Genomic DNA, 115,343 nt, shown 5'->3' with positions numbered 1-115,343 from the left:
ACGATAATAATTGGAATTACTGTCCATGTAATTTCAAGCAGATGACTTCCTTCTTCATGAGGAGGCTCATAATCTGCAGCTGCTTTTGATGCACGATATTTTGTAAGCATAAAGGCTAAAAGCACATACACGACTAGCAATATAAAGGCCATTGTAATAATGGATAAGATAATTGTGTTTGATAATGTTTCAGCATTAGGTCCTTTTGGATTGAACACTGTTAATGGTTCACATCCAGCAAGAAGAGCAATCGCACTCAATGCTACTAACATTAAACTTAATTTTTTCTTCATGTTTGACTCCTTTCTATAGAACGGCTATTCATAAAATTCATGTGTTTTTTGTCAGTGTCACATTTACAAATAGTTGATACTGAGGTCACCTCTTTTATCTTGGCGTATCAATCAACAACATAAGAAATTACAATGGCATGGTTCAATATGAAACATAAAATCTAGTGTTGATTGATCTGATGCAAGCGTTAGCAAAATCAATGATTTGCGCAATCGTTTAAATACATACTTGGTTAACTACGATTGTCACAATCTCTCGTTGTTTGCACATTGGATTATACGCCCTGTTTTTAAGAAAAAACATAATTTTGTTATGAAAATGATAGTATAGCGGTATTGAATTTGAACATTTTTTGAACAAAAATCGTTATTTTAGTATTGGTATTTATAGGTTTTATTTATTAAACACTGTGGAAACGTTGAAAATACTGCATTCCTGATGTTTACCTAAGTAAATAATTTAAAATGTGAAAAATGGTATTTCACATTTTAGACGCTGTTTTGTAATAAAATCATTGTCATACCAGACCTATTGGGATTTTTTATTTGCCTTTTATCCAAAAAAGGAGTAGATGCAATGACGTTTTATGGAAACAATAGGTTGAATTTTCAATGAAAGGAATGAGCGAGGAGGGAATAAATGGAGTGAAATATTAATTATGTTAATATAATAACAGGTTTTCTTTAATATCCATATTTTTACTTCATTTGTTTTATTTGAAAAGTAAAAAGCAAACTAAGCCAGTTCTTAGTTTGCTAGTATTTTAGAAAAAATTTATGTTATCAAGAATTAAGCGGTGTAATTCAGCATTTTTAAAATTACCTGTCAATCACCAAGCTTCAGCCATTTGGCTACTTGTCCATAAATCGTATTTTGAAGCTGTGGAGCTTTATTATTCATTTTCAAAGAAAAATACAGTGTTTTCATAAAGTTTAAGGTACAAGTTCTTCCACTAAAGAAGAGCTCATTATAACCTTGTGTCATTAAATGCATTTCAAATTTATCAAAAGCCTGCTCAACAAATTCGATCAGTGCTTCCTCTGAGTAATTTTGAAGCAATAATGCATCCACTATATTAATTAAACGTTCCTCTTCATCGTTAACAAAGACTGTTTCTTTCCAAGTGACAAGTTTTAATGCATGTAAAATGGATGGTGCATACTGTAAATCGAATTTTGGATGTTTTATTGTTGTTGTAGCTAAATCTGCACCATGTGCAATACTGTGTGCCCATCCTTTTCCCTGAACATATCCTCTCATATCCTGTTCTAATAACAAATAACGGCCAATTTTTTTAAAGAACACTTGTAGGTCTTCATCTCTTAAAACAAGTAATTCAGCGTCCTTTGCAAGAAGACCTGCAACTAGTAAAGCAGAAAAAGAACGAGTAAAGACACTATCCTCTGTTTTATCTCCGATATGTAAATATAAAAAATCCTCACCTGTAACTGTATCAAACAAATATTGAAGTTGTTGAGAACTCAATAAATTATCACTTAGTAAATCAACAAAGGTGCGATAAATGAGCTGGTCTCGTAATTCGGCATCAACTGAGCCAATATGGGCTAACATCTCCTGTAATAGCCAATCACTATGTTGGAACATAAATGTCTGACGCTCAGACAGTGTCATTGTAGAAAAAGACTGTAATGTTTCTTTAATATCCATGTAAAAAAGCCCCCAACTTATTTTTGTATTTTATATTATAGCGCCATTTCATTTCGAAGGGATAAATTTGAAACCTTCATTTTAATCAAGCACAGTTAGAATGTCTTCTTTAAAACATAATTTTTACAATATTATTTCCAGAAACTATAGAAAGTTGTTATGATAGAAACGCAATAAAATGGTAAAACTAAAATGTGAACAATAAAAAAGACATACCTATTTAAGTATGTCTTTGTCTAGCTAAATAATGACTGCTGATTTAATGCCAATTGGCCATTCAGTGAGCGTGTGTTGATTTGTCTTTAACTCGACAAGAATATTGGCATTTTTGATTGCATCAATGAGCCATTCACTATAGTGACGATTTGGTTCAGGATGTTGTAAAATCTGCTGCATATCTTTTTTATCAACATGTAGCAGCTTGTAGTTACATTCAATGTTTACTTTTTGAGGAATAATGGAAAGAGACTCGTTTTGATGACCAAGTGCAATAGATCCAGGAATACACCCTTGAATTTTTAAAATATAGGTGCTGGCTTCTTGTGTGTAGACATCTATTTTGGTGCGTGTTAAAAGTTCAAATTCTATCGGCTTATCTTGAAAAGGGCCGTCCGTTGTAGAAATTGAAATGACTTTAATCGATAATGCCTCGAATGCAGATGAGATACAATGATCAAATTCTGTAATTGTATCAAGTAATTGCATGGATTCCACTCCTTGTTAAGAACTTGATTTTCTTGATGCAGACAACAAAGGGGAAGCGTCTGCGAATTGTGATAAATTTTAGACTATTCTAATTATAATACAATTTATTACAAAATATGAATGCAAAAGCAATAATTTTTTGTTAAAAACAAGAAACTTGGATTTTTTTAGTAAATAGCAGAAATGAAAAATTAGAATAATGAGGTGAGAAAAATGACAAAAAGAAAGCGTCATGTCATTAAACATGACAATGTTGTTGTTTTTCCGGGCGCTGTCCAAACATTAATACGTGAAGGACATATGTTTGCTGAAAATTTTCAGTATGAAAAAGCGGTGGCAAGCTTTGAAAAGGCATTTGTGTACGAAGCTGGGGATGAATTTGCTCTTAGTGCTTATGCTTTCGCTTTGTATGAATTAAAGGACTATAGCAAGACAAAGGATGTTTGTGAGCAATTATTTTCAATGGGTACGTCATTTTATGTAGAAATCATGGAATTGTACATTACCGTATGCATGCAGTTAAAAGAATACCATCAAGTAGAGTCATTAATTTCAACGCTACTTGAAGAAAATGTTTTGCCTCAGGATCAAATTGAAAAATTTGAACGCTTAAAAAATTTGAATAGTGAAGTGTCTAAGAATCTAGAAAAAAAAGAAAATGCACAACGTTTAATAGAAGAACAAGAATATGACCTTGAGAAATTTAGGGCACTTAGTCCAAATGAGCAATCCATTCGCTTACATCGACTTATGGATACAAATGTAAGACAATTAAAAGAGCCGTTGAAAGAGATTATTGAATGTTCCACGATCCATCCGTTTGTCCAGAGTCTAGCACTTATATTATTAGTAGAACAAGAAGTAGCTATCAATGTTACAGTAGCCAAATTTAATCAAACCAAAGTTGTTAATCCTACTGAATTAGTATTGCCTAACCAGCTACCGCAGTATGGAGAAATAAAAAATATACTAGAAGTGAAGCTAGAACAAGACCCATCGACTTTGGAAATGGTACAATATTTAATGGCAAAGCATGCCATTGTAACGTATCCATTTGAATGGCACCCGTTCGAAGCAGATGATGTTGCCTATAGTTATATTGATTTTGTCTTAGCGATGCTTGGAAATGTACAAGAAATGGACTATGAAATCATTGGCTTTTTACAAATGTTAGAAAAGCTAACAGAACTACATTAGGTATGAAATAAGTTGAAACTATACACATCTATGTTATACTAAAATGGTTGTCAAAATCGTAGTTACGAATGAATTGTCTAACATCTTAAACTTGATTATTTATTTGGAGGTATTTATACATGTCAGCAAAATGGGAAAAACAAGAAGGTAATATCGGTACTCTTACAATCGAAGTACCTGCTGCAGAAATCGACGCAGCAATGGACCAAGCGTTCAAAAAAGTTGTAAAACAAATTAACGTACCAGGTTTCCGTAAAGGTAAAATGCCTCGTAAAATGTTTGAACAACGTTTTGGTATCGAATCTCTATACCAAGATGCATTAGAAATCATCGTTCCTGAATCTTATGCAAAAGCAATTGATGAAGCTGGAATTATGCCAGTTGATTACCCAGAAATCGCTGGTACAGAAAACTTTGTACACGGTCAAGATTTCACATTCACTGCACAAGTAACAGTGAAACCAGAACCAAAGCTAGGAGACTATAAAGGTCTAGAAGTATCTAAACTTCCAGTAGAAGTAACGGATGAAGAAGTAGATGCACAAATTCAAGATCAATTAGCTCGTAAAGCAGAGCTTGAAATCAAAGAAGACGAAGCAATCGTAGAAGGTGATACAGCTGTGATCGACTTCGAAGGTTTCGTTGGCGAAGAAGCTTTTGAAGGTGGTAAAGGTGAAGACTATCCACTAGAAATCGGTTCAGGTTCATTCATTCCAGGTTTTGAAGAGCAATTAGTTGGTGTTAAAGCTGGCGAATCTAAAGATGTTGTTGTTACATTCCCAGAAGAATATCATGCAGCTGAATTAGCTGGTAAAGAAGCTACTTTCAAAGTAACTGTGAAAGAAGTTAAAACAAAAGTTCTTCCTGAGTTAAATGATGAATTTGCAAAAGAATTAGATCCAGAAGTTGAAGGCGTTGAAGCTTTACGCGCTAAAATTAAAGAACAAACTGCAGCTCAAAAAGAAACAGAATCAGATGCAGCTCTTCGTGATGAGCTTGTAGAAAAAGCAGCTGAAAATGCGGACTTTGAAGTACCAGCAGGTATGATCAACTCTGAAACTGATCGTATGTTACAAGAATTTGGTCAACGTTTACAAATGCAAGGTATGAATCTAGACCTTTACTACCAATTCTCTGGTCAATCAGAAGAAGACTTACGTGGCCAAATGAAAGAAGAAGCTGAAAGCCGTGTGCGTGTATCATTAACACTTGAAGCAATTGCTGAAGCTGAAAAAATTGAAGCATCTGAAGCTGATATTGAAGCAGAATTAGAAAAAATGGCTGCTCAATTTAACATGACAAAAGATCAAATCACAAGTGCTTTAGGTGGAACAGCAGTACTTGAAAATGACATCAAAATCCAAAAAACAGTTGAATTTTTAGTAGAAAACGCTAAAATTACTGAATAAGATTTTGTGTAATTAGATAGCCCAAAAAAAACAAGGTACGGCATTCATCCGTGCCTTGTTTTATCACATAAACTCTTAGCAATCAGTCCCCTTAACATTTAATTCACTTTATACTTCACTTATACATAGTATTGTTTTAGTTTTTATCTTCATTCAGCAGATGTTTTTGTATCCAAAGTATTATGTCAGGTACAAAAAACTCCCATCTCACATAGATGGCGAGCTGTAAGCCTTTTAACCTTTTTAGTGTGTGTTTAAACCACGACTGAATGAAGATAGTGCCTGCTGGCAGGCGGCAAGGATTTAGATGAAGTCCTGGCGCTATTAGAGTCAAGGCGAAATTGATACGATGCTAAACTTAACTTCATTCAGAAAGGTTCTAACTAAATAAAATTTATTTTTTGAGTGATATACCCTTGGTTGATGAATGTAGTAGATTTATAAATAGAGATCAGTAGTTTGTAGTGTGTCGGAAGTGAATAAATGTAACTTTATAGCAGTATAAGGTGGCGAAGTAAGCAGGTTCCTATAGCATGCTTCGAAAGACAAATGAAGTAAAGTACATGACGATGCGTTATAATCTACACATGCATAATTACTGAGGCGTAAATGATGCAGACAATTTATTTGATAAAGGTTCAATAATCTTGTAAGATTGTTGCTTGAATAGGGGTGAAACATATTGTTCAAATTTAATGATGAAAAAGGCAATTTAAAATGCTCATTTTGTGGAAAACCACAAGAACAAGTGCGTAAATTAGTTGCAGGTCCAGGTGTTTATATTTGTGATGAATGTATCGAGCTTTGTTCAGAGATCGTTGTAGAGGAACTAGGTGTAGAAGAGGAAATCGAATTCCAAGATATTCCAAAACCAAAAGAAATCTTAACGATTTTAGATGAGTATGTAATTGGACAAGAGCGTGCTAAAAAAGCATTGGCAGTCGCAGTTTACAATCACTATAAACGTATCAATACGAATAGTAAAATTGATGATATTGAATTAGCAAAATCGAACATTGTGTTAATCGGCCCAACTGGTAGCGGTAAAACTTTATTAGCTCAAACGTTAGCACGTATTTTAAATGTTCCATTCGCTATTGCGGATGCTACCTCCTTAACTGAAGCAGGTTATGTTGGTGAGGACGTTGAAAATATTTTATTAAAGTTAATCCAATCAGCTGATTATGATATCGAACGCGCTGAAAAAGGGATTATCTATATTGATGAAATTGACAAGGTTGCACGTAAGTCGGAAAATCCATCTATTACACGAGATGTTTCCGGCGAAGGTGTTCAGCAGGCACTCCTAAAAATTCTTGAAGGAACAGTTGCAAGTGTTCCACCACAAGGAGGACGAAAACATCCTCATCAAGAATTCTTACAGATCGATACAACCAATATTCTTTTCATTGTTGGCGGTGCATTTGATGGTATTGAAACCATCATTAAACGACGTCAGGGTGAAAAAGTAATAGGATTCGGTTCAGATCCGAATAAAGTAGATGTAGATGAAGGTTCTATCATGTCCAAGCTGATTCCTGAGGATTTATTGAAATTTGGTTTAATACCAGAGTTCATTGGTCGATTACCTGTACTTGCGAGTCTGGAGCAATTAAACGAAACAGCACTAGTACAAATTTTAACAGAGCCGAAAAATGCACTAGCCAAGCAATATCAAAAAATGCTTGAATTAGATGGCGTTGAGCTTGAATTTGATGAAGATGCTCTTGTGGCAATTGCTAAGGAAGCAATTGAACGTAAAACAGGTGCGCGTGGTCTTCGTTCAATTATTGAGTCAACAATGCTTGATGTAATGTACGAATTACCTTCACGTGAAGACGTAAAAAAATGTATCATTACAGCAAAAACAATTACGGATAAAGAAAAACCGAAATTGCTTCTTGAAGATGGCACTGAACTCGATGAAGGTAGCGACACTAAAACTTCAGCATAATGAATAGACGTGGCTGTCTACCGTTGTGAGATAGAGAGTAATTAGCTGACTTCGATTGTGCAATATTCGCACATATCGACAGTCAGCTTTTTATTCATTCCTACATAAAGCCAGCTGTAACTTGAAGAAATTTTTGGCTCGCTTCAATATCTAGTGTGAATCAACTTTTTAAACACATACTAGTAGCGCGGGATGTTAACATGAAAATTTTGACGGAGGTGAATGCCCGCATGGTGACAATACAAAAAACAACAAATGTACCATTATTGCCTTTGCGTGGACTTTTAGTATTCCCATCGATGGTGTTACATATTGATGTGGGTAGAAATCGTTCTGTAGCGGCGCTTGAGCAGGCAATGTTAGAGGACCAGATGATTTTATTGGTAACACAAAAAGAAATGCACGATGAACAACCTGAAGAGCAAGATTTGTATTCAGTTGGTACAATTGCTTATGTCAAACAAATGCTTAAATTACCAAATGGCACGTTACGTATCCTTGTAGAAGGAGTTGCTCGTGCAACGTGGAAAAACTATCGTGCGTTAGAGAAGTATACGGTTGTCGATATTGAGATTAAAGAGGAGTCAACAGAAAAAGATGTAGAAACACAAGCATTGATGCGGACATTGTTGACGTATTTTGAAAAATATGCAAAATCCTCCAATAAAATTACAACTGAGACGATCAATACTGTAACGGATATTGAAGAGCCTGGCCGTTTAGCTGATATTATTGCTTCTCATTTGCCGTTTAAAATTGCCGACAAGCAAGAAGTATTGGAAATGCTAAGCGTTAAAAAACGACTAGATCATTTAATTATTCGCTTGCATGATGAACAGGAAGTATTGGATCTAGAAAAGAAGATTAATTCCAAAGTAAAGCAGTCAATGGAGCGTACGCAAAAGGAATATTATTTACGTGAGCAAATGAAAGCTATCCAAACGGAGCTGGGAGATCGCGAAGGGAAAACTGGAGAAGTTGCGGAATTACGGAAGCGTATCGACGAAGCTGGTATGCCAGAAACAACAAAGGAAGCAGCACTGAAAGAATTAGATCGCTATGAAAAAATACCTGGAGCTAGTGCAGAGAGCGGTGTTATTCGCAATTATATTGATTGGCTTATTTCATTACCGTGGACAAATGCTACAGAGGATCGCATGAATATTGCCCATGCTGAAAATATTTTAAACCGAGATCATGATGGATTAGAAAAAGTCAAAGAACGTGTTCTAGAATATTTAGCAGTACGTCAGCTAAAAAATTCACTGCGAGGACCTATTTTATGCTTAGCAGGGCCTCCAGGTGTTGGTAAAACATCATTAGCTCGCTCCATTGCCGAAAGTTTAGATCGTAAGTTTATTCGTATTTCTTTAGGTGGTGTTCGAGATGAATCGGAAATTCGCGGACATCGACGTACGTATGTTGGTGCAATGCCAGGACGTATTATTCAAGGAATGAAAAAAGCAGGTACCATTAATCCAGTATTTTTATTAGATGAAATCGATAAAATGTCGAATGATTTTAGAGGTGACCCTGCAGCAGCCATGCTTGAAGTTTTAGACCCTGCACAAAATAATACATTTAGTGATCATTATATTGAGGAACCATATGATCTATCTAATGTGTTATTTATTGCAACTGCCAATGATTTAAGTAGCATCCCAGGACCATTATTAGATCGTATGGAAGTAATTTCTATTGCAGGCTATACTGAAATCGAAAAAGCTCAAATTACAAAAAATCATCTCATACCAAAGCAGCTTAAAGAACATGGTTTGAAAAAAACACAAGTGGTAATCAAAGATGAAGCAGTGACTGATATTATACGTTATTATACTCGGGAAGCAGGAGTGCGCGGTTTAGAACGACAAATCGCTACGCTTTGCCGTAAAATTGCCAAAGTAATTGTATCTGGTGAGAAAAAACGCGTAACGGTTAGCTCAAAATCATTACAAGATTTACTCGGTAAACATCGTTTCCGCTATGGACAGGCTGAAAAGGAAAATCAAGTGGGTGTCGCAACTGGACTTGCTTATACAACAGTTGGTGGAGATACATTACAAATTGAAGTTTCTTTAACACCAGGTAAAGGGAAGTTACAACTAACTGGTAAGCTTGGTGAAGTAATGAAGGAATCGGCTCAAACAGCCTTATCCTATGTTCGTACGAAGATGGAACACCTTAATGTGGATGCAGAATTTTTTGATACTCATGATATTCATATCCATGTACCAGAGGGCGCTGTACCTAAAGATGGACCATCAGCTGGTATTACAATGGCAACAGCTATCGTTTCGGCTATTCTACATCGCCCGATTCGCCGCGAGGTAGGTATGACAGGTGAGATTACCTTGCGTGGCCGTGTATTGCCAATCGGCGGCTTAAAAGAAAAAACATTAAGCGCTCACCGTGCAGGATTAACGACAATCATTTGTCCAAAGGATAATGAACGTGATATAGAGGATATTCCTGATAGTGTACGTGAGCAACTAACATTTAAACTAGTGACATCGGCTGATGAAGTTTTAGCCTATGCGCTGGACGGAGGTTTTTAAAAAAATGAAAGTCCATAATGTCGAAATGGTCATTAGTGCGGTACGACCAGACCAATATCCAGAAGATGGACTGCCAGAATTTGCATTAGCAGGTCGTTCGAATGTAGGAAAGTCTTCCTTCATAAATCGAATGATCGGACGTAAAGCTTTAGCACGTATTTCATCAAAGCCTGGTAAAACACAAACCCTTAACTTTTATAAGATTGAAGAACAGCTATTTTTTGTAGATGTTCCAGGGTATGGTTATGCAAAGGTTTCTAAAACAGAGCGTGAGGCATGGGGAAAAATGATCGAGCGCTATTTTACAGGACGCCAGGAGTTAAAAGCAGTCGTACAAATTATAGATTTGCGACATCCTCCGACAGCTGATGATCGTATGATGTATGATTTTTTAAAGCATTACAATATTCCTTGCATTGTCATTGCAACGAAGGCAGATAAAATTCCAAAAGGTAAATGGGATAAACATAAGAAAATTGTCAAAGAGACACTGGAGATGGAAAAAAGTGATCCACTTATTGTCTTCTCATCAGAAACGGGTCTTGGCTTTGAGGAAGCTTGGAAAACAATCGAAAATAAAATGTAATAAAAAACATCTATTGTATCTAAACCGTTAGGACAATAGATGTTTTTGTATTTTCAATCGAGTGGTGTAGAAAATTAGGGAAAATACTTGATGATGAAACTATTTGTCCGATAAATTAGATAGGAGGTGGACTAGATGGATATCGCAGCTTTATCGATGGCAATGAACCAAGCAACACTTATGCAAAATGTATCTTTAGCTGTTACGAAACAGGCAATGGAAATGCAACAGCAAAATACAGAACAGTTAGTTGAAATGTTAGATGCTCCACATCCAACAGCCGGACATACAATTGATATTCAAGTATGAAGTAGGCAAGGTAGCTTGAAGTTAAAAGCTACCTCAACTTTTGTTTTTAGAAATAAATTCAAGAAGGCCTAAAATGTAACTTTTCGAATAAGAAAAACTACCAATAATACGATATACTAATAATTAGTAAGGAGGCAGGTTTTTTGAAAAAATATTTATACATACTGATGATTACGTTACTGATGATAGTTGGTTTTTCCTTTAATCAATCTGCTAAAGCAGCCCAACTAGTGACAGGGACATTTGTTGATGTAACGTTTTCAGAATATACGAAGCCTGATGGTACGATAGAAAAGCAACTTAGTAAAATTACATTGGAAAATGATCGTGGACGAACAGTAACGTTTAATATTAATAAAAATACTAGATTATATATTAATAATACGTCTACAACGATTGAGGGTTTTAAGATGGGGATGGAAGTCGAGGCTGAAATTTCTCTCAGAAGTGTTGTTGAACTTCGCGGTACCTCTCATACACCAACAGAAACAAATGTACCATCAACAGAAAGCAGTAACGGTAAAACAACTGCTGGTGTCGTAACGAGTATTGATCCAAATGGTTTATTTATCATGGTAAAACCAGATGTTGGCGCAGAAACGACATACTATTTAAACAAAGAAACCAATTATCAAAAAGGTTCTTCTGCGACAGATATTAGTGCTTTATACGTTGGGGATCGAGTTAAATTAAGTTTCAAAAATAAAACTTCCTCAGTCATATCAAAGGTAGCTATCAGTGAAACAGGTACGCTCGTTGAAAACTTATATAAAGGCGAGATACAAGCGGTCAATCCTAATGCCAACAAGCTTACCGTGAAAAATCAACATGCCTTTGTTAACTGGCAATTTGGCTCTCAAACAACAAATGATCTTTCAACTATGCCTTTTACATCCAAAGTACCAATCTATGTTGGGAATACGAAAGTCGAGAAAGGTCAGCTGAAAAATTATATAGGTAGCGAAGCATACTATGCGACCGTTAAACAATTTGGTAAGGAAGTAATCGAGAAAATTGTCGTATTGAAAAATAATGAAAGAACATATTACGAACCTATGCTGTCTGTTGATACAGATTACCAACTACTGAAACTGAAAACAGCAGGAACAATGTATTTCCATAATGGAACAATTTTAATTCGAAATGGACGATTAATTGAACCTACTGGTCTTATGGCATATGGTACTGCTTTTGTCGTGGCTGATGGTGCTACTCGTGATCACTATGCCCAAGTAATACAAGTTACAAGTGATAGCTTCATGTCACCTAATCTTGCAGGTCATGAATTATATTATGGACGCTTATCTCAAGCAGATGGATATGTAATTGAAATTGACGATGCGATGAAGATTGAATCAAATGTTTTCAAGAAAGCAGATCGTACTGTACTGTCAGTTAGTAATTCAACGAAAGCTATGGTAGATGACGGCAATAAAACATATAGTGTCATGCCAGATATTGAACTTTACTTATCTGAGGGAGATTATGGTTATTTCTATGTGAAGGAAGGCCATGTACAAGCTCTTCATATTTTAGACAAGGCTAAACCTGTTGCCCCTCTAATGCTTGCAGGGAAACTAGAGTCTGTGAAATCTACGTATCCTGCAGTCATTAATGTCAAGAGTGTTAGTCAATGGCAAAATGGTCGTTGGTATGAAGCGGGTGAAATGGTTAATATGAATATTGACCAAGCGACACTGATTAAAGCAGGTAAGGTGATTCAAGCTTCTGACTTACAGCCATCTGATCGTTTAGTTGTATTATCAGATCGATTTGTTAAAGCTCATTTTATTTTGGTAGATTAGCATGAATATTAAACTAAAAAATCTGCGAGTCTTATGCGAATATGTTTCATAATCTAAAGATGAGGAAGTTACTTCGAATAGGCTAAATTGTGTATACATTCGCAAGACAAGCAGATTTTTTTAGTGGTATTAGAAACAAGCTTCATTATGCACGCAAATGCACAGTGAAAGAGAGGAAAAGCGAATGCAAAAAAAATTATCTAAAATAATGTTTCTAGTCCTTGCTGTTTTTTTGATTGGAACAACTATTCCATTCAATGCATCAGCCGCTTCATTAGAAACAACAGGTGCTGTAAAAAACGAATATACATATGAAGAAGCTGTGTTCCTTTCAGGGACACCTGTTATTTTTAAAGGGACAAGTAAAGATATTAAAATTGCTCAAAAAGAATCAAAAGGTAAATTAACTGAAACGTATAGCATGAAATTAACAGCAAGCAATGGCGCAACATTGACAAGAAATATTGCCTATGAATCAGATGTAGTGGATTATGCAGTTCTTGGTCAAAAAACATCCAACGGTGAAGTGAAGAAATACACTGAAAAAATCACAATTGGCGCCATTACTTATTCCTTAGTCGATTATCAATTTTCACAAGGAACAGTTACTGATAATCGTGCAGCCTCTGATTATTACTCAGGAAATATTATTTCTAGAAAAACCTATGCTTTTGAAACAGGAAAAGGAAAAAATGCTGTTCAAAACACAGTAACAATTGAAACAGATAGTCGCCATGCAGGCTATGAGAACTTCTGGGGTGCGACAGAAACTCAAATCACGGAATCTGTTTATTCTTATAGTGATGGTAAAACAAGTCATGTGAAAAATCGTTTATCTACAAGTAAATCACGTGTTTTAAATTATGAGGAAAATCTCGGTAGCTTAGGGAGTTTTGAAGGTGGATATGCAGTCGTAAGTGAAAAGGATGTTATTTCTGAATATACATACGACCTATCTTCAGGACAAAAAGGTACACTTGATTTAGATACAGAGTACATGCCGACAATTGAACGTCTTATCATTCCTAAATTCAGAGATTTAACAACCCATTATGCGAAAGAAGCAATTGAAAAACTTTATTCTCTAGGTATTTACTCAGATTCAAGTAACTTCTTTTCTCCTAATACACCAATGAAACGTATTGATTTTACGACGGCTATTGGTAAAGCGGTTGATTTACGTGTGTTTGAAGAAAAGAAATCAAAAAAGACACCTACTACAAGTGTTTTTAAAGACTTGAAGCGTTCTATCAAAGATTACGGTTATATTGAATCAGCGTTAAATAAAGGGATAATCAAAGGTGTATCAGCTGACTACTTTAAGCCAGATAATGCTATTAATCGCGCACAGGCTGCAACTATCTTTGTCCGTGCCTTAGGACTTGAAAATAGAGCACCTGATCCTGGTTACTTAACTAAATTTACAGATGACAAACAGATTCCAAATTATGCGAGAGATGGCATCTATATAGCGAATGAACTTGGCTTAATGATTGGTGATGCTGCTGGTCGTTTTAATCCAAATAAACCGCTAACGCGTGCAGAGGCGTCAGTTGTTTTAGAACGATTCTTGAAATATTTAGAGGATGACTTAAAACAAAACTATCGTGATGACATATTGTTCTTTAACTAAAGAAAGGATGGAACAAAAATGACATATGTAAAAAAAGCATTGCTTGCTATGCTTTGCTTCATGCTTCTACTGATGACAACTACGCCTACTGTTACGCAAGCAGCTACAACAATTAGAGATGTTCCAACAAATAGCAATAATTATAAAGCTATTTCATGGGCGGTCGATAATGACCTGATGTCCTTAAATAGTGCAAGTAACTTTTTACCAAATGATCAAGTGACAGATCGCGATCTTGTTCTGATGTTTGCCAAACTAGATCGTAACTATGCTTTATCTTATATTGATAGTGTTGCTTATAATTTCTACAGTGATTTTTATTTACCATTTAATGGTACACATGTAAATACGAATCGAACAAAAGCTGTAACACGTGGCCAATTTGCCCAAATTTACGCGGCTTTTAAAGGCTTAGATTTAGATGAGCCACAGGCAGTTCAATATTTATATTCAAATGATTTATCTACAAGCTCTACAGGCAAAAACACATTCGCTAGCTTTAATCCATCCACAAAACTAACACGGGGTGATGTTGCTGTATTTTTCTATCGTGCTGTTCAAAATAGCACTTTCGCAGTACAAGGATTAAAACGTAGTCCAGCTGGTCGTGATAATGATAGCATTACGTTACCACCTGGTTTTATGGGATCTAGTAGTGCTGATTTTGAAGAGCCAAAGGATAATTCAAATGATTTTACTGGACCAAATAATGTTAATAATGCATTGCAGAGTATCTTGGTGGAAAAGCCTGATTTAATTGCAAATAATGTGGATACAACACTAGTTACAGTTTCTTTAAAGGCTTGTAATGGTGATCCTATCGCTGATGATAAATCTTATTCATTCCGCGTGAAGGCATCCTACGGAAATATTGTTGATACTTCAGGTGAAGCAGTTGACATTGTCCAATCGGATGGTTCAACGGTATCTGCTATAGTGGTAGCACCAAAATTAACTAAATCAGTACGTGATACAATAACTTTTGAGCTGATTAATAATACGGACCCAGCAATGAAGTGTCTAGTTGGAGAGAAACTAAACGCAGAAGTGCGTTATGCACCCCAGCCTGAATTGCGTATTGATTACCAAGTATACGACCCAGCAAATACAGATGATAATGGGAGCGTGATTCCTGAATTTCCAAAAAGTGAAGATATTCCAGAGTTCTTTACGCAAAATTTAATTGATGTTTATAGCCCAGTTCCTCTAGATTCTAATTCAGATAAAAAATTATTTAGTATTGGGCAGCAAACAAATGTGAAGGACGTTTTAGGAAATGTGCAAAACATCTATTTGCGTTACGGTGGATCTGATCCTAAATATCCGGCATTAGGTTATGAAAATGCTATTCTTCAATTTGAAAACTATGATATTTCTGTTCACTTATTTGAGGAACTTTTAAAGACACGTTTTGAGAACTCTGTTACAACGCCAGCTAAAACGGAAATAATGTATTTAATTGCTGACGATGGTCGTCCTATTTATCGCGTTCAGGGCATTGATGATGATATTGCCTCACAGGTAGAGAACATTAATCCAGTCGGCGCCATTATTCAGCTTATGAAAGAAATGCCAGACGAAAAAGATTTAACATTAGAACATTATGACAGTGTTATGAAGATTTATTCGATCTTCACAAACTTAAGTAACTATGACCGCACGGTTTTATTAAAATACCAAGGCGGTAAATTACTTGGACAAGTAGAGGCGTTTAAAAAACGAGTAGAGGCCCTAAAGGAAAGTGCGGATGCTGCATCAAGACCATCAGGAAAAGATCGTTATACAAAAGTAATGGTGACTTTAGTGCGTCCTGGTGGAGAGCCTATTACAGATTATCAAGGAACAGTCAAAATTAAGTATGACGGAGTAGAAAAAACAGCTTCATTCATTACGAACACTTCTGATCCATTAAATAATACAGGGAATCCAGGTACTGCTGTAGCCTACTTTGATTCAGTTATATATGGCAAATCTAAAGTGGAAGCAAGACTTGTCAATCCAATAGACCCTCGCTATGCAACGTCCTTGAAGGGTTTAAAAGATAAAACAGTGACGAAAGATATTTTTACGAATCCATACTTCAGTAAAAACTCTTGTTCTTTAGCAACAGAAATTGCCTATGTAGTGGATTATTCTTCTTCCATGAAGGCTGTTGATCCAACAAATTATCGTGGGAAGAAAATGATTGAACTAATCAATCAATTAAAGGCTAAAAATAACATAGTCATTGAAACCAATACAAAAGCGACTGTACTTGGAGAAGGTACAACAGAAAATGTGTTGAAAAAAGATCTTTATAAAGCATCGAAAGATAAGGGTGCAACCGATATTTTTGCAGGCATCGATATTGCTTTAACAAAATTCTCGAACGATTCGAAAACATCCAAAGCGATTGTCGTTGTATCTGATGGTAAAACGAGTAAATCAAAAATGACAAAAGTTATAAATGAAGCGAAAAAGCAAGGTGTCAAAGTATACACAGTAAGTATGGGCAAAAAATCACAAGTAAATGACGCCACTTTAATGCAATTATCTTCAGAAACGGGCGGAACGTACTTCCATGCAATTGATAATTTGCAATTGCATCAAGTCTTCCAGAAGTTAATTGATACAATTTTATGTAAAACGCAAGCTTCAAGCTGTATCAATCCAGAAGATTTATTTGAAGAGACAAGTGTTTCGCTACGAAAAGGTTATATTACAATGAGTGCTCGAGTTGATGGTAACTGTCAAAACGTTGCGAAGATGAATGTACGTTTTAATTCAATCAGTGGAGATGTCCAGTTTGATTTGCAAAAGCGTAGTGATCAAGTGTATATGTTAACAAAAACTGTTCAAACTATGCAGGACTTTAAAGTCAATGATGAGATTGAGTTTATAGCATACGATAAAGATGGAAATATGATTGCAATAAAGACTGTTACAATAACAAATTAATGAGAAAACTGCCTCCGATAATGGGGGCAGTTTTTTAATTTGAAACAACACGTATAATTTGTTACACTTAGTTTATAATAATTCTAATGTAGATGACGAATTGCAGTTCTTCATGACATGTTCACAAATTATTGATGAACTCTTGTCGAACTGTGCTATAATGAGATTTGTGAATTAGAACGTGTGAGGTGTTATTCATGCATACCATCGTAGTAGGCTTGAATTATAAAACAGCGCCTGTTGAAATACGTGAGAAGTTATCATTCATTGAGAGTGAACTGCCACAAGCAATGGAAGCGCTGCAAAAGCAAAAAAGTATATTAGAGAACGTAATTGTTTCGACATGTAATCGTACAGAAATATATGCTGTTGTGGATCAATTGCATACTGGACGTCATTTTGTGAAACAATTTTTAGCCAACTGGTTTGATTTGCCTGTGGAGACATTTTCTTCGTATTTAACGATTCGTGAAGAAGATGAGGCAGTCGAACATTTATTTAAAGTGACAGCTGGAATCGATTCAATGGTTCTAGGTGAAACACAAATTTTAGGGCAAGTAAAAAAAAGCTTTTTAAGTGGACAAGAGATTGGCACAACAGGAACGGTATACAATCAGCTATTTAAACAAGCAGTAACATTTGCAAAGCGTGCTCATAATGAAACAGCGATTGGTGAGAATGCGGTATCCGTTTCCTATGCGGCCGTAGAATTAGCAAAGAAAATTTTTGGCTCATTACAACGCAAGCATGTAGCTATTTTAGGTGCAGGAAAAATGGGGGAACTTGCAATTGAGAACCTTTACGGTAGTGGTGTAGGGAAAGTTACTGTCATTAACCGTACATTTGAAAAAGCAGAAAGCTTAGCAGCTAAATTCCATGGTGAAGCTAAATCAATGAAGGAATTACAATGTTCTTTGTTAGAAGCGGATATTTTAATTACTTCAACAGGTGCTACTGATTATGTTATTGATTACGAGCTAATGCAATTTGTGGAACGTTTACGTAAAGGAAAACCATTATTCATGGTAGATATAGCGGTTCCTCGTGATATTGACCCACGAGTTGGCGACCTACCAAATGTATTCCTATATGATATTGATGATTTACAAGGTATTGTCGAAGCGAACTTAGCAGAGCGTGAACGTGCTGCTGCTGATATTACTAATATGATTGGCGAAGAAGTTGTGCAATTTAAAGACTGGGTAGCTACTCTTGGGGTAGTGCCAGTCATCTCAGCATTACGTAAAAAAGCAAATCGTATTCAACAAGAGACTATGACAAGTATCGAAAATAAAATGCCAGATTTAACGGAACGTGAACGTAAAATTTTAAGCAAACATACAAAATCTATTATCAATCAATTGTTAAAAGAGCCAATCTTGCAAGCTAAAGAAATGGCTAATTCTCCAAAAGCAAATGAACAGTTACGTTTATTCCAACAAATTTTTGGTATAGAGGATGCTGTGGAAGCTGAAGTTCATGAGATGACAAAGCAAGAGCTTGAGCGCAAAGAACGCGCACAGGTATCTCAGACTTCTACTGAACCAAAGTACTCTTTCTAAATTATCTATTGCGCTCACGTAGAAAGCTGTGATTGTACATGGGTGTTACGCGCAATTGGATTTTCTACTGATATTACATGAGGCGTTTTCGTATCTGTATGGTAAACTAAGGATACGAAAACGTTTTTTTGTTTTCTATGCTAAAATAGTTTATTAATTTCACGACAAAGAAGGGATGTCTATTGACTGATTTGACCATGACGAGGCTCTATGAAGTGATGATCGTCTTGTATGCGATCAGTCTAGTTTTTTACTTTACTGATTATTTTTATAAGCAAGTACGTGCAAGACGCATTGCTTTTTGGCTTGTTTCATTTGTATGGATGATTCAAAGTGCCATTATCATTTTAACGTTTGTGGAAACGAAGCGTTTTCCGATTTTATCCTTGTCTGAGGGAATACTTTTTTATTCCTGGTTACTCGTGACGTTATCCATTATCCTTCATTGCATAGCAAGGGTGGATTTACCTGTGTTTATTATTAATATACTAGGGTTTTTATTCGCTAGTATATTTACTTTTATGCCGAAACGTCCTACAGGAGCTGTCGGGGATACTTTAATTTCAGAGATGCTTTTTATTCATATATCATTTGCAATATTGTCTTATGCAGCGTTTACATTAACATTTGTGTTTGCCATTTTGTATCTCGTTCTATATCGATTGCTGAAAAAGAAAAAGTGGTCGCATTTATGGACTAGATTGCCTTCCTTGCAGCAGACAAGCAGCTGGATGAATATTTCATTTTTCATTGGAATTCCGATGTTATTTATAAGTTTAATATTAGGGTTTGAATGGGCACTATTAACATTAGAGAGTCTTTCGATTTTCGATGCGAAAATCATAGGGTCCTTCATTATTTTAATTTTGTATTGTTTTATCCTATATGTGAATCGCAAAAGCAAGCTGACAGGTACAACTTATGCATGGGTACATATTTATGCCTATCTATTAGTTGTTGTAAACTTCTTCTTAGGTAGTAGTTTATCGCGATTCCATTTATGGTATTAGAAGAAAGGTTGGAGACTGTTGAGAAAAATTATTGTAGGTTCTAGGAGAAGTAAATTAGCGCTAACGCAAACAAATTGGTTCATTAATGAATTAAAAGCGGCTGGTGTACCATTCGAATTTGAAGTAAAAGAGATTGTAACAAAAGGTGACCAAATTTTAGATGTACAGCTTTCAAAAGTAGGTGGGAAAGGGTTGTTTGTAAAAGAAATTGAACAAGCCCTTTACGATAAAGAAATTGACTTTGCTGTTCATTCTATGAAAGATATGCCTGCTGTATTGCCAGATGGGCTAGTGATTGGTTGTATTCCACCACGTGAAGATGCTCGTGATGCATTTATTTCGAAAGGGCATGTTAAATTTGCTGACCTTCCTGCGGGAGCAGTCGTTGGGACAAGTTCTTTACGTCGTAGTGCTCAGCTTTTAACAGTACGTCCTGATATCGAAATTAAATGGATTCGTGGAAATGTTGATACACGCTTAGCTAAGCTTGAAACAGAAGAATATGATGCCATTATTTTAGCAGCGGCTGGTTTGAAACGCCTTGGGTGGAGTGATGATGTAGTCACTGAGTTTTTACCTGTCGAACAATGTTTACCAGCTGTAGCGCAAGGCTCTCTTGGCATTGAATGTCGTGCCGATGATGCGGAGCTTTTAGCCGAATTAGGTAAGTTGACTGATTCATTCACTTGGCAAGAAGCACATGCAGAACGTGCATTTTTAGCTGCAATGGATGGTGGTTGTCAAGTTCCGATTGCTGGTTATGCCACTTCAAATGGGGAAGAAATTACATTAACAGGCCTTGTTGCTGCTCCAGATGCATCTGTTGTATATAAGGAAACAGTAGTTGGCACAGATGCACAAAAAATTGGAGAAGAGCTAGCTGCTAGTTTAACAAAACAGGGAGCTTTCGATTTAATTCAGCGTGTAAAGGCAGAGCAAGATGCCCAGTAATTTACCTCTAAAGGGTAAAACCATACTTTTAACAGGCACATCTAAGACAACAACCATTGTCGAAAATATAACAGCTTTAGGTGGACATGCCATCGTAGCCCCATTAATTGAAACTTGTGAACGATTAGATAGCAAGGATCCTGAACTATTGAACCGTGCTAAGCAATACGATTGGTTGATTTTTACTAGTCAAAATGCTGTAGAAGCTTTTGCTAGTAAAATGCTTCGACATCAATTTAATGCAAGTCATTTCAAAGGAAAAATAGCTTCCATTGGAACTAAAACAACAACAGCATTAGAAAATTTAGGATTTCAAGTGAGCTTTATGCCTTCCATATTTAGTGCTGATATTTTCGTTAAAGAATTTCCGAGTGTAGCGGGTCATCAACCGAAATGTCTGTTTATTCGAGGAGAAAAGGCGAAAAGTACGCTGAAGGATGGATTGCCTTTTGAATTAAAAGAATGGACAGTCTATGAAACGATAGAACGACATGATCAAACATCTGTTATTGTCAGTTGCATCCAGCAATATCAAAATGTTACAGTGATTTTTGCTAGTCCTTCAGCAGTTGACGTGTATGCAATGGAAGTTGTTCCACATATTGGTTGGGAAGCAGCTCACATTGCAGCCATCGGCCATATTACGGAAGCAGCTCTTGAACAATACGGTGCTACTGTGGATATTATGCCAAGCGTTTATACAATGCAAGCAGTCATCGAAGAAATTATGAAAGTAGGGGACAAATCATGACAAAACTACAATTTCAAAGACACCGTCGTTTGCGTGCCAATGCAACGATGAGATCAATGGTAAAAGAAACATACTTACATAAAGAGGACCTGATCTATCCTATTTTTGTAATAGAAGGCGAAAATATTAAAAATGAAGTACATTCAATGCCTGGCGTTTTTCAATTTTCATTAGATAAACTAGAGGCAGAGGTGGATGAGGTTGTAGCATTAGGTATTCCTGCAGTTATTTTATTTGGCTTGCCAGCTGAAAAGGATGCGGTTGGAACAGGTGCATTTCATGATCATGGCATTGTGCAAGAAGCGACTCGACTCATTAAAACACGTCATCCTGAGTTGTTAGTCATCGCGGATACATGCTTATGTGAATTTACGGATCATGGACATTGTGGCTTAATTGAGGGCGATCAAATTTTGAATGATCCTTCATTAGATGTTTTAGCTCGCACTGCGATATCACAAGCAAAAGCTGGCGCTGATATCATTGCTCCATCAAATATGATGGATGGCTTTGTAACGGCAATTCGCGCTGGTCTGGATGAAGCTGGTTTTGAACATATCCCGATTATGTCCTATGCAGTCAAATATGCATCCAGTTACTATGGACCTTTCCGTGATGCTGCAGATGGTGCTCCGCAATTTGGTGATCGTAAATCCTACCAAATGGATCCATCAAATCGTCTAGAGGCATTCCGTGAAGCAGAGTCAGATATCGAAGAGGGCGCAGATTTCCTAATTGTCAAGCCTGCCCTTAGCTATTTAGATATTATTCGAGACATGAAAAATAACTATCCATTACCGCTTGTTGCGTATAACGTTTCAGGTGAATATGCAATGATTAAAGCGGCTGCTATAAATGGTTGGATTGAAGAGAAAAAAGTTGTGCTTGAAACATTATTAGGCATGAAACGTGCAGGCTCTGATTTAATCATTACGTATCATGCAAAAGATGTTGCACGTTGGTTGGAGGAGAAATAAATGACACGTTCTTACGAAAAATCAAAACAAGCCTATGCTGAAGCTGTTCAATTAATGCCGGGCGGTGTAAGTAGCCCAGTACGTGCATTTAAATCAGTAAATATGGACCCGATTTTCATGGAATCTGGCCATGGGGCAATCATTAAAGACATTGATGGCAATGAATATATTGATTATGTATTGTCTTGGGGTCCGTTAATTTTAGGACATACACATCCAGAGGTAGTGAAAGCAATTGCAGATACAGCTGCGAAGGGTTCTTCCTTCGGTGCTCCAAGCTATACAGAAAATCGCTTAGCTCAATTAGTATTAGACCGTTTACCAGGAATGGAAATGATTCGCTTTGTTTCTTCTGGAACAGAGGCTACTATGTCTGCATTACGTGTAGCACGTGGTGTGACAGGACGTGATAAGATCTTAAAGTTTGAAGGGTCTTATCATGGTCACGGTGACTCCTTATTGATTAAAGCTGGTTCTGGTGTTGCCACATTAGGCCTACCTGATAGCCCTGGCGTACCTGCAGATATCGCCCGCAATACGTTGACAGTTGCCTATAATGATTTAGAAGGGGCAAAAGTGATTTTTGAGAAATTTGGCGCAGAGTTAGCTGCAGTAATTGTGGAGCCAGTAGCAGGAAATATGGGTGTTGTACCTCCACAACCAGGTTTCCTAGAAGGTTTGCGTGCACTTACTTCAGAGCACGGTGCATTATTAATCTTTGACGAAGTCATGACAGGTTTCCGCGTAGATTATGGCTGTGCACAAGGGTATTTTGGGGTAACGCCTGATATGACTACTTTAGGTAAAGTCATCGGAGGTGGCCTCCCTGTAGGCGCATTCGCTGGGAAAAAAGAAATTATGGAGCAAGTAGCACCAGCTGGACCAATTTATCAAGCAGGAACATTATCGGGGAATCCGTTAGCGATGACAGCTGGTTATGAAACGTTATCCCGTTTAGACCATGGTACGTATGATTACTTTAAAAAATTAGGGGATCAGCTTGAGGCTGGTTTCCGTGAAGCAGCAACTAAGTATAATATCCCGCACACTGTTAATCGTGCAGGCTCTATGATTGGCTTCTTCTTCACGAATGAAGATGTCATTGATTTTGCTTCTGCTAAAACATCAGATTTACAATTATTCGCTGAATATTTCCGTCTAATGGCAGAGGAAGGTATTTTCTTACCTCCTTCTCAATTTGAGGGACTATTCATCTCAACAGCTCACACGGAAGAGCACATTGCGACAACAGTGGCAGCATTCCATAAAGTATTTGCGCAATTAGCGCAATAAAATTTGATAGAGCATGCTAGAATTATTTCTAGCATGCTCTTCTGCTGTTGAAAAACAAAACCATCACTAGAATTTTTGCGAAAGGTGAAAATGGTTTCCGTTGTAGGCTACTTGCTTTCCTATGGCTCACCTCTTTAGCTATCCCATGGGATTCAAGCACCTTCCACCCCACCCCATAAAAATGTTTCTTAATAGCAAGATTTTCAAATAAAGTAAAAGTGTTCACTACTCATTTTATTTAGAGGTGTTGTCACTCACGAACGCCCCCCTGGAAAGGATGCTAGCGGAATGGAATAAACCCTCGCTTTGTAAAATTGCTTTATATCCCATTGACATTACCTTTTTTAATGGATTAAGCAGAAGGCATTATAGTGCTTGAGGAATACATGAGTAAAAAGGAACAATAGCATATATTTACTAGTAAGTACGCTCAACTATACTGGATGAAGGACCTGCTTTTGTCAAAATTACATCTTTCAGCATAGCCAAATTGTGGGCGATATCGTTTATAATATAGCTATTCATAAAAGAAAGTAGTGAATTGATATGGCAACAGGCACACACACGGTCGAAGTACCCGTAGGGATTGAACATGTATGGGATTTCGTTAGTGATATGGAAAAATGGGCAAAGCTTGTCCCTGGTTATAATGCACATGAAATGATTGATGAGAAACACTCCACTTGGACTTTTAAAGGCAATGTTGGCGTTTTGAAAAAAACAGTTGAAGTAGAAATTACAATCTTAGAATGGATAGCACCATCAAAAGTTACATTTGAATTAAAGGGGCTTTCTGATAACTTCACAGGAAATGGCTATTTCCTCGCAGAAAGTATCGACGCTGAAAATACTAAAATGACTGGATTCTTAGAAGTCATTGCAGGCGGGTTAGCTGGCCCTGTTCTCAATCCGATTTTTAAACCGATCGTACCAAAGGCAACACAAATGCTAACTGATCGTGTAGCTAATAAAATTAAATTAGTAAATGTTTAATGATACGAACATCCATGGGAATGGCATGCTAGACTATTACTTCTAGCATGCCATTTTTTTAGTAGTATCTATTTTTAACTCTGTTCAAATGGCAACATCCTAGCATACTATCCTTCAAATCGTCATATGATGCAAAGGGAGGGATTATTATCGAACACAAAACTTGGAATATGCGCGAAACATTTTGTTTTCCTGGATATGGCTGCCCAACTGAAATAGCAGCTGTTCAAATTAAGCCACAGTGGCAGGCAATGCAGTTAGAGGATTCTTTGCGACTTATGGGCATCTATCATATCACCGCACACGTTCGCTTTGATTTTCAAGATATGCAAGCATTTGCGGAAAATGAAGATTTAATTACAATTGATGCCCTTGATATTCAAGGAGATACTGGTTATTTTGAGTATGCCGTTCCTTTACATGTGGATTTACCAAAAGAATCAGATGTCAAAGATTTAATGGTCAAGGATATTCGCCCTAGTCTAACAAATCAGATGTGTCAGCTTGAGTGGACAGTCACAAGCGCTTTCAATGAGTATGAACCTGTTGTTGAAAAAGATGTGTTAGACAATCCGCACCTATCAACACATGCTTTCGAACAAGAGGAGACATTGGCTGCAATTGAAGAAAGTGTTCAAGTGAAACAACCTGCCGCAGTAGCAGCAGCTTCACGCCAAGAGAATTCTACAACAGTTGACCAAAAAGCTGTATTAAGAGAATCCTCAAGCCATATTGTTGTACGCGAATCCAGTACTTGGCATGAAGTGCCTTCTATGATTTGGGATCTAACAGAAGAATATACACCGCTTAAAGTTCGTGTTTCAAATGATGTCTTTCAAAAGTAAATAGCAGAGAAGTAGCAGGAGTAATAAGAAGACTAAATCACCTGATGTTGGCACAATAATGACACGGATAAACTGAAAAGCACAAATCGGCACGATGATGGTTCTGCAATAAAAACGAACTTGTCGTAGCCAAGGTGGTAAAAGCCAAGGGTTATACTTGCGTCGTCGCATTTGAATTGTCACTTCCTTTTCTATTTACTTTCCTCTTACTAAAAGATGACTAAATCACTTGAAAAATGACACGATCCTGCGGTACAATAAGGAAAATCAAATACAGATGCTATGATAGGGAAGAGTAAATTTTGACTACATTTTCAGAGAGGAAACGGTAGCTGAGAAGTTTCTATTTGTACGAAATTGAAGGTAGCCCTTGAGCAGCTTTAGTGAACTAATAGTAGTTAAAGCCGGTTAAACACCGTTACCGAATTGAGAGCCAGTAGAATAGGCTGAGAAAATATGTTATTTAATATTTATCTTAACCCTGCTGGAATTAAAGGTGGTACCGCGAACTAAAACTCCTTCGTCCTTTTAGACGAGAGGAGTTTTTTTATTGGGTAAAAAATAAATAGTATTTCTTTACCAACAGTTTTCAAACAATAGGAGGAGTCAATATGACAGAAAACATTTCAATGCCAACTAAATATGACCCACAGTCCATTGAAGCTGGTCGCTATGAATGGTGGTTACAAGGGAAGTTCTTCGAGGCACAGCCTGAAAGTGGGAAAAAGCCCTATTCAATCGTTATTCCACCACCGAACGTAACAGGTAAATTACACCTTGGTCATGCTTGGGATACAACATTACAAGATATTCTCATTCGTATGAAACGCATGCAAGGCTATGATGCCCTATGGTTGCCAGGTATGGACCATGCTGGTATAGCAACACAGGCAAAAGTAGAAGCCAAGCTGCGTGAGGATAATATTACACGTTATGATTTAGGACGTGAAAAATTCCTCGAAAAAACATGGGAATGGAAAGAAGAGTATGCTGGACATATTCGTGATCAATGGGCAAAGCTTGGTCTTGGATTAGATTATACACGTGAACGTTTCACATTAGACAAAGGTCTTTCAGATGCCGTAAAAACAGTTTTTGTTCAGTTATATGAAAAAGGTTTAATTTATCGTGGTGAACGTATTATCAACTGGGACCCAGCAGCAAAAACAGCATTATCTGATATCGAGGTAATTTATCAGGATGTGCAAGGTGCCTTCTATCATATGAAATATCCATTAGCTGATGGCTCTGGCTATGTAGAAGTTGCTACAACACGTCCCGAAACAATGCTTGGTGACTCTGGGGTAGCTGTTCACCCGAACGATGAGCGTTATCAGCACTTAATTGGTAAAAACGTTATTTTACCGATTGTAGGTCGCGAAATTCCAATTGTTGCTGATGAGTACGTTGATATGGAATTTGGTACTGGGGTTGTAAAAATGACACCAGCCCATGATCCGAACGACTTTGAAGTTGGTAATCGTCATAATCTAGAGCGCATTCTAGTAATGAATGAAGACGGCACAATGAATGATCTTGCTGGCAAATATAAAGGAATGGATCGCTTCGAATGCCGCAAGCAAATTGTTGCTGATTTACAAGAAGCAGGTGTGTTAATTCGCATTGAAGAGCATATGCATTCAGTAGGACACTCTGAACGTTCTGGTGCTGTTGTTGAGCCATATCTTTCAGCACAATGGTTCGTTAAAATGCAACCACTTGCTGATGCTTCCCTAGAGCTGCAAAAGGACGAAGAAGGGAAAGTAAACTTTGTTCCTGCTCGTTTTGAAAACACATATTCCCGCTGGATGGAGAATATACGCGATTGGTGTATTTCTCGTCAATTATGGTGGGGCCATCAAATCCCAGCCTGGTACCATAATGAAACAGGCGAAATATACGTAGGTAAAGAAGCCCCAGCAGATGCAGAAAACTGGACGCAAGATGAAGATGTACTAGATACATGGTTCTCTTCAGCACTATGGCCGTTTTCTACTATGGGTTGGCCAGATGAAGCAAATGAAGAATATAAACGTTACTATCCAACAAATACATTAGTAACAGGCTATGATATTATTTTCTTCTGGGTTTCTCGAATGATTTTCCAAGGCCTTGAGTTTACAGATCAACGTCCATTTAAAGATGTGCTAATTCATGGTTTAGTACGTGATGGTGAAGGGCGTAAAATGAGTAAATCACTTGGCAATGGTGTTGATCCAATGGATGTCATTGAACAATACGGTGCAGATTCATTACGCTACTTCTTAGCTACTGGTTCATCACCTGGTCAAGATTTACGCTATACAACTGAAAAAGTTGAAGCAGTATGGAACTTTGCCAATAAGATTTGGAATGCATCACGTTTTGCGCTTATGAATATGGATGGTATGACATATGATGAGATCGATTTAACTGGTGAAAAATCTGTAGCTGACAAATGGATTTTAACGCGCTTAAATGAAACGATTGAACGTGTAACCTCTCTTGCAGAGCGTTATGAATTCGGCGAAGTTGGCCGTGAATTATACAATTTCATTTGGGATGATTTCTGTTCTTGGTATATTGAAATGGCAAAATTACCACTTTACGGTGAAGATGAAGCAGCTAAAAAGACAACTCGATCTATTTTAGCTTACGTACTAGATCAAACAATGCGTCTTTTACATCCATTTATGCCTTTCATTACAGAAGAAATCTGGCAGCACTTACCACACGAAGGTGAATCTATTACAGTGGCAGCATGGCCAACAGTACGCACAGATCTTCATTTTGCTGATGAAGCAGATAATATGAAGCTCCTAATGGATATTATACGTTCAGTACGTAATATTCGTGCGGAAGTAAATACACCGATGAGCAAAAAAGTACCGTTGTTTATTTCAGCGAAAGATGCAGCAACAGCAGCTGTACTTAAAGATAATCAAGCATATCTAGAAAAATTCTGTAATCCTGACACTTTAACAATTGGTGAAGGTTTAGAGGCCCCAGGACAATCAATGACTGCTGTTGTGACAGGAGCACAGGTATTCCTGCCTCTTGTTGGACTGATCAATCTTGAGGAAGAAATTGCCCGTCTTGAAAAAGAATTAGAGAAATGGGCAAAAGAAGTAAAGCTTGTTACAGGTAAATTATCGAATGAGAAGTTTGTATCGAAAGCACCGGAAGCGTTAGTCAACGCAGAACGTGAGAAATTAGCAGATTACGAAAGCAAGCATGCAGTTGTGTTAAAACGTTTAGAAGAATTAAAAAATATGTAAAGACGAAGCAATGGATGACGAAAAAGTCATCCATTGCTTTTTTTATGTAGAGCTAAAGATATACATTGAATTAGGAAAAAATATATAGTATTATTTTAAATAAATTGGTCTAATAGATGATGTGCAGCGCTGAACTAATAGGAAACAAAACCTAATTTCATGTTATTTAGCCGTGAAAAACCAAATCTAAATAGATGGTTTTTTAGATAGACAGTCTTTATTAGTAAAGAAAATAAGAGCCAATGGAGGTGTTGAGAATGTCAGGAAATATTGCAACCATTATTACAAAAGTCAACAAAGCATGTGATGAATTAGACTTTGTAAGCGCGAGAGTATTGATCGAAACGAATCTCTTAAAATTATCCGAAGCAAAGTATTATCGTTTATTGAATACAAGTGGCCGTGTCCTGATTAAGCACATATTAGCAAATAGTAATCCCCAACAGGATAGCACTAAATTATCACGAACAGATTTATTAACGATCCAAAAAATTAATGAATATTGCTCAGATTTTGATATATCGATGCTAAAAAGAACGTTAAAAAATGCTTTTGACTTAGTGCAACGCCCAGATGTTCATCCATTATTAAATAGTGATGCAAAAACCATTTTAAATAATATGGGTGCTTTATTAGGTGCTCACAAAGTACACTAAAATAATATTAATACGAACACGCAGTTGCTAGCTGCGTGTTTTTTGTATTTTGTCATTTTGCTATGTTATTAAACGTTACTTGTACTAAAATAAAGATATTGCAGTAAGAAGGAGTGTTTCTTTTGTTTAACACAATGAACGAATGTACAAAATTTATTTTTACATTAAAAGCAGTTGATCATAAACGTGCGCCACTTGTCCTTATGCGGGAAGTACTAGGACATTTAGATGAACCTCACAATAAGCTAAGAGTAATCCATGTAGCAGGTTCAAATGGTAAAGGTTCTACGGTGAACGCATTAAGAGAAATGCTTCAACATGCAGGCTACACTGTAGGGGCATTTACGTCTCCACATTTAGAGCGAGTTAATGAACGTATGACCATTAACGGCCACCAAATTTCGGATGAGCAATTTCTCTACTATTTCAATAAACTTGCGAAAATTATAGAAGAACACTACAATGGTGAATTTCCAAGCTTTTTTGAGGTAGTTACACTCATTATGTTTCAGTATTTTGCACATGAAGGTGTAGATATAGCGCTTATTGAGACAGGGCTTGGAGGGCGTTTGGATGCGACAAATGTCGTAACACCGCTTTTAGCTATTATTACAACGATCTCGTTAGAGCATACAGCCTTTTTAGGCGACACTTTCGCAAAGGTTGCCGCAGAAAAAGCTGGCATCATCAAGGAAGGCATACCAGTTGTTGTAGGTGTTCATAATGAGGAGGCATTGGCTGTCATTAAAGCTACTGCAGAGGAACGACATGCATCATGCTTTGTTTTAGGACAAGACTTCACAGTGACAAATAGTTGGCAGAGCACTGACTATCAGCACTTTACATATGAAAAGGCTCATGTCTTGATGAAGGATGTACCATTAAAAATGGCTGGTCAACATCAAATAAATAATGCAAGTTTGGCCATCACAGCCATACTAACATTACGTGAGCAGGGGGCAATTGTCATTACTGATGATTCTATTTGTCAAGGTCTACAATGTGCGCAATGGGCAGGCCGCTTTGAGCAATGGCCGAATCAAATTGTGCTAGATGGTGCTCATAATTCAGAAGGGACAGCTGCTCTGATCCAAACACTAAAAAATGTCTATCCAAGAAACAATTATCACTTTATTTACGCGGCATTAGCAGATAAGGATCATGGTAACAGTATAGAACTAATGGATGCTGTTGCCACCTCGATCACTTTTACACAAATAGACCTACCAAATGCAATGCCTGCTGAAAGCTTAGCGATGTTGTCGACTCATGCAAATAAAATGGTTCATACAGAATGGCTAAAAAGCCTTCAAACAGTATTACAAGAACGCCAAAAAGAAGATATTGTTGTCATTACAGGCTCATTATACTTTATAGCACAAGCTCGACAGTGGCTACAGGAGGAAGGACGATGATCCCAAACTTTGATCATTATAAAGAGAAATGGCAGGTTAAAAGTGAGGATATCATTAAACCAGGTCTTACAGCGATTGAAGAGGCTTTATCATATTTAGGTAATCCTGAGCAAACTTTGCGTGTTGTCCACTTAGCGGGCACAAATGGCAAAGGCTCTACGTTAACATTTCTAGAGGCAATTGCACAAGAACATGGCTTACGCGTGGGCAAATTTATGTCACCATGTATCGTTGATGTTCATGACCAAATTCAAATAGCTGGTCAACCTATAACAGAGGCTGAAATGGATCAAGTTTTCCAACAGATGCATGAGGCTGGGCTGAGTGGCAAACTAACCGATTTTGAATTGCTGACGGTGGTGGCATTTTTACATTTTGTCAATGGGCAGGTGGATATTGCGCTGATTGAAGCGGGAATGGGTGGTTTATTGGATAGTACAAATGTGGTAACACCTATTGTCTCTATTATCCCAAGTATTGCTTTAGAGCACACAAAGTTTTTAGGGGATACCCTTGAAAGCATTGCACACCATAAAGCAGGTATTATTAAACAACAACGTCCAGTTATTATTGGTGATTTGCCTGATGAGGCGAAGCGAGTTGTGGATGCAGCAGCCGTTCGAAAAAAAGCCACTCTATTTGCATTAGGTCAGCATTTTGCCATTAAGCAAACAACTGATGGAGAAAGCTATATGAATGACGTACAGCAGTTCCAAATTGCGAACCTGAATCGTTCTATGAAGGGGACACATCAGGGAAACAATATGGCTCTCGCCATTACAGCATTTTTTGAAGTGGCGTCAGAATTAGACGTGTCTATTGATCAAACAGCTATTCGTCAAGCTGTGCAAAAGGCCTCTATTTTGGGACGCTTTGAAGAAATAATGCCTTTCGTTATATTGGATGGTGCGCATAATCCTGCAAGTGCTGAAAAATTAATAGAAACGATTCAGTGTGAATATCCAAATGAGCAGATAACATTTGTCGTTGGCATACTAGCAGATAAAGATGTTGAGCAGATTCTCGTAATTCTAGAGCAGGTGAGTGATGACTTTTACTTCGTCGATTTTGCTAATTCACGAGCAATGCCAGCCCATCAAATGGTCAAACTTTCTCATGCAACATCGAAAACAACCTTGCTTGACTATGCATCCTTTATACAGGCACAATCACATAGACAGCAGAGAACCATTGTAGCAGGCTCGTTATATTTATTAACAGAGGTTCGTCATAGATTAAAACAATGAAATAACTAGGGCTCTTGATAGGGAGTCCTAGTTTTTTTATGGCTGCAAATTTAGGATTGCAATGAGTTCCGTATCAAAAAATAATAAATTCGCATTTACCCTTCGGAATGTACATATAATATCATATGATGTTGGCATAGATAGGTGGAAGGATGAGGTGATAGTTGAATGAAAATTGTAAGTCATGTGATGAAAAAACAAATATTTCGAGCAATGATTATTGGTGGATTTGTTGGTCTATTAGGTGTAGCAATTTTTCTGGGCGTTTTACAAGCCAGCACACAGTTACCTTTAAAGAAAAATGGTAGTGAAGTGGCAAATAATCAATCACAAACAGAAACGATTCCAACTGCCGGGGAGACAACCAATACATCTAATGCATCGATGTTTTATGCAAGCCAAGCTGGCGTGTATTCAAACTATGAGAGCGCAAGTTCATTTGTTGCTGAGTATCCTGCCTTAAAAGAGAGCGCGATCGTTCAAGTTGATGACAAGTTTTATGTGTGGACAAGCATGGTGACGGAGGAAAGTCAGCTAAAATTTTTACAGGACCCTGCAACCTTTAAAAAGGCATTTAGCGTCAGTGGTGAAAGCTGTAAAGAACCTACCTTGGCAGAACTACCAACTGCTTTAGCAGATAAAAATGCCGCAAAATTAAATTTTAAGGAAAATGGCAAGGACTCAACGCTACCTGAGGATTGGCAGTCCATTGGCGCAGCGGCCTCTACTATTTCCAATGATATCAACATCATTCGTCTGCATGTTTTTGCACATTACCAATCTAAAAATACGTGTCTTCAAGTGAAGTTTTAACAATAAAAAATAATGAAATCTTCATTATCTTGTTTTTTTGAAAATTTTCAAATTGTGCATTCTTCTGTATCATAAGGATAAGGAGGAATGATCAGATAATGTTAAAAACAAATCATAAGCTTGTCCTTGCTTCTGCTTCCCCTAGGCGCAAGGAATTGCTTAACATGCTAGCACTCCCGTTTGAAGTCTTGACAAGTGAAGTGGAAGAAACAAGTGTACAAGCTCATACAATGCAGGATTATGTAAAAGGAGTAGCTTTATTGAAGACGCGTGATGTAGCCAAAAAAGCAGCTAATGCTACGATTATTGGTGCAGATACAATCGTTGTTTACAATCAAGAGCTACTACATAAACCTAAAACGCGTGAGGAAGCTATTTCTCACTTATTACGTTTGTCAAATAACAAACATAGTGTGATGACTGCGGTCGCTATAATCGAACCGAATGGAAAGGAAACGACCTTTGTGGAAGAGACTACAGTTGTTTTCCACCGTCTATCGCAGGAATTAATCGAAGCTTATGTAGATTCAGGAGATCCTTTTGATAAAGCGGGTGGTTATGGCATTCAAACGATTGGTACACTATTAGTTAAAAGAATTGAAGGAGATTATAACAATGTTGTAGGTTTACCACTTGCAACTTTGTTTTCGCAATTGGTGGATCTACAGATAGTCCAATTTGCGAAGGAGTGAATATTTTTGCTAGAAGACGCTTTACCAACTTTGATGATACGTGATGTCAATATAGAGGATCGTCCCCGTGAACGGCTACTACGACAAGGGGCTGAGAGTTTATCGAATCAAGAGCTACTCGCTATTTTATTGAGGACAGGCACAAAGGAAGAATCTGTGCTTGTTCTTGCAAATAGGGTGTTAAATGTTTTTGAACGACTCCATCATTTGAAGCATGCAACCATCGAAGAAATGATGGCTATTAAAGGAATAGGCGAGGTGAAAGCCATTCAATTAATGGCTGCTGTTGAACTTGGTAGAAGACTGGCTCAAAAACATAATGATGAGAAATTCACAATACGTTCTCCACAAGATGCAGCAACTTACTTAATGCCTGATATGACCTCGCTTAATCAGGAGCATTTTGTAGTGCTTTTTTTAAATATAAAAAATCAAATTATTCATAAGCAAACGATTTTCATTGGCAGTTTAAATGCATCCATCGTTCATCCTAGAGAAATATTTCGAGAAGCTGTCAAAAGGTCTGCCGCTTCTATTATATGTGCCCACAACCATCCAAGTGGGGTGCCAACACCGAGCACGGAGGACATTGAAGTAACGAAGCGAATTGTTGAAGCAGGCTATATTATAGGGATAGAGTTAATTGATCACGTCATCATCGGCGACCATCAATATATTAGTTTAAAGGAAAAAGGATATTTTTAACTCTGCATACAATATGCAGAGTTTTTTATGATGAATCCATTTTGTTGTATAGAAGATTCTATTACTATAAATGACCTTAATTATAACCAGTCATAAAATTTTTGTATTTTTTTGTGGTATATTGGCGAACCTTTTTTCTTACATAACGTTAATGTATTCATAGAAAAGCAATTATCTTCACAAAAATTGGTAGCATGATACACATTGTCTTATGGGAATAAAAATTATATGCTAATCTATACGTACTATTTTTAGTTTAAGAGGGAATTAAAATAGTATCTTTTCTGTGAGATGAAGTATGTGATACTACAAATTCTTGCGTTTTTCCGTTATAATGAACGGTATGAATTTTATCTTTATTCAGGGAGGACTCCCATCAAAATTGGTGGTGAGGTGAATGAGTGTGTAGTTTTTTCATAGGTGTAAACTACCAACTGACTGGAGATAAAAAAATTTGACAGGTGTTATGGACTTTGAAAGGAGTCAATTGTGTATTTACACAATTCAATTTCCTATACATTGTCGTCAAATATATTGGATGTCAACGAAAGTATGGCTTATATAGAAAGGGAGTACACAATTTGTTTGGACTAGGAAGCAAAGATGTCGGGATTGACCTCGGCACAGCGAATACATTAGTGTTTATTAAAGGAAAGGGAATCGTATTACGTGAACCTTCAGTTGTAGCAAAAAATACAAAAACAGGGGATATTGTTGCCGTTGGTAATGATGCGAAAAATATGATTGGTCGAACACCTGGCTCAATCGTAGCGATTCGTCCAATGAAAGATGGCGTTATTGCTGACTTCGATATTACAACAGCAATGATTGAGTATTATTTAAAAGAAGCATGTAAAAACTCTGGAGGCAACTGGAAAAAACCAAATGTTATGATTTGTGTACCTTATGGTATTACTTCAGTGGAGCAGCGTGCTGTTATTGATGCTGCACGACAAGCAGGTGCAAAAGAGGCGTTCACAATCGAAGAGCCATTTGCAGCAGCAATCGGTTCAAATCTTCCTGTATGGGATCCTACAGGGTCAATGGTTGTTGATATCGGTGGAGGTACAACAGAAGTTGCCGTTATTTCTTTAGGTGGTATTGTAACGAGTGAATCAGTACGTGTTGGTGGTGATGCAATGGATCAATCCATCATTTCGTATATCCGTAAAACGTATAATTTAACAATTGGTGAACGTACAGCGGAAGCCGTAAAAATGGAAATTGGTACGGCATTGGCAGAAGGACCAGAAGCACGAATGGATATTAGAGGACGTGACCTGTTAACAGGTTTACCGAAAACAATCGAAATTTCTTCACAGGAAATTTCTGAATCATTACGTGAAGCGGTTTCCTCTATTATTGACGGTGTTCGTAAAACATTAGAACAAACACCTCCAGAATTATCTGCTGATGTAATGGAGCGCGGTATTGTATTAACTGGTGGTGGGGCACTGCTAACAAACTTAGACAAAGTAATCAGCCAAGAGACAAATATGCCAGTATTCATTGCAGAAGATCCTTTAGACTGTGTAGCGATTGGTACAGGTAAGGCATTAGATCATATCGACTTAATTCGTCAACAACAAGTTAAAGGGTAAGGAGGTTTAGGCAATGCCACACTTTTTTTTCAATAAGAAAGTAATTTTGCTGCTCATAGGCATGGTTTTTCTTGTGGCATTGATTAGCTTCTCATTACGTGATCGGACGAATGCAACTTTACCAGAGCAAATTATTAAAGATACTGTCGGTTTCGCACAATCGCTTGTTGCGAAGCCGGCGAATTATATTAATGGTGTTTTTAATAGTATTGACTCCCTCTTAAACACGTACGAAGAAAATAAACGTTTAAAAGCACGCTTAGAAGATTTTGCAGTTGTACAAGCTGAGGCTACGGATTTAAAATCAGAGAATAACAAGCTTCGAGAGCTTTTGGATAAAACTGAGAGCTTAAAGGCATTTAATCCAATTCAAGCAACAGTGATTGCTAGAAATCCTGACCAGTGGGAAGAGAAAATTATTTTAGATAAAGGGTCTTCTCATGGAGTCAAAAAAAATATGGCAGTTATGACCGCGAAAGGGTTAGTGGGGAAAATTACCCTAGTTACACCTTTCACATCTGAGGTAGAGCTTTTAAATACAAATAATCCAAACTATCGTGTTTCCGCGATGGTGCTAGGAGAAAAAGAAGCATACGGTTTAATCGAGGGCTTTGATGAAGAACGTAATGAACTCATTATGAAGCGAATCGATTCTAGCATGAAGGTGAAAGAAGGCGAGCAAGTAGTTTCTTCAGGTCTTGGTGGTATTTTCCCTAAGGGAGTGCCGATAGGAGAAATTACGGAAGTTAGTACAGATGACTTTGGTTTAACGAAAATGGCGTATGTCAAACCATCTGCTGATTTTTCAATTTTAGAGCATGTTGTGATTGCCAAGCGAACATCCACAAGTATTGATGGATCAGATGGCAATGCAACGAATGAGGATTTATCGAATCCGCAAGAGGCAAGTGAAGAGGAGGCGGAGTGATGGTTCGATTTCTCATCCCCTCTGTAGCGGTTTTACTATTCCTGTTAGAACCAGAATTTGCTATGCTTTCCCCGATTGAAATTAAAGGGGAAGTCTATTTTCTGGTACCGCGTTTTTTAATCTTATACCTTATTTTTATATCCATCTATTACAGCCGTCAACGTGCGGTAATGTATGGACTTTTTTTTGGTGTCTTGTATGATGTGTTTTACATTGATATTATTGGATTATATTCAGTACTTTATCCACTTATATGTTTTTTGGCAGGGTCTATCGTGAAAGTTATACATCAGCACTTAGTTGTAACAACTACAATTTCAGTTATACTAGTAGCGATTTTAGAATTTATTCTCTATCAATTCTTTTTCCTAATCGATTTTACAGCAATTCCTTTAGCGGATTTCTTACGTTCACGACTACTACCAACAATCATTGCGAATGCTTTATTTTTAATGATTCTTGGGTGGGCCTTCAAGTATCTAATTAATGCGCGTGTCTTACAGAGAGCACGTGAGGTTTCTTAACAAAGAACAACGTGAGGTGAGGCATTCATGAAAAAACAGTTAGTTAATATGAAGGGAACGAAGGACGGTTTTGTACTACGCCTAGACGACCAATGTGCGTATGGTGAACTAGTGGAAGAATTAAAGAATAAGGTTTTAGAGGGCGGTATCGATGGTAAAGTTGATGTACAATTATACTTAGGCTATCGATACTGTACTGAAGAACAATTAAATGAACTTATAAAAATTATAGAAGAAACAGAACAGCTTATTGTATCGAAGGTGCAAAGTGAAGTACTGACTGTCCACGAAAGCAACCAGAAGATGTTTGAAAGCCAACAAGATACATATATAGGAGTGGTCAGATCAGGACAAATTCTGCGTTCATCCGGGGATATTACCATCATAGGAAATGTCAATCCAAACGGTCGTGTTGAGGCTGGAGGTAATGTATATGTCCTAGGTAGACTTAAAGGGATTGCACATGCTGGTATGCAAGGCAATAAAGAAGCAATCATTGCAGCATCTCGATTTGAAGCCACGCATATCATGATTGCCGATCAAGTTCAGGTAATGTCAGATGAACATGTAAAAGCGATTAATCAAGTAGAAATGACTTGTGCATTTATTGGCTACGATGGACGCATTACGTACGATCAAATTCATGCCTTAAAAAATATTCGACCATTGTTAAATGTGTCTAAGGGAGGAAGCTAGTGTGGGAGAAGCGATCGTCATAACTTCAGGTAAAGGCGGTGTCGGTAAAACAACGACAACGGCTAACCTTGGGACTGCATTGGCTCTACAAGGTAAAAAAGTATGTTTAGTGGATACAGATATTGGCCTACGTAATTTAGATGTGATTTTAGGCCTTGAAAATCGTATTATTTATGACCTAGTCGATGTGGTGGAAGGACGCTGTAAAATTCATCAAGCATTGATTAAGGATAAACGCGTAGATGAGAAACTATTTTTATTACCTGCTGCTCAAACAACAGATAAAAATGCTGTTACCCCTGAGCAAATGAAGAGCTTAGTAGAGGAATTGAAAAGAGACTATGATTATGTATTAATCGATTGCCCAGCGGGAATTGAGCAAGGCTACCGTAACGCTGTTGCTGGTGCAGATCATGCGATTGTTGTCACAACACCTGAAATTTCTGCTGTTCGTGATGCAGATCGTATTATTGGTTTATTGGAGCAGGAAGAGATAACAGCACCTAAACTCATCATTAATCGTATTCGACAACATATGATGAAGAGCGGTGACACACTGGATGTCAATGAAATTACAACTCATTTATCTATTGATTTATTAGGCATTATTATAGACAGTGAAGGTGTTATCTCATCTTCTAATAAAGGTGAACCAATTGTAATGGACCCCTCAAATAAAGCGTCATTAGGCTATCGAAATATTGCCCGTCGTATTCTTGGTGAATCAGTGCCATTAATGGCTATACAAGATGAGCAAAGAGGGATGTTTTCAAAACTTAAAGCCCTTTTCTCAAAATAAATTAAAACCTTTTCGTGCAATTGTACGAGAAGGTTTTTTCTTGTGCATGTTTGGACATGCAATCACATATAGTGAGGAAAAAAGGATGAGGGCTTGTTTAAAAAATGGAAATGGTTTGTCACGATACTTCTTGTGGCGGCGATCATGCTTGTAATTCGTTTAGAGGACCAGGGTGTAGTGGATACACCTGTTCGGAAGCTTGTTACAACCTCTGCTGATTTAACGTATTTAAGTGAGCTCGGGCAAAGCTGGTTCGAAAAAGAAAAAGAGACCATCATGGTTTCTAGTGATGTAGGGCAAGCAGATCTTTTAACATTTGCGAATGCCCAAGTATTTAAAGAAGGCTATCTATTGCAGTATGATGTTGGCTTACCTATCTATGCTGGTCAAAATGGATTAGTCGTTTTTACTGGCCATACAAAGTACACAGGTAAAACCATGACCATCAGCTATGAAGATGGTACAACCGTTTCCTATGGTATGTTAGATAGTTTAGCTCAACTACCATACACATCTATTCAAGCAAATGATTTAATTGGCATGAAAGAAGCGGGTCAACTTTATGTGTCCATCGAAAAGGGAGATGCCCATTATGATTTAGAGCAAATTGTACAATGGCTTGAAACGACGGAGACCAATGAGGATTAAATTACATCTTCTGTGTATCCCTCTCGTATTTGTCATGATTTTTAGTGGCCAGTTAGCCTATTACGCGATCATTCTGTTTTCCTTACTGTGGCATGAGGCTGGTCACTTAGTTGCGGCAGTAATGTGTGGAGTGAAGGTGAAATCCTGCGTAATTACACCATACGGGGGAGAAATTCAATTTGAAAATCCAGCGGTTGTGCAAGCTTCGTCACTCCTATGGATTGCATTAGGAGGGCCAATCGCTACGATTATTGGGATTGGCCTCGCTTTTTTTATGCCTGATTTACTCGCTACTAAGCTTATAAATGTACAACTCGTGTTATTGGCTGTAAATATTGTACCCATCATACCGTTAGATGGTGGAAGGATATTGTTAGCCTGCCTATTTTTAAAATATCCAAGAGCTCACGTGATAGAGCTATATTATTGGTTATCATTCATCGTAGCTACTATACTATTACTTGTCACTTTCAAGTTCTTGCCACAATCTATTTTTTTAGCCATCATAAATTTATTCATTTGGTTGCAAGTGTTGAAAGAATGGCGTTATCGAAAATATCGAGTTGCTTTTGAAAAATATGTTATGAATAGATTGACTTGAAAAAATTCGTGTGGTAATATTTTAATGTTATTGTTTGTAGCACCCGTGCTACTACAACCGCTCTGTAAAGGTTTAAGTGTCTAGTAAGATCACCTTATGAAACAGGCGAGTCTGAGTCTAAGAGGAGGTGCAGTAAAATGTACGCAATTATTGAAACTGGTGGTAAACAAGTCAAAGTAGAAGCTGGTCAAGAAATCTATGTTGAAAAATTAGGCGTAGAAGCTGATGAGGTTGTAACTTTTGATAAAGTTTTATTCGTAGGTGGCGAAAACGTTAAAGTTGGCGCTCCATTCGTAGAAGGCGCTACTGTAACAGCTAAAGTTGTTAAAGAAGGCCGTGCGAAAAAAATCGTTGTTTTCAAATTGAAAGCTAAAAAGAACTACCGTCGTAAACAAGGTCACCGTCAACCTTACACAAAATTAGTTGTTGAAGCAATCAACGCTTAATTGTGAGGTATAGCGAATGATACAAGTTACGATTCATCACGATGAAAATAGACATGTGTCAGCATTCGAATTTTCAGGACATGCTGGTTATGATGAATCTGGTAAGGATTTAGTATGTGCAGGAGCATCAACTATAGCCATCGGTACAGTGAATGCTATTTATGCATTATTACAAATTCAGCCAGAAATCGAACAAGCTGCTGAAGGTGGAGGCTATCTCAAGGTAGATTTACCATCAGACATAGAGCCTGAAGTAGATGCAAAACTACAGTTAATTGTTCAAGTAATGACTGCCCAAGTGTATTCTATGGTGCAAAATTACGGACAATACATCCAAATCAACTACAACCAAGTAGGAGGTGGAACTCGATGAAATTATTATTAGCATTAGACCTTCAACTTTTTGCATCGAAAAAAGGGGTAGGTTCTACTAAAAACGGACGTGACTCTGAGTCTAAACGACTTGGTGCAAAACGTGCTGATGGCCAATTCGTAACAGGTGGTTCAATTCTTTACCGTCAACGCGGTACAAAAATTTACCCAGGTACAAACGTAGGTCGTGGTGGTGACGATACACTATTTGCTAAAGTTGACGGCGTTGTTAAATTTGAACGTTTAGGTCGCGATCGCAAACAAGTATCTGTTTATCCAACAACACAAGAAGCTTAATCTTTTATAAGATAACATAAAGCGGAGGACTGCATTTATTGCAGTCCTTTTTTTGGCTAAATTTCAAAAAAGCCGATTGGACGCAATGACACCAAGGTATAATTGATTAAAGAATTAAGGGAAAAATACAGCAAAACTTGTTATACTAGTAAGGATAACTTTATTGGAGTGAATGGGATGAACAATCAATCACTAACCATTAGTGAAGTATTACGTTTTGCAAATCATGATTATGTGAATCAACTGCAACTGATTCGCATGAATTTAGATTTAGGTAGAATCGAGGAATCGAAAAAACTTATTCAACATTATTCAGAACAATTACGAGTATTTTCTATCCTCAATCGACTACAATTACCACAAACAATTGAATGGCTTCAAACAGCAGGATGGCGTTACCCATCATTAGCTTGGAAGCTAAGCGGTGAGATAAAAAAGCCTGTGACCAATGATATTGATCAGGAAGTTGTAGATTATTTAAACAAAACAGTTATGCATGTTTATGATACATTAGATCCATTTACAGAGCAGATCCTAACGCTTGATGTACGTGTTGACGATCATACATTTGCCGTGACATTCACGCTAAATGGGTTATGGAGTGCTGATGCATTCACCGAAAAAGGTTTGAAACAATTCGACATTCAAACAATTGAGCAGACAACTACACGCTGGCAATATGTCTTGAGTGCAAATAGGGAGTGAACTAAATGTTTGTCGATCACGTAAAGATTTATGTTAAAGGTGGCGATGGCGGAGATGGTATGGTAGCCTTTCGCCGTGAAAAATATGTACCAAATGGTGGTCCAGCTGGTGGAGATGGTGGACACGGTGGTAACGTTGTATTTGAAGTAGAAGAGGGCTTACGAACATTAATGGATTTCCGCTATAAACGCCATTTTAAAGCACCTCGTGGCGAGCATGGGATGAGTAAAGGCATGCATGGTAAAAATGCGGAGGATTTAATTGTTAAAGTACCACCAGGCACAGTGGTTATGAATGAAGAAACAAATGCTGTTATTGCTGACTTAGTCGAGCATGGGCAAAGAGCAGTTATTGCGAAAGCAGGCAGAGGTGGACGAGGTAATTCTCGCTTTGCTACACCTGCCAACCCGGCGCCAGAACTTTCTGAAAAAGGTGAGCCAGGACAAGAATTAAATGTTATATTAGAGTTAAAAGTTTTAGCAGATGTAGGGTTAGTTGGTTTCCCAAGTGTTGGTAAATCAACACTTTTATCTGTTGTTTCCGCGGCTAAGCCAAAAATTGGTGCTTATCATTTCACAACAATTGTACCGAACTTAGGCATGATTGAAACGGATGACCATCGAAGCTTTGCGATGGCTGATTTACCAGGGCTTATTGAAGGAGCACATCAAGGAGTTGGACTAGGTCATCAATTTTTACGACATATCGAACGTACACGCGTTATCGTTCATGTCATTGATATGTCAGGGATGGAAGGCCGCGATCCATATGAAGATTATTTGACAATTAATGAAGAGCTAAAACAATATAATCTTCGTTTAACAGAGCGTCCACAAATTATCGTAGCCAATAAAATGGATATGCCAGATGCAGAAGAGAATTTACAAGCATTCCGTCAGAAGGTTGGAGAAGACGTTCAAATTTTCCCAATTTCTGCTGTTTCACGTCAAGGTTTAAAAGAGCTACTTTTTGCCATTGCCGATCTATTAGAAGTAACGCCTGAATTCCCACTATATGATGATCTAGAGGAGCAATCAGACGCAACCGTAATGTACAAGCATGAGGCAAAAGGTGAAGATTTCGAAATCACACGTGATGATGATGGTACATTTATTATTAGTGGTTATGCAATTGAGCGTTTATTTAAAATGACAGACTTTAGCCGTGAGGATGGTATACGTCGTTTTGCTCGTCAATTGCGTGCAATGGGTGTGGACGAGGCTCTGCGTGAGCGTGGAGCACAAGATGGCGATACAGTACGCCTACAAGAGTTTGAATTTGAATTTGTCGATTAAGACATGAGTTTTAGGGGGAAGCGTATGAAGAATGTTGCGAATCAGCGATATTATTTAGTTCGTGAGGATGTTTTAACGGATGCAATGCAAAAAACTTTGGAGGCGAAACACTTACTATCAAGTGGTTCAGTATCTTCCATTTGGGATGCGGTAAAGCAGGTGGATTTATCGCGAAGTGCGTTTTACAAATATCGTGATGCGGTTTTTCCTTTTCATTCAATTGTGCAGGAACGCATTTTAACAGTCTTTTTACAGCTTCAAGATAGAAAAGGAACACTTGCCAAGCTTTTAGAAACTGTGACAATTACACATTGTAATGTCTTAACGATTCATCAAACAATCCCTATTCAGGGACGTGCGAATGTTACATTGTCATTAGATGTAACAAGCATGACTTGTGATCTTGATGATCTTATCCAGCAATTAAAACGCTTAGATTTTGTGGAATCAGCGGAAGTGATTAGTTCTGGAGCATTATAATCACAGAGAGTGTTCAATCCTTTAATTTTTGACAAAATGACAAACATCGTGTTGAATAACCCCAATGGGTAAAGATACGATAACAAAGCTCAAATAAGGAGCTGTCCCAAGCGTTTTTCATCACGAGGGACTGCTCCTTATTGTGCCATAAAGGAGGTATTTGCAATGACAAAGCAACAATGGGAAAATCGAATCGCCTATCTAGGACCAGAAGCATCATTTACATACTTAGCAACAAAGGCTACTTTTCCAAATGAGTGGCTCGTACCGTGTGCCACGATTCCAGAATGTATAGAGGCTGTTGCAGAGGGAAAGGTAGATTTAGCTGTCGTGCCGCTAGAAAATGCTCTAGAGGGCTCTGTATCATTAACATTAGATTACTTATTCCATGAGGCAACACTTTATGTAACTGGTGAGTTATTGCTGAAAATTCAGCAGCATTTAATGGTCAATAAAGCGCAGAAGGATGATTGGCAGTCAATCGAAGGTGTTTATTCTCATCCGCATGCACTAGCTCAATGTCATAAATATTTATTTTATCGTTTTAGTCATGTACCATTACATCAAACAACTTCAACTGCAGCAGCAGCAAAATATGTATCAGAGAATCCACAAGAGTGTATAGCGGCAGTCGGCAATGCAGCCGCAGCTGAAAAATATGGTCTTGAAATAGTGGAGCAGAATATCCATGATTTTCATTTTAATCATACACGATTCTTTGTACTGTCTAAGCAAAATAAACGATTGCCACAAGAGCTATCAGATGGGCAAGCGAAAACAACATTTATGATTACCTTACCAACAGATCGTTCAGGTGCATTACATCAGGTGCTTTCTGTTTTTGCATGGCGTCAGCTAAATTTAAGTAAAATCGAATCACGTCCATTAAAAACTGGATTAGGTGATTATTTCTTTATGATTGATGTATTAGCAGATGAAAAGGAACCGATGATGCGTGGGGCAATGGAAGAATTAGCTGCGCTAGGCTGCAAAGTAAAGTCACTGGGTACCTATTTTACTTATGTAACATCAGACGAAGCATAGTAATGTGAAGGAGGAGGAAAGAAGATGGGTGGGATTATTTTATTCGATGGTGTCTGTAATTTTTGTGATAGCACTGTTCAATTTATCATCAAACATGATCAAGCTGGCTATTTTCAATTTGCATCGCTGCAAAGCGAGGCTGGTCAATCGCTTCTCACTCAATATCATATACCAAAGAATATAGATAGTGTAATTCTTATTGAACAAGGGAAAGTGTCTGTTGAATCTACCGCTGCGTTAAACATTTGCCGTAAATTTGATGGATTGTGGCCTTGTTTCTACGCCTTCATTCTTGTACCACCATTTATTCGCAATGCATTATATCGATTATTTGCAAAGCAACGCTATCGTTTGTTTGGAAAAAAAAGTGAATGCTTATTGCCTACGCCTGCTCAACGTCAAAGATTTCTTTCCTGATAGGGAAATACTCGCCTTTAAGGGAACAATACAATAGCTGCGGACGGAAGCCCGCGCTTAACGAGACAATACCAGCATTAAAAAACAGAAAGCACCGTTTGAAATCAATTTTTCAGACGGTGCTTTTACTATTCATTGATCTGACACTAAGTAGCCCTTTTTTTGTAAAGCTCGCTCAATTAATGTTAAAACTTCAACAGAGGGTGCTGTGATGACATGTAGATGGATGCCACCAGTGAGAGCAGATAAATAGTTGGCCTGTGTTGCATTCACACGTTCGATAAATTGTTTCACCTCATGGCGGTTGGATACCATGATAGAGGCTGTCAGTTCACCATATATTGGATGTTCGACAATGACATTTTTGACGGTTCCGCCACAGTCTACAATCGTCATTAATTCATCTTCCGTCTGCTCTGATGTATGCAAGCAAGGGAATGTTCGTTCAACGGTTTGCTGTATTTGTTCTTGATGCATATAAAGATAACCTTGGCTTGTGGCAATAATGGGCTCATTTCTTGCCTTTAATAAAGTCATATCATTGACGATTACTTGTCTAGAAACATTGGCGAACTTTGCTAAGTCTGTCCCAGTTATAGGTGCTTTATTTTTTTTTAATTGCGCTAATAGTTGCAGTCGGCGTTCTTCGCCTAACATTTTTTTCATAAGAGATCACCCCTGCTCGTAATAAAGGAATCAGCGTTCCTTATGAATTAGTGTACCATGAAGCTTTTCTAACTTGCTGAAATTTTTGTATCCAAATGAAACATTGAACATATGATACGTAGAGAGGAAGGGAGGAAAAAATTGCGTATTCATATTGTTCAAAAGGGAGATACATTGTGGAAGATTGCGAAAGAGTACGGCATTTCGTTTGAAGATTTGAAGCGGCTCAATGTCCATCTTGCCAACCCAGATTATATTGTTCCAGGCATGGAAATTATATTGCCTGAAAAAATAAACAAAGAGCCGCATAGAGATTCACATAAAGAAATGCCGAAAAAGGAAACACAAGTGCATAAGGAGACACCAAAGGAAAGTCCTAAAAAAGAGGTACAGCGACCAATGCCACCACCACCGCCAATTGTACCGCCACCACCAGCTCCTATGCCAATGCCAGAACCACAAATGATACCGATACCAATACCGATGCCAATGCCAATGCAGATGCCACAACAGCCGATGTGGGTACCGCAGCCTGTGGAAATGAATTGGCACCAGCAATTGGTGATGCCACAAATGGAGCAAAATGTTACAACACCACCTGTACAAATACAGCCACCACCACCGCCAGCACCTACACCGCCACCACCGCCTGTAGCTAAACCAAAGCCAATGCCAATGCCACAACCAGCACCACATCCACCAATGCATATCATGCCACAAATGCCTGCCGTACCACATTGTTCAAGTTGCCATCAGCCAATCTATCATCAGATGTGGTGGCCGATGCCAATGCAGCCGCAGGTCGAGCATTATACGATGCCACAGCAGCCAATGTCCTATGACATGCCAGATCATAAAGTAGGTGGAATGGAAGACTTTTTAGAGTCCACATCACCATTCTTCCATACGCAAGATCACCAAAAGCCACAAATGGATATGATGCCCGATATGAATATGGGGCAATCCTGTGGTTGTGGCACACAACCAATGATGATGCCTGATATGAACATGGGTCAATCTTGTGGCTGTGGCACACAACCAATGATGATGCCAAATTGGCAAATGGACCCTTGTCATTGCCCGCCACCACCATGTCCGACACATTGTCCACCACCATGCCCATCAGCAGCAGGTCCTTGGATGTCTCCGCATTATTTCCCAGGCGGGATGACGCCTTATCGATGGTGAAAAAGCGTATATTGTAGAAGAAGTAAAGCCAAATATTTGGAAATATAAATATCGATCGAAAAATTATTTTGTCAAACGTGCAAAGCAAGTGGAAATTGCGGAGAAGGTAAGAACCATTCATCGCCAATTAGGACGTATGGAACCTTCTTTGATCCTACCATTAGTTCAGAGCGATGATGAGCAGTTAATTGTGCAAATGTGGCAAGAAGGAAGCCACGGGGCTAACTTTGCGCATAAAAAAGATCGTAATGAATCTCTTAGACTATTAATCGCTTTACATGACACACATAAAAAGATTGCGTGGCAGCGCGTGCCAGGCTTGCATACCTACTCACAGCTTTTAAAATGGCAAATGCGTCATATGCGTTTTAAAAGTAGAAGAAATGAGTTTCGAACATTTTTAACGAAAGAAGAAATTGATCAAATATTGCATTATAGTGATAAGTCATTACAATTGATTGCATTGGAAGATGCACCTGAAAAAGAGATTACGCTATTGCATGGGGATGTAGTTCATCATAATTTTTTATGGTGCTCCGATGGACAATTACGTTTAATTGATTTTGATTTAGCGCACCTTGGTGAAGCGGATGACGAGTATATTTTATGGTTACATCGTGTGTTACCTGCTGTAGATTATGATCTTGGAAAGATTTTTGCAGAGTTACCTGAGCTGAAACGACTGGATAAAAGAAAGCTTCATCGCTTGAAATACCCAAATGAGTTATTACGAGAATGGCTGTTTGCTATAGATTTACCACTAGAGCAACAGCTAGTATTTTTAGATTATTTAGTACCATTTACAAAACGAGCCCTCACCTATTGGCCAAAACTGTGGTACGATATTGATAGATTTGTCAAGAAATGACCGTCAATTGGCGGTCATTTTTGTCTGCGAACGGAGTTTAGACGCTACTTTTTGTCGAGCATTCGTTCGCTATATGCTATAATCGAAGACGATGATTGTGAGGGATTATAGATGTATGATTATTTAAAAGGACAAATTACTCGTATTACACCTGAATTTATTGTGCTGGAACAACAGGGGATTGGGTGGCAACTTAATACGCCCAATCCATTTGCTTTTCGAACATCTGCCCTTGAGCAACAGATATATGTTCATTTGCATGTGCGAGAGGATGCGCAAGTTTTATATGGCTTCCCTAACCTAGATCAGCGTGAGTTATTCCGTAAGCTTATTTTAGTGTCAGGAATAGGACCAAAGGGCGCTTTAGCGATTTTAGCTACAGGTAATCCACAACAGGTTATTAGCGCAATTGAGCGGGAGGACGAAGCGTTTTTAGTGAAGTTCCCTGGAGTTGGTAAAAAAACAGCACGTCAAATGATCCTCGACTTGAAGGGCAAACTTGGTTCATTATTAGATACACTTGAATTACCTAGTGCAGAAGATGAATTACCTTTGTTTGGTGTGCATGCCTATAAACATGAATTAGAAGAAGCCCTACTTGCCTTAATGGCTCTTGGCTATTCTGAAAAAGAGCTAGAAAAAATTAAACCACAGCTAGAGGATAACGATAAACTTGAAACGACAGATGCCTTTATGAAACAAGCATTGCAACTACTGCTAAAATTAAAATAAGGAAAGGAGGAAAGGTGCATGTCTGAACGTATGATGGCAAGTGAAGCAGGGAGCTATGATGAGCAGTTTGAGTTATCTTTACGTCCTCAAAAATTAGCACAGTATATTGGGCAACATAAAGTAAAGGAAAACTTACAAATATTCATTGAAGCGGCAAAGCTTCGCCAAGAAAGTTTAGATCATGTGTTGTTATATGGACCTCCAGGACTTGGTAAAACGACCTTAGCGGCTGTTATCGCAAATGAGATGAATGTTAACGTACGCATGACAAGTGGCCCTGCGATTGAGCGTCCAGGAGATTTGGCAGCTATTTTAAGTTCACTAGAGCCTGGGGACGTTTTATTTATTGATGAAATTCATCGACTGCCCCGTGCTATTGAAGAAGTATTATATCCAGCAATGGAAGACTTCTGCTTAGATATTGTGGTAGGAAAAGGTCCTGAAGCACGTTCTGTACGACTTGATTTACCTCCCTTTACCCTTGTAGGTGCAACAACAAGAGCGGGTGCTTTATCAGCTCCTCTAAGAGATCGCTTTGGTGTGTTGCTGCGCCTAGAATATTATGATGACCGATCGCTTGCTGAAATTGTTGTGAGAAGTGCACATTTATTTGAGGTAGAAATAGAGCAAGTAGCAGCAATGGAAATGGCGAGACGCTCACGTGGAACACCTCGAATTGCCAATCGTTTATTGAAACGAGTGCGAGATTATGCACAAGTGCTTGGAGATGGTATGATAACGGAGGGTCTTGCACAGCAAGCATTAGAGCTGTTACAAGTAGATCCTAGAGGGCTTGATCATATTGACCATAAACTTGTAACCAATATGATTGAGCGATTCCGAGGAGGCCCAGTAGGCTTAGATACTCTTGCTGCATCAATTGGTGAGGAACGGGTTACGATAGAAGATGTATACGAGCCTTATTTGATGCAAATTGGCCTTATTCAACGTACCCCGAGAGGAAGAGTAGCCACACATTTAGCCTACGAACATTTTGGATATGAGTATCCCCAACAAACATAAAGAAGGAAGTTATTTTCATGCGTGTAGAAGATTTTGATTTTGAATTACCAGAGGAGCTTATTGCCCAAACACCATTAGTTGATCGTACAGCAAGTAGATTAATGGTCGTGACACCGGGCTCAAATAAAGTGGAGCACCACCATTTTGCCCATGTATTAGACGAGCTACATGCTGGAGACTGTCTTGTACTAAATGATACAAGAGTTTTACCTGCTCGTTTAATGGGTGTAAAAGAAGAAACAGGTGCACATATAGAAGTATTGCTACTGAAGCAAATGGCTGGTACAGATGAGTGGGAAACACTTGTAAAACCAGCAAAGCGTGTAAAAGTAGGAACAGTCATCACATTTGGTGACGGTTTATTAACAGCTACATGTACAGGTGAGCTTGAACATGGCGGACGTACATTTGAATTTCAGTATGATGGTATTTTTTATGAAATATTAGAGCAACTTGGTGAAATGCCATTACCTCCCTATATTCGTGAAAAACTAGAGGATAAAGATCGTTATCAAACCGTTTATGCCAAAGAGCGTGGTTCTGCTGCAGCGCCTACAGCTGGGCTGCATTTTACAGAGGAGCTATTAGCTCAAGTGAAGGCTAAAGGAGTAGAGGTTGTCTTTATTACGCTACATGTCGGTCTTGGCACTTTCCGTCCCGTTAGTGTAGACTCGATTGAGAACCATGAAATGCATGCGGAATTCTATAGTGTTACAGAACAAGCAGCAGATACAATTAATCGCGTAAAGCGTAACGGTGGCAAGGTAATAGCTGTTGGGACAACCTCTACTCGTACATTAGAGACAATTGGTTCTAAATATGAGGGAGAAGTGCGAGCAGAACAAGGTTGGACGTCTATTTTCATCTATCCAGGCTACAATTTTACGGTGGTGGATGGGTTAATCACAAACTTCCATTTACCAAAATCAACACTAGTCATGCTTGTTAGTACGCTAGCCACTCGTGAGACCATTTTAAGTGCTTATCAGCAAGCTGTAGGAGAAAGATATCGCTTCTTTAGTTTTGGTGATGCTATGTTTATACGTCCCAAAAAATAATAGTGGATAAAATCGGAGTACTGTTTTTACTTCAGATAAGAAAGGATTATTTATTTTATGACACAACCAGCAATTCGATATGAACTACTTCATACATGTAAACAAACAGGAGCACGTCTTGGCATCGTCCATACACCACACGGCTCCTTTGAAACACCAGCATTTATGCCTGTTGGCACACAAGCAACGGTGAAGACCATGTCACCAGAAGAATTAAAAGAGATGAATGCCGGTATTATTCTGTCCAATACGTACCATTTATGGCTTCGTCCAGGTAATGATATTGTCAAAGAAGCAGGCGGACTTCATAAATTTATGAACTGGGATCGTCCAATTTTAACGGATTCAGGTGGTTTCCAAGTATTTTCACTTAGTCAATTCCGGAAAATTGAGGAGGAAGGAGTTCATTTCCGTAATCACCTCAATGGAGATAAATTATTTTTGAGCCCAGAAAAGGCAATGGAAATTCAAAATGATTTAGGCTCTGATATAATGATGGCCTTTGATGAATGTCCACCATATCCTGCGACACATGACTATATGCTGAAATCAGTTGATCGAACAACTCGTTGGGCAAAACGCTGTAAGGAAGCACATCAGCGTCCAGAGGAGCAAGGTTTATTTGGCATTATTCAAGGTGGAGAGTACGAAGATTTACGCCGCCGCTCAGCAGAAGCGTTAGTAGAACTAGATTTCCCAGGCTATGCAATTGGTGGATTATCCGTTGGAGAACCGAAAGATGTGATGAACCGTGTTTTAGAATTTACTACGCCAATGATGCCTGAAAATAAACCTCGTTATTTAATGGGTGTTGGCTCACCAGATTCTTTAATTGATGGGGCAATTCGTGGGATCGATATGTTTGACTGTGTACTGCCAACACGTATTGCACGTAATGGAACACTGATGACATCAGAAGGACGTCTAGTAGTGAAAAATGCAAAATATGCACGTGACTTTGGGCCGATTGATCCGAACTGTGACTGCTATACATGTAAAAATTATTCTCGTGCCTATGTTCGTCACCTTATTCGCACGGAAGAAACGTTCGGTATTCGTTTAACATCCTATCATAATCTACACTTCCTATTAAAATTGATGGAGCAAGTACGTGAGGCAATTCGTCAAGATCGCCTTGGTGATTTCCGTGAAGAGTTCTTTGAAAAATACGGCTTTAATGGGCCAGATGCAAAAAACTTTTAAACTAGACGAATAGGATCATTCATGCGCTAAATTAAAAAAAGGACATTAGGCATCCCCTAATGTCCATAATCAATAGCAATAGTTTTGCAAATCATTCAAAACTTTGTAAAAAGTGAATATTTCTAGCAAAATATTGTCAATCATAGAAAAAATATTAGTAATTGAGAAAATTTTTGGGCTTGTCCATCGCTTTTTAATGGTGGAATAGTCTATACTAAAAAAGTGAGATTTGGAAAGGGGGCAAGATGCTATTATGGATCAATTATTAGGATTAGCACCAATATTATTAATGTTCGTTGCAATGTGGTTTATCTTAATCCGTCCAGCTAAAAAAAGACAGCAGGAAACACAAAATATGCAAAGTAGTTTGCAACGTGGAGATAAAGTCATTACGATTGGTGGTTTACACGGTGTTATTGATGCAATTGAAGACACAGCAGTGACATTAAAAATTGCTGACAATGTACGAGTGAAATTTGACCGTCAAGCAATTGGACGAATTGTCAATGACAATCAGTAACAAAGAAGAAAAGGCTTACAATAGGCGATAGCTATATTGTAAGTCTTTTTTATACAATATTAGAAGGCAGTGTTTAGATGTTTTTTGCAGTTGTAGTTTTTAATTTATGAATGAATGCCTCACCAGTATCATTGCCATTAATCGTTATTCGGCTTAACGTAAATAGGGAATCGCCTTTTTTCACATGTTTATTTTGTATGACAAAGGCCATCTTAAAGCCAGCTTCCTTGGCTAATTTGATGGTGGAGGGTGAGTAAATCCCATAAGGATAGCTTATTGCTATTGGTTCATATCCTAACTTTTCTTTGATTATTTTTCTTGAATGAATAAAATCATTTCTTACTCTTTCTTCATATTCAACCTGACTCTCTAGTTGCCCATTTACAATACTAGGACCAAATACTGCGCCATTTAGTTTACCATTTTTTGAAGGTAATTTATAATGTAAGTCCCAAGTATGACTCTGGATTGTAATATAATCCTTCATTTCCTTTAATTGATCCCAACTCATCTTTGCTGTTTCATTTGGATGGTAATTGTTTCCATCCATCTCTAAGATTCGGCTTGCAATCACAAAGATTTCTGCATGCATATCATATTTTTTCAATATCGGGTAAGCTTTTTCATAATTACTAAAATACCCATCGTCAAAAGTAATTAACACGGGCTTTTGAGGTAACGGCGCTTGGTCGTTTAAGTAATCATATAATTGCTGAGCAGAAATGGCCTGATAGCCTTCCATTTTAAGTAATTTCATTTGATTTTCGAAGCTTTTGGGTGAAATAACAGTAGTATTGTTTATATTGTCCTCTAAATGATGGTACATAAGAATAGGTATTTCCTGTTCCTGATACCCGTAAATAGGATAAGGTCTAATAAGAAAAAGGATATAAACAAAAACGAAAACGATTATTTTTTTTGTCATGTCCTCACCTTGTTTGCATGTTTATTGTGATAAGCATCTAAGCTCTATGTTAGTGTGTACGAACAAGTAGGGACTATTCCTTGAAAACTGTATAAAAAACAATAAGTAAGGTCACCTTGATAGTATGGGGGTGTTTATATGGAAGAATATTACCATATTATTTTTAGAACTTGCTTTTTGTATGTGTTTATCATCATCGTTTTCCGTTTAATGGGTAAACGAGAAGTAGGTGAATTATCAGTCATCGATTTGGTCGTATTTGTATTAATTGCAGAAGTAGCGGCCTTTGCGCTAGACGATTATAAAAATCCTCTCTTTAATGCCATACTACCTATTATTATTTTGCTCTTTATTCAAATATTAAGTGCCTTTTTGTCATTAAAGTTCAAAAAAATACGTGACCTAGTGGATGGTGACCCTGCTTTATTAGTAAAAGACGGTGTTATTTTAGAGAGTGAGATGAGAAAACACCGCTATAATTTAGATGATTTATGTCAGCAATTACGAGAAAACGGAATTGCATCTGTGACAGATGTAGCCTTTGCGTATTTAGAGCCTTCAGGCAATCTTTCTGTCTATAAAAAAGATGAAAAAGCCTTTGTGTATCCATTGATTATCGACGGTGATATCCAAGAGAGACATTTATTTACCATGCATAAAGATGTGGATTGGCTAATGGGTGAGCTAGCAAAAAATAATATTACTGACAGTGAAACGGTATTTTTTTGTATTTGGGAAGACAATAAGCTGCATATCCAATTAAAGGAATCCTAAACTTTTTTCGCCAATTTTTTAATGTAACGGAAATCTGTAATACGCAACTGATTGGTAAATAATAAAAAGGTAAATAGCAAAAATAATGTCACACCACTACTTAAAATAAATGGTAGTGATAGTATTGGAATAAGGAAATACTGGGCGACGCAAACAGCAATAAAACAACTATAAGGCACGACAAACATTCTAAAGCCAGCACGCAGGTTTTTACGTTGTCTAACTGTTGCTATATGCAAGAATGACGTTAGTAATACCCCAAAGCCAATAGCTACAACGGCTCCTTTTTCTTGGATACCTGGTTGAGAGGCAAGTACAAACATCACGAAAAGTTTACCTAGCCCACCATAGATGGAGTTCATCATGGCAGCTCTTGCCTCACCAATTGCCTGTAAGATGGAGTGTAGAGGACTTTGAATATAATAAAAATAAAAAATAGGTGCTAAAATTTTAACGTACCCACGATTTTCTTCTAAATGGAAAAGCTTCATCGCTAATTCATCTCCATGCACAAAGAAATACGTAGCAGCAAAGCACCCCACTAGCGAAGACAATCTAAGGGACACCGAAATTCGTTCCTGTAATAGCGGGGTGTGCTGACGAGCGACGGCATCACTAACAGCTGGAATGAGCACAATCGATAAGGCTGTTGATACAAACGCAGGAAATAACAGTAGTGGCACCAAAACACCGGAGATGACACCATATAAAATAGTGGCAGCAGAAGCGGTTAAACCGGCCACAGTTAAAGCCTTTAAAAAGATAATCGGCTCTAAAAACCAAGTGAAAGAACCAAAAAGCTTACTGCCTGCAGAGGGAAGGGCAATACGCAACATTGGTGATGCAGGATACCCTTCAATTTTAGTTTTTCGTGTCAATAATTTCTTTTTGGAAACGATATAGTGTAGCCATAAATACAAGAATGCTACAACTTCGGCTAGCAGTGTAATGCCCATTGCCGCCGCAGCCGTGACAGCAGCATTATTGTAATTAGCCACATAGGGTAGCATTAAAGTAATGAAGCTAATACGTACAATTTGTTCGATCATTTGTGCCCATGCTGTCGGTGTAATCTTTGCAACACCTTGTAAATAGGCACGTAATAAGCCAGATCCAACTGATACTGGTACAGCAAAGAGTGCAATCCATAATGTAAATGTTGTCTGTTCATTATGTAATAGAGTTGTTGAAATATATGGTATTGTTAGTGCAACGAGTGGCATAAAAATGATCATGCCAATGAATGACCAAAGAATGGCTGTACGCATGACACCAAAGATGTTCTCACGTTTATTTTTTGCTAGTAATTCAGCCACTATTTTAGCCACAGCGATAGGTAGTCCTAGTTGAATGAGTGAGATGAAGAAAATAAACGCTGGATAGACGGTCATATAAATACCGACAGCCTCTTCACCAGCAATCCGCATAAATTGCATTCTATAAAAGAAGCCAAAAAGTTTAGATAAAAAAATCACAAACATTAAAAATAATGTACCTCGTACAAAAGAACTCATGCCATCCGTCCCTTCTCAAGCCGCAAAAATTCATTTACACTATTTGTATGCAAGCATGTCTTACGTTACGACTTTGATTGGAGATGATTCAAAATGAGTATGCAATATGAGCAACTATTTGAAAAGATTCGTCCGGCAATTGATAGTAAGATAGCAGAGTTCCAGCATTATCAATATAATGCTATTACAGCCGAAGAACTCTGGCGCTACTGTATTGAAAAAAAATGGCGTAAAAAGAAAGTTGAGCAACTACGTTTACATGAAGTCATTTCTACCATTTTTTCGGTATCACCATCTGATATCGTCTCATTTAATCAAGTAGAGTTTTTACAAAGTAATAATTGGTTTGAAGAAGTCAATACAGACGAGTTACAATTACTGCTTGGTCCAGTCAGAACGTAATCAATGATGTGTCAAATTTTACAATAATTCTAAGAATCCTATACGTGTTGAATTGACACCAAGCGCAACCTGTTTCATAATAAGTGTGTTGCGCTTTTTTTATTTTGAATAAGTTCTTACTTACATAAGTCTTCATTGCTTTTATTGACATTTAGAAGGCTAGTACCTAATAATACTAAGATAAACTTGCGCGTTATGAACGATTGAAATAAGTATAGCAACCTTTTTGAAGCACAGGTAACACGATTCTAGATGAAAAGGAGGATTAAACGTTTCAAAAGGTATTGCTAGTTACTTGTTTGGCGTGTAAGGACAGCCCTTACACCAATTCGAGGAGGATTTATTGATGAAACTAAAAAGTCGTATAGTTGCATTCCTACTGATTATCGTGCTATTGGCAGCAGGTATTAGTACGACTGTAAACGGCGTCTTAAAGGACATCAAGCTTGGTCTTGACTTACAAGGCGGGTTTGAAGTGCTTTACGAGGTAAATGAATTAAAAGAAGGACAAAAAATTACACCAGAAATTGTCACAGCAACATCCACTGCACTTGGTGAACGTGTAAATACGATGGGGGTTAGTGAACCGAGTATTCAGGTTGAGGACAAAAATCGTATTCGTGTGCAATTAGCTGGTGTTGAGGATCAGGAATCGGCACGTAAGTTATTGTCTACTTCTGCGAATTTAACATTCCGTGATGTTGATGATAATTTATTATTAGATGGAGACGATTTGAAAGCTAACGGTGCTAAAGGCTCTTTTGACCAACAAAATCGTCCGATTGTATCCTTAACTTTAAAAGATGCGAAAAAATTTGCTGATATAACAAGTAAAATTGCAGCAAAACCCGCAGGTCAAAATTTACTGGTTGTATGGTTAGACTTTGAAGAGGGTGTCGATTCCTATAAAGCGGAATCACAAAAAGCAAAGCCTCGCTATGCATCTGCAGCAACAGTTAGTCAAACATTAAATACAACAGATGTTATGATTAGCGGTAATTTCTCTGTTGAAGAAACAAAAAATTTAGCAGATATTTTAAATGCTGGGGCATTGCCTGTAAAGCTAGATGAAATTTATTCAACTTCTGTTGGTGCTCAATTTGGTGATGCAGCACTGAAAAGTACGATTTTTGCTGGTATTGTCGGCGTAGTAGTTATTTTCTTATTTATGCTATTCTACTATCGTTTACCAGGCTTTATTTCCATCATTACACTGGTTGTGTTTACATTCCTAGTATTAGTGGTCTTTGACTGGATTAATGCGGTATTAACACTCCCAGGTATTGCGGCAATTGTCCTGGGTATAGGGATGGCAGTAGATGCCAATATTTTAGCGGCAGAACGTATACGTGAAGAGCTACGAGTGGGTTATTCCGCTAAACAAGCCTTCCAAATTGGTTCTAAACAATCTTTATCAGCCATTGTCGATGCGCAGTTGACAACTTTATTAGCTGCAGCAGTATTGTTCCAATGGGGAACAAGCTCTGTTAAAGGATTTGCTACAACATTAATTATTAGTATTTTATTGAGCTTCTTAACAGCAGTTTGGGGCTCACGTGTCCTATTAGGACTACTTGTAAACAGTGGCTATTTCAACAGTCCTGCATGGTTTGGTATTGCAAAATCTAAACAGCATAGTCTAGATGAAAATATTGGTACATTAGATTTATCAACGAAATTCGATCGATTTGACTTTGTTCACAACCGTAAGAAATTCTATACGTTCTCATTAGCCATTCTAGTGGCTGGTTTAGTGGTTCTTGGCATCTTCCGCCTTAACCTAGGTATCGATTTCTCAAGCGGTACTCGTGTCCAAATTGAATCGAATCAAACATTAACAAAAGAAGAAGTGTCCAAATATCTAGATAGCATTGATTTTTCATCAGAAGATATCATACTCTCTGGTGAGAAAAGTAATACAGCAGTCATTCGCTATAAAGATGACCTTACACAAGCAGAAATTTTAGAATTTAAAAAAGAAGCTGGCGAAAAATATGGTCATGAACCAGCTGTAAGTACTGTATCGCCTACAGTTGGTAAGGAACTTGTAAAAAATGCGATTAAGGCTTTATCTCTTGCAGCAATAGGGATTATCATTTATGTAGCAGTTCGTTTTGAATGGCGCATGGGTATTGGTGCAATTGTTTCATTATTGCATGATGTATTCTTAATTGTTGCCGTCTTTAGCTTCATGCGTTTAGAAGTAGATATTACGTTTATTGCGGCTGTATTAACAATTGTTGGGTATTCCATCAATGATACGATTGTTACCTTTGACCGTATGCGGGAAAACTTAGATCGTTATGATACAATTAATGACCGTGAAGTATTGGCGAATATCGTGAATAAATCGCTACGCCAAACAATGGGTCGTTCGGTTAATACAGTATTAACTGTAATTATCGTTGTTGTAGCCCTATTAATTTTTGGTGCACCATCTATTCAAAACTTCTCTATCGCGTTATTGATTGGTTTGATTACAGGTATGTATTCTTCAATCTGTATCGCAGCTCAAATCTGGTACTCATTAAAAATTCGTGAAATGAAAAAATCAGATGGGAAGCTACGTAAAAAAGAGAAGAAACAATGGGGTACAGACGAGCCTACTGTATAATATAATGAGCAGAGAATGGAAAACATATGGTTTTCTAATCTCTGCTTTTTTCATGCAAAAAAACTGCTGCCTTTTATAAAAAGCAGCAGATTTTTCATATAGTATTTACAATTTAAATTGCTGGATTAAGCCTTGTAGCTGTTGCGCATTTTCACTTAATTCTTCTGCGACAGTATTTACCTGCTGCATGGTCGCAACTTGCTCGTCAACAGATTCTGCAATCATATGAGAATTCGTTGCTGATTCGTTAGAAACATTGGCAATTTCCGTGACAGAAGCTGCAACCTGCTCTGCACTAGCAGAGATTTCTTCAGATGTGGCAGAAATTTCTTCAATTTGCTCTGTGAATGCAGCAACAGCAGAGGTGATGGAGTAGAAAGCATCTCCAGCCTCATGAATTTTGGCTACACCATCCTTTACAGAAGCTAAACCATTATTTACTGATGCTGCAACATTTTGTGTATCTGTTAGAATTTCTTTTGTAATAGCAACGATTTGATTGGCAGATTGATTCGATTCCTCAGCAAGTTTTCGTACCTCATCCGCTACGACTGCAAAGCCTTTTCCATGTTCTCCTGCTCTTGCTGCTTCAATAGCTGCATTTAGTGCCAGTAAATTTGTTTGTTCTGAAATTGCTGTAATCACTGTTGTAATTTGCCCAATTTCTTCTGATTGCTTACTTAGTTTTTGCGTTAATGTTGCAATATCAGAAGTTGCTAGTGCGATCATATTCATCTGTTCTTTTGCTGTTGCAATCGTTGCACCACCTGTATGGGCAAGCTGAGTCAGATTTTCTGCATTGTGATGAAGACTTTGAGTCGCCTCCGCAATGCGTTGGACACCTGATGCAGTTTCATCCATTGCCACAGCACTTTGCTGAGAGGCACTAGCAGAAGAAGTGATATGTGTTACATTATTTTGAATTCGTTGAGCAATATTATCGGAAGTTGCAGTTACTTCTTCAGTGCTAGCAGAAAGCTCTTCTGAAACAGCCGATAAATGGGATGCACTATCTTGAATGTTAGTCATTAAACCAGCTAGATTTCGTTTTAATGTATTGACTGCATTGGCAAGTGTACCGATCTCATCTTTTGATTGATGGTCAAGCTCAGCAATTGTTAAATCACCTTGTGCTAATGTATCTGCTGCTCCAATAACCTTGCGTAGGGGCAGGATAATGGAGGCTTTGACCATATGCATAAAATATAATCCAATAATAATACTTGCAAGGAGAAGGCTAATAGCAATGATAATAGCGCGTGAAACGGTTTGATTAACAGATTGGTCAACATTTTGAAGCTGTTCATCGTGATAAGCTAATAATTCAGTTGTTAACTTAAAAATGTCCTTATTGTATTTTGTAACATCATTATTGATGATTGAGAGTGCTAGATCCGTGTTGCCACTATTAAACGCTTGTAAAGCTTTCTGTGAATTTGACAGTAACTCTTTTTGCAATTCCGTGATTTGCTGCATAATATTTTTTGTATAATCTGATCGAACAATAGTAGAAAGTTCATGAACTGTTTCAGGTAACAACTTTTCATAGCGCTCTAAATTGGCCTTAGCTGTTTCGTCCTTCTTATTTAAAATATAGGAGCGTAAAAATAAACCTTGAGAAGCAAGTTGTTGTTGGATTTTATCTGTTAATTGGATTTGCACCATCCGATGCTTTAATACTTCTTCTAAATCATTCTGAGTTGTTTTAAATTGAATAAATGATACGATGCTTGAGATAAAAAGTAAACATGTTAAGGAAATGAATCCTATATTTAATTTTTTGCGAACGGACATAAACTTCCTACTTTCTTTTATTATATGGAAAAAATTGATGTTCTGAAATTACTATAACTTGATATATTTACATGGTCAATAGTCAAGGAATTTTCAATCGTAGGAAATCTTATTCTCCAATAAGTTTTTATAGAAGGATAATATACCTACTTTTGATTCCTCTGATAAAATAGGAATTTCAACTTTTTTCGTCAGAATTGATTGACAATAGTATTGAATTGGCATAGAATTAAGGCTAACTTTTTGTTCGGTCAAGGTAGAAGATCTCGGGAGCGAGGTCAGCCACAGAACAGATGAGCTGAGTTTAGATGAGAATAGCTGAGAAATTGTTGAATAAGAGTAGTAGCCTAAGTGTGTAATAAAGAGAGTCAGTGGCTGGTGTAAACTGATTTACAGCTTATGTGAATGGACTTATGAGAGTCGCTTATAAAAAAGCGAACGTGATTCCCCACGTTATAGGGGTGCTTTCATGGTATGGTTTACCATAGCCATGATGTAAAGCACAAAAGTGAGAGCATATGCTCTAATATGAGGTGGCAACGCGGTCATAATCGTCCTCTGCAATTAGGAATAATCCTTTTTGCAGAGGGCTTTTTTATTTTCATTCAGCATTCGTCTAGACATTAGCTAAAGGAATCTTTGAAAAAGGAGCAAAATAGCTATGCAAATAACGAGTTCAAGAACAAAAATGAAAACGATCAATGGCGATTCTTTAACACCTATTTTGATTTTTAGGCGTTTACAGGGAAAACATAAATTTTTATTGGAAAGTTCTGCCCAACACGAAGGAGCTGGAAGATTTTCCTTCATTGGTGCTAATCCACGAAAAACATATAAAGGTGTGGGCCAAGAAATCCAAGAGGTTTCCTATAAAACAGGAAAAACATACGTGCATCAAGGGGAACTTTTTGTTCTTCTTAAACGCCTCATGCCACGTATTTCCAATACGACGCAATTTCCATTTTCAGGTGGTGCCGTTGGATATATAGGCTTTGGCGGTACAACGATGTTCGTAGATAAAAAAATAGAACTGCCTGATGCTTATTTTCATGTCTATGAAACGATTATTGTCTTCGATCATCAAACAGATGAAGTGACATTAATTCATACAAATATAGATGCAGAAAAGCAGGAACCTGATTTGGAAGAATTGGCTCAACAAATAGTAAACGGGCATATCAGTGACGAAGCATCTTATCGTTATCAACCGCTTGATACTACAACAAACGAATCATTTGCAACGGTTTTACAGACAATGCAAGCCAACCTACATGATGACATAACAAGGGTAGTTTTGCCGAACCGCCATGTAGTCAATTTTCAAGGTGATACGTTGGCTTTGTATCGACAGCTACGTAAAAAAAAGCCTGCAGCCTATATGTATTATATTGAATTTGAGGATCATGTTGTGTTAGGTACTTCTCCTGAAAGTCTAATCCGAGTAAAAGGTGAAAGCGTTATTGCGACTCCTACAGAGGGAACATATCCGCGAGGGGAAACAAAAAATGAAGAACTAGAAAATGAACGTAAATTATACAACCATGAAAGCATTAGGCAATCACATGCACTTCTTGTTAGGGCTATTCAGCAAGAATTACAGTCGGTTTGTTTCCGAGATTCTGTTCAGGTCATGGAGGCTATGCGTATCCAGCGGTCCAAAAAGGCACTGCACATGACGACTAGGGTAGAAGGAAAGCTTTTACCAATGCTTCATGCCCTGGATGTTTTAGCAGCAACCATATCCCCGCTTTCAGCAACGGAGCTTCCGCATGCAGCTGGTTATTTTGGTGCTCTCGGCTTTATTGGATTTAATGGCCATTTGGATTTTGCCTTAACAGGTCAATCTATTGTAGTTAAACAGGATACCATGCATTTGCAAGCAACAATAACTGTTACCAAATATACAAATGTGCAAAACGTTTTACATCAAGTGCAAGAGGAAGAACAGGCATTTTTACAGTTACTGGTGAGCAATGGGGGGCAAAACTAATGGAACGATTACAAGGGAAAGTACTGCAGGGAACACATCTCATGTACGAAGAAATGCTACAGGCAGCGCAATGGTTATTTCGGGATGATACTCCTAAAGAAGAAATAGCAAGCTTTTTAACAGCTTTAGCTGCGAAGGGAGAAACTGCACATGAAGTAGCCGCATTAGCAACTATTATGCGATCTTTTGCTCTTGATATAGCCGTAAAAGAAGGTAGCTATATGGATAATTGCGGTACAGGTGGAGATGGTCTTCATACTTTTAATATCAGTACAGCTTCTGCTTTCGTGTTAGCTGGGGCAGGTGTCAAAATTGCCAAGCATGGGAACCGTAAAATTTCTTCCTCCTCTGGTAGCTCAGATGTGCTAGAGGCACTAGGTATTCATACAGCTATTTCCATCCCACAAACAGCCCATTTGCTCGAGCGAGAGGGAATCGCTTTTATTTATGCACCGAATGTTCATCCGAAATTAAAGAGAATTGGTGAAGTTCGCCGTTCATTAGGAAAACCGACAATCTTTAATCTTGTTGGTCCTTTAACAAATCCGGTCCCATTATCCACACAATTTACAGGCATTAATCGACCGAATTTTGTCATGGAATATGCCTCAGTCTTACAAATGCTTGGACGTGAGCGGGCCATTGTCGTCTCAGGACCACAAGGCTTAGACGAGGCTTCATTAGCAGGTCAAAATACATTGGTTTTAGTAGATAAAGGAGATCTAATTCCCTTTTCCCTAAATGCAGAAGATGTCGGTCTTCAAATGGCCCCTTTAGAGGCCATCCGTGGTGGCAATGCAGATGAAAATGCGGTGATTATGCAAAAAATATTGGCTGGGGAACGGAGTCCTTATTTAGATACAGTACTATTAAATGCTGGCATCGGCTTATTTGGCTATGGTCAAGCGGAAACCATCAAAGAGGGTGTAGCCATGGCAAAGGAAAGTATTTTTAGCGGGAGAGCACAACAAAAATTAGAGGCGGTTGTAACATATAGCATGCAAATTAAAGAAGTGGAGGTAGGGTAATGAATATACTCAATAAAATATTACTGCAAAAAAAGATTGAGGTAGGTGCTTTATTAGAGCAGCCAGATCCTTTAGCAAACTTTACAGAAACGCCACGTCGCTCGTTCATTGAATCATTGTGTCAAGCTCATACACTGCAAATCATCGCGGAAATGAAGCGTGCTTCCCCTTCAAAAGGGTTAATAGCTGGCGGAGCAGACCCAGTTGCTCAAGCAAAAGTCTATGCACTAGCAGGAGCAGCAGCTATTTCGGTCTTAACAGACAAGGAATTTTTTAAAGGCTCCTTTGAAGATTTAGCAGCAGTTGCTGCTGCTGTAGATACCCCACTTCTTTGTAAGGATTTTATGATTGATCGAGTGCAGATTCGATTTGCCAAGGCGGCAGGTGCATCCATTATTTTATTAATTGTGGCAGCCTTAACAGACGATGCCTTACGTGATTTATATAGCTATGCAACGGGCTTAGGCCTAGAGGTTTTAGTGGAAGTACACGATTGTGAAGAGCTTGAACGCGCTCTTGCGGTAGATGCAAAGTTAATTGGCGTTAATAATCGTGATTTACGTACCTTTGAAGTAAGCCTAGAGCGTACCAGAGAAATTGCTAATGTGTTTCCATTTGATGAGAATCGAGTATTAATTAGTGAGAGCGGTATATGGACGCAGGACGATGCGAAGCTAGTAGCATCGATGGGGGCTAGTGGTGTCCTGGTAGGTGAAGCTTTAATGAGGAGTGGAGATGCGGGGCAAGCACTACGAGATTTGCAAGTAAGTAAAGAGGGGGCATCGGTATGACAAAGGTCAAAATTTGTGGTCTACAGGAGCAAGAACATGTCAAAACAGCTGTTCATGCTGGTGCAGATGCTATAGGGTTTGTTTTTGCACCGAGTAAACGCCGTGTATCCATTGAGCAAGCCCAACAGTTAGCGAAGCATGTACCACAAGGTGTTTTAAAAATAGGTGTCTTTGTGAATCCAACGTCAGCCGAATTAAAGGAAGCAGTAGAGCGAGTGCCCTTAGATTATGTGCAATATCATGGGGAGGAAACGCCAGCATTTATTCAGGAGCAAGGTTATCCCGCCATAAAGGCATTATCGATACGAGAAAAAGAGGATGTTCAAGCGGCTGCCGACTATCAGGTAGATTATTATTTATTTGACGCGCCTGGTACAGAGTTTAAAGGCGGGAGTGGTCACACTTTTGATTGGACACTCCTTGAGCAAGTAGGGATTCCCAAAGAAAAATTACTATTAGCGGGTGGTCTCAATGTAGACAATATTGAAGCGGCTATTACGGATGTAGGGCCTTTTATGGTGGATGTTTCAAGTGGTGTAGAAACAGATGGAAGCAAGGATTCTACCAAAATACAAGCTTTTTTACAGGCAGTAAAGAGGGGGAGCAGATGATGGGAATATCAATAGCAAATAGTGTACCGACAAAAGAAGGGCGTTTTGGACAATTTGGTGGTCGGTTTGTGCCAGAAACATTAATGACAGCCTTGCTTGAATTAGAAGCTGCTTATGAGCAAGCATTACTAGACCCTGCATTTACAGAGGAGCTGTCCTATTATTTAGAAGACTATGTTGGCCGCGAAACACCGCTCTATTACGCAGAAAATTTAACGAAGGCGCTAGATGGAGCAAAGATTTATTTAAAGCGTGAAGATTTAAACCATACAGGTGCACATAAAATTAATAATGCGATTGGGCAAGCACTTCTAGCCAAACGCATGGGTAAAAAGAAAATCGTTGCTGAAACAGGAGCTGGGCAGCATGGTGTGGCAACAGCTACTGCATGTGCATTATTAAATCTAGAATGTGTTGTATTTATGGGAGCAGAAGATATAAAACGTCAGCAGTTAAATGTCTTTCGTATGGAGTTGCTTGGCACAAAGGTTCAATCGGTGGAAAGTGGTTCTAAAACATTAAAGGATGCTGTGAACGCTGCCCTACGTTACTGGGTGACAAATGTTGAGGATACCCACTATATTTTAGGCTCTGCCTTAGGTCCTCACCCATTCCCAAAAATTGTTCGGGACTTTCAGCGTGTCATTGGAGTAGAAACAAGAAGGCAAATCGTGCAAAAAGAGGGGCGTTTACCTGATGCAGTTGTTGCCTGTATTGGAGGTGGCAGTAACGCAATCGGTATGTTTCACCCATTCGTTGATGATGAATCAGTTGCCTTATACGGTGTTGAAGCAGCAGGAAGTGGTCTTGAAACTGGGAAGCATGCTGCGGCCATCGCAGGTGGACAATTAGGTGTATTACATGGCGCCTATATGTATTTATTACAGGATGAAAACGGCTTTGTCCAAGAAGCACATTCTATTTCAGCTGGGTTAGATTATCCAGGGAAAGGACCAGAGCATTGTTATTTACATGATATTGGTCGAGCTCAATTTGACTCCATCACAGATGCTGAAGCACTGGAGGCACTACAATTATTAAGCCGAACAGAAGGGATACTGCCTGCACTTGAAAGTTCTCATGCTATTGCTTATACGGCAAAACTTGCAAAGACCATGGCAAAAGATCAGATCATTGTTGTGTGCTTATCTGGTCGAGGAGATAAAGATGTTCACACAGTTCGAGCAGCACTAGGAGGGGATGTAAAATGACAACTTTACAGCAAGCGATCGATTTGGCAAAAGCTGAAGGTCATAAAGCTTTCATACCTTATATCATGGCAGGTGACGGAGGGCTAGAGACCATTAAGCCAACTATTTTAAAACTGCAGCAATTAGAGGTAACAGCTATTGAAGTAGGGATTCCTTTTACAGATCCTGTTGCCGATGGTCCAACAATCGAACGAGCAGGAGAACGTGCACTCAAATCTGGTGTGACATTAAGAAAAGTGTTGCAAACACTCGCGTCATTTAGAGATGAAATAACAGTGCCTCTCGTAGTCATGACTTATTTCAATCCAGTATTAGCATATGGCTTAAAGTCTTTTGCGCAAGCCTGTGTAGCTGGAGGAGTTAAGGGATTAATTGTACCAGATGTCCCATTGGAAGAGAGCGAGTTGTTACGTGATGCATTAAATCCATATGGCATTGATGTGGTACAGCTTATCTCATTGACAAGCCCTCCAGAGCGTATAGCACGCATCACAGCAGCTAGTCAGGGTTTTGTTTATGCAGTGACCGTTAATGGGATCACAGGAGCAAGATCGCGTTTTGCCGATAATTTAGAACAGCATTTTGCAAGCTTACGTCAAGCAAGTCCAATCCCTGTGCTTGCAGGCTTTGGTATTTCAACACCAGAGCAAGTGAAAAAGATGGGGGCTTTGGGAGATGGTGTAATTGTCGGTAGTGCCATTGTGACGGCATTGCATCAAGGAGATTTGGCAACGGTGGAAGCATTAGTAGCCGCCTCGAAAGGTATGTTAGAAAAGTCTACTCTTTAGAAGAGTAGGCTTTTTTGATGATGAAAGAAATGGAAAAGTGACGAATAGAAATTAAAAATCGATGGATAAAACTATCAATCTAACGGATAGTGCGCAACCTATAGAAATTCGGTATAATAGCTTTCGTAAGGAAGTGAGCAGATGATTCTATCGAAAAAAAGATGGCAGGTGGAGCGTCCTGACGCAACACTTGTACAAGCATTACAAAATGACTTACAACTTTCTGCGATTGCAGCAAAAATTTTAGCAGCACGAGGCTGCGAAACAACGGCTGAGGCAGAAAGCTTATTAAATATGACTGAGGCAAATATCCATGACCCATTTCTTATGCATGGTATGGCTGAAGCGGTAGCACGAATTGAACAAGCACTAGAAAATGGTGAGAAAATTTTAGTGTATGGTGATTATGATGCGGATGGTGTGACAAGCACAACCGTTATGTTACATGTTTTACTAGATCTTGGAGCAGACGTCTCCTTTAAAATTCCGAATCGTTTTATCCATGGCTATGGTCCGCATGAAGCCCTATTTCGGGAGGCCTATGAAGATGGTGTACAGTTAATCATTACAGTGGATAATGGTATATCTGGTATTGAGCCTATTCGAGTAGCAAAGGAGCTTGGTATGGATGTCATTGTGACAGATCACCATGAGCCAGGTGAGGAGCTACCACCAGCAGATATTATTCTTCATCCCCGAATACCAGAAGGGCAATATCCATTTGGCGAGCTAGCAGGAGTAGGGGTAGCCTTTAAGCTGGCACATGCTCTTTATGGTGAACTACCAAGCCATCTAATAGAATTTGTGGCGATTGGCACTGTAGCAGATTTGGTTCCGTTGGTGGATGAAAATCGCTATCTCGTGAAGAGGGGCATACAAGAAATGCGTCGTTCCCTTAGTCCATGGGTACAAGCGATGTGTGACATAGCCAGTACAGAGCAGACGAAAATTACAGAAGAAACGATTGGCTTTTATTTTGGTCCACGATTGAATGCTGTTGGTCGTCTAGGTGAAGCAGCTCCTGGTGTTGAATTATTAATGGCGGAGGATAATGCTAAAGCAACCGCATTGGCAAAAAAGCTAAATGCCTGCAATACCGAGCGCAAAGATATTGTGAAAAGTATTACAGATGAAGCCATCGCACTGATTGAAGCAGATGAAAAAATCGGCAATTCCTTAGTTCTTGTTGTTGCTGGCGAGGGCTGGAACGCAGGTGTTGTAGGAATTGTAGCCTCACGTCTCGTTGAACTGTATTACCGTCCAACGATTGTGCTGTCACTCGATCCCGAAAAGGGCATAGCAAAAGGTTCTGCTCGAAGTATTGAAGGTTTTCATCTATATAATGAACTAGCTAAAAATCGAGATATTTTACCGCATTTTGGTGGACATCCTATGGCTGCAGGTATGACCTTATCATTAGAGCATGTAGATGAACTGCGTACTCGCTTAGATGCTCAGGCAAGAGCTTGTTTGACAGAGGAGCAATTAACACCTGTAGTGCATATTGATATACCGCTCAGCATAGACGAAATTTCAGCGGATGCTATTGAGGAAATTTCAACACTAGGACCATTTGGCACAGATTTCCCTAAGCCTGTGTATGTGCTGGAGGATGTAGAAATCACCTCCATGCGTAAAATTGGAGCGGGCGAGAATCATATTAAAATGGAAATAACAAACGGCTATGATAAATTGGATAGTGTTGGTTTTAACAAAGGGCATTTACATGATGAATTAACGTATGGCATCAAAGTTTCCTTTATAGGCGATTTGCAAATTAACGAATGGCAGGGACGTAAAAAAGCCCAATTTATGATCGAGGATGTCCAAACTACAGAATGGCAGTTATTTGATATTCGTGGTATCCGTCAAACAGCTCGATGGCTGAATACGGTACCGAAGGACGTGGCCCGGTTTATCGCCTTTCGTCCAGAAACGATGACCTATTATCAATCATTAATCGGTGCACCTATTACACTGGTTGACCCAGCCCTTTCAAATATTGAACAAAGTGATTACATCGTGCTCTTAGACTTGCCACACAATGTTCAAAAGCTAGAGGACGTTTTACAGAAGACAGCCCCTTCACGTATTTATGCTCATTTTTATATGCCTGACTCGCAATACTTCAGTGGTCTACCTACTCGTGAGCAATTTGCTTGGTATTATAAGTTCTTGAAAAATCGACCAGCCTTTCCGCTTGATATGCATATCGCAGATTTAGCGAAGCATACGGGGTGGCCATTAGATACACTAAAATTTATGACACAGGTGTTTTTTGAGCTTGATTTTGTTAAAATGGAGAGTGGACTGACGACTGTCAACGTGAATGCTCCAAAACAAGCACTAACAGAGGCACCGTCTTACAAACAACGTTCAGAACAGATTGAAATGGAGCAAAAGCTTGTCTATGCTCCTTATATAGAATTAAAACAATGGTTTGATGAACGTTTAACATCAGCGGACGAATAACGTTTCGTAGGAGGAGCAATAACATGGATTTAAAGCAATACGTTACAACGGTTGAAAATTGGCCGAAAGAGGGCATTACCTTCAGAGATATTACAACAATTATGGATAATGGTCCTGCATACAAATATGCAACAGACCAAATCGTAGAATATGCAAAAGAAGTGGGCGCTGAAATTATTGTTGGCCCTGAGGCACGTGGTTTTATTATCGGTTGTCCAGTTGCCTATGCACTTGAAATCGGCTTTGCCCCTGTTCGTAAACCTGGTAAATTACCACGTGAGGTAATTAGTGCAGACTACGGTCTTGAATATGGTAAAGATACGTTAACAATGCATCATGATGCAATTAAGCCTGGTCAAAAAGTTTTAATCTGTGATGATTTACTAGCGACTGGTGGTACAGTTGAAGCAACGGTTCGTTTAGTAGAACAATTAGGTGGTCAGGTAGTAGGCTGTGCATTCCTGATTGAACTTCTAGAATTAAATGGTCGCGAAAAGCTTGGCGATTTAAATATTAAAACACTTATTCAATATTAAGAGCATGGCAAAAAGCGCCCTATACTGTGGGCGCTTTTTTTATACTTCGTCATAGGCTTGAATAATTTTTTGCATTGTTCGCAAGGTATCGTAGAAATCTGCGTATTTTTCGGTTCCAATATCCTCGATAATTCTATCTTGAATGCCTTGCCAAATAGGTGCTGCTTCATGCAGCTTTTCTAAACCTTTTTCAGTGAGCTTTATTTTTTTGGTACGAGCATCATTGATATCTCGCTTTAACTCAACATAGCCATGTTGCTTTAATAGATTAATATTACGTGTTATAGTGGTTTGATCCAGTTGTAAAATTTCACCTAAACGGCTGATTGAGACAGCTTGTTGAAGGTCGATATGTGCAAGCATTGAATATTGTGTAACTTTTAAACCTGTAGGCTGTAGCAGCTTATCATATAATTGTGTGACAACCCTTGTTTTTTTTCTAAGGTTTGCACAAACACAAATTTGTGTATAATCAATATTTTTAAGTTGATTCTTCATCGACAGTACTCCTTTAAGGGGATTCTACTAATTATAAGTATACACCCAATAACTAGAAATTACTTCTTGACAGCTTTATGAACGATTACTATGATTATACATGTATATACATATAAATGAAATAAGCAGACTTAAACATGTATATACATGTTTTGTAGTCTATCAAAGAAAAGAAGGTGTTGAGGTGAAGCGTGTTCATTATAGTTGGTTTATTTTAATCGTCACATTTTTCTCGATAATTGTCGCAGGAATTACAATGTCATCATCTGGCGTGTTTATCGACCCTCTTGAAAAAGAATTTCACTGGGATCGTTCAACCATTGCTTTAGCCTTTGCTGTAAGTTTGTTTTTATATGGCATATCTGGACCATTTATGGCTGCATTACTTGAAGTCATTGGCTTAAAGAAAATGATGCTAGGTGCTATGGCAACTTTAGTATTAGGAATGACTTTAACATTTTTGATGAGTGAATCCTGGCAGCTAATCGTTATTTGGGGGGGCATTATTGGTCTTGGAGCAAGTCTTTTTTTAACTGTCCTTAGCCCATATGTTGCGAATCATTGGTTTGTAAAACGCAGAGGATTAGCGGTTGGTATTTTAACGGCAAGTACAGCCACGGGCCAGTTAATTTTATTACCAGTTCTAGCTATCATTATTGAACACTATTCTTGGCGATGGGCTATCACATTAATGCTACTCCTTAGTATCATAATGTTTTTCATGATTGCGCTTTTTATAAAAAATAGACCTCAGGATATGGGGTTAACTCCTTATGGACAAGAGGAGGCTATAGAGGAACAACAAATACAGCAAAAGAAGAATCCAATAGCTATGGCTTTTAAAGGTTTATTTGAGGCAATTAAGATTAAAGCATTTTGGCTCTTAGCAGGTAGCTTTTTTATTTGTGGGCTATCGACAAGCGGATTAATTGGTACTCATTTTGTTTCTTATTGTATTAGCTTTGGCGTTCCTTTAGTCACTGCCGCATCATTCCTTTCTTTTATGGGCATTTTTAATTTATTAGGCACAACTGCGTCAGGCTGGTTGTCTGATCGCTTCGATAATCGGTGGTTATTGTTTTGGTATTACCTGTTAAGAGGCGCATCTCTATTATTGCTCCCTTATGCACTTGCACAAGGATCATTTGTTTTATTAACGATTTTCACGATCTTTTACGGACTAGATTGGATTGCTACAGTGCCACCAACCATCAGTATTACACGACAAATTTTTGGTATGCAAAAAAGCAGTATTATCTATGGGTGGATATTTGCTTCCCATCAAGCAGGAGCGGCGGTTGCAGCGTATGGTGGAGGGTTAATTTATAAATTTTTTAACTCTTATACATGGGCTTTTTTTCTTGCAGGAATGTTTTGTGCAATGGCCAGTTTATTCGTCATCATTGTTAAAAAACAAACACCTCAGCAAGCATAAACAAAAAAGTTGAACCTCAGTAAGATGAGGTTCAACTTTTTTAATAAAGAATCTTTTGACATAACGCAAACAAAAGTTTATAATATAAACAAATATAATAAAAGGTGATGCTATGAATGAAAGAGAACAGGCGGTGCTTGCTTTAATTCGCCAGAATCCGTTTATGTCTCAGCAAGAAATGGCAGATGCAATGAATCTGTCGCGTCCTGTGCTTGCTAATTTAGTGTCTAGTTTAACGAAGCAAGGAAAAATTGTAGGTCGTGCTTATATATTACCCGAAGAAAATGAAATTATTTGCATCGGTGGCGCTAATTTAGACCGCAAATTCCATGTCAAGGGCAATGTTCAATTTGGAACATCTAACCCTGCCAGTTCTTCCTTTAGTGTAGGTGGCGTTGGTCGAAATATTGCTGAAAACTTAGGCAGATTAAACCACCAAGTGACGTTACTGACAACGGCAGGTAAGGATGCTGATTGGCAAGTGATCCAAGAGGCTTCGGAATCCTTTATGAATCTACGTTATGTAGAGCAGCTTGCAGAGGCTTCCACAGGTTCTTATACTGCCATCATGGATGAACAGGGTGAGCTAGCACTAGCTGTAGCAAATATGGAAGTTTACGACCTTCTGTTACCGAGCTTGTTGAAAAAACATGAAACAATGCTTGTAAACGCAGGCTGTTTTATTTTGGATTTAAACTGTCCAAAAGAAACAGTGGCGTATATCCAGCAAGTAGCCCTTGCTCGTGATATTCCACTTGTCATTGTGCCAGTATCTTCGCCAAAAATGAATCGACTACCTGAAACATTACAAGGCGTAACTTGGTTTATTTGTAACACAGATGAAGCGGAAACGATTGTTGGACATAAAATTGAAAACGCTACCCATTATGAAAAAGCTTTACAACAGCTCCTACAATTAGGTGCGGAGCATGTCATTATCACGGCTGGTAGCAAGGGCGTTTATGCAGCATCTACAACGATTGCCCCTTGTCATGTTGCCGCTAAAGTGATTGACAAAATTGAAGATGTGACAGGAGCAGGAGATGCCTTTGTCAGCGCTGTTATTCACAGTTGGCTGACTGGACAATCTTTTGAGACATGTATTGATGCTGGATTAACCAATGCAAAAAATACATTGGCATCTCCTTATACAGTAAGACCTGAATTATCAGTAGATTTGTTGAAAAATGAAATGGAGGAATAACAACATGAAAGAATTCATCGTATTATCAGAAGAAGTAAAAGCAGGACAAGCAAAAGGTCTACCAATCGTTGCGTTAGAATCAACAATTATTTCACACGGTATGCCATACCCACAAAACGTGCAAACTGCGCGTGAAGTTGAGCAAATTATTCGCGATAATGGTGCAGTCCCAGCAACAATTGCATTAATTGATGGAAAAATTAAAATTGGTCTATCAGATGAAGAACTAGAAATGTTCGGTAATGCTCAAGGTGTTGCAAAAGCTTCACGTCGTGACTTAGGCTACTTACTAGCAACGAAAAAATTAGGTGCTACAACAGTTGCAGCGACAATGATCTGTGCAGAGCTTGCAGGTATTGAAATCTTTGTTACAGGTGGTATTGGTGGTGTACACCGTGGTGCGGAAACAACAATGGATGTCTCTGCTGATTTAGAAGAATTAGCACAAACAAATGTTGCCGTTATCTGTGCGGGTGCAAAATCTATTTTAGACATCGGTCTTACATTAGAATATCTTGAAACAAAAGGTGTGCCAGTGGTTGGTTATGGTACGAATGAATTACCAGCATTCTACACACGTCAAAGTGGATTCGATGTAAACTTCCAATTAGATACGCCAGAAGAAATTGCAGCAATGCTATCTGCGAAATGGCAATTAGGCTTAAAAGGTGGCGCTGTCATCGCAAATCCAATTCCTGAGTCTGAAGCATTAGAGCATGCATTTATTACAAACATTATTGAAAAAGCTTTAGTTGAAGCTGAAGAGAATGGCATTCAAGGTAAAAATGTTACACCATTCTTACTTGGCAAAGTTAAAGAATTAACAGAAGGTAAAAGTCTTGATGCCAACATTGCATTAGTGAAAAACAATGCAGTAGTCGGCGCGAAAATTGCTGTAGCTTACAATCAATTACATTAATCAATTTGTCGAAACAAGGACTCTTTGTGACGTGAAGTCGCAGAGGGTCTTTTTTATTAAAAAGAAGAATATTTTTTCCATTTTTCGAACTGTTCACGAGATTAACTAAACTAAATGATACAGTCTCTTTACAATAGACCACAATATTTTATACAATTAAGTTTATATCTAATCTGAAAAATTTGACGAGCAAGGTGGACATGTTATGGCGAAAGAGCAAATTTTGACTCCTGAGGACGTTTTTGAGTTAGTCAAATCCTACATGAATGATGAAAATGTCGCATTCGTGAAAAAAGCATATGAATTAGCAAGGGATGCCCATATTGAGCAATTCCGTAGCTCTGGTGAACCGTATATTATTCACCCAGTACAAGTAGCAGGTATTCTAGCTGAATTACAAATGGACCCAGAAACTGTAGCGGCAGGTTTTTTACATGATGTTGTCGAAGATACGGATTTTACACGGGATGATTTGGTACGTGAATTTGGCGAAGAGGTGGCCGTGCTTGTTGATGGTGTTACCAAACTAGGGAAAATTAAATATTTATCTAAAGAGGCGCAGCAGGCAGAAAATCATCGGAAAATGTTTGTGGCTATGGCGCAAGATATTCGTGTCATCCTCATTAAGCTAGCAGACCGTCTTCATAATATGCGTACGTTAAAGCATTTACCTGCTGAAAAGCAACGACGCATTTCAAAAGAGACGCTCGAGATTTTTGCACCACTTGCTCATCGTCTTGGAATTTCGACTGTAAAATGGGAGCTTGAAGATACAGCACTGCGCTATTTAAACCCACAACAATATTATCGTATTGTCAGTCTGATGAAGAAAAAACGTGATGAACGTGAAGCTTATTTAGAAAATGTGATGGCTGAGATGAAATCACAACTGAATGAGGTTGAAATTGACGCAGATGTCTATGGTCGACCAAAACATATTTACAGTATCTATCGAAAAATGGTGTTACAAAAGAAACAGTTTAATGAAATTTATGATTTATTAGCCATTCGTGTTCTTGTCGATAGTATTAAAGATTGCTATGCCGTATTAGGGATTGTGCATACACTTTGGAAACCAATGCCAGGACGCTTTAAAGACTATATTGCTATGCCAAAACAAAACCTGTACCAGTCCCTACACACGACTGTTATTGGACCATATGGTGATCCGTTGGAGGTACAGATTCGTACAAAGGAAATGCACAAAATTGCAGAGTACGGGATTGCGGCGCACTGGGCATATAAAGAAGGCAAAAACGTTGATCATCAAAAGCAGAATGTTGACCAAAAATTAACGTGGTTCCGTGAAATTTTAGAATTTCAAAATGAATCTTCCAACGCAGAAGAATTTATGGAATCCTTAAAATTTGATTTATTTTCTGATATGGTTTATGTCTTTACACCTGAAGGTGATGTCATTGAATTGCCAGCAGGTTCTGTTCCTATTGATTTTGCCTACCGTGTTCATTCCGAAGTGGGAAATCGTACGATTGGAGCGAAAATCAATGGGAAGATGGTACCGCTTGATACACCATTAAAAACGGGCGATATCATTGAAATTTTAACTTCTAAACAATCCTTTGGTCCGAGTCGCGATTGGCTAAAAATAGCTCAATCCTCGCAGGCGAAGAATAAGATAAAGCAATTCTTTAAACGACACCTGCGTGAAGAAAATATTGTCAAAGGTAAAGAAATGATAGAAAAAGAAATCCGTGCTCAGGATTTCGATTTAAAGGAAACGATGTCCTCCGAAAACCTAAAACGGGTATGTGACAAATTTAACTATACGAATGAAGAAGATTTGTATGCTGCAGTTGGTGTGAATGGTATTACTGCGCAACAGGTCGTAAATCGTTTAGCTGAAAAACGTCGTAAAGAACGTGAGCAGGAAGAAGCACTAGAGAAAATTGAACAAAAAATGAAAAATCCAATTCCACAAAAACGTACGGAATCGGGTGTTATTGTAAAGGGTATTGATAATATGCTCATTCGACTTTCTCGCTGCTGTACGCCCGTTCCTGGTGATGATATTGTAGGTTTTATTACGAAGGGTAGAGGTGTTTCTGTCCATCGTGAGGACTGTCCAAATATTCAAATTGAGGATGAGCAGGAGCGCTTAATTGAAGTAGAATGGGAGCATGGTGTCATTCCTGAGAAAAAGGAATACCCTGTTGATATTGAAGTTTCAGCTTTTGATAGACCTGGCATTTTAAATGAAATCATGCAAATTGTTAGTGAAACGAAAACGAATATTTTAGCAGTAAGTGGTCGTGCTGACCGTGATAAAATGGCAACAATTCATTTAACAATTTCTATTTCGAATATTTCACATTTGCATAAAGTAGTTGAGCGAATTAAACAAACACCTGATATTTATTCGGTGCAACGTGTCATTAACTAATTGATAGGCAATATAGAATTGGGGTTTAGTACATGAAAGTAGTATTACAGCGCAGTAAAGCTGCCTCTGTAACAGTGGACGGAACTGTTACAGGAGCCATTGATCACGGCTATGTTCTTTTAGTGGGAATCACACATGAAGACACACAAGAGGATGTTGCCTATTTAGCAAAAAAAGTAGCCAATTTACGTCTCTGGGAAGATGCAGATGGAAAAATGAATCATTCGATCTTAGAGCATGGGGGCGCTATTTTATCCGTCTCACAATTTACATTGTATGGGGATGCAAAAAAAGGGAATCGTCCAAGTTTTATCAATGCAGCTAGACCAGAAGCAGCTGAGCCACTGTGGGAGGCTTTTAATCAAGCTTTACGCGAGCAGGGCTTACATGTGGAAACAGGTATTTTTGGTGCCATGATGGATGTAGCACTAATTAATGATGGTCCAGTCACAATTCTTCTAGAGTCAAAATAATGGAACATTTCCTATAATTCCTTCATATACTAAAGAGTATGGTTAGTTTTATAGGAAGGAGTGTCTTAAACATGACGCAGACGAGAAGTATAACAAATCCATATTTATACGAAACTCTTAACATGATGATTGGTCAGGCAGTAGTTGTTCAAACAGAAAAAAATATTCAACAAGGTATTTTATTATCCATACTACCTGACCATATGGTTCTTGAGATAAATCGTACGCCTTTCTTCATTCGGATGGAGGAAATTGTATGGGTTACATTGGAAACTACAAAAAAATGAGAAAGTATGAACCTTCAAATCATAATAAATGATAGAAGGTTTTTTTATTTGTTTAGGGCAAATAAAAATACCTAACTAGCAAATTTATTTCGAAGAGATAAAAACTATTAAAACAGTTGCTACTCTTTGAATATTATTTTTTTAAAAAAATATAAACGATATGTAAGAAAGTCCATTTGATTCATCATGGATAGCTAACCTACAATTTTCCATTCTACTTACAACCTTTGATGTCTTTCATCCCACTAATAAGGGGATCTTTATGAAGTTCATGAATAAAAAGCATTTAAAGACAATCCATACAAACTTTATCATTTCTAACACCGCCGCATATTGCTCCTGCCTTAATAAAAAACAATTCGTCATATAAGATAAAATTATTATTTTGGAAAACAAAAAATAACGTTGAAAATGCCCATTATTATTTGAGTATGTGTATAAAATTTTCCATGTTTATAGAAGAGGAACAAGAGGTTTAATTAGGAAAGATAGCGTGTGCTTTCAGAAATAATAGAAAATTAATACTTTACAATAAATTTAAACTCATGTATATTTATTTTCAATTAGCGACAAATAGCGACAATATACTGCTAATGTCTAAATCAGAAAAAGGAGCGCGATTTAATGGAAAATGAACAGGGGGTCAAGAAGAAAAGCTGGTTGAAAGTACCTCATACATATACGATTATTTTTGCTATTATTTTTTTAGCAGGTATTGCAAGCTATATTATACCAGCGGGTGAGTTTGAACGTGTAGAGGATGAAGAAGGGCGAATGCTCGTTGTAGATGGAAGCTATCATCATATTGAGAGTGAGCCAGTTTCCTTTTTTGAAATGTTTACAGCGGTTCCAATGGGTCTCGAAAAAGGGGCTCAAATTATTTTCTACATTTTTTTAGTCAGTGGTGTATTTGGTATTATTCGTTCTACAGGTGCTATTGAGGCTGGTGTTTATAAAGGAGTAAAAGCTTTAGAGGGCAGAGAGAAATTACTGATTCCTTTATCGATGATTTTATTCTCTGTTGGTGGTTTTACAATGGGGATGGCGGAAGAAACTATTATTTTCGTACCAATTGGTGTGGCCATTGCACGCGCGATGGGCTTTGATGCTGTAACAGGAACAGCCATGATTACACTTGGTGCCGCCAGTGGATTTTTTGGAGGAATGCTTAATCCCTTTACGGTAGGTGTAGCACAATCATTAGCGGATGTACCATTATTCTCAGGGATTGGCTTCCGTGCTGTTGTCTATGTTTTTGTATTAAGTTTTGCTATTTTCTATGTATCTCGCTATGCTTTTAAGGTGAAAAAGAATCCTCAAGCAAGCGTTATTTACGATATTGAGCAAAAAGCTAAATCCAATGTTTCAGCGATTGACATCCCTGCATTAACAGGCAAGCATAAATTCGTATTTATTGTCATGGCTTGTGGGATTGGCTTTAATATTTATGGTGTCTTTAACTGGGGCTGGTTCTTAACGCAGCTAACTGCATCCTTTTTAATTATGGGGTTAATTGCAGGGTTAATTGGTGGTTTAAAACCTGCTACTATCTTTGATTCCTTTATTGAGGGAGCCAAGGCCGTAACATTTGGTGCTTTAATTGTAGGTTTTGCCCGTGCTATTACAGTTGTTTTAGAGCAGGGGAAAATTATTGATACAATCGTTTATGCAGCATCAGAAACAATTGGACATTTGCCACATGCTATCAGTGCAATCGGCATGTTATTTATCCAAGCTCTTTTGAATTTATTTATTTCATCTGGTAGTGGACAGGCAGCTGCAACAATGCCGATTATGATTCCAATCACTGATTTACTAGGATTAGAGCGACAAGTGGCTGTTTTAGCCTTCCAATATGGGGATTCCTTAACGAACTCTATTATTCCTACTTCGTCTGCATTAATGGCGTATTTAGCTGTTGCAGGTATCCCATATGAAAAGTGGATTAAGTTTATCTGGAAGATGATTCTTGGGTGGGCATTGATTGCCTGTCTGGCGCTAATTGCTGCGGTAGCATTAGGAATATCTTAAAATATAAAAAAGCTGTGGATGTTATCATCATCCGCAGCTTTTTTTTGCTTATTCATCTTGTTCATTAAAGTAGTTGAGAATTCCCTGATAAATACCAAGAGTCGCTTGTTCACGGAATTTAGCTGTTGTAATGACGCGCTCCTCACTGGAATTACTTAAAAAGCCTAACTCAATAAGGACGGCCTTTTGACGATTCTCTCGTAAAACTAAATAATTTCCTTGTTGTGTACCACGGTCTCTTAAATCTAGTTTACTGGAAAGACCATCATGAATTGCTTCAGCAAGCCCTTTTTGATTGCTATTCATATAATAGGATGTGAAGCCGTTAATGGAGCTATCATCTGTCGCATCATAATGAAGGCTAATAAAGGCATCTGCCTCATATTGATGGGCAATCGATACACGCTTACGCAATGCCACATATTCATCCGATTCTCTCGTCATGACAACGTTTGCGCCAGCAGCACTTAACTTGGAAGCAAGCAAAGTAGCCGTTTTTAAAGTAATGCCCTTTTCCTCTGTACCTCGTTGACCAGTTGTGCCATGATCATTTCCACCGTGACCAGCATCAACAACTATCGTTAATCCAGTTAAAGTACCTTTTTTGCGAGGCTCTTCCTTTTCTTTCTGTGGACTTGTCGCTTTATTGGAACTTGTTGTGACCACCCAGTTCGCGACAAAAGCTTTTTTTTCGTCGTCTATTTGTATTTCATAAAAATCATTTTTAACGCCTACTATCGGGTAATTTACACCAGCATCTACACGTTCAACCACTTCTGCTGCTGTTGAGGCATCCGTTCGTAGGTTTGTCCCATTATAAATAATCGTAACAGACTCTAACTCTTTGGAAGTTGATGTTTTTGAGGTACTTTTTACTTTATTAGAGAATGTACCGTAAAAACTATAGACCCAACCTACTTTTTTATCATTGTACTGAATTTGTACCCAATTATGCTCATGTGCGAGGACTTTAAAGGCTTGTCCTTTTGTTGCTGTGCCGATTTTTTTAGCATTCAAATCTGGCTTCTTACGAACATTAAGGGTGTCCACTAAAATGGTGAAGGTTGTATCTTTGTTAGCGGGTGCCGTGGTTGTAGTGGTTACTTCTACAGCATCTTCTTTGGGTTCTGTTTCTTTTTTAGGGTTATCGTTGATCGTGACATAATCCTTCGACACCCATCCTGTTAGTCCATTCCAATCGATTTTTGCCCATTCTCCATTTTCTTCAACGAGGTTTGCTTGGTTACCAGTTGAAAGTTGACCAAGAACAGCTGAAGAGATATCTGGTTCTGTTCGAATATTTAAACGGTCAACTTGTGAAATGACGGTTTTGTCGATCACTTGTTTAGCATTAGTAGGTGCTGTCAGCCAAGAGGCAACCCATCCTTCGTAATTGCCTGCTTTGACTTGGTACCAATCACCTTCTCGACCGATTGAGGTTAAAGGGTCACCTTCTTCTAAAGTCGTAATAATGGGATAAGACAATCCAGGACCCTCTCGCAAATGAAGAATCGTTCCAGCGACTTTTAGATCACTGGTGTCAGCGGAAGCTCTTTGAACAAAGTTCTTATTTGGCATCGCCATCGTTACCATTAGTACGAAGATGATTATACTATGTAAAATTTTTGTCCTCATCAGATTCCTCCTATTCCTTGTGCTATTTTACCATGCTTTTATCATAAAATTCGTGGTAAAATGGTAACAGAATTAGTTATTTTCAACATAGACTGATGAAAAATACAAAAATAGTTGACATTGCTTTGGCTAGTGACTAACATAAAGGGTAATCGAAAAATGATTAATCGCTTATGACCAAGCAAGTAGCGTATACCACTATTGGAAAAGAGAGGGAAAGACTTAGGCTGCAATCTTTCCTACAAAAATGTATAACGTGAATAACACTTGAGAGGCTTTTTTCTGAAAAGCAGTGCCTAGTAGGAAAAAACGGAATCGGCCGTTATCCGATTAAGAGGAGGACACATGTAATCATTTGTGTCAACTAGGGTGGAACCGCGGAAGCTTATACAGCTCTCGTCCCTTGCTATTGCAAGGGACGAGAGCTTTTTTGTTGTTCAAAAAGTAATGAGTTTTTTAAGAGGGATTGTTGTTTTTGCTCAGAAAAGAGGGGAAGGCGCTCTAATTAGTATGAAAAGCGCTCATCAAGGCTGTAACCCGCTCCAACCGGACAAAAATTTGCTCAACCAAAGCATGCATTCGCTCAAAGTGGGACTACAGCTGCTCTATCATAAGCAATCAATATAGGAGGGAATTACATGAGTTTTAAAGTGCCACGAGGGACACAAGATATTTTGCCAGGTCAATCTGAAAAATGGCAAAAAGTTGAAGCGATTATTCGTGATATTTGTCGTGTTTATCGCTATAACGAAATTCGCACACCAATTTTCGAGCAAACGGATCTATTTGCACGTGGTGTTGGGGAAACAACTGATGTTGTACAAAAGGAAATGTATACATTTGAAGATCGTGGAGGGCGTTCATTAACACTACGTCCAGAAAATACGGCTGGTGTCGTACGTGCCTATGTGGAGCATAAAATGTTTGGTGCTCCTGATCAGCCAGTTAAGCTTTCTTATTTAGGACCAATGTTCCGCTATGAGCGCCAACAGGCTGGTCGTTATCGTCAATTTGTACAGTTTGGAGTAGAAGCAATTGGTTCAGCAGATCCTGCGATTGATGCAGAAGTCATTGCTCTTGCTATGGACGTCTACGAATCAGCGGGTTTAAAGGATTTAAAATTAGTGATTAATTCTCTTGGCGATAAAGAAACACGTGATACACATCGTACTGCTTTATTACAGCATTTTGAGCCACATATTCATGAATTTTGCTCAGACTGTCAAAATCGTTTACAAAAGAATCCATTGCGAATTTTAGATTGTAAGGTAGATCGTGAGCATCCATTAATGCAAACGGCTCCAGCGTTAACTGATTTCTTAACAGAAGAATCAGCTGCTTATTTCGCTCAAGTGAAATCGTACTTAGATACATTGGGTATTTCATATGAGGTCGATCCAAATCTTGTACGAGGACTTGATTATTATAATCACACAACTTTTGAAATTATGTCCACAGCATCAGGCTTTGGTGCTATTACAACATTATGTGGTGGTGGACGCTACAATGGATTAGTGCAAGAAATTGGCGGTCCAGATGTACCAGGTATAGGTTTTGCATTAAGTATTGAGCGTTTGTTGCTGGCACTTGAAGCGGAGGGTGTTGAATTAGACACAGCTTCAGGGCTAGATGTTTACATTATTGCAATGGGCGATGAAGCGAAGCAAAAGGCTGTTGAGCTGACAAGCACTTTCCGAGCGAAGGGACTTGCGACAGAGATGGATTATTTAGACCGTAAAATGAAAGCTCAAATGAAATCAGCGGATCGACTAGGTGCAAAATATACGCTTGTTCTTGGCGAAACAGAACTTGAGGAGCAAGCAGCGGCTGTAAAACATATGGAATCTGGGGAGCAGCACAAAGTGGCGTTCTCAGAGCTAGTGAACTATTTAACGCAAAAAGCTTAAAAATAGACAGAGGGCATTTCTAGGAAATGCTACATAAATTGAAGATATTTTGGAGGAATTTAACAATGGCTACAAGAACACATGCTAGTAACGAGCTGTCAGAAGCGTTACAAGGCGAAAAAGTCGTATTAAAAGGTTGGGTACAGCGTCGTCGTGACCTTGGTGGTTTAATTTTTATTGATTTGCGTGACCGTACAGGTATTACGCAAGTTGTGTTTAGTCCAGATGTTGCAGAAGCACACGCATTAGCGGATAAAGTGCGTAGTGAATATGTGATCGAAGTGGAAGGCACAGTCATCCTTCGTACAGAGGATCAAATCAACCCGAATGTACCAAACGGTAAAATTGAAGTGGAAGCAACAAAATTAGCCGTAATTAATACGGCAAAAACAACGCCATTCCAAATCGAAGATCGTACAGATGTATCAGAAGATTTACGTTTAAAATATCGTTATCTAGACTTACGTCGTCCCGTAATGTTCGATACTTTCAAAATGCGTTCTGATGTGACACGTACAATTCGTAACTTCCTACAAAATGAAGGATTCTTAGAAGTTGAAACACCAATTTTAACAAAATCAACGCCAGAGGGTGCTAGAGACTATTTAGTTCCTTCACGTGTACATGAAGGTGAATTTTATGCCTTACCACAATCACCTCAATTATTTAAGCAATTATTAATGGTTGCTGGTTTTGAAAAGTACTTCCAAATTGCGCGTTGCTTCCGTGACGAAGATTTACGTGCTGACCGTCAACCAGAGTTTACACAGGTGGACATTGAAACGAGCTTCTTAACACAAGAAGAAGTATTAGAAATGAACGAGCGCTTAATTCAAGCGGTTATGAAAGAAGTAAAAGGAATCGACATTCCTGCACCATTCCAGCGCATGAAATACCAAGAAGCAATGGATCGTTATGGTTCAGATAAGCCAGATGTACGTTTTGGATTAGAGCTTGTGGCGTTAAATGATATTTTTGAAGGCTGTAATTTCAAAGTATTTGCTGATACGGTTGCACAAGGAAAACAAGTGAAAAGTATCAATATTAAAGGTGCAGCTGACAAATATTCTCGTAAAGACATGGACGAGTTAACAAAATTCGTTGGGATTTACGGAGCAAAAGGTCTTGCCTGGTTAAAGGTAACAGAAGAAGGCTTAAACGGACCAATTGCGAAATTCTTTGACGAGGCATTAGCAGCAGCTTTAATCGAGCGTATGGGAGCAGAAGTTGGCGATATTCTAGTATTTGTAGCAGATAAAGCCGATGTTGTAGCAGCTTCATTAGGTGCTCTTCGTACAAAATTAGGACAAGATTTAAATCTGATCGATGAATCACAATTTGCTTTCCTTTGGATTACTGATTGGCCATTATTCGAATACTCTGAGGAAGATGGACGCTACTATGCAGCACACCATCCATTCACACGCCCGTTTGATGAAGATATAGCGTTAATGGACACAGACCCTGCAGCAGTACGTGCACAAGCATATGATATCGTTTTAAACGGCTATGAACTTGGTGGTGGTTCATTACGTATTTACGAACGTGACCTACAAGAGAAAATGTTTGAATTACTTGGCTTCTCAGAAGAAGAAGCACAAGCACAATTTGGCTTCCTATTAGAAGCGTTTGAATACGGCGTACCACCACATGCAGGTCTTGCCTTTGGTCTTGATCGCTTTGTTATGCTATTAGCAGGTCGTACTAATTTACGCGATACAATCGCATTCCCAAAAACAGCTAGTGCAAGCTGCTTGATGACAGAAGCACCAAGCGAAGTATCTCCTGAGCAACTAAGTGAACTAAGCCTGGCTATCAAACCATTTAGAAAATAATGTATAATTCAAAATACCTGGATTACCTAGCAAATACTGTTGGGAATCTAGGTATTTTTTGCGTTTTCGTAAGAAATTATAGATTATTAGAGAAAATCGTTTGAATTATCAGAAAAGTGGTGTTATGATAACTGTAATACGAATCCTGATGTGTTTGTCTAACTGCTAACTCTACTTCACAGTTTTGACCGAACATTATAGAATCGGGAGCCTTCATTTTGTAGTCGCAAACATGCCCCTAACAAAGCGGGACGTTTAAAGTTGCAAAGCGGGCACCCACCTGCAAATTGCGGGTTCAAAACGAATGTTTCTTGGCATTACGGCACAATTGGGATTCGTCCTATACATAGGATTGAGAGGAGCTTAATAATAGCTCCTTTTTTTACATAAAATTAAACAAGAACTAGTAGAGTGTTTTAAGTGAATGTTTAGAAAATATGAAAAATTACTTTTTATTTCTGATGAAGCAGCATATAATTGGTATAGACAACTATACCTTTTGAGAAGCTATATCCGCTAAAGGAAAAGATACATTATATCTCTAGGCAGATATTACGAGGAAAAACACTTTATTTAAATGATTTTGAAAGCGTTTTAATTGTGATTGATACAAAAGACATGAGAGAAAAGCCTATTGAAAGAAGGCAAATTGGATCAAAATTACGAGACGATGATTAGTCAGTTGAGAATATAATGGTACAATGATTGAGCTCAGATGCTACAATGATAGTGAGAAAGTTACCACATCAAGCGACGAGTAAATATGTCCTTTTCACACTGTTATCGTGGATATCATTTAGCTTTGTTTAATCATGCGAAATACAAAAACCGATCTAACGAGGTAAAGTTGTATGGAGAAATCATAAAGGCGATAAGGAAGGTGCAAGAATTGTTAGAGAAAAATTCTCATATACCTATTTATATACAAATAGAAGAGATTATTAAACAACGAATTTATTTAGAAGAATACAGAATTGGTGAGACTATCCCATCAGAACGAGAGCTTTCTGCACAATTTGATGTAAGTAGAATGACTGTTCGTCAATCCATTACCAATCTAGTAAATAGTGGTCTATTATATCGAGAAAAAGGGAGAGGAACGTATGTTGCAAATCCAAAATTAGAGCAACCGTTAAAAGGCTTAACGAGTTTCACGGAAGATATGCGGGCAAGAGGAATGGAACCAAGCAGTAAGGTATTACGATTTGAGAAAATCATACCACCAGTGGATATTGCAAGAGATTTGATGATAGAGTCTGGCGAAGAAGTATTTTTTGTAGTGCGCATAAGAAATGCAGATGCGCAACCAATGGCAATCGAAAGAACATATATCCCAGTTAAAATTTATCCGGAGTTGGATGAGAAGCAAATAATGGGCTCGCTTTATGCCTTAATCGAAGCAAAGTTCCATCAAAAAATTGGGAATGCGGTACAACAGATGGAGGCAGCCATCGTATCGAAAGAGGATAGTAAGTTTCTACAAATTAATCAAACAGCACCAGTTTTAATTATCAAACGTACAAGTTATTTATCAGATGGTAAGCCCTTTGAGCTTGTACGCAGTACGTATCGAGCTGATCGTTATAAATTTATAAGTGAAATTAAAAGGTGATTTTATGCATGCATATTTTTCTGAAATCGAAAAGCTTATCCAGGTTGTGAAGGAAAAGGAGGCATCACATATAAGTGATGTGGCTCAAATCATTGTCCAACGTCTCCAAAAAGGTGGGATAATTCAATTATTTGGTTGTGGTCATTCACAGCTATTGGCACAGGAGGCATTTTATCGAGCAGGTGGTTTAGTACCAGTCCGTCCTATATTTATTGAACCCTTAGCTTTACATGCTGGAGCATTAGCTTCTTCAATCAATGAGAAAGATTCAACTATTATTGAACAGCATAAGGAACAGTTTGACTTTCGTGAAAATGATGTTTGCATCGTCATTTCAACCTCAGGGAGAAATGCAGCACCTATTGACGCAGCTTTATTAGCAAAGGATTCAGGGATATTTGTGCTATCCCTCCAATCGCTCCATTATAAGGAACAGACTACACGTCATCACAGTGGGCTGCGGCTAGAAGATGTGGTAGATTTTGTAATTAATACCCATATACCGATTGGTGATGGTGTACTAACTATACATGACATACAGTATGCGCCAGCATCTACTGTTATTGGTTCATTACTATTAAATGCTTTGTTCAGTGAAATCATAGAAACACTAGCAAAGTCCTCAATAGAGTTACCGATTTTTGTCAGCAATAATGTTGATTCGGATTGGTCACATAATGAGAAAATGATTGCCAAATATCAACATCGGATTAATTTCACGTGAAAGAGTGGAGGTATGTAAATGAAGAAAATGTATAAAATTACATCTACTGAAGGTATCCATGCCAGACCGGCTGCATTACTCGTAACTGCAGTGACACCATTTCAAAGTGATATTAAATTAACATACGAAGAAAAATCCGTTAATTTAAAGTCTATTATGGGCGTGATGTCATTAGGTGTTAAACCAGGAAGTGTAGTGGAAATTTCAGCGGATGGACCAGATGTAGCAACATTATTTCAAACTATTACTGAAGTCATGTTGTCTAAAGCAATAGGAGAAGAATGGCAAGAGGGATAAAAGATTCTTGCAGTGGTTATGATTATGCCACTGTAAAAGAATCTTATGACTAATTATCTGAATATTAGGAATTTTAGGGGTGGTTAAATGGACATTCACATCGTCTCGCCTAATGATTATGGGCAGATTCATCGATTGAGAGACTATTGCTTTCCAAATAAGTACTCAGGGGCTCGTCGAGAGGATTTTCATTATTGGATTGAGCAAAGCACGACCTTAGGTGCTTATGATGACAAAAAAATTGTTGGGCAGCTATTAATATTACCGCTAAATATTACAGTGCATGGAGTTTCATTTAAAATGGGAGGCATCGGCTTTGTTGCAACGTATCCTGAGTATCGACAACAGGGTATTATCAAAAGGCTTATGACAGAAGCGCTGCAAAAAATGAGAGACAATGGACAAACGATTTCAGTATTAGCGCCATTTTCTGTGTCCTTCTATCGTTATTTTGGTTGGGAATTATTTTTTGAGAAGCTCCATTATACAATCCCTCAAACTATGTTTCCCTCTTTAGGGAAACAAGTAGACGACATGAAAAGGATGAGCTTTGAGTGGTTAGATCCTGTGCTCTTTCAGATGATTAAGGATTTTCATAATGCACAGGCAATCATTCGAAATGGTGGCATGGTAAGGGATGAAGGATGGTGGAAAAGACTTGAAAGAAGGAGTCCAGATAGTCACTTTGCTGCCTATTTTCAAGGCAGTAACATAGAAGGCTATATTCGTTATACGATTCGAGATGGGGCATTTACTATCCAAGACTTTGTTGTAGCAAATCTCTTAGCTGAACAAGCTATGTGGCGTTATATGACATCTCATGCAGCAAGTGTCAGTAGCATAACTGGAGTTACTAGTAATCATTATCCTTTTGGCTTTTATTTCAAGGAGCCACAATTCAAAAGGGAAGTCATACAGGATGTGATGATTAGAGTAGTAGATGTTTATGCATTTATGCAGCAGTATCCGTGGAAGGATATTCAAGAAACATTAACGATTCGTATTGAAGATCCATTTTGTCTCTGGAATGAGCATATTTATCAAATAAATAAAAATGGTCAGGTCGTAATAATTGAGACAAGTTCAATCTCTGACAAGCATATGTTAACACTACCAATTAATCTTTTTTCTGCGATGATGGCAGGTTATCTTTCTGTCAAAGAAACAGTTGTCTATGCTAATCAACCTACGGTAGAAAAGGTGATCGAACAGTGGGAATGGGCAATCCCTACTGAAAAGCCAGCATTTTATGAGTATTTCTAGGTATTGAATAATAAGAAAATTTAAAAATTTTTGGCTTTTTTTCTGGACTATACCAGTTGATTATAATCATTAATTTCACGACAAAATTGATATAGCCCAATTTTGTAAATAACTTGATATAAATAAATTTAATGTAAAATTTATATTGTGGTATATACCAATAGGTGCTATTCTCAAAATAAGTAAGCGATTACACAATCGAAGAAAATAAAAGGAGTGTATCGAATGAAAAACATCATGTTAGTGTGTGTAGCAGGTATGAGTACTAGTTTATTAGTGTCGAAGATGCAAAAAGCGGCGCAAGAGCAAAATATTGAAGCCGATATTTACGCCATTGCTGAAGGAGAGGTGGAAAAGATCTTAGCGACAAAGAAGGCTGATGTTCTTTTATTAGGCCCACAGGTTCGTTATTTGAAAGGTTCATTTGAAACAAAATATAAGGATAAAGGCTTTCCAATCGATGTGATCAATATGGCGGATTACGGCATGATGAACGGTGAAAATGTCCTGAAACAGGCTCTACAACTAATTGGATAAAAGAAGGGGCAATGGGGAATGGAAGATACAGCATTAATGGCATCCATTATGGGACTGATTGTGCATAGTGGAAATACGAAAAGTGAGTGTATGGAAGCTATTCAGCTAGCAAAAAAGGGGCAAATTGAGGCAGCAAAAGAAAAAATCAAATTAGCGAATGAGTCATTAATTGAAGCGCATCATGCTCAAACGGGGTTACTGTCTCAAGAAGCAAGGGGAGAAAAGGTAGAGGTTTCGATGTTATTAATTCATGCCCAGGATCATTTAATGAATGCTATTACTTTTCGAGATTTAGCACAGGAAATGATTGAGCTATATGAACGAATTCAAGGGGAGTAACATCAAATTTTGATGTTATCAATAAAAAGCAAAGGGAGTGTATGTGAGTGTTCCGTTTTTTAGAAGAAAAGTTTGTACCGGTTGCTGCTAGGGTTGGGAATCAGCGTCATTTAGTTGCCATTCGTGACGGATTTATTACGATTATGCCTTTAACGATTGTGGGATCTTTGGCTGTACTTATTAACAATTTGCCTATTAAATTTTATCAAAATACACTCGATGCCATTTGGAAACACGAGACATGGACTCAATTTGGCGGTAATATTTGGAGTGCTACATTTAATATCATTTCACTGCTACTTGCCTTTGCTGTTGCTTATCATCTTGCTAAAAGTTATCAAAAAGATGGTCTGTCTGCTGGAGTAATTAGTCTATCAAGCTACATGACGTTTGGGACTTTCGGGGAAGGCGGATTAACCGGCTTAACAACAGGCACGGGTGGTATATTTATTGCTCTGATTGTGGCACTACTTTCTACAGAATTGTTTTGTAGATTGTCTGGCAATCCTAAACTACTAATTAAAATGCCAACTGGTGTACCACCAGCTGTTTCCAAATCATTTGCTGCGTTACTTCCTGCCATTATTACGATTGGAATATTTGCTTTAGTACGTACAATTATTTCAGCAGGTTTTGATATACCAGATATTGTCGGGTCCTTCTACTCTGCGATTCAAGAGCCATTTATGGGTCTAACAAATACATGGCTTGCTGCTTTAATTTTGGCATTTATACCTACATTTTTATGGACACTTGGCGTACATGGAGCAAATATCATCGAACCATTCATGCAAACGATTAATTTACCAGCTATTAATGAAAATGTTGCAGCAATCTCTGCTGGTAAAGTTGCGCCTTACATTGTCAATAAACCATTCTTTGATGCTTTTATTAATATGGGAGGCTCTGGTACAACAATAGCACTTATTATTGCGATTTTCATATTTGCGAGAAAGAATAAGCAATATAATACAGTTGGGAAATTATCCGCAGCACCTGGGATTTTCAATATCAATGAGCCATTACTTTTTGGGTTACCAATTGTATTAAATCCGGTTTTATTTGTTCCGTTCATTTTGACACCAATGATAAACGTAACAATTGCATTCTTTGCAACGAAATGGGGCTGGGTGCCAGCCGCTACCGTTTCACCGCCTTGGACAACACCGCCGATTATTAATGGTTTTTTAGCAACTCAATCTTGGCGTGGTGCTGTTTTGAGTATGGTCTTAATTATCATCGCTGTTTGTATTTATCTGCCATTTATCTCGATGGCGAACCGTATGGCAAGGCAGAATGAGCAAAAAGCTGCTTTAGCGGCACAGAGTGAGGAATCTGTAGTGGAATCCAGAGGACAAAAAGTGGAAGTATAAGCATCAATTAACGGAGGGTTTGAAGTGAAAAGATTAGGAATCTCGCTATATCCGCAGCATAGTACGCTAGAGGAGATGAAGCGCTATGTTCAGCTGGCTCATGATAATGGCTTTGATCGTATATTCACATGCCTAATGTCCTTAAAACAGGATGAGGAGCGTCAAAAATTACAACAAATCAACGAATTTGCGCAACGCCTCGGCTTTGACATATCCGCCGATATTGCACCAGGTGTTTTTGATGATTTAGGCTTAACTTATAGGGATATTGGCTATTTAAAAGAACATTATTATTTGGCAGCCTTACGTTTAGATATGGGATTTTCAGGTCAAGAAGAAGCGTTGATGTCACTCGATGCAAGTCATCTAAAAATAGAATTAAACATTAGTAATGGTACGAAGTATGTAGATAATATTATCTCTTATCAGCCCAATAAAGAGAACATTATCGGCTGTCATAATTTTTATCCAAAACGATTTACGGGGCTATCTCGTCAGCATTTTTTACAAACGTCACAACACTTTAAAGCGCACAATGTGAGAACAGCAGCAATGATCTCCTCACAACATGGTCAATATGGACCTTGGGAGCAAACAGAGCACGGGTTACCTACATTAGAGGAACACCGTTATCTCCCAATCACTGTACAGGCGAAAGATTTATGGCATACAGGGTTAATTGACGATTGTATTATTGGCAATATGTTTGCTTCTGAGGAAGAACTACGTGCATTAGGACAATTAAATCGTAATAAGCTTGAGTTAAGGGTTGTCCAGTCTGAAGACACAAGCATTTTAGAGGAGACGATTCTTTATAAAGAGCCTCATTTTAATCGGGGTGATGTGTCTGAATACGTGATTCGGAGCACCCAATCCCGTGTGAAATATAAAAATGGAGATTTTCCTGGGCATGATATACGGCCATTAAAAAGAGGAGATGTCACGATTGATAATAATTTAGATGTTCGTTATAAGGGAGAGCTACAGATTGTGCTAAAGGACATTCCGAATACAGGATCGAGTAATGTCGTAGCTAGCATTGTAGAGGAAGAACTATTTTTATTAACATACATTCAACCATGGGCATCATTTGGGTTTACAAAGTAAAGAAGAGTGAGAAAGAGATTGAGTCATCAATCTCTTTTTCTTTATGTGGTTGAGCATAATGTTATATAAGATTTACCTGATTAATCAACTAATTTTAATGTACTATTTTACCATATATAGCAGAATTGGATGAAATGTTTTTATGGATTATTATTTCAAAGGATTTAAGTAGATAATTTTGACTTTTTCTTTATATTTTTATCTTGAACAATAACATGATAAAATGTAAGATAGGTTTTGATTTTATCTTAGTATATAACTAGGTTTACTAATAAAATTTCATAGATGGAGAGTGTCAGGATGTTACATCAATTTTCACGTAACGAGCTCGCAATAGGAACAGAGGGTCTCGAGAAATTAAAAAATACAACGGTTGCCATTCTTGGTGTGGGTGGTGTCGGTTCATTCGCGGCTGAGGCATGTGCACGAAGCGGAATCGGCCGTATTATTCTAGTCGATAAGGACAATGTAGATATCACAAATGTCAACAGACAACTTGTTGCATACTTATCAACAGTTGGTCAATCAAAATCAGCTGTCATGAAAGAGCGTATTGCAGATATTAACCCAGCATGTGAAGTGATTGACATGCACATGTTTTATACGGAAGAAACCTATGAAGAATTTTTTGCACAAGGCATTGATTATGTAATCGATGCAAGTGATACAGTGATGTATAAAATTCATATAATGAAGGAATGTTTAAAGCGTAATATTCCTATTATTTCAAGCATGGGTGCAGCAAATAAGATGGACCCTACTCGCTTCCAAATTGCAGATATTTCAAAAACACATACAGACCCATTGGCTAAAATCATTCGTACTAAGCTACGTAAAGAAGGTATTCATAAGGGTGTTACGGTTGTATTTTCAGATGAAAGTCCAATTGTCGTACGTCCAGATGTTGTCGAACATGTAGGTAAGCCTGATGCAGCAATTCGAAAAGCAAAGATGCCACCTTCATCTAACGCTTTTGTACCGTCAGTAGCAGGTTTAATTGCAGCAAGCTGGGTAGTCAATACCATCCTAAAAGATGTGAAAATTACGCGCGTACAAGGTTAATACCAAATACGTTGCTTTGGTAATAGTCAAAAAACAGCATAAATGTTCATTTTCGTAGAAGTAGCTGCCTTAATTGTATTTAGAGGTAGCTACTTTTTCTATGTTACAATTAGACCGTTGTAAAAAAGGAGGCCTATACAAATGGAAAAAATTTATCAAATGGAGTATAGAGGTTTAAATCTTTTCGACGAGATTAGCACAGTAGAGTTAGCTATAGATGAAGAAAACCAAACTATACATATTTTTGATGTTGGACAGGTTGTCAGCCCCATTTTTAATTTTGATGTATCAGCCTACGAATTGTCAGATGGTTTTTATAAAATGGCTGATGTTCTGCGACACAAAAAAATCTTAACGAATCAACAATCAGGTAGTGATTTAACATTAAGTGAATGGTTAATTATGAACAATGCTTATTTTTATATACCTCAAAAGCGCATTAAAAAATATGTGCATGGAAGTATTATTGAAATTATCGATCGAGCAAACGAACCATGCTTATTTGATGATTATGTACAAAGGGTATAATTTTACCAAAATAGTTCCTCTTATGTACATAAAATGCTATTAATTCACGAAATTGTCTTATTTTTTTCATGTCCACACTACTTCATATGGTTTATTGCTATAATTTGAATCATCCATTAGATAATCGATCAGTTTGTTTGGGATGCTTGGTGCTACTCAGTGAATAGCCAGAAAGCTAAACAGCAAATGACATATGGGAGAGTGGGAAAATGGAAATTCAAGTAATTCGTGATCATTTAGATATTGTTAAACTTCAAGAGAAAATGAATGCCATTGTATTTGACTATTTGGATACATCCAACAACTATCCGAAAGCCATGAGAGAATTGAATCCTTTATATATACAAGTCACTACCTATTATAAGGAATATGTTAATCAGCGGGCAGGGGAATTACCGAAAGCAAATACGTATTGGCATTTATTTATCGATTGTTGTGCAAAATTATGCTACTTTTTAGCTGCATCGACTTATTATTCTTCGAATGCTTTGCAAAAAACGCCTGAAAAAGTAGAGCATTTATTAAAGATAGCAGCCTATTCCTTACCGAGTATTGAGCAGGAAGAGAATGAGCAATTATTAGAAGATATCATGGCTCTTTTAACTGAAGTGCTAGAGGATGAAGAAAAAGCAACAAACATACGCAACGAAGTACTGTCACAAAAAGGTGAAGTGAAGCAATGTCTTCAACAATTTAAATTATTTGTGGAACAAGAACTTCCTGCATAAACCTTAGACAATAATAGACTATCTATTTTCTGAAAATAGCCTATACGTCAAGAATCTACGTAACTTATTGGGATTTAAATCAGTTTTTTCTACAATGTTCGATGTGGAAAGAGAGTGATTTACTTGCCTCTTTTAGTAGCGTGGGTTCTTTTTTATTATGACGAAAGTAAAAAGGCATATTTTCTTGAAAGGTATTTATGTTTTTTTGTCGAATTATAGTTAGAAAATTGGTAATATATGTGCTCACGCTGTAAGAACTTAGCTGAAAGAACTTATTGGAAGGGGGCTAAGCAATGATTGTAAATGGAATAGAAATAGATTTGGCGAATTTGGAAAAGCCGCTTTTATTAGTTAGTGAGGAAGATGAACTTTTATTTCTACAGCTTATCCAACCGACAATTGAACAGGAGCTTATTCAATGTCAATTAGCGCTCTCAACAAGGAAATCTATTTCATTGGTCAAAGATATTTGGTTGGCTATGTATAGAGATCGAGAAAAGCTGTACATCAATAGCGGTCATGCCATGCTTTATCCAATACGTTTAATTCTTTTTGAACTAGTCACACAAGCAGAATATTTCCAACGCTTAGCAAAAAAATCACGTGGCGATGAATGTCTTTCCCTTATCTATGCAGTTATTCTTTTGCAATTTGTCTTGCAATGGTTAAAAGATCGATTTAGTGGAAATAAAGAGGTATATGGTGCATTAAAACGGTTATACAGAGTGTCGGATGATGAATTAAGTAATGAGCCCTCCTGTGAAACAAGAGAACAAAAAATTGCACAAGCAATTGCTGTAAAAGCAATTCGCTTTGAGGTGAGAGAAAACAATCAAGAGTTCGCCAGCTTGCTGTATCAGTCGTATAATTTGATTGTTTTTTTGCATAGTAAGGAAAAAGAAGGAGATGTGGAAGAGTCCATTTTGCCATCACTTCGACATTTGGCAGAACCATTAAATTTGTTTTACCAAGAACGATATACAACAAATAACCCGAGCTTTACAGGATGATTGCTAGAGTAGCCTATCCTGTTGTTATATAAAAAGCAAAGTCATTTCAATTACTTAAGATAGTGACTTTGCTTTGTTTTATTATTTCTTATCTTGAAATGATTTTAGTTTGTCGTAGATGCCAGCCATGCGCTTTTCCTCACCAGCAATAACAGGTTTGTAGAATTCAGTTCCTACAAGTTCGTCTGGCAAATATTGCTGGTCTACCCAACCACCAAAAGTACCGATCGGTGTGTTATGAGGATATTGATAGCCAACGTGTCCTAAATCTTTTGCACCCTCGTAATGAGCATCTCGCAAATGATGAGGTATATCACCTGTTTTGCCTTCATGAATAGCCTTAATGGCAGCATCAATAGCCGTAATGGCTGAGTTGGATTTTGAGGCAAGGCACATTTCAATGACAGCACTGGCAAGTGGGATACGTGCCTCTGGTAATCCTAGTCGTTCAGCTGCTTGAATAGCAGCTAATATATGAGGTCCGACTTCGGGATTAGCTAGACCAATATCCTCATAGGCCATAACAAGTAGGCGTCTGCTGACAGCCACTAAATCGCCTGTTTCCAATAAATGCGCTAGATAATACAGAGCAGCATTGGTATCACTGCCACGCACAGACTTTTGCAGGGCTGATAGTAAATTATAAAAATGTGATCCTTTTTTATCGCCATACACACCAATTCGACTAATGAGATGTTCAATGACATGGTCGGCAGCAACCGTTTGTCCATCCACCTCATCACTGGCATAGTAAATGGATTCTAGCAAAGTTAACGCCTTTCGTGCATCTCCGTTTGCTGCGGCTGCAATTTGTTCAATTTGTGATGGTGTTAAGGCAAAATGATATTTACCTAGTCCGCGTCTTTCATCAGCAAGTGCTTTTTCAACTAGTTCGATTAAATTTTCCTTCGTTAAGCGTTTTAGCTGGTAAATTTCGCCACAGCGTGAACGAATCGCTGGATTAACATCATGATAGGGATTTTCTGTCGTGGCACCAATTAATACAATTGATCCATTTTCTACATGTGGTAACAGTGTATCTTGCTGTAATTTATTGAAACGGTGAATTTCATCTAGGAAAAGTATTACTTTCCCTGAAATTCTTGCTTCTTGTACAATATCTTCCACATCTTTTTTGCCAGCTCGTGTGGCATTAAGTGCGAAGAAAGGGAGTTTGGAACTTCCTGCAATGGCATTGGCAATGGATGTTTTACCGATACCAGGTTCTCCATATAGCAACATGGAAGGGACATGTTCATTTTGAATCATTTTATAAAGGGCTGTGTTGGGACCAATGAAATCCTGATGACCAACAATCTCATCAAGGGTTAAAGGTCGCATTCGAAAAGCGAGTGGTTCATTGTGCAAAATAACTTCCCCTTTCTGTCGTTGTCATTTTTTGCTTCATACATTTTTTTACGCTAAAATAAAGCACTCATATGGATTTTGAACGATTATGAATCGCTTTAATTAGTATATCATATCCTTCTAGGTGTATTTCCGAGTTCATCAAGAGGAGATTATGATATACTGTTGGTAGTATTTTGACTAGACTAATTGAGGGTGATAAAATGAAAATTTCAACAAAGGGCCGTTATGGGCTTACAATTATGATTGAATTAGCAAAGCATTATGGGGAAGGGCCAATTCCCTTGCGTAAAATTGCGGCGGAAAAGGAACTTTCAGAGGCATATTTAGAGCAATTAGTATCTCCGCTTCGTAATTCAGGCTTAGTAAAAAGTGTACGTGGTGCTTATGGTGGTTATATGCTAGCAAATCCACCTAGCGAAATTTCAGCAGCCCATGTTATTAGTGTGCTAGAAGGGCCGATTCAACCAGTAGAGGGTATTGAAAATGAAGAAGCCCCGCAACGTGAGTTATGGCTACGTATTCGTGATGCAGTAAAAAACGTGTTAGATACAACGACAATTGAAGATTTAGCACAATATACAGAAGAAAATGTAGTGGAAGGCTACATGTTCTATATTTAAAATAGTTTAAGCTAAAGCGCTACTCCTGCATTCACTTCATCTTTTTGGGAGATTGTGAACTATTCACATCTCAATGGCTATTTTTACGATGAGTGATGTGGGTTTTGTGCTTTTATCTCGATTCAGCAAATGTTTTGTACTAAAATGAACCACTAAGTACGGAAGACTCCCCACTTATAGAGGAGTGAAGAACACTTGTATTTTTTGCAAGCATTAACTGAATCAAGCGAAAGCCTCTGGCGGATGTCACAGAGTTTAAAAAGGAGTTTTCAACATGAATTCATATATCTATCTCGATCATGCGGCCACATCTCCAATGAATGGCCAAGTAATAGAAGCGATGACGACTGCTATGCAAGAGGTATTTGGCAATGCATCGAGTATTCATAAAGCAGGTCGAGAAGCAAGGAAATATCTAGATGATGCACGTGAGCTATTGGCGAAATCAATTGGTGCGCAAGCAGGGGAAATTATTTTCACAAGTGGTGGCACAGAAGCTGACAATATGGCAATTTTAGGGACTGTCTATGCCCGTGCAAATGAAGGAAAACACATCATAACAACGCAAGTAGAGCATCATGCAGTATTACATACGTGTGAAAAACTTGAACGTGATGGCTTTGAGGTGACCTATTTACCTGTTGATCAAAAAGGGCGTGTCGCGATTGAGGATGTCCAAAAAGCCCTTCGTGATGATACCATTTTAGTGACAATTATGTATGGAAATAATGAAGTTGGAACGATACAGCCAATTGCTGAGATTGGCGCGCTATTGCGTGAGCATAGTGCCATATTCCATACAGATGCGGTTCAGGCTTATGGCTTAGAGTCCATTGATGTAAATGAATTACAGGTGGATTTATTGAGTGTATCTGCTCATAAAATCAACGGTCCAAAAGGTGTTGGATTCCTTTATCAAAAAGCAGGAACACCGTTAGCAAGTTATGCTCTTGGGGGCGCACAAGAGAAAAAACGTCGTGCAGGTACTGAAAATATACCTGCCATTATTGCTTTTGCGACTGCAGTGCAAGTTGCAAATGAGTTGCGTGAAGAAAAGCGTTCACTATACAATCACTTTAAGCAAATTATGCTTGCTGTTTTTTCACAGGAAAAGCTAGCATTCCATGTAAATGGTGATGAGGTGTATTCGTTGCCTCATGTCTTAAATATTAGCTTTGCAGGCATGGAGGTAGAATCATTTTTAGTGAACCTTGATATGGCAGGTATCTATGTTTCGAGTGGTTCGGCATGTACTGCAGGATCGATTGATCCTTCTCATGTGTTAGTAGCAATGTTTGGACAAAGTGCAGAGGAGCTACGAAATTCAATCCGATTCAGCTTTGGGCAGGGTTTAACGGAAAAGGATATACAAGATGCAGCAGAAAAAACGGCTCTAATTGTGAAAAAACTAGCTAAAAAATAATTTGCAAAATACTTATGTTATGTTTCGTTAAAATATTGAAACATAAACTGTAATTAGATAAAAGAAAAGGTGACCACAATGAAAGAAACACGTGACCCCTCTCAAATTCGAGTTGTTGTCGGCATGTCAGGTGGGGTAGATTCATCGGTGGCGGCATACTTGTTAAAACAACAAGGGTATGAAGTAATCGGGATCTTTATGAAAAACTGGGATGATACAGACGAAAATGGTGTTTGTACGGCAACGGAAGATTATGACGATGTAATAAAAGTATGTAATCAAATTGGGATCCCATACTATGCTGTCAATTTCGAGAAACAATATTGGGATAAGGTTTTCACATACTTTTTAGAAGAATATAAAGCAGGGCGTACACCAAATCCTGATGTTATGTGCAATAAAGAAATTAAATTTAAAGCATTTTTAGAGCATGCCATGAACCTTGGTGCTGATTATTTAGCGACAGGTCACTATGCACGAATTGATCGTAATGGTGATGGTGAAGTTAGAATGTTACGTGGCGTTGATGATAATAAAGATCAAACATACTTTTTAAATCAATTATCGCAAGAGCAATTGGCGCATGTAATGTTCCCAATTGGTGATATAGAGAAAAAAGAAGTACGAAAAATTGCAGAAGAAGCTGGCCTTGCTACGGCAAAGAAAAAAGATTCAACAGGCATTTGCTTTATCGGTGAACGTAATTTCAAAGAGTTCTTAAGTCAATATTTACCAGCACAACCTGGGAAAATGGAAACAATGGATGGCGTTGTAATGGGCCAACACGATGGTTTAATGTACTATACACTTGGTCAACGACACGGGCTTGGTATTGGTGGGGACGGCGAGCCTTGGTTTGTGCTAGGAAAAGATTTAGCGCGTAATGTTCTACTTGTCGGACAAGGCTTTGACAATGAATATTCGTATTCAACATCTTTAACAGCTGTGAAAATGAACTATACTTCGACAAAAAAATTGCCTGGGAAATTTTCTTGCACAGCAAAATTCCGTTATCGTCAAACCGATACACCAGTAGAAGTTGAAATTTTACCAGATGGGCGTGCACACATTACATTTGCAGAACCTGTACGTGCAATTACACCTGGCCAAGCTGTAGTGCTATACAACGGAGAAGAATGTATGGGTGGCGGAACGATTGATGAAGTCTTTAAAAGTAATGAAAAACTAACATATGTTGGATAAATTGCGTTAAGACTGCTTTTATGGCCTCTTGGCTTCCTAAAAGCAGTCTTTCGCTACATAGAGGTGAAGAACAAATGAATTATAATGAACAGGGCATCCAAGCATTTCAAGAAAAACGTTATGAGGATGCTGCTCAACTATTTACAAAAGCAATAGAGGCAGAGCCTGAAAATGCTATTGGGTATGTAAATTTCGGCAATTTATTAGCCGTATTAGAGGATACTGAACGTGCAGAGCGTTTCTTCCAAAAGGCAATCACTGTAGATGAATCAGCAGCTACAGCCTATTACGGTCTAGCGAATTTATATTACAATGCTGAACGCTATGCCGAGGCCGTGAAGCTATATGAGCAAGCGCTAAAACATCATATTGAAGGTGCCGATGTCTATTATATGATGGGGAAATGCTTTGAACGGTTGGATAACTCAAAATTGGCATTACCTTATTTACAACGTGCGGTAGAAATTGCTCCAGAGGATACACAGATTCGTTTAGCCTATGCGATAGTACTATGTGCATTAGAAATGTTTGAGGAAGGGAAGAAGGAACTGGATCTCTTGATTGAACAGGATTGGAATAATGCAGATGCACATTATAATTTAGGCGTACTATATGCAGTGTCTACCGAACAAACAGAGGATGCAATGTATCATTTGAAACAAGCCTTTACCTTACAACCTGAATATGACCAAGCACGTTATATTTACGATATGATTGCTCAACGATTTAACTGATAGATAATAAGCAGCGAGTGAATGTTGATTAACATTCTTGCTGCTTTTTTATTGATTTTATCTAGTAAGACAGAAAAAATTGTTTATTTTTTCATAAATTGATTCTCTTTCTCTTTTAATTCTAGTTCAAACTTGGTAATGTATGTCATGCAGGAAAGGAAAAGGTGACAGAATGAATAAAGTTTTTATTGCACTATTACTTGTAACAGCACTTGCTGCAATTGAGGGAACTATTGTTAGTACTGCTATTCCGAGTATTACGGCTGATTTATTAGGTGTAGACTTAATAAGCTGGATTTATTCTGCTTATTTACTAGCTTCAGCCATAGCGGCGATTATTTTTGGTAAATTAGCCGATTTATTTGGTCGTAAACGGATGATTATTACTGGTATCATTATTTTTTTAGTAGGTTCTATGTTATGTGGTTTAGCTCAATCCATGGAGCAATTAATTGTTTTTCGAGCAATTCAAGGTATTGGCGCAGGTTCAATTTTACCGATTACATTAACAATGGTTGGTGAATTGTTTAAGACTGAAAAAGAGCGTGCCAAAGGACAAAGCTATTTAAGTATGGTATGGGGCGTTTCTGGTGTAGTAGGTCCGTTATTTGGAGGCTTTATAGTTGACCAAGTATCTTGGCATTTTATTTTCTTCATTAATGTACCGTTTGGTTTAGCCTCTATTTATTTAATTGCTAAACATTATAAAGAACAACTAGAGGCAGTGAAGCGTAAAATTGACTACCTAGGTGCAGTGTTTTTTACAATTGGCATGGTTGCGTTACTGTTTGTTATTATCGAAAACAGTAAAACACAAACCTGGTTATCAGGTCAATCGCTGCTAATGTATGGTGTTGCTCTTGTATTCTTAAGTATTTTTATCTGGGTGGAGTTACGAGCAGAGGAGCCAATTATTCCGTTAACACTGTTTAAAAATGGACGACTAATGGTCATTAATGCATTAACTTTAAGCGGTATGTCTATTGTCATTGGTGTAACCGTTTATATTCCTATATTTGCTCAAAGTGTTTTAGGCAAAAATGCAACGCAGGCTGGTTTATTATTAACACCAATGTCTATTTTTTGGACGGTGAACTCGATTATGGCAGGTTATTTAATCGGTCGTTTAACAAATAAACGCATTATCCAAATGGGTACGATTTTACTTGTTACGGGTACACTATTGTTGGCAAGACTATCTTCAGGTTCTAGTGATTTCAGCGTTTATTTCGCATCATCATTAATTGGACTAGGGATGGGCTTTATTATGCCGATGTTGATGATTTCCATACAAAAGGTGGCAGATCCAAAGCAACTTGGTATTTCAATTGGTTTGAACTCTTTTACAAATACATTTAGCCAAGCGATTGGTGCAGCGCTATTTGGTATGATTTTCAACCTAGCAACGAGTGAAAAAATGGCTTCATTAGGAAAAGGTGAAATTCAATTAAATGGTGAATTTGCAAAAGGTGGGTTTAAATTAGAAGAAGTAAGCTTTTTAAAGGATACTATTGCGAATGGCGTCAGTTATGTATATATAGCTACCTTTATTTTTGCTATTGGTGCTCTTATTTTCTCCTTTTTTGTAGCAACGAAATCAACAAGGAAAGCGCAATAGTGAATAAAAAGTAAAATCCACCTCACATTCTGTGATCAAGCAGCGTGTGAGGTGGGTTTTTCATTTGACGACTAAACCATAGAATAAATTTACTTTTTGAATAGAGTGTCATCAATTATTTGATTGCCAGGTAGTTCCGTTAAGTATTTCGCTAAATGTGCGATGGGGGTACTGTCTAGCAATGAAGGTTCGGCTTCATTTTCTTTTAAAATATTGATTTCCTTATTCAGTCGCTCCATTTTTCGATCTAATTCAGCTGCTTGTAGTGCGGCTTCCTTTAATTCATGTCGAATATGCTCTGGTACTTCTTTGTTATACTTATAATAAATTTTGTGTTCTAAGCTTGCCCAGAAATCCATTGCAATTGTACGAATTTGGATCTCTGTATAGACCTTTTCCATATGGTCTGACATAAAGATAGGAATTTTAATAATAAGATGTAAGCTTTGGTAGCCATTTTCTTTTGGATTGGCTATATAATCCTTCACCTCAACAACTTCCATGTCATGCTGTGCTTGTAACATGGCACTTACCTTGTAAATATCCTCCACAAAGGAACAGGTGATGCGAGCACCAGCTATATCGCGGATATTTTCACGCACAGCCTCTATTGATGGCGGAAGCTCTTTTTTCATCATCTTCGTTAAAATACTTTTAGGTGATTTTACACGTGTAGATACATGCTCAATTGGATTATATTCATGAATTAACTTAAATTCTTCTTGTAATATATTAATTTTCGTTTCCACTTCCTGTAGAGCAAATTTGTAAGCTAAAAAGAAGCGTGTTAATTCAGTTTGAAAAGATTTTAAAGTGTTTACTTCTAGTTCAGTTTTCATCGTTTGTAAATCCTTTCTTTTACGGTTTGTTCGATTTTTATTTTTCGTATAGCTGTGATGGCAACGAGATAGCCGATCATTGGTGAAATTCATAGCCCTAGGCATAGGAAAATGACCAACGAACGTGACAAGGATTGTCATTAGAAAATATAGACCTAAAGCTGCTACAACACCTAAAAAAAGCAAAATACTGCCCATATCAGTCATTAAAAAATAATTTGCTCCACATATGGAACTGAGGCTAAATGATCAAGAAAAATCCATGATGCGATGACAAAAAAAGCGAATAAGAGTAGTGAAATGTACTTCCAAATGGAATTTTCTATAGCTCTCCATAAAAGAATGTTTGATGCACAAGCAAACGTAATGATTTGCCCTGCATCTGATTCATTAATAATATACCTTCTATGATGAACTTGAATCCTATCGTCAATGATAAATTTTTATTGATTGAAAGCTTCCATAAATAAACAATTAATATAGGCAAACTAATACGAGCTATATAAAAATTAAACGGACCAAAAGTTATCCACAATGTTCTCTATCCACTATGAAAGCCTACACCATAGGAGATCACGGTGATTATCTCTATAAGAAGAGCGGAAAGCATAAAAATAAGGTAGGAAAAAAATATGTAGTTTAGTCATGGAAGCCCCCTGTGGTTTATGCTATACAATATATAACTCACATGACAATGAAAAGGTTTCAGAAATAGGGGCAAGGAAGAAATGCAGAAGAGGGTTTGAGGTTAAACAAAGGGAACCATTTGTCCCCTTGTTTTAACTAATAATTTCAGCATTTAAGTTATAGCGCTTATTAAACTCATCAACGAAAATTTGTAAATCAATATAGGTTCCAATATAAGGCTCTGTTTCTTGATCGCGTAAGAACCCACATGTTGCCTTTAGTGATTTTGAAAATTCCAATAACATTTGTTCGTTGTCAAGTTGTACATGAATCGCAAGAGAATGATCTTTTTTATTCACTTTAAAATACTTACCATCTATGATTCTCTCTAAATTAGTTTCTTGAAATGGAAAAACATAATCTTTATAAATGAGCTTCACAAGATCCCGCCTTTTTTACAATATTCGACTACATCTGTATAAAGTAAATCGCCACCAAAAATGGATAGCGCACTTCCAATGGTTACATGAAGTTTTCCGTGGGCTAATTGATTAAATTTTTCTAAGTCTTCGATTGAACGAACGCCACCTGCATAGGTAGTTGGAATAGATGTCCAGGCAGCTAAATCCTGTACCAAGCTTTCCTGCATACCACCCTTTTTTCCTTCAACATCGACAGCATGTATTAACAGCTCATCACAAAAGTCTTCAATATAGGCAATCGACGCAGCATTGACTTCGAAGTGACTAAATGTAGTCCATTTATCTGTCATGACAAACCACTTTCCGTCACGCATCTTACAACTGAGATCAATGACAAGGTGTTCTTTACCAATTAATTGATTTAAGCGCTTTAAACGCGCTAAATCGAGCTGACCATCATGAAAAATATAGGATGTGACAATGACATGCGAAGCACCTGCGTCTATATACTTTTGAGCATTGTCAGCCGTAATGCCACCACCTATTTGCAAGCCTTGAGGATAGGCTGTTAAAGCGGATAGGGCAGCTTCTTCATTACCAGAGCCTAGCATAATAACGTGTCCACCTTTTAAACGATCTTGGGCAAACATTTGTGCATAGTGGCTAGCGTCATGTTGAGAAATAAAGTTTTCTACAACTGCTTGATTTGTATATCCCAAAGTGCTACCTACAATTTGCTTTACTTTGCCATCGTGTAAATCGATGCAAGGTCTAAATTCCAATAATTTCACAATCCTTCCGTGCAACTAATTCATATTAATCATAGCATGGAACGGAGGATAAAGGCAGAGAATTGTCATTTGTCAAAATAATGTAATAATAACAAAGTGGATATATTTTTGTCTGCGATATTTTCATGTGGCTATGGTAAAATAAAAGGATTGAAAACTATAAGAAAGGACGGACCGAACATGACAGATCATTTAGATTTATTTGAACTCAATAAATTTTTTATACTCGGACGTCCGATCGTCTCTATCTTTCATAATGCGCAAAATATGTATTCGATTGTACGTGTGAAAATTCAAGAGACGAATTTGCAATATGAAGATAAAGAGATTATTGTTGTTGGTTATTTTCCCCCACTACAAATGGATGAACAATATCGATTTACTGGTATTTTAAAACAGCATCCTAAATACGGTGCTCAATTTCAAATTGAGACATTTACAAAAGAGGTACCTGCAACTGAGCAAGGAATTATTCATTATTTATCTAGTGACCTCTTCGTAGGGATCGGGAAAAAAACAGCTGAAACGATTGTTGAAAAACTAGGTGCTAATGCACTCCGTGTTATTTTAGAAGATCCTAGTGCCCTCGATGCTGTTCCGCGTCTATCCGCTGAAAAAAAAGAAGTCATTCACCGCACTATTGAGCAAAACTTAGGCTTAGAGCGGGTCATGATTCAATTGAATGAGTGGGGATTTGGTCCACAGCTTGGGATGAAGATTTATCAAACCTATCGAACAGAAGCCATTGAATTACTGACAGAAAATCCATACCGCTTGATTGAAGATGTGGAAGGGGTGGGTTTCTTTCGAGCCGACGAGCTAGGTGCGAAATTAGGTATAACTGGTAAACATCCTGATCGTGTCAAAGCAGCGATTTTACATATTTTAAATACAGCAGCTTTATCGGATGGACATGTTTATCTAGATGCAGAACAGGTTTTACCGCTCGTTAAGGAAATGCTTGAACAAAGCCAACGACAGGAGATACCATTCGAGGATATTTCTCAAGCCTGTATCAGACTCCGTGAAGAAGGCAAAATTTGTGGTGAAGAGACAAGGTTATATTTGCCATCACTCTATTTTTCGGAGGTAGGGATTGCATCGAAAATCTTATCGCTTATCGAGCGGAATAATAAGGCTGAACATTTTAGTAAAGATGAAATTCGAAAAGCCATTGGAGAAACAGAGGAGCTACTCAATGTTACCTATGCAGAAACACAAGCGAATGCCATCGAACAGGCTTTAAATTCAGCTGTTATGATTTTAACGGGTGGTCCTGGTACGGGGAAAACCACTGTTGTACGGGGAGTCGTAGAAGTTTATGCAAAGCTTCATGGGCTATCCTTAAATCCAAAAGAGTATGCTCAAAAAGAGGAGCCTTTTCCGATTATTCTTTGTGCGCCGACTGGACGTGCTGCTAAACGATTAGCCGAATCAACAGAGCTTCCTGCGATGACCATCCATCGACTGCTCGGTTTTACAGGGCAAGAAAAAGAGGAAGAAACAGAGCGGGAAGTAACAGGTAAGCTGATTATCGTGGATGAAATGTCAATGGTTGATACATGGCTTGCCCATCAATTATTAAAAGCTTTACATGAAGATGTTCAAGTTGTCTTTGTTGGAGATCAGGATCAGCTTCCACCAGTAGGTCCAGGACAGGTGTTAAAGGATTTATTAGCATCCAAGCAGCTACCAACTGTCGAGCTAACAGATGTTTACCGACAAGCAGAAGGCTCAACGATTATTGAACTTGCGCATCAAATAAAAAAAGGAACGATTCCACAAGAGTTAACAGCTAAAACCTCTGATCGTTCGTTTATTAAGGCTTCAGCAGACCAAGTTGCCAACGTTGTTACTCAAGTTGTCAAAAGTGCTGTCGCAAAGGGCCAGGAAATCCGTAATATTCAAGTGTTGGCGCCCATGTATAAAGGACCAGCTGGTATAGATAATTTAAATAAAATGATTCAAGAGCTTATTAACCCAAATGATACTGGCACACGAAAAGAGCTAGTCTTTGGGGATGTCACCTATCGAATAAAGGATAAAGTTCTTCAGCTTGTCAATCAACCTGAAAGCAATGTCTTTAATGGAGATATGGGTGAGGTCATTAGTATTATTAAGGCGAAAGAGACGATCGAAAAACAAGATTTACTGATCGTATCCTTTGATGGCATTGAAGTGACCTATCAACGAAGCGACCTCAATCAATTGACACTAGCTTATTGTTGCTCCATCCATAAATCACAGGGCTCTGAGTTTCAAACGGTCATTATGCCAGTGGTTAGAGGGTATTCCAAAATGTTACGGCGTAACCTTTTATACACAGGTATTACACGTGCTAAAAACTTTTTGATTTTATGCGGTGAACCAGATGTGCTTGCGGATGGTTTACAACGTACAGATGACCTTCAGCGTTTCACCTCTTTACGTGCAAGACTTAACCCAATGGAAATTGAGGAAGAACTTGTGGAAGTCGAGGCAGTGCCAGTAGAAAATGAAGGGATGCAGGAGCCGGTTTCCGTTGAACCAAAGCTAACAGTAGAAACAGCCCCTTATATTCATCCAATGATTGGTATGAATGATGTCTCTCCATATGATTTTTTGGATGACTAAAATATATATTCCCGATTAGACTGTCTAATCGGGTTTTTCTAATTGATGTATCGTCACCTAATATTTGGACATTTCATATACTAGATGAGTACAAAAACATAGGGAATGTATAGGGGTGACAGCATGCCAATAATGACAGGGCAGCAGTATATTGAACGAATTGATGCTTTAAAAACGTATATTTCGATAGATGGGAAAGTCGTGACAGGAAAGGTGTCAGAACATCCTGCCTTTAAAGGAATTATCCAGAGTCAAGCGAAACTTTTTGATTTACAACATCAAGAGGCACTTCTTGAAAAAATGACCTATGAATCGCCAACTAGTAAACAGAAAGTTGGCATGTCATTTCTTCAAGTATTGACGCCAGAAGATCTTGTGAAAAGGCGCCAAGCGGCAAGGGAATGGGCATTATCTTCTCAAGGCTTTATGGGGAGAAGCCCTGATTATATGAATACAACATTAATGGCCCTTGCATCAGCGTCAGATTTTTTAAAAGAGAAGCCAAATTGTTTCCCAGAGCATTTGCTGAAGTTCTATGAGTATGCTCGCGAGAATGATATTACGATGACACATACTTTTATCGAACCACAGGTAAATCGCAAGCGCTTTTACTATGAGGATGAAGAAGTAACCATTGCAGCTAAAATCATTGGGAAAACAAGTGAGGGCTTAGTCATTAAAGGGGCAAGATTACTAGCGACACAGGGTGGCATAACAGATGAACTTCTTGTTTTATCAACAAATGGCTATGATGAAGGAAAAGGTTTCGGGTTTTCTATTCCAAGTAACACGAAAGGCTTAAAGTTTTTATGTCGGCAATCATTTGTAGGGGGAGATTCTACCTTTGATTATCCGTTAAGTGCACGTTTTGAAGAAATGGATGCAATCGTTGTGTTTGAGGATGTAGTTGTCCCGTGGGAACGAGTATTTTATTACGAAAATGTTGAAGTGGCCAATCAATTTATGAATGTTAGTGGCTTCCAAGCGTATACTTTGCATCATGTGCTGTCACGTCAAATTGCTAAGACGGAATTCATCCTAGGGGTTGTACAAATGATTGTGGATTCCATAAATATTGGGGATTACCAACATGTCCATCAAAAAGTGGTAGATGTCATCGTAGCATTAGAAACGATGAAAGCATTGCAATTAAAATCAGAAATTGAGGCACAAAGGGATTCCTTTGGCTTTATCAGACCAGACCAATCCACATTACAGGTCGCTATTCATATCTTCCCGAAAGTATATCCTACCTTTACAGATATCATCCAGCAACTGGGAGCAAGTGGATTAATGTCCATACCGAGTGCAAAAGCATTTGCAACGGATGATGGGGATCTTGATCATTATCTGCAATCATTTCAAGACAAAGGGGAAGAGCGAGTAAAGAAATTCCGTTTAGCTTGGGATTTAACAATGAGTAGTTTTGGCACAAGACAGACATTGTATGAACGCTTTTTCTTTGGTGATCCTGTACGTTTATCTAGCTTACTCTATCAATCTTATCAACGAGAGCATTTAGTGCAAAGAGTGGAAGACTTTTTGAAAAATGATTGAAAGAAAGTTTGACAGTTGTGAAACTATCCGTTATCATTTACAGGAATAAAAAAATAAGACTCCCTTCGTTAGGTGAGGCTCCTATGCTGGAGATACGCTACTACCCAAAAATGTCGAGAGACGCCAATGGGTCAACAGAAATCATCGAAATAAGGTGTTTTTTAACGTAGCTGGACATATTCCTATGCCGCATAGTGCTAAAACTCAACGTTTGAAGGTAACAAGCATGCAATGTATTTTATTGCTATTTTTTTGATATGTGTATTCAACACGCCTTCATTCGTAGAAGGCGTGTTTTTGTTATGGAAGGAAGGTGATGAGAAATGGATAGTAGTCCTGAACCGAATAAGTATCATTTAGGCAAACGGAAACACATAAAAAGTCATCGATTTCTGATCACCGATGCAGACAAAGGGTGATTAAGGATGACCTTTTGTTTCCCTCAATAACAAACACGAGGTGAAATGCAATGATTAAAATCCACTATTATAATAGCAACAGTAAGACAGTCCAACATGATTTCAATATGATTGATTTACAACTCCCTATTCATAATGAAGATTTATTATGGGTAGATTTATATGCCTATAGTTATAATGAATTGAATAATATAGCTGATGTATTTGGCTTTCATCCACTAGCAGTTGAAGATTGCTTACATGAAGGCTCACGTCCAAAAATGGATAGTTATGGTGATTATAAATTTTTTGTGCTCCATGCACCAATTTATAATGAGAAAAGTAACAATGAAATTACAACCGTTGAGTTAAATATTTTTATGGGACCAAACTATATTGTGACTGTGCATAAGCAAAAGTTGCAATGGCTAGGAAAAATGGAAAATGTTTGTGTCAATAGCCCAAGATATTTGGAAAAGGGTACTGATTTTTTATTGCATACAATTATTGACGGTATTACAGACGAATACTTCCCAGTATTAGAACGAATTCGCGCACGTATAGATGAACTAGAAGAAGAAATTTATGATTATCAACCAAAAGTGGTGACAGAGGAATTTCTTGCATTGAAGCGGACAATTATTTTAATTCGTCAGGCCATTATGCCACAAAGAAGAATTTTTTCTACAATCAATGGCCAGTGGAAATTTGATATTCAAGAAGAAAATATTCCATTCTATAAAGATTTGAATGACCATCTAGAGCGTATTGTCGACTCCACAGAGACATATCGAGATTTAGTGAACAGCACGCTTGATACGTATTTTTCAATTATCAGTGGGAAATCCATTGAAAAGCTGAATTTATTAACGGTCATTTCGACAATTATGTTACCACTATCAGTAATTACTAGTTTTTTTGGAATGAATGTACCTTTACCTTATCAAGGTACCCCTTATACAACTATTGCAATTAGCGCCTTCTTAGTTATTTTTACATGGGGTATGTGGATATATTTCAAAAAAATGATTGCTTAGTTAGTGTTAGTCAGACTAGTACTAATTGACAGCGCAATAGATTTTTTTTATAATTTTCGATAGAAAAAGTAAAAACGATGATGGAAAAAGTACGTATTTGTGTGTGCACAAGAAAGGGATTTCTAGGCTGAAAAAATCCTCACAACAGCAAATGCCGAAAGCTACTCCAGAGTGCAGCTAATCCCTGCCGTTCACTGACGTTACAAGTGCTAAAGAGGTAAGTAAGGTTTTTACTTACAACTAGGGTGGTACCGCGAGACTAATGACAAGTCCTCGTCCCTTTTTGGGGATGAGGGCTTTTTTTATTTTCTTCGGTAAATCGCAGGATTCGTATCGTGATTTTACAATATAAAATAGGAGGAATTTATCCAATGAAAGCAGTAGATATTCGCCGTATGTATTTGGAATTTTTTAAAGAAAAGGGGCATCATCATGAGCCATCAGCTCCACTTGTGCCAATAAATGATCCATCACTTCTTTGGATCAACTCAGGTGTTGCAACTTTGAAACCATATTTTGATGGCCGTATTATCCCTGATAATCCACGTATTACAAATGCTCAAAAATCGATTCGTACCAACGATATTGAAAACGTTGGGAAAACAGCTCGACACCATACATTCTTTGAAATGTTAGGAAACTTCTCTATTGGTGACTACTTTAAAAAAGAAGCAATTCATTATGCTTGGGAGTTTTTAACAGATAAAAAATGGATGGGCTTTGATCCAGCGTTATTATCCATCACGATTCACCCAGAAGACCAGGAAGCATATGATGTTTGGCATCAGGAAATTGGTATTCCAGAAGAACGTTTAATTCGTTTAGAAGGGAACTTCTGGGATATAGGAGAAGGCCCATCTGGTCCGAACTCAGAGATTTTTTATGATCGCGGCGTAGAATACGGCTCAGATGAAAATGACCCTGAAATGTATCCAGGAGGAGAAAATGAGCGTTACCTAGAAATTTGGAACCTTGTGTTCTCTCAATTTAACCATAATCCTGATGGCACTTACACGCCACTACCAAAGCAAAATATTGATACAGGTATGGGCTTAGAGCGTATTGTGTCCGTCGTGCAAAATGTACCAACAAACTTTGATACTGATTTATTTATGCCAATTATTGAAAAAATTGAGGAGTTTGCCAATCGTAAATATAAACGACCTGGCGAAGTAGACTTAAATGAAATCTTTGGCTCAGATGAAGATATTAATACACCATTTAAAGTGATTGCAGACCATATCCGTACAGTAGCATTTGCTATAGGCGATGGTGCCCTGCCTTCAAATGAAGGCCGTGGCTATGTATTACGTCGCTTACTACGTCGTGCCGTTCGCTATGCTAAACAAATTGGTATTGAAAAACCATTTATGTTTGAACTTGTACCAACTGTGGGTAAAATTATGGAAGACTTCTATCCAGAAGTTACAGAGAAATGCGAATTTATTCAACGTGTCATTAAAAATGAAGAAATTCGTTTCCATGAAACATTAGATGGTGGTTTAGCTATCTTTAATGAAGTAGTGGAATCTCAAAAAGCAGCTGGTCATGATTACATCCCAGGAGCAGATGCTTTCCGTTTATATGATACTTATGGTTTCCCAATCGAGCTAACGGAAGAATATGCAGAGGAAGTAGGCATGAAAGTAGATCATGAAGGTTTTGAGGCAGCGATGGAAGAGCAACGTGAACGCGCGCGTGCTGCACGACAAGATGTTGATTCGATGCAAGTACAGAATGAAGTATTAGCAAACTTAACGGTTGCAAGTGAATTTGTTGGCTATGATACGTTAAGTGTTAATACTGAAATCGCTGCAATGATCGTCAATGGTCAAGTTGCGAAAGTCGCTTCGGAAGGTCAGGAAGCATTGGTTATTTTAGCGAAGACACCATTCTACGCTGAAATGGGTGGTCAAATTGCTGATAGTGGTACTATTTCAAATGATAGCTTTACGGCTGTTGTAAAAGATGTTCAAAAAGCACCGAATGGTCAACCGCTTCATACAGTAGTAGTTGAATCTGGAGAAATGCATGTGGAAGATGCAGTGCAAGCAGTGGTCAATCGTGATGACCGCAATTTAATCATTAAAAACCATACGGCAACACATATTATGCAACGTGCATTAAAAGATGTGCTAGGTGATCATGTGAACCAAGCTGGATCATATGTAGGACCTGATCGTTTACGTTTTGATTTCTCTCACTTTGGTCAAGTTACAAAAGAAGAATTACAGCAAATTGAACGTATTGTAAATGAAAAAGTGTGGGATGATATAGAGGTCGTTATTGAAGAAAAAGGTATTGATGAAGCAAAAGCAATGGGTGCTATGGCATTATTCGGTGAAAAATATGGAGATGTTGTACGTGTAGTATCCATCGGAGATTATTCGATTGAGCTATGTGGTGGTATCCATGTTAAACGCTCTTCTGAAATTGGCTTCTTTAAAATTGTTTCAGAGGGTGGTATCGGTGCAGGTACTCGTCGTATTGAAGCTGTTACAGGAAAAGTTGCTTATGAAGCAGTAAAAGAAGAAGAAGCATTATTAAATGATGCAGCGACATTATTAAAAGCAAATGCTAAAGATATTGTCACAAAAGTACAGGCATTACAAGCAGACTACAAAGAATTACAACGTGAAAACGAAGCATTATCTCAAAAAATCGCCAATGCACAGGCAGGGGCAGTTGTTGATGCCGCTCAAACAATTGGAGATGTGACAGTGCTATCTACAAAAGTGGAAGCGAAGGATAACAATCAACTCCGTCAAATGATGGATGACCTGAAAGCAAAAATGCCAAAAGCAGTCATTGTTCTTGGAGCAGTTGATGGTGAAAAAGTTATGCTATGTGCTGGTGTTTCAAAAGAATTAGTTGGTGGCAATTACCATGCAGGGAATATTGTGAAAATGGTTGCGGAAGCATGTGGTGGTAAAGGTGGCGGTCGTCCAGATATGGCGATGGCAGGTGCAAAAGATGCATCAAAACTTGATGAAGCACTACTTTCTGTGTATGATTATGTTAAATCCATTTAATTAATTCACCAAAACATGTTATAATAAAGAGAAATTGGAGATGAGCTTGTTTGCACATCTCCTTATTTCTGAAAGCGAGGTGCTGGTCATGAGTTCATTTGATCAAACGATGAAATTTAATTTTCCAGAAGAATCAATGGAACAGGAAGTCAAGCAGGTAATGTTGAAAGTTCATTCTTCATTAGAGGAAAAGGGATATAACCCTATCAATCAGATTGTTGGTTACTTACTTTCTGGTGATCCGGCGTATATTCCTCGCCATCAGGATGCTCGTAATTTAATTCGCAAGCTTGAGCGTGACGAAATTCTAGAGGAGCTTGTTAAATTTTATATCAAAAAGAATAACGAGGACTAGAAATGAGAATTATGGGATTAGACGTTGGGTCAAAAACTGTGGGTGTTGCTGTAAGTGATGCACTTGGTTGGACCGCCCAAGGTATTGAAACCGTAAAAATTGATGAAGCTAATGGTGAGTTCGGTATTGACCGTATCGCTGAGCTAGTAAAGGAATATACTATAACAGAATTTGTTGTAGGTTTTCCAAAAAACATGAATAATACGGTTGGACCGCGTGGAGAGGCTTCTGAGAACTATAAAAAGCTATTAGAAGAGCATTTCTCACTACCGGTCAAATTATGGGATGAACGTTTAACGACGATGGCTGCTGAACGTATGCTGATCGAAGCGGACGTGAGTCGCAAAAAGCGCAAGCAGGTCATTGATAAAATGGCAGCTGTGATGATTTTACAAGGCTACTTAGATAGCAAAAATTAATTGATGAGGTGACTATGCATGGCACACGAGCATAACCATGAAGAAGAATTACATGTTCAACACATTACAGTGATTGACGAAAACGGAAACGAGCAGCTTTGTGAAGTGATTCACGTTCATGAATCTCCAGAGTTTGGCAAATCATATGTGTTTTACTCAATGGTAGGCGCAGAGGAAGATGAAGATGGCTCAGTTGAAATCTTTGTATCTTCATTTGTACCATCTGAAAATGGTGAAGATGGTGAATTAACACCAATCGAAACTGAAGCAGAGTGGGATATGGTAGAGGACGTTTTAAACGCTTTAGAGGATGAAAACGAAGACTAATCTTCTAACTCAAAGCTTGGAACAAGGATCGCAGCTTGCAGTCCTTGTTCCTTTTTTATTGAAGCTTTTCTAATGTAGAAGGATTGTTAAATTGAAGAATGAATGCATTGTAAATGTGTGATTTTTATCCACAATTGTTGGGAAACGTTCATAAAGTTTGTGGATTCGCTTAGAAACCGCTCCAAGCCCCACTCCAAACATCGAGAACCTGCTCAAAGGTAGAGAAGAAATGCAGGGAAAACTTGCTCAAAATAGGAGAAGCTATTCTAAAGTGTCTAACCTCAAAAAAACGATTTAATAAATGACATCAAATTGTCATAAAGGAGGAAACAGAATGAATGAAGAAACGCAAGAATTTATGATCATTGGGAAAGATGGTAAGGAACAGCAGTGTCGTGTGGTCTTTACCTTTGATGCGGAGGACAAGTCCTATGTGTTATTTTCCCTTCTAGATGAAACCGGTCAAGAAATTCCAGGAGACCTTTCCGCGATGACTTTTGATTATGATGACAATACAGGTGAGATGACAAATTTACAGCCTGTTGAAACAGATGCCGAATGGGAAATGATTAATGAAGTGGTGTTAACATTACTTGATGAATTTGAAGAAGAACCACAGCTAATTACTGTGACAGACGAAGAAGGAAAAGATCAAGTGTGCGAAGTCATTCATACATTTTCATCTGAGCAATTCGGTAAATCGTATGTATTATATGTGCCAGCAACAGATGAACCGATTGATGAGCGTGATATTTTTGCAGCCCAATATATAGCTGGAAATGAAGGCCAGATTGAAGAGTTATACCCGATTGAGTCAGATGAAGAATGGGAATTTGTAGAAGAAGTATTAAACACTTTATAGGATAAACTATTTCTAGAATGCTCAAAAATCTGCTAACGAAAGTTGTTGGCAGATTTTTTACATATGTAATTTCTCCTGAATTGTCGATTTCTGTTTGTCGTGAAAGTTGA

The 115,343-nt window shown here is 38.1% G+C and carries 105 protein-coding genes, 1 other RNA gene, 1 riboswitch and 5 other annotated features (1 of these 112 only partly in view); of the genes, 92 read left to right on the top strand and 14 right to left on the bottom strand.

Features of this window, described 5'->3' with window-relative positions:
• The 3 genes from qoxA to AC1RFD_RS11035 all read right to left on the bottom strand — a co-directional run.
• Positions 1–293, bottom strand: the start of a protein-coding gene (gene qoxA / locus AC1RFD_RS11045; protein ID WP_221680900.1) for a cytochrome aa3 quinol oxidase subunit II. The gene continues 613 nt to the left of window position 1, outside the view; the window shows 293 of its 906 coding nt (coding positions 1–293); the start codon lies at positions 291–293; its stop codon lies off the left edge, out of view.
• An 826-nt stretch (positions 294–1,119) separates the two neighbouring features.
• Positions 1,120–1,962, bottom strand: a complete 843-nt coding sequence (locus tag AC1RFD_RS11040) for a DUF2785 domain-containing protein (protein WP_259948300.1) — start codon at positions 1,960–1,962, stop codon at positions 1,120–1,122.
• Between the two features lie 240 nt (positions 1,963–2,202).
• On the bottom strand, positions 2,203–2,667 hold the full coding sequence (locus AC1RFD_RS11035) for a hypothetical protein (RefSeq protein WP_103118506.1): 465 nt from the start codon (positions 2,665–2,667) through the stop codon (positions 2,203–2,205).
• Positions 2,668–2,880: 213 nt separating this feature from the next.
• Between AC1RFD_RS11035 and AC1RFD_RS11030 the strand changes: the two genes are divergently transcribed.
• The 17 genes from AC1RFD_RS11030 to AC1RFD_RS10950 all read left to right on the top strand — a co-directional run bounded on the left by AC1RFD_RS11030 (position 2,881) and on the right by AC1RFD_RS10950 (position 25,434).
• Positions 2,881–3,864: a hypothetical protein gene (locus AC1RFD_RS11030; RefSeq protein WP_492474900.1), complete on the top strand. Its 984-nt coding sequence runs from the start codon at positions 2,881–2,883 to the stop codon at positions 3,862–3,864.
• 119 nt (positions 3,865–3,983) lie between these two features.
• Complete coding sequence (tig, locus tag AC1RFD_RS11025; protein WP_048395116.1) at positions 3,984–5,273, top strand: trigger factor; 1,290 nt, start codon at positions 3,984–3,986, stop codon at positions 5,271–5,273.
• A gap of 682 nt (positions 5,274–5,955) precedes the next feature.
• Complete coding sequence (gene clpX, locus AC1RFD_RS11020; protein WP_492474899.1) at positions 5,956–7,227, top strand: ATP-dependent protease ATP-binding subunit ClpX; 1,272 nt, start codon at positions 5,956–5,958, stop codon at positions 7,225–7,227.
• 230 nt (positions 7,228–7,457) lie between these two features.
• Positions 7,458–9,782, top strand: a complete 2,325-nt coding sequence (lon, locus tag AC1RFD_RS11015) for an endopeptidase La (protein ID WP_048395119.1) — start codon at positions 7,458–7,460, stop codon at positions 9,780–9,782.
• Positions 9,783–9,786: 4 nt separating this feature from the next.
• Complete coding sequence (yihA, locus tag AC1RFD_RS11010; protein ID WP_016991869.1) at positions 9,787–10,368, top strand: ribosome biogenesis GTP-binding protein YihA/YsxC; 582 nt, start codon at positions 9,787–9,789, stop codon at positions 10,366–10,368.
• Between the two features lie 135 nt (positions 10,369–10,503).
• Entirely contained in the window at positions 10,504–10,677 is a 174-nt protein-coding gene (locus tag AC1RFD_RS11005; protein WP_081011007.1) for a YjfB family protein, read from the top strand.
• Between the two features lie 143 nt (positions 10,678–10,820).
• Positions 10,821–12,482, top strand: a complete 1,662-nt coding sequence (locus tag AC1RFD_RS11000; protein WP_492474898.1) for a hypothetical protein — start codon at positions 10,821–10,823, stop codon at positions 12,480–12,482.
• A 184-nt stretch (positions 12,483–12,666) separates the two neighbouring features.
• A complete protein-coding gene (locus AC1RFD_RS10995) occupies positions 12,667–14,115 on the top strand; it encodes an S-layer homology domain-containing protein (protein ID WP_004226619.1) in 1,449 nt (482 codons plus the stop codon).
• A gap of 18 nt (positions 14,116–14,133) precedes the next feature.
• On the top strand, positions 14,134–17,052 hold the full coding sequence (locus tag AC1RFD_RS10990; RefSeq protein ID WP_492474897.1) for a vWA domain-containing protein: 2,919 nt from the start codon (positions 14,134–14,136) through the stop codon (positions 17,050–17,052).
• Positions 17,053–17,249: 197 nt separating this feature from the next.
• Positions 17,250–18,614, top strand: a complete 1,365-nt coding sequence (hemA, locus tag AC1RFD_RS10985; protein ID WP_048395129.1) for a glutamyl-tRNA reductase — start codon at positions 17,250–17,252, stop codon at positions 18,612–18,614.
• 182 nt (positions 18,615–18,796) lie between these two features.
• On the top strand, positions 18,797–19,624 hold the full coding sequence (locus AC1RFD_RS10980) for a cytochrome C assembly family protein (protein WP_492474896.1): 828 nt from the start codon (positions 18,797–18,799) through the stop codon (positions 19,622–19,624).
• Between the two features lie 18 nt (positions 19,625–19,642).
• Positions 19,643–20,575 (top strand): hydroxymethylbilane synthase, encoded by a 933-nt coding sequence (hemC, locus tag AC1RFD_RS10975; RefSeq protein ID WP_485600149.1) that lies wholly within the window; start codon positions 19,643–19,645, stop codon positions 20,573–20,575.
• Complete coding sequence (locus tag AC1RFD_RS10970) at positions 20,565–21,326, top strand: uroporphyrinogen-III synthase (protein WP_485600146.1); 762 nt, start codon at positions 20,565–20,567, stop codon at positions 21,324–21,326. The genes hemC and AC1RFD_RS10970 overlap by 11 nt, the downstream gene beginning before the upstream one ends.
• Positions 21,323–22,303 carry a porphobilinogen synthase gene (gene hemB / locus AC1RFD_RS10965; RefSeq protein WP_054550020.1) on the top strand — a complete coding sequence of 327 codons (981 nt, stop codon included), beginning with the start codon at positions 21,323–21,325 and terminating at the stop codon, positions 22,301–22,303. The genes AC1RFD_RS10970 and hemB overlap by 4 nt, the downstream gene beginning before the upstream one ends.
• Positions 22,304–23,596 (top strand): glutamate-1-semialdehyde 2,1-aminomutase, encoded by a 1,293-nt coding sequence (gene hemL, locus AC1RFD_RS10960; RefSeq protein WP_054550021.1) that lies wholly within the window; start codon positions 22,304–22,306, stop codon positions 23,594–23,596.
• 546 nt (positions 23,597–24,142) lie between these two features.
• Complete coding sequence (locus AC1RFD_RS10955) at positions 24,143–24,589, top strand: SRPBCC family protein (RefSeq protein ID WP_048395138.1); 447 nt, start codon at positions 24,143–24,145, stop codon at positions 24,587–24,589.
• A gap of 170 nt (positions 24,590–24,759) precedes the next feature.
• Positions 24,760–25,434 carry a valyl-tRNA synthetase gene (locus AC1RFD_RS10950; RefSeq protein WP_175400699.1) on the top strand — a complete coding sequence of 225 codons (675 nt, stop codon included), beginning with the start codon at positions 24,760–24,762 and terminating at the stop codon, positions 25,432–25,434.
• On the opposite strand, the gene AC1RFD_RS10945 is transcribed toward AC1RFD_RS10950, so the two are convergent.
• Positions 25,411–25,605, bottom strand: a complete 195-nt coding sequence (locus AC1RFD_RS10945; RefSeq protein WP_036124009.1) for a YszA family small membrane protein — start codon at positions 25,603–25,605, stop codon at positions 25,411–25,413. The genes AC1RFD_RS10950 and AC1RFD_RS10945 overlap by 24 nt on opposite strands.
• 102 nt (positions 25,606–25,707) lie before the next feature.
• Positions 25,708–25,965 (top strand) — a binding site (T-box leader).
• An 80-nt stretch (positions 25,966–26,045) separates the two neighbouring features.
• On the opposite strand from AC1RFD_RS10945, the gene AC1RFD_RS10940 reads away from it, so the two are divergent.
• The 22 genes from AC1RFD_RS10940 to AC1RFD_RS10835 all read left to right on the top strand — a co-directional run bounded on the left by AC1RFD_RS10940 (position 26,046) and on the right by AC1RFD_RS10835 (position 45,072).
• Entirely contained in the window at positions 26,046–28,691 is a 2,646-nt protein-coding gene (locus tag AC1RFD_RS10940) for a valine--tRNA ligase (RefSeq protein WP_048395142.1), read from the top strand.
• Between the two features lie 257 nt (positions 28,692–28,948).
• On the top strand, positions 28,949–29,347 hold the full coding sequence (locus tag AC1RFD_RS10935; protein ID WP_048395144.1) for a hypothetical protein: 399 nt from the start codon (positions 28,949–28,951) through the stop codon (positions 29,345–29,347).
• A 134-nt stretch (positions 29,348–29,481) separates the two neighbouring features.
• Positions 29,482–30,762, top strand: a complete 1,281-nt coding sequence (locus AC1RFD_RS10930) for a bifunctional folylpolyglutamate synthase/dihydrofolate synthase (protein ID WP_196333051.1) — start codon at positions 29,482–29,484, stop codon at positions 30,760–30,762.
• Positions 30,759–32,009 (top strand): bifunctional folylpolyglutamate synthase/dihydrofolate synthase, encoded by a 1,251-nt coding sequence (locus tag AC1RFD_RS10925; RefSeq protein WP_054550024.1) that lies wholly within the window; start codon positions 30,759–30,761, stop codon positions 32,007–32,009. Before AC1RFD_RS10930 ends, AC1RFD_RS10925 begins: the two co-directional genes overlap by 4 nt.
• Before the next feature lie 168 nt (positions 32,010–32,177).
• Positions 32,178–32,822, top strand: a complete 645-nt coding sequence (locus tag AC1RFD_RS10920) for a hypothetical protein (protein WP_004226648.1) — start codon at positions 32,178–32,180, stop codon at positions 32,820–32,822.
• A gap of 98 nt (positions 32,823–32,920) precedes the next feature.
• Entirely contained in the window at positions 32,921–33,514 is a 594-nt protein-coding gene (locus AC1RFD_RS10915) for a Maf family protein (RefSeq protein WP_066036508.1), read from the top strand.
• Between the two features lie 33 nt (positions 33,515–33,547).
• On the top strand, positions 33,548–34,219 hold the full coding sequence (gene radC / locus AC1RFD_RS10910; protein ID WP_175400705.1) for a RadC family protein: 672 nt from the start codon (positions 33,548–33,550) through the stop codon (positions 34,217–34,219).
• 581 nt (positions 34,220–34,800) lie between these two features.
• Positions 34,801–35,820, top strand: a complete 1,020-nt coding sequence (locus AC1RFD_RS10905; RefSeq protein WP_048395153.1) for a rod shape-determining protein — start codon at positions 34,801–34,803, stop codon at positions 35,818–35,820.
• Positions 35,821–35,833: 13 nt separating this feature from the next.
• Positions 35,834–36,748 carry a rod shape-determining protein MreC gene (gene mreC, locus AC1RFD_RS10900; RefSeq protein WP_048395155.1) on the top strand — a complete coding sequence of 305 codons (915 nt, stop codon included), beginning with the start codon at positions 35,834–35,836 and terminating at the stop codon, positions 36,746–36,748.
• Positions 36,748–37,272, top strand: a complete 525-nt coding sequence (mreD, locus tag AC1RFD_RS10895; protein WP_054550026.1) for a rod shape-determining protein MreD — start codon at positions 36,748–36,750, stop codon at positions 37,270–37,272. Before mreC ends, mreD begins: the two co-directional genes overlap by 1 nt.
• Positions 37,273–37,299: 27 nt before the next feature.
• Positions 37,300–37,968 carry a septum site-determining protein MinC gene (gene minC / locus AC1RFD_RS10890; protein WP_004226657.1) on the top strand — a complete coding sequence of 223 codons (669 nt, stop codon included), beginning with the start codon at positions 37,300–37,302 and terminating at the stop codon, positions 37,966–37,968.
• A 1-nt stretch (position 37,969) separates the two neighbouring features.
• Positions 37,970–38,767, top strand: a complete 798-nt coding sequence (gene minD / locus AC1RFD_RS10885) for a septum site-determining protein MinD (protein ID WP_004226660.1) — start codon at positions 37,970–37,972, stop codon at positions 38,765–38,767.
• A 93-nt stretch (positions 38,768–38,860) separates the two neighbouring features.
• A complete protein-coding gene (locus AC1RFD_RS10880) occupies positions 38,861–39,415 on the top strand; it encodes a peptidoglycan DD-metalloendopeptidase family protein (protein ID WP_016991889.1) in 555 nt (184 codons plus the stop codon).
• Complete coding sequence (locus tag AC1RFD_RS10875; protein WP_048395158.1) at positions 39,405–40,016, top strand: zinc metalloprotease; 612 nt, start codon at positions 39,405–39,407, stop codon at positions 40,014–40,016. The genes AC1RFD_RS10880 and AC1RFD_RS10875 overlap by 11 nt, the downstream gene beginning before the upstream one ends.
• A 45-nt stretch (positions 40,017–40,061) precedes the next feature.
• Positions 40,062–40,139: a sequence feature (ribosomal protein L21 leader region), on the top strand.
• A gap of 14 nt (positions 40,140–40,153) precedes the next feature.
• A complete protein-coding gene (gene rplU, locus AC1RFD_RS10870) occupies positions 40,154–40,462 on the top strand; it encodes a 50S ribosomal protein L21 (protein WP_004226667.1) in 309 nt (102 codons plus the stop codon).
• Between the two features lie 16 nt (positions 40,463–40,478).
• Positions 40,479–40,835, top strand: coding sequence for a ribosomal-processing cysteine protease Prp (locus AC1RFD_RS10865; RefSeq protein WP_016991891.1), 357 nt, complete (start codon positions 40,479–40,481; stop codon positions 40,833–40,835).
• Complete coding sequence (rpmA, locus tag AC1RFD_RS10860) at positions 40,832–41,131, top strand: 50S ribosomal protein L27 (RefSeq protein ID WP_016991892.1); 300 nt, start codon at positions 40,832–40,834, stop codon at positions 41,129–41,131. Before AC1RFD_RS10865 ends, rpmA begins: the two co-directional genes overlap by 4 nt.
• 177 nt (positions 41,132–41,308) lie before the next feature.
• Positions 41,309–41,836 carry a Spo0B domain-containing protein gene (locus AC1RFD_RS10855; RefSeq protein WP_048395160.1) on the top strand — a complete coding sequence of 176 codons (528 nt, stop codon included), beginning with the start codon at positions 41,309–41,311 and terminating at the stop codon, positions 41,834–41,836.
• A gap of 5 nt (positions 41,837–41,841) precedes the next feature.
• Positions 41,842–43,131: a GTPase ObgE gene (obgE, locus tag AC1RFD_RS10850; RefSeq protein ID WP_054550027.1), complete on the top strand. Its 1,290-nt coding sequence runs from the start codon at positions 41,842–41,844 to the stop codon at positions 43,129–43,131.
• 24 nt (positions 43,132–43,155) lie between these two features.
• Complete coding sequence (locus AC1RFD_RS10845) at positions 43,156–43,611, top strand: ACT domain-containing protein (RefSeq protein ID WP_004226679.1); 456 nt, start codon at positions 43,156–43,158, stop codon at positions 43,609–43,611.
• 165 nt (positions 43,612–43,776) lie between these two features.
• The gene (gene pheA, locus AC1RFD_RS10840) at positions 43,777–44,655 is read left to right on the top strand and encodes a prephenate dehydratase (protein ID WP_048395164.1); all 879 of its coding nucleotides are present in this window, start codon (positions 43,777–43,779) and stop codon (positions 44,653–44,655) included.
• 24 nt (positions 44,656–44,679) lie between these two features.
• Positions 44,680–45,072 (top strand): thiol-disulfide oxidoreductase DCC family protein, encoded by a 393-nt coding sequence (locus AC1RFD_RS10835; protein WP_048395166.1) that lies wholly within the window; start codon positions 44,680–44,682, stop codon positions 45,070–45,072.
• A 132-nt stretch (positions 45,073–45,204) separates the two neighbouring features.
• Here the strand turns inward: AC1RFD_RS10835 and AC1RFD_RS10830 are convergent, their stop codons facing one another.
• Positions 45,205–45,738 carry a transcription repressor NadR gene (locus AC1RFD_RS10830; protein ID WP_054550028.1) on the bottom strand — a complete coding sequence of 178 codons (534 nt, stop codon included), beginning with the start codon at positions 45,736–45,738 and terminating at the stop codon, positions 45,205–45,207.
• Positions 45,739–45,879: 141 nt separating this feature from the next.
• Here AC1RFD_RS10830 and AC1RFD_RS10825 point away from each other — a divergent pair, with 141 nt between their 5' ends.
• The 7 genes from AC1RFD_RS10825 to yajC all read left to right on the top strand — a co-directional run bounded on the left by AC1RFD_RS10825 (position 45,880) and on the right by yajC (position 52,330).
• Positions 45,880–46,926, top strand: a complete 1,047-nt coding sequence (locus AC1RFD_RS10825) for a LysM peptidoglycan-binding domain-containing protein (RefSeq protein WP_048395169.1) — start codon at positions 45,880–45,882, stop codon at positions 46,924–46,926.
• A complete protein-coding gene (locus AC1RFD_RS10820; RefSeq protein ID WP_310794744.1) occupies positions 46,916–47,794 on the top strand; it encodes a phosphotransferase in 879 nt (292 codons plus the stop codon). The genes AC1RFD_RS10825 and AC1RFD_RS10820 overlap by 11 nt, the downstream gene beginning before the upstream one ends.
• A 111-nt stretch (positions 47,795–47,905) precedes the next feature.
• A complete protein-coding gene (gene ruvA / locus AC1RFD_RS10815; protein WP_048395174.1) occupies positions 47,906–48,526 on the top strand; it encodes a Holliday junction branch migration protein RuvA in 621 nt (206 codons plus the stop codon).
• Positions 48,527–48,544: 18 nt separating this feature from the next.
• A complete protein-coding gene (gene ruvB / locus AC1RFD_RS10810; RefSeq protein WP_004226692.1) occupies positions 48,545–49,549 on the top strand; it encodes a Holliday junction branch migration DNA helicase RuvB in 1,005 nt (334 codons plus the stop codon).
• A gap of 17 nt (positions 49,550–49,566) precedes the next feature.
• Positions 49,567–50,607, top strand: coding sequence for a tRNA preQ1(34) S-adenosylmethionine ribosyltransferase-isomerase QueA (queA, locus tag AC1RFD_RS10805; protein WP_054550032.1), 1,041 nt, complete (start codon positions 49,567–49,569; stop codon positions 50,605–50,607).
• Positions 50,608–50,664: 57 nt separating this feature from the next.
• On the top strand, positions 50,665–51,810 hold the full coding sequence (gene tgt / locus AC1RFD_RS10800; RefSeq protein WP_016991901.1) for a tRNA guanosine(34) transglycosylase Tgt: 1,146 nt from the start codon (positions 50,665–50,667) through the stop codon (positions 51,808–51,810).
• A 253-nt stretch (positions 51,811–52,063) separates the two neighbouring features.
• Positions 52,064–52,330: a preprotein translocase subunit YajC gene (yajC, locus tag AC1RFD_RS10795; protein ID WP_004226696.1), complete on the top strand. Its 267-nt coding sequence runs from the start codon at positions 52,064–52,066 to the stop codon at positions 52,328–52,330.
• A gap of 73 nt (positions 52,331–52,403) precedes the next feature.
• Here yajC and AC1RFD_RS10790 read toward each other — a convergent pair whose 3' ends face one another.
• Positions 52,404–53,255: a polysaccharide deacetylase family protein gene (locus tag AC1RFD_RS10790; protein WP_492474895.1), complete on the bottom strand. Its 852-nt coding sequence runs from the start codon at positions 53,253–53,255 to the stop codon at positions 52,404–52,406.
• Between the two features lie 138 nt (positions 53,256–53,393).
• Between AC1RFD_RS10790 and AC1RFD_RS10785 the strand changes: the two genes are divergently transcribed.
• The gene (locus AC1RFD_RS10785; protein ID WP_066036504.1) at positions 53,394–54,029 is read left to right on the top strand and encodes a DUF421 domain-containing protein; all 636 of its coding nucleotides are present in this window, start codon (positions 53,394–53,396) and stop codon (positions 54,027–54,029) included.
• On the opposite strand, the gene AC1RFD_RS10780 is transcribed toward AC1RFD_RS10785, so the two are convergent.
• Positions 54,026–55,543 (bottom strand): putative polysaccharide biosynthesis protein, encoded by a 1,518-nt coding sequence (locus AC1RFD_RS10780; RefSeq protein ID WP_048395180.1) that lies wholly within the window; start codon positions 55,541–55,543, stop codon positions 54,026–54,028. The two genes, AC1RFD_RS10785 and AC1RFD_RS10780, sit on opposite strands and share 4 nt — an antisense overlap.
• Before the next feature lie 93 nt (positions 55,544–55,636).
• Between AC1RFD_RS10780 and AC1RFD_RS10775 the strand changes: the two genes are divergently transcribed.
• Both AC1RFD_RS10775 and secDF read left to right on the top strand, forming a co-directional pair.
• Positions 55,637–55,945, top strand: coding sequence for a post-transcriptional regulator (locus tag AC1RFD_RS10775; RefSeq protein WP_004226703.1), 309 nt, complete (start codon positions 55,637–55,639; stop codon positions 55,943–55,945).
• A 346-nt stretch (positions 55,946–56,291) separates the two neighbouring features.
• Positions 56,292–58,559 carry a protein translocase subunit SecDF gene (secDF, locus tag AC1RFD_RS10770; RefSeq protein ID WP_054550034.1) on the top strand — a complete coding sequence of 756 codons (2,268 nt, stop codon included), beginning with the start codon at positions 56,292–56,294 and terminating at the stop codon, positions 58,557–58,559.
• Positions 58,560–58,664: 105 nt separating this feature from the next.
• Here the strand turns inward: secDF and AC1RFD_RS10765 are convergent, their stop codons facing one another.
• Entirely contained in the window at positions 58,665–60,353 is a 1,689-nt protein-coding gene (locus AC1RFD_RS10765) for a methyl-accepting chemotaxis protein (protein WP_492474894.1), read from the bottom strand.
• A gap of 320 nt (positions 60,354–60,673) precedes the next feature.
• Positions 60,674–60,915 (top strand) — a binding site (T-box leader).
• A gap of 99 nt (positions 60,916–61,014) precedes the next feature.
• Here AC1RFD_RS10765 and AC1RFD_RS10760 point away from each other — a divergent pair.
• The 8 genes from AC1RFD_RS10760 to AC1RFD_RS10725 all read left to right on the top strand — a co-directional run bounded on the left by AC1RFD_RS10760 (position 61,015) and on the right by AC1RFD_RS10725 (position 69,780).
• A complete protein-coding gene (locus AC1RFD_RS10760; protein ID WP_492474893.1) occupies positions 61,015–62,343 on the top strand; it encodes a chorismate-binding protein in 1,329 nt (442 codons plus the stop codon).
• On the top strand, positions 62,343–63,371 hold the full coding sequence (trpD, locus tag AC1RFD_RS10755) for an anthranilate phosphoribosyltransferase (RefSeq protein ID WP_054550037.1): 1,029 nt from the start codon (positions 62,343–62,345) through the stop codon (positions 63,369–63,371). The genes AC1RFD_RS10760 and trpD overlap by 1 nt, the downstream gene beginning before the upstream one ends.
• Positions 63,371–64,162 carry an indole-3-glycerol phosphate synthase TrpC gene (trpC, locus tag AC1RFD_RS10750; protein WP_281216111.1) on the top strand — a complete coding sequence of 264 codons (792 nt, stop codon included), beginning with the start codon at positions 63,371–63,373 and terminating at the stop codon, positions 64,160–64,162. The genes trpD and trpC overlap by 1 nt, the downstream gene beginning before the upstream one ends.
• Positions 64,159–64,773: a phosphoribosylanthranilate isomerase gene (locus tag AC1RFD_RS10745; protein WP_048392106.1), complete on the top strand. Its 615-nt coding sequence runs from the start codon at positions 64,159–64,161 to the stop codon at positions 64,771–64,773. Before trpC ends, AC1RFD_RS10745 begins: the two co-directional genes overlap by 4 nt.
• Complete coding sequence (trpB, locus tag AC1RFD_RS10740) at positions 64,773–65,984, top strand: tryptophan synthase subunit beta (RefSeq protein WP_004226717.1); 1,212 nt, start codon at positions 64,773–64,775, stop codon at positions 65,982–65,984. The genes AC1RFD_RS10745 and trpB overlap by 1 nt, the downstream gene beginning before the upstream one ends.
• Positions 65,981–66,772, top strand: coding sequence for a tryptophan synthase subunit alpha (trpA, locus tag AC1RFD_RS10735; RefSeq protein ID WP_326140743.1), 792 nt, complete (start codon positions 65,981–65,983; stop codon positions 66,770–66,772). Before trpB ends, trpA begins: the two co-directional genes overlap by 4 nt.
• A 141-nt stretch (positions 66,773–66,913) precedes the next feature.
• Positions 66,914–69,244 carry a single-stranded-DNA-specific exonuclease RecJ gene (recJ, locus tag AC1RFD_RS10730; RefSeq protein WP_492474892.1) on the top strand — a complete coding sequence of 777 codons (2,331 nt, stop codon included), beginning with the start codon at positions 66,914–66,916 and terminating at the stop codon, positions 69,242–69,244.
• Positions 69,245–69,267: 23 nt separating this feature from the next.
• Positions 69,268–69,780 carry an adenine phosphoribosyltransferase gene (locus AC1RFD_RS10725; RefSeq protein WP_004226730.1) on the top strand — a complete coding sequence of 171 codons (513 nt, stop codon included), beginning with the start codon at positions 69,268–69,270 and terminating at the stop codon, positions 69,778–69,780.
• A gap of 39 nt (positions 69,781–69,819) precedes the next feature.
• Here AC1RFD_RS10725 and AC1RFD_RS10720 read toward each other — a convergent pair whose 3' ends face one another.
• Entirely contained in the window at positions 69,820–70,278 is a 459-nt protein-coding gene (locus AC1RFD_RS10720; protein WP_492474891.1) for a MarR family winged helix-turn-helix transcriptional regulator, read from the bottom strand.
• 184 nt (positions 70,279–70,462) lie between these two features.
• Here AC1RFD_RS10720 and AC1RFD_RS10715 point away from each other — a divergent pair, with 184 nt between their 5' ends.
• The 7 genes from AC1RFD_RS10715 to AC1RFD_RS10685 all read left to right on the top strand — a co-directional run bounded on the left by AC1RFD_RS10715 (position 70,463) and on the right by AC1RFD_RS10685 (position 79,028).
• Positions 70,463–71,713, top strand: a complete 1,251-nt coding sequence (locus AC1RFD_RS10715) for an MFS transporter (protein ID WP_257960621.1) — start codon at positions 70,463–70,465, stop codon at positions 71,711–71,713.
• 112 nt (positions 71,714–71,825) lie between these two features.
• On the top strand, positions 71,826–72,917 hold the full coding sequence (locus AC1RFD_RS10710; protein ID WP_009373750.1) for a carbohydrate kinase: 1,092 nt from the start codon (positions 71,826–71,828) through the stop codon (positions 72,915–72,917).
• 4 nt (positions 72,918–72,921) lie between these two features.
• Entirely contained in the window at positions 72,922–73,836 is a 915-nt protein-coding gene (locus AC1RFD_RS10705) for a pseudouridine-5'-phosphate glycosidase (RefSeq protein ID WP_048392113.1), read from the top strand.
• Between the two features lie 205 nt (positions 73,837–74,041).
• Positions 74,042–76,237, top strand: coding sequence for a RelA/SpoT family protein (locus AC1RFD_RS10700; protein ID WP_048392114.1), 2,196 nt, complete (start codon positions 74,042–74,044; stop codon positions 76,235–76,237).
• A gap of 32 nt (positions 76,238–76,269) precedes the next feature.
• The gene (dtd, locus tag AC1RFD_RS10695; RefSeq protein WP_048392115.1) at positions 76,270–76,710 is read left to right on the top strand and encodes a D-aminoacyl-tRNA deacylase; all 441 of its coding nucleotides are present in this window, start codon (positions 76,270–76,272) and stop codon (positions 76,708–76,710) included.
• A 71-nt stretch (positions 76,711–76,781) separates the two neighbouring features.
• Positions 76,782–76,997 carry a DUF2642 domain-containing protein gene (locus AC1RFD_RS10690; RefSeq protein WP_004226745.1) on the top strand — a complete coding sequence of 72 codons (216 nt, stop codon included), beginning with the start codon at positions 76,782–76,784 and terminating at the stop codon, positions 76,995–76,997.
• 624 nt (positions 76,998–77,621) lie between these two features.
• The gene (locus tag AC1RFD_RS10685; protein WP_054550044.1) at positions 77,622–79,028 is read left to right on the top strand and encodes a YfcC family protein; all 1,407 of its coding nucleotides are present in this window, start codon (positions 77,622–77,624) and stop codon (positions 79,026–79,028) included.
• 48 nt (positions 79,029–79,076) lie between these two features.
• On the opposite strand, the gene AC1RFD_RS10680 is transcribed toward AC1RFD_RS10685, so the two are convergent.
• Positions 79,077–80,663 carry an N-acetylmuramoyl-L-alanine amidase family protein gene (locus AC1RFD_RS10680; protein WP_492474890.1) on the bottom strand — a complete coding sequence of 529 codons (1,587 nt, stop codon included), beginning with the start codon at positions 80,661–80,663 and terminating at the stop codon, positions 79,077–79,079.
• Between the two features lie 164 nt (positions 80,664–80,827).
• Positions 80,828–81,070, top strand: a binding site (T-box leader).
• Positions 81,071–81,301: 231 nt separating this feature from the next.
• On the opposite strand from AC1RFD_RS10680, the gene hisS reads away from it, so the two are divergent.
• The 15 genes from hisS to AC1RFD_RS10605 all read left to right on the top strand — a co-directional run bounded on the left by hisS (position 81,302) and on the right by AC1RFD_RS10605 (position 94,985).
• Entirely contained in the window at positions 81,302–82,570 is a 1,269-nt protein-coding gene (gene hisS / locus AC1RFD_RS10675; protein ID WP_054550047.1) for a histidine--tRNA ligase, read from the top strand.
• Positions 82,571–82,635: 65 nt separating this feature from the next.
• Positions 82,636–84,405, top strand: coding sequence for an aspartate--tRNA ligase (gene aspS / locus AC1RFD_RS10670; protein ID WP_492474889.1), 1,770 nt, complete (start codon positions 82,636–82,638; stop codon positions 84,403–84,405).
• A gap of 139 nt (positions 84,406–84,544) precedes the next feature.
• A non-coding RNA gene (gene ssrS, locus AC1RFD_RS10665) (6S RNA) lies at positions 84,545–84,744 on the top strand.
• Between the two features lie 550 nt (positions 84,745–85,294).
• Complete coding sequence (locus AC1RFD_RS10660) at positions 85,295–86,017, top strand: GntR family transcriptional regulator (protein WP_004226770.1); 723 nt, start codon at positions 85,295–85,297, stop codon at positions 86,015–86,017.
• Positions 86,018–86,021: 4 nt separating this feature from the next.
• Positions 86,022–86,741 (top strand): sugar isomerase domain-containing protein, encoded by a 720-nt coding sequence (locus AC1RFD_RS10655; RefSeq protein ID WP_103118484.1) that lies wholly within the window; start codon positions 86,022–86,024, stop codon positions 86,739–86,741.
• Between the two features lie 18 nt (positions 86,742–86,759).
• The gene (locus tag AC1RFD_RS10650) at positions 86,760–87,038 is read left to right on the top strand and encodes an HPr family phosphocarrier protein (protein WP_016991626.1); all 279 of its coding nucleotides are present in this window, start codon (positions 86,760–86,762) and stop codon (positions 87,036–87,038) included.
• An 87-nt stretch (positions 87,039–87,125) separates the two neighbouring features.
• Positions 87,126–88,301, top strand: a complete 1,176-nt coding sequence (locus tag AC1RFD_RS10645; protein WP_048392123.1) for a GNAT family N-acetyltransferase — start codon at positions 87,126–87,128, stop codon at positions 88,299–88,301.
• Between the two features lie 225 nt (positions 88,302–88,526).
• Complete coding sequence (locus AC1RFD_RS10640) at positions 88,527–88,838, top strand: PTS sugar transporter subunit IIB (protein WP_103118482.1); 312 nt, start codon at positions 88,527–88,529, stop codon at positions 88,836–88,838.
• Positions 88,839–88,856: 18 nt separating this feature from the next.
• Positions 88,857–89,177: a PTS lactose/cellobiose transporter subunit IIA gene (locus AC1RFD_RS10635; RefSeq protein ID WP_004226783.1), complete on the top strand. Its 321-nt coding sequence runs from the start codon at positions 88,857–88,859 to the stop codon at positions 89,175–89,177.
• Between the two features lie 47 nt (positions 89,178–89,224).
• A complete protein-coding gene (locus tag AC1RFD_RS10630) occupies positions 89,225–90,550 on the top strand; it encodes a PTS sugar transporter subunit IIC (RefSeq protein ID WP_492474888.1) in 1,326 nt (441 codons plus the stop codon).
• A gap of 24 nt (positions 90,551–90,574) precedes the next feature.
• Positions 90,575–91,657 (top strand): DUF871 domain-containing protein, encoded by a 1,083-nt coding sequence (locus AC1RFD_RS10625; protein WP_492474887.1) that lies wholly within the window; start codon positions 90,575–90,577, stop codon positions 91,655–91,657.
• Positions 91,658–91,957: 300 nt separating this feature from the next.
• The gene (locus AC1RFD_RS10620; RefSeq protein ID WP_048392126.1) at positions 91,958–92,719 is read left to right on the top strand and encodes a tRNA threonylcarbamoyladenosine dehydratase; all 762 of its coding nucleotides are present in this window, start codon (positions 91,958–91,960) and stop codon (positions 92,717–92,719) included.
• Positions 92,720–92,860: 141 nt separating this feature from the next.
• Positions 92,861–93,247 (top strand): hypothetical protein, encoded by a 387-nt coding sequence (locus AC1RFD_RS10615; RefSeq protein WP_112118171.1) that lies wholly within the window; start codon positions 92,861–92,863, stop codon positions 93,245–93,247.
• A 209-nt stretch (positions 93,248–93,456) separates the two neighbouring features.
• Positions 93,457–93,975 carry a hypothetical protein gene (locus tag AC1RFD_RS10610; protein ID WP_048392128.1) on the top strand — a complete coding sequence of 173 codons (519 nt, stop codon included), beginning with the start codon at positions 93,457–93,459 and terminating at the stop codon, positions 93,973–93,975.
• A 293-nt stretch (positions 93,976–94,268) separates the two neighbouring features.
• Positions 94,269–94,985 carry a hypothetical protein gene (locus AC1RFD_RS10605; protein ID WP_048392129.1) on the top strand — a complete coding sequence of 239 codons (717 nt, stop codon included), beginning with the start codon at positions 94,269–94,271 and terminating at the stop codon, positions 94,983–94,985.
• Positions 94,986–95,066: 81 nt separating this feature from the next.
• Here the strand turns inward: AC1RFD_RS10605 and AC1RFD_RS10600 are convergent, their stop codons facing one another.
• Complete coding sequence (locus AC1RFD_RS10600) at positions 95,067–96,353, bottom strand: replication-associated recombination protein A (protein ID WP_259948210.1); 1,287 nt, start codon at positions 96,351–96,353, stop codon at positions 95,067–95,069.
• A gap of 203 nt (positions 96,354–96,556) precedes the next feature.
• On the opposite strand from AC1RFD_RS10600, the gene cymR reads away from it, so the two are divergent.
• From cymR to AC1RFD_RS10575, 5 genes are all read left to right on the top strand, one after another.
• Positions 96,557–96,976, top strand: a complete 420-nt coding sequence (gene cymR / locus AC1RFD_RS10595; RefSeq protein WP_004226809.1) for a cysteine metabolism transcriptional regulator CymR — start codon at positions 96,557–96,559, stop codon at positions 96,974–96,976.
• Between the two features lie 274 nt (positions 96,977–97,250).
• Positions 97,251–98,399, top strand: a complete 1,149-nt coding sequence (locus AC1RFD_RS10590; protein WP_112118175.1) for a cysteine desulfurase family protein — start codon at positions 97,251–97,253, stop codon at positions 98,397–98,399.
• 78 nt (positions 98,400–98,477) lie between these two features.
• Positions 98,478–99,602, top strand: a complete 1,125-nt coding sequence (gene mnmA, locus AC1RFD_RS10585) for a tRNA 2-thiouridine(34) synthase MnmA (RefSeq protein ID WP_004226816.1) — start codon at positions 98,478–98,480, stop codon at positions 99,600–99,602.
• 74 nt (positions 99,603–99,676) lie between these two features.
• A complete protein-coding gene (locus tag AC1RFD_RS10580) occupies positions 99,677–100,336 on the top strand; it encodes a tetratricopeptide repeat protein (RefSeq protein WP_048392133.1) in 660 nt (219 codons plus the stop codon).
• Between the two features lie 172 nt (positions 100,337–100,508).
• The gene (locus AC1RFD_RS10575) at positions 100,509–101,954 is read left to right on the top strand and encodes an MDR family MFS transporter (RefSeq protein ID WP_305192955.1); all 1,446 of its coding nucleotides are present in this window, start codon (positions 100,509–100,511) and stop codon (positions 101,952–101,954) included.
• Positions 101,955–102,043: 89 nt separating this feature from the next.
• On the opposite strand, the gene AC1RFD_RS10570 is transcribed toward AC1RFD_RS10575, so the two are convergent.
• The 3 genes from AC1RFD_RS10570 to hisA all read right to left on the bottom strand — a co-directional run bounded on the left by AC1RFD_RS10570 (position 102,044) and on the right by hisA (position 104,624).
• Entirely contained in the window at positions 102,044–102,793 is a 750-nt protein-coding gene (locus AC1RFD_RS10570) for a GTP pyrophosphokinase (protein ID WP_048392669.1), read from the bottom strand.
• 779 nt (positions 102,794–103,572) lie between these two features.
• Positions 103,573–103,860 carry a hypothetical protein gene (locus tag AC1RFD_RS10565; protein WP_048392136.1) on the bottom strand — a complete coding sequence of 96 codons (288 nt, stop codon included), beginning with the start codon at positions 103,858–103,860 and terminating at the stop codon, positions 103,573–103,575.
• Positions 103,857–104,624, bottom strand: a complete 768-nt coding sequence (gene hisA, locus AC1RFD_RS10560; RefSeq protein ID WP_492474886.1) for a phosphoribosylformimino-5-aminoimidazole carboxamide ribotide isomerase — start codon at positions 104,622–104,624, stop codon at positions 103,857–103,859. Before hisA ends, AC1RFD_RS10565 begins: the two co-directional genes overlap by 4 nt.
• Before the next feature lie 189 nt (positions 104,625–104,813).
• On the opposite strand from hisA, the gene recD2 reads away from it, so the two are divergent.
• From recD2 to AC1RFD_RS10520, 8 genes are all read left to right on the top strand, one after another.
• Entirely contained in the window at positions 104,814–107,246 is a 2,433-nt protein-coding gene (gene recD2, locus AC1RFD_RS10555; RefSeq protein WP_054550060.1) for an SF1B family DNA helicase RecD2, read from the top strand.
• Positions 107,247–107,369: 123 nt separating this feature from the next.
• The gene (hpaB, locus tag AC1RFD_RS10550) at positions 107,370–108,803 is read left to right on the top strand and encodes a 4-hydroxyphenylacetate 3-monooxygenase, oxygenase component (RefSeq protein ID WP_115674135.1); all 1,434 of its coding nucleotides are present in this window, start codon (positions 107,370–107,372) and stop codon (positions 108,801–108,803) included.
• Between the two features lie 57 nt (positions 108,804–108,860).
• A riboswitch (M-box (ykoK) riboswitch) is annotated at positions 108,861–109,026 on the top strand.
• 246 nt (positions 109,027–109,272) lie between these two features.
• A complete protein-coding gene (gene corA, locus AC1RFD_RS10545; protein WP_492474885.1) occupies positions 109,273–110,238 on the top strand; it encodes a magnesium/cobalt transporter CorA in 966 nt (321 codons plus the stop codon).
• A 68-nt stretch (positions 110,239–110,306) separates the two neighbouring features.
• Positions 110,307–110,522: a binding site (T-box leader), on the top strand.
• Between the two features lie 87 nt (positions 110,523–110,609).
• The gene (gene alaS / locus AC1RFD_RS10540; RefSeq protein WP_269897568.1) at positions 110,610–113,270 is read left to right on the top strand and encodes an alanine--tRNA ligase; all 2,661 of its coding nucleotides are present in this window, start codon (positions 110,610–110,612) and stop codon (positions 113,268–113,270) included.
• 88 nt (positions 113,271–113,358) lie between these two features.
• Positions 113,359–113,625 carry an IreB family regulatory phosphoprotein gene (locus AC1RFD_RS10535; protein ID WP_004226839.1) on the top strand — a complete coding sequence of 89 codons (267 nt, stop codon included), beginning with the start codon at positions 113,359–113,361 and terminating at the stop codon, positions 113,623–113,625.
• A gap of 2 nt (positions 113,626–113,627) precedes the next feature.
• On the top strand, positions 113,628–114,044 hold the full coding sequence (gene ruvX / locus AC1RFD_RS10530) for a Holliday junction resolvase RuvX (protein WP_004226840.1): 417 nt from the start codon (positions 113,628–113,630) through the stop codon (positions 114,042–114,044).
• A gap of 18 nt (positions 114,045–114,062) precedes the next feature.
• A complete protein-coding gene (locus AC1RFD_RS10525) occupies positions 114,063–114,371 on the top strand; it encodes a DUF1292 domain-containing protein (RefSeq protein WP_004226842.1) in 309 nt (102 codons plus the stop codon).
• 334 nt (positions 114,372–114,705) lie between these two features.
• Positions 114,706–115,233, top strand: coding sequence for a DUF1292 domain-containing protein (locus AC1RFD_RS10520; RefSeq protein ID WP_048392142.1), 528 nt, complete (start codon positions 114,706–114,708; stop codon positions 115,231–115,233).
• Positions 115,234–115,343: the final 110 nt, after the last annotated feature.

Source organism: Lysinibacillus sp. GW823-FHT02G10 (assembly GCF_058797135.1).
Note: the sequence above shows the minus strand (reverse complement) of the source record. Positions and strands in the feature narration are given on the sequence as shown.

Bases quoted from the DNA above. Each gene is read 5' to 3' on its own strand.
- yajC (WP_004226696.1), top strand. From the start codon at position 52,064: ATGGATCAATTATTAGGATTAGCACCAATATTATTAATGTTCGTTGCA.
- aspS (WP_492474889.1), top strand. From the start codon at position 82,636: ATGGCTACAAGAACACATGCTAGTAACGAGCTGTCAGAAGCGTTACAA.
- trpC (WP_281216111.1), top strand. From the start codon at position 63,371: ATGAATATACTCAATAAAATATTACTGCAAAAAAAGATTGAGGTAGGT.
- AC1RFD_RS10925 (WP_054550024.1), top strand. From the start codon at position 30,759: ATGATCCCAAACTTTGATCATTATAAAGAGAAATGGCAGGTTAAAAGT.
- recD2 (WP_054550060.1), top strand. From the start codon at position 104,814: ATGACAGATCATTTAGATTTATTTGAACTCAATAAATTTTTTATACTC.
- obgE (WP_054550027.1), top strand. From the start codon at position 41,842: ATGTTTGTCGATCACGTAAAGATTTATGTTAAAGGTGGCGATGGCGGA.
- trpA (WP_326140743.1), top strand. From the start codon at position 65,981: ATGACAACTTTACAGCAAGCGATCGATTTGGCAAAAGCTGAAGGTCAT.
- AC1RFD_RS11035 (WP_103118506.1), bottom strand. From the start codon at position 2,667: ATGCAATTACTTGATACAATTACAGAATTTGATCATTGTATCTCATCT.
- ruvB (WP_004226692.1), top strand. From the start codon at position 48,545: ATGTCTGAACGTATGATGGCAAGTGAAGCAGGGAGCTATGATGAGCAG.
- AC1RFD_RS10590 (WP_112118175.1), top strand. From the start codon at position 97,251: ATGAATTCATATATCTATCTCGATCATGCGGCCACATCTCCAATGAAT.
- AC1RFD_RS10790 (WP_492474895.1), bottom strand. From the start codon at position 53,255: ATGACAAAAAAAATAATCGTTTTCGTTTTTGTTTATATCCTTTTTCTT.
- tig (WP_048395116.1), top strand. From the start codon at position 3,984: ATGTCAGCAAAATGGGAAAAACAAGAAGGTAATATCGGTACTCTTACA.
- alaS (WP_269897568.1), top strand. From the start codon at position 110,610: ATGAAAGCAGTAGATATTCGCCGTATGTATTTGGAATTTTTTAAAGAA.
- dtd (WP_048392115.1), top strand. From the start codon at position 76,270: ATGAAAGTAGTATTACAGCGCAGTAAAGCTGCCTCTGTAACAGTGGAC.
- lon (WP_048395119.1), top strand. From the start codon at position 7,458: ATGGTGACAATACAAAAAACAACAAATGTACCATTATTGCCTTTGCGT.
- AC1RFD_RS10830 (WP_054550028.1), bottom strand. From the start codon at position 45,738: ATGAAAAAAATGTTAGGCGAAGAACGCCGACTGCAACTATTAGCGCAA.
- AC1RFD_RS10950 (WP_175400699.1), top strand. From the start codon at position 24,760: ATGCGCGAAACATTTTGTTTTCCTGGATATGGCTGCCCAACTGAAATA.
- AC1RFD_RS10720 (WP_492474891.1), bottom strand. From the start codon at position 70,278: ATGAAGAATCAACTTAAAAATATTGATTATACACAAATTTGTGTTTGT.
- AC1RFD_RS10690 (WP_004226745.1), top strand. From the start codon at position 76,782: ATGACGCAGACGAGAAGTATAACAAATCCATATTTATACGAAACTCTT.
- AC1RFD_RS10780 (WP_048395180.1), bottom strand. From the start codon at position 55,543: ATGAGTTCTTTTGTACGAGGTACATTATTTTTAATGTTTGTGATTTTT.
- secDF (WP_054550034.1), top strand. From the start codon at position 56,292: ATGAAACTAAAAAGTCGTATAGTTGCATTCCTACTGATTATCGTGCTA.
- AC1RFD_RS10945 (WP_036124009.1), bottom strand. From the start codon at position 25,605: ATGCGACGACGCAAGTATAACCCTTGGCTTTTACCACCTTGGCTACGA.
- AC1RFD_RS11040 (WP_259948300.1), bottom strand. From the start codon at position 1,962: ATGGATATTAAAGAAACATTACAGTCTTTTTCTACAATGACACTGTCT.
- AC1RFD_RS10635 (WP_004226783.1), top strand. From the start codon at position 88,857: ATGGAAGATACAGCATTAATGGCATCCATTATGGGACTGATTGTGCAT.
- cymR (WP_004226809.1), top strand. From the start codon at position 96,557: ATGAAAATTTCAACAAAGGGCCGTTATGGGCTTACAATTATGATTGAA.
- AC1RFD_RS10680 (WP_492474890.1), bottom strand. From the start codon at position 80,663: ATGAGGACAAAAATTTTACATAGTATAATCATCTTCGTACTAATGGTA.
- AC1RFD_RS10725 (WP_004226730.1), top strand. From the start codon at position 69,268: ATGGATTTAAAGCAATACGTTACAACGGTTGAAAATTGGCCGAAAGAG.
- trpD (WP_054550037.1), top strand. From the start codon at position 62,343: ATGGAACGATTACAAGGGAAAGTACTGCAGGGAACACATCTCATGTAC.
- AC1RFD_RS10930 (WP_196333051.1), top strand. From the start codon at position 29,482: ATGAACGAATGTACAAAATTTATTTTTACATTAAAAGCAGTTGATCAT.
- AC1RFD_RS10655 (WP_103118484.1), top strand. From the start codon at position 86,022: ATGCATGCATATTTTTCTGAAATCGAAAAGCTTATCCAGGTTGTGAAG.
- AC1RFD_RS10765 (WP_492474894.1), bottom strand. From the start codon at position 60,353: ATGTCCGTTCGCAAAAAATTAAATATAGGATTCATTTCCTTAACATGT.
- AC1RFD_RS11005 (WP_081011007.1), top strand. From the start codon at position 10,504: ATGGATATCGCAGCTTTATCGATGGCAATGAACCAAGCAACACTTATG.
- AC1RFD_RS10685 (WP_054550044.1), top strand. From the start codon at position 77,622: ATGGAAAATGAACAGGGGGTCAAGAAGAAAAGCTGGTTGAAAGTACCT.
- hisS (WP_054550047.1), top strand. From the start codon at position 81,302: ATGAGTTTTAAAGTGCCACGAGGGACACAAGATATTTTGCCAGGTCAA.
- mreC (WP_048395155.1), top strand. From the start codon at position 35,834: ATGCCACACTTTTTTTTCAATAAGAAAGTAATTTTGCTGCTCATAGGC.
- AC1RFD_RS10775 (WP_004226703.1), top strand. From the start codon at position 55,637: ATGAGTATGCAATATGAGCAACTATTTGAAAAGATTCGTCCGGCAATT.
- minC (WP_004226657.1), top strand. From the start codon at position 37,300: ATGAAAAAACAGTTAGTTAATATGAAGGGAACGAAGGACGGTTTTGTA.
- hpaB (WP_115674135.1), top strand. From the start codon at position 107,370: ATGCCAATAATGACAGGGCAGCAGTATATTGAACGAATTGATGCTTTA.
- AC1RFD_RS11030 (WP_492474900.1), top strand. From the start codon at position 2,881: ATGACAAAAAGAAAGCGTCATGTCATTAAACATGACAATGTTGTTGTT.
- AC1RFD_RS10645 (WP_048392123.1), top strand. From the start codon at position 87,126: ATGGACATTCACATCGTCTCGCCTAATGATTATGGGCAGATTCATCGA.
- rplU (WP_004226667.1), top strand. From the start codon at position 40,154: ATGTACGCAATTATTGAAACTGGTGGTAAACAAGTCAAAGTAGAAGCT.
- AC1RFD_RS10875 (WP_048395158.1), top strand. From the start codon at position 39,405: ATGAGGATTAAATTACATCTTCTGTGTATCCCTCTCGTATTTGTCATG.
- hemL (WP_054550021.1), top strand. From the start codon at position 22,304: ATGACACGTTCTTACGAAAAATCAAAACAAGCCTATGCTGAAGCTGTT.
- trpB (WP_004226717.1), top strand. From the start codon at position 64,773: ATGGGAATATCAATAGCAAATAGTGTACCGACAAAAGAAGGGCGTTTT.
- AC1RFD_RS10605 (WP_048392129.1), top strand. From the start codon at position 94,269: ATGATTGTAAATGGAATAGAAATAGATTTGGCGAATTTGGAAAAGCCG.
- AC1RFD_RS10710 (WP_009373750.1), top strand. From the start codon at position 71,826: ATGAATGAAAGAGAACAGGCGGTGCTTGCTTTAATTCGCCAGAATCCG.
- AC1RFD_RS10620 (WP_048392126.1), top strand. From the start codon at position 91,958: ATGTTACATCAATTTTCACGTAACGAGCTCGCAATAGGAACAGAGGGT.
- AC1RFD_RS10935 (WP_048395144.1), top strand. From the start codon at position 28,949: ATGTCAGGAAATATTGCAACCATTATTACAAAAGTCAACAAAGCATGT.
- ruvA (WP_048395174.1), top strand. From the start codon at position 47,906: ATGTATGATTATTTAAAAGGACAAATTACTCGTATTACACCTGAATTT.
- rpmA (WP_016991892.1), top strand. From the start codon at position 40,832: ATGAAATTATTATTAGCATTAGACCTTCAACTTTTTGCATCGAAAAAA.
- mreD (WP_054550026.1), top strand. From the start codon at position 36,748: ATGGTTCGATTTCTCATCCCCTCTGTAGCGGTTTTACTATTCCTGTTA.
- ruvX (WP_004226840.1), top strand. From the start codon at position 113,628: ATGAGAATTATGGGATTAGACGTTGGGTCAAAAACTGTGGGTGTTGCT.
- AC1RFD_RS10970 (WP_485600146.1), top strand. From the start codon at position 20,565: ATGCCCAGTAATTTACCTCTAAAGGGTAAAACCATACTTTTAACAGGC.
- AC1RFD_RS10835 (WP_048395166.1), top strand. From the start codon at position 44,680: ATGGGTGGGATTATTTTATTCGATGGTGTCTGTAATTTTTGTGATAGC.
- AC1RFD_RS10700 (WP_048392114.1), top strand. From the start codon at position 74,042: ATGGCGAAAGAGCAAATTTTGACTCCTGAGGACGTTTTTGAGTTAGTC.
- hemB (WP_054550020.1), top strand. From the start codon at position 21,323: ATGACAAAACTACAATTTCAAAGACACCGTCGTTTGCGTGCCAATGCA.
- AC1RFD_RS10610 (WP_048392128.1), top strand. From the start codon at position 93,457: ATGGAAATTCAAGTAATTCGTGATCATTTAGATATTGTTAAACTTCAA.
- AC1RFD_RS10570 (WP_048392669.1), bottom strand. From the start codon at position 102,793: ATGAAAACTGAACTAGAAGTAAACACTTTAAAATCTTTTCAAACTGAA.
- AC1RFD_RS10915 (WP_066036508.1), top strand. From the start codon at position 32,921: ATGTTAAAAACAAATCATAAGCTTGTCCTTGCTTCTGCTTCCCCTAGG.
- AC1RFD_RS10855 (WP_048395160.1), top strand. From the start codon at position 41,309: ATGAACAATCAATCACTAACCATTAGTGAAGTATTACGTTTTGCAAAT.
- AC1RFD_RS10785 (WP_066036504.1), top strand. From the start codon at position 53,394: ATGGAAGAATATTACCATATTATTTTTAGAACTTGCTTTTTGTATGTG.
- AC1RFD_RS10525 (WP_004226842.1), top strand. From the start codon at position 114,063: ATGGCACACGAGCATAACCATGAAGAAGAATTACATGTTCAACACATT.
- AC1RFD_RS10845 (WP_004226679.1), top strand. From the start codon at position 43,156: ATGAAGAATGTTGCGAATCAGCGATATTATTTAGTTCGTGAGGATGTT.
- AC1RFD_RS10995 (WP_004226619.1), top strand. From the start codon at position 12,667: ATGCAAAAAAAATTATCTAAAATAATGTTTCTAGTCCTTGCTGTTTTT.
- AC1RFD_RS10745 (WP_048392106.1), top strand. From the start codon at position 64,159: ATGACAAAGGTCAAAATTTGTGGTCTACAGGAGCAAGAACATGTCAAA.
- radC (WP_175400705.1), top strand. From the start codon at position 33,548: ATGATACGTGATGTCAATATAGAGGATCGTCCCCGTGAACGGCTACTA.
- AC1RFD_RS10580 (WP_048392133.1), top strand. From the start codon at position 99,677: ATGAATTATAATGAACAGGGCATCCAAGCATTTCAAGAAAAACGTTAT.
- AC1RFD_RS10865 (WP_016991891.1), top strand. From the start codon at position 40,479: ATGATACAAGTTACGATTCATCACGATGAAAATAGACATGTGTCAGCA.
- AC1RFD_RS10955 (WP_048395138.1), top strand. From the start codon at position 24,143: ATGGCAACAGGCACACACACGGTCGAAGTACCCGTAGGGATTGAACAT.
- AC1RFD_RS10650 (WP_016991626.1), top strand. From the start codon at position 86,760: ATGAAGAAAATGTATAAAATTACATCTACTGAAGGTATCCATGCCAGA.
- AC1RFD_RS10520 (WP_048392142.1), top strand. From the start codon at position 114,706: ATGAATGAAGAAACGCAAGAATTTATGATCATTGGGAAAGATGGTAAG.
- yihA (WP_016991869.1), top strand. From the start codon at position 9,787: ATGAAAGTCCATAATGTCGAAATGGTCATTAGTGCGGTACGACCAGAC.
- AC1RFD_RS10920 (WP_004226648.1), top strand. From the start codon at position 32,178: ATGAAAATTGTAAGTCATGTGATGAAAAAACAAATATTTCGAGCAATG.
- queA (WP_054550032.1), top strand. From the start codon at position 49,567: ATGCGTGTAGAAGATTTTGATTTTGAATTACCAGAGGAGCTTATTGCC.
- AC1RFD_RS10640 (WP_103118482.1), top strand. From the start codon at position 88,527: ATGAAAAACATCATGTTAGTGTGTGTAGCAGGTATGAGTACTAGTTTA.
- AC1RFD_RS10940 (WP_048395142.1), top strand. From the start codon at position 26,046: ATGACAGAAAACATTTCAATGCCAACTAAATATGACCCACAGTCCATT.
- recJ (WP_492474892.1), top strand. From the start codon at position 66,914: ATGATTCTATCGAAAAAAAGATGGCAGGTGGAGCGTCCTGACGCAACA.
- AC1RFD_RS10705 (WP_048392113.1), top strand. From the start codon at position 72,922: ATGAAAGAATTCATCGTATTATCAGAAGAAGTAAAAGCAGGACAAGCA.
- AC1RFD_RS10575 (WP_305192955.1), top strand. From the start codon at position 100,509: ATGAATAAAGTTTTTATTGCACTATTACTTGTAACAGCACTTGCTGCA.
- hemA (WP_048395129.1), top strand. From the start codon at position 17,250: ATGCATACCATCGTAGTAGGCTTGAATTATAAAACAGCGCCTGTTGAA.
- tgt (WP_016991901.1), top strand. From the start codon at position 50,665: ATGACACAACCAGCAATTCGATATGAACTACTTCATACATGTAAACAA.
- AC1RFD_RS10760 (WP_492474893.1), top strand. From the start codon at position 61,015: ATGCAAATAACGAGTTCAAGAACAAAAATGAAAACGATCAATGGCGAT.
- pheA (WP_048395164.1), top strand. From the start codon at position 43,777: ATGACAAAGCAACAATGGGAAAATCGAATCGCCTATCTAGGACCAGAA.
- AC1RFD_RS10990 (WP_492474897.1), top strand. From the start codon at position 14,134: ATGACATATGTAAAAAAAGCATTGCTTGCTATGCTTTGCTTCATGCTT.
- AC1RFD_RS10535 (WP_004226839.1), top strand. From the start codon at position 113,359: ATGAGTTCATTTGATCAAACGATGAAATTTAATTTTCCAGAAGAATCA.
- mnmA (WP_004226816.1), top strand. From the start codon at position 98,478: ATGAAAGAAACACGTGACCCCTCTCAAATTCGAGTTGTTGTCGGCATG.
- AC1RFD_RS10615 (WP_112118171.1), top strand. From the start codon at position 92,861: ATGGAAAAAATTTATCAAATGGAGTATAGAGGTTTAAATCTTTTCGAC.
- corA (WP_492474885.1), top strand. From the start codon at position 109,273: ATGATTAAAATCCACTATTATAATAGCAACAGTAAGACAGTCCAACAT.